This window comes from Chryseobacterium sp. (assembly GCF_019236175.1).
GTDB lineage: Bacteria > Bacteroidota > Bacteroidia > Flavobacteriales > Weeksellaceae > Chryseobacterium.
In genome coordinates, this window is record NZ_JAFAJM010000023.1 from 1 (window position 1) to 109,434 (window position 109,434).

Annotated in this window: 107 protein-coding genes, 1 tRNA gene and 2 pseudogenes; 36 read left to right on the forward strand and 74 right to left on the reverse strand. The window is 36.3% G+C overall.

Translation table 11 applies throughout. From position 1 onward, the window contains the following. Window positions 1-464: 464 nt before the first annotated feature. From JO178_RS19315 to JO178_RS19325, 3 genes are all read right to left on the reverse strand, one after another. Window positions 465-536: transfer RNA gene (locus JO178_RS19315), tRNA-Arg, on the reverse strand. Between the two features lie 75 nt (window positions 537-611). Further along, entirely contained in the window at window positions 612-2,381 is a 1,770-nt protein-coding gene (locus JO178_RS19320; RefSeq protein WP_291939410.1) for a TonB-dependent receptor, read from the reverse strand. Window positions 2,382-2,448: 67 nt separating this feature from the next. Then, window positions 2,449-5,412 (reverse strand): tetratricopeptide repeat protein, encoded by a 2,964-nt coding sequence (locus tag JO178_RS19325; RefSeq protein ID WP_291939412.1) that lies wholly within the window; start codon window positions 5,410-5,412, stop codon window positions 2,449-2,451. A gap of 245 nt (window positions 5,413-5,657) precedes the next feature. On the opposite strand from JO178_RS19325, the gene JO178_RS19330 reads away from it, so the two are divergent. The 3 genes from JO178_RS19330 to JO178_RS19340 all read left to right on the forward strand — a co-directional run bounded on the left by JO178_RS19330 (window position 5,658) and on the right by JO178_RS19340 (window position 10,170). Continuing rightward, window positions 5,658-7,901, forward strand: a complete 2,244-nt coding sequence (locus JO178_RS19330; RefSeq protein ID WP_291939415.1) for a CocE/NonD family hydrolase — start codon at window positions 5,658-5,660, stop codon at window positions 7,899-7,901. A gap of 104 nt (window positions 7,902-8,005) precedes the next feature. Further along, window positions 8,006-9,688, forward strand: a complete 1,683-nt coding sequence (locus JO178_RS19335) for an amino acid permease (RefSeq protein WP_291939419.1) — start codon at window positions 8,006-8,008, stop codon at window positions 9,686-9,688. Between the two features lie 131 nt (window positions 9,689-9,819). Further along, window positions 9,820-10,170, forward strand: a complete 351-nt coding sequence (locus JO178_RS19340) for a DUF962 domain-containing protein (protein ID WP_291939420.1) — start codon at window positions 9,820-9,822, stop codon at window positions 10,168-10,170. Between the two features lie 114 nt (window positions 10,171-10,284). On the opposite strand, the gene JO178_RS19345 is transcribed toward JO178_RS19340, so the two are convergent. Continuing rightward, window positions 10,285-12,306 carry a hypothetical protein gene (locus JO178_RS19345; protein WP_291939423.1) on the reverse strand — a complete coding sequence of 674 codons (2,022 nt, stop codon included), beginning with the start codon at window positions 12,304-12,306 and terminating at the stop codon, window positions 10,285-10,287. A 147-nt stretch (window positions 12,307-12,453) separates the two neighbouring features. Here JO178_RS19345 and JO178_RS19350 point away from each other — a divergent pair, with 147 nt between their 5' ends. Further along, entirely contained in the window at window positions 12,454-13,065 is a 612-nt protein-coding gene (locus JO178_RS19350; protein WP_291939426.1) for a DUF4377 domain-containing protein, read from the forward strand. Window positions 13,066-13,140: 75 nt separating this feature from the next. On the opposite strand, the gene JO178_RS19355 is transcribed toward JO178_RS19350, so the two are convergent. Further along, window positions 13,141-14,079 carry an SPFH domain-containing protein gene (locus JO178_RS19355; RefSeq protein ID WP_291939430.1) on the reverse strand — a complete coding sequence of 313 codons (939 nt, stop codon included), beginning with the start codon at window positions 14,077-14,079 and terminating at the stop codon, window positions 13,141-13,143. A gap of 100 nt (window positions 14,080-14,179) precedes the next feature. Continuing rightward, window positions 14,180-15,535 carry a deoxyguanosinetriphosphate triphosphohydrolase gene (locus tag JO178_RS19360; protein WP_291939713.1) on the reverse strand — a complete coding sequence of 452 codons (1,356 nt, stop codon included), beginning with the start codon at window positions 15,533-15,535 and terminating at the stop codon, window positions 14,180-14,182. Window positions 15,536-15,648: 113 nt separating this feature from the next. Here JO178_RS19360 and JO178_RS19365 point away from each other — a divergent pair, with 113 nt between their 5' ends. The 3 genes from JO178_RS19365 (at window position 15,649) to JO178_RS19375 (ending at window position 17,854) form a co-directional block, all read left to right on the forward strand. Next, window positions 15,649-16,251 carry an LpxA family transferase gene (locus JO178_RS19365; RefSeq protein ID WP_291939432.1) on the forward strand — a complete coding sequence of 201 codons (603 nt, stop codon included), beginning with the start codon at window positions 15,649-15,651 and terminating at the stop codon, window positions 16,249-16,251. A gap of 144 nt (window positions 16,252-16,395) precedes the next feature. Then, the gene (locus tag JO178_RS19370) at window positions 16,396-17,022 is read left to right on the forward strand and encodes a class I SAM-dependent methyltransferase (RefSeq protein WP_291939434.1); all 627 of its coding nucleotides are present in this window, start codon (window positions 16,396-16,398) and stop codon (window positions 17,020-17,022) included. Window positions 17,023-17,119: 97 nt separating this feature from the next. Beyond that, window positions 17,120-17,854 carry a DNA-formamidopyrimidine glycosylase family protein gene (locus JO178_RS19375; RefSeq protein WP_365867263.1) on the forward strand — a complete coding sequence of 245 codons (735 nt, stop codon included), beginning with the start codon at window positions 17,120-17,122 and terminating at the stop codon, window positions 17,852-17,854. Window positions 17,855-17,865: 11 nt separating this feature from the next. On the opposite strand, the gene JO178_RS19380 is transcribed toward JO178_RS19375, so the two are convergent. Then, the gene (locus JO178_RS19380) at window positions 17,866-18,588 is read right to left on the reverse strand and encodes a LytTR family DNA-binding domain-containing protein (protein ID WP_291939439.1); all 723 of its coding nucleotides are present in this window, start codon (window positions 18,586-18,588) and stop codon (window positions 17,866-17,868) included. Beyond that, a complete protein-coding gene (locus JO178_RS19385; RefSeq protein ID WP_291939441.1) occupies window positions 18,585-19,667 on the reverse strand; it encodes a histidine kinase in 1,083 nt (360 codons plus the stop codon). Before JO178_RS19385 ends, JO178_RS19380 begins: the two co-directional genes overlap by 4 nt. Before the next feature lie 189 nt (window positions 19,668-19,856). Between JO178_RS19385 and JO178_RS19390 the strand changes: the two genes are divergently transcribed. Then, a complete protein-coding gene (locus tag JO178_RS19390; RefSeq protein WP_291939445.1) occupies window positions 19,857-20,285 on the forward strand; it encodes a hypothetical protein in 429 nt (142 codons plus the stop codon). A gap of 11 nt (window positions 20,286-20,296) precedes the next feature. Then, the gene (locus JO178_RS19395; RefSeq protein ID WP_291939449.1) at window positions 20,297-21,268 is read left to right on the forward strand and encodes a DUF6268 family outer membrane beta-barrel protein; all 972 of its coding nucleotides are present in this window, start codon (window positions 20,297-20,299) and stop codon (window positions 21,266-21,268) included. A gap of 5 nt (window positions 21,269-21,273) precedes the next feature. On the opposite strand, the gene JO178_RS19400 is transcribed toward JO178_RS19395, so the two are convergent. Beyond that, window positions 21,274-21,609 (reverse strand): SMR family transporter, encoded by a 336-nt coding sequence (locus tag JO178_RS19400; RefSeq protein WP_291939452.1) that lies wholly within the window; start codon window positions 21,607-21,609, stop codon window positions 21,274-21,276. 1,111 nt (window positions 21,610-22,720) lie between these two features. On the opposite strand from JO178_RS19400, the gene JO178_RS19405 reads away from it, so the two are divergent. The 4 genes and pseudogenes from JO178_RS19405 to JO178_RS19420 all read left to right on the forward strand — a co-directional run bounded on the left by JO178_RS19405 (window position 22,721) and on the right by JO178_RS19420 (window position 25,463). Next, window positions 22,721-23,440: an ATP-binding protein gene (locus JO178_RS19405; RefSeq protein ID WP_291939455.1), complete on the forward strand. Its 720-nt coding sequence runs from the start codon at window positions 22,721-22,723 to the stop codon at window positions 23,438-23,440. Next, window positions 23,437-24,180, forward strand: coding sequence for a YggS family pyridoxal phosphate-dependent enzyme (locus JO178_RS19410; RefSeq protein ID WP_291939458.1), 744 nt, complete (start codon window positions 23,437-23,439; stop codon window positions 24,178-24,180). Before JO178_RS19405 ends, JO178_RS19410 begins: the two co-directional genes overlap by 4 nt. Before the next feature lie 7 nt (window positions 24,181-24,187). Continuing rightward, window positions 24,188-24,628, forward strand: a complete 441-nt coding sequence (locus JO178_RS19415; RefSeq protein ID WP_291939461.1) for a hypothetical protein — start codon at window positions 24,188-24,190, stop codon at window positions 24,626-24,628. Between the two features lie 497 nt (window positions 24,629-25,125). Next, window positions 25,126-25,463 (forward strand): annotated as a pseudogene (locus JO178_RS19420) (XRE family transcriptional regulator). A 113-nt stretch (window positions 25,464-25,576) separates the two neighbouring features. On the opposite strand, the gene gcvP reads toward JO178_RS19420, so the two are convergent. Continuing rightward, the gene (gene gcvP / locus JO178_RS19425; RefSeq protein ID WP_291939466.1) at window positions 25,577-28,435 is read right to left on the reverse strand and encodes an aminomethyl-transferring glycine dehydrogenase; all 2,859 of its coding nucleotides are present in this window, start codon (window positions 28,433-28,435) and stop codon (window positions 25,577-25,579) included. Between the two features lie 452 nt (window positions 28,436-28,887). On the opposite strand from gcvP, the gene JO178_RS19430 reads away from it, so the two are divergent. After that, complete coding sequence (locus JO178_RS19430; RefSeq protein WP_291939470.1) at window positions 28,888-30,072, forward strand: DcaP family trimeric outer membrane transporter; 1,185 nt, start codon at window positions 28,888-28,890, stop codon at window positions 30,070-30,072. A gap of 259 nt (window positions 30,073-30,331) precedes the next feature. On the opposite strand, the gene JO178_RS19435 is transcribed toward JO178_RS19430, so the two are convergent. The 24 genes and pseudogenes from JO178_RS19435 to tpx (JO178_RS19555) form a co-directional block, all read right to left on the reverse strand. Beyond that, window positions 30,332-30,979 (reverse strand): DnaJ domain-containing protein, encoded by a 648-nt coding sequence (locus JO178_RS19435; RefSeq protein ID WP_291939474.1) that lies wholly within the window; start codon window positions 30,977-30,979, stop codon window positions 30,332-30,334. A gap of 264 nt (window positions 30,980-31,243) precedes the next feature. After that, window positions 31,244-31,888 (reverse strand): alpha/beta hydrolase, encoded by a 645-nt coding sequence (locus JO178_RS19440; protein WP_291939477.1) that lies wholly within the window; start codon window positions 31,886-31,888, stop codon window positions 31,244-31,246. 145 nt (window positions 31,889-32,033) lie between these two features. Next, the gene (locus JO178_RS19445; protein WP_291939481.1) at window positions 32,034-32,291 is read right to left on the reverse strand and encodes a hypothetical protein; all 258 of its coding nucleotides are present in this window, start codon (window positions 32,289-32,291) and stop codon (window positions 32,034-32,036) included. An 89-nt stretch (window positions 32,292-32,380) separates the two neighbouring features. Beyond that, entirely contained in the window at window positions 32,381-32,713 is a 333-nt protein-coding gene (locus JO178_RS19450) for a hypothetical protein (protein ID WP_291939484.1), read from the reverse strand. A 12-nt stretch (window positions 32,714-32,725) separates the two neighbouring features. Beyond that, window positions 32,726-33,280 (reverse strand): sigma-70 family RNA polymerase sigma factor, encoded by a 555-nt coding sequence (locus JO178_RS19455; protein ID WP_291939487.1) that lies wholly within the window; start codon window positions 33,278-33,280, stop codon window positions 32,726-32,728. Window positions 33,281-33,715: 435 nt separating this feature from the next. After that, window positions 33,716-35,722 carry a S9 family peptidase gene (locus tag JO178_RS19460; RefSeq protein ID WP_291939491.1) on the reverse strand — a complete coding sequence of 669 codons (2,007 nt, stop codon included), beginning with the start codon at window positions 35,720-35,722 and terminating at the stop codon, window positions 33,716-33,718. A gap of 177 nt (window positions 35,723-35,899) precedes the next feature. Further along, a complete protein-coding gene (locus tag JO178_RS19465; protein ID WP_291939493.1) occupies window positions 35,900-36,355 on the reverse strand; it encodes a hypothetical protein in 456 nt (151 codons plus the stop codon). Window positions 36,356-36,464: 109 nt separating this feature from the next. Next, on the reverse strand, window positions 36,465-36,920 hold the full coding sequence (locus JO178_RS19470) for an SRPBCC domain-containing protein (protein WP_291939495.1): 456 nt from the start codon (window positions 36,918-36,920) through the stop codon (window positions 36,465-36,467). 46 nt (window positions 36,921-36,966) lie between these two features. Further along, window positions 36,967-37,395, reverse strand: coding sequence for an SRPBCC domain-containing protein (locus tag JO178_RS19475; protein WP_291939497.1), 429 nt, complete (start codon window positions 37,393-37,395; stop codon window positions 36,967-36,969). Between the two features lie 277 nt (window positions 37,396-37,672). Next, a complete protein-coding gene (locus JO178_RS19480) occupies window positions 37,673-38,539 on the reverse strand; it encodes a VOC family protein (protein ID WP_291939501.1) in 867 nt (288 codons plus the stop codon). A 199-nt stretch (window positions 38,540-38,738) separates the two neighbouring features. After that, a complete protein-coding gene (locus JO178_RS19485) occupies window positions 38,739-38,978 on the reverse strand; it encodes a hypothetical protein (RefSeq protein WP_291939504.1) in 240 nt (79 codons plus the stop codon). Between the two features lie 36 nt (window positions 38,979-39,014). Continuing rightward, window positions 39,015-39,428, reverse strand: coding sequence for an SRPBCC family protein (locus tag JO178_RS19490; RefSeq protein WP_291939506.1), 414 nt, complete (start codon window positions 39,426-39,428; stop codon window positions 39,015-39,017). 74 nt (window positions 39,429-39,502) lie between these two features. Then, a complete protein-coding gene (locus tag JO178_RS19495) occupies window positions 39,503-39,934 on the reverse strand; it encodes a VOC family protein (protein WP_291939510.1) in 432 nt (143 codons plus the stop codon). Window positions 39,935-39,986: 52 nt separating this feature from the next. Further along, window positions 39,987-40,766 carry an alpha/beta hydrolase gene (locus JO178_RS19500; protein WP_291939512.1) on the reverse strand — a complete coding sequence of 260 codons (780 nt, stop codon included), beginning with the start codon at window positions 40,764-40,766 and terminating at the stop codon, window positions 39,987-39,989. A 3-nt stretch (window positions 40,767-40,769) separates the two neighbouring features. Next, entirely contained in the window at window positions 40,770-41,294 is a 525-nt protein-coding gene (locus tag JO178_RS19505) for a DinB family protein (RefSeq protein WP_291939516.1), read from the reverse strand. 91 nt (window positions 41,295-41,385) lie between these two features. Next, a complete protein-coding gene (locus JO178_RS19510) occupies window positions 41,386-41,838 on the reverse strand; it encodes a hypothetical protein (RefSeq protein ID WP_291939519.1) in 453 nt (150 codons plus the stop codon). A gap of 31 nt (window positions 41,839-41,869) precedes the next feature. Continuing rightward, on the reverse strand, window positions 41,870-42,283 hold the full coding sequence (locus JO178_RS19515; RefSeq protein WP_291939522.1) for a VOC family protein: 414 nt from the start codon (window positions 42,281-42,283) through the stop codon (window positions 41,870-41,872). Window positions 42,284-42,359: 76 nt separating this feature from the next. Continuing rightward, on the reverse strand, window positions 42,360-42,950 hold the full coding sequence (locus JO178_RS19520; RefSeq protein WP_291939526.1) for a Crp/Fnr family transcriptional regulator: 591 nt from the start codon (window positions 42,948-42,950) through the stop codon (window positions 42,360-42,362). A gap of 291 nt (window positions 42,951-43,241) precedes the next feature. Further along, window positions 43,242-44,453: a DUF763 domain-containing protein gene (locus JO178_RS19525; RefSeq protein ID WP_291939529.1), complete on the reverse strand. Its 1,212-nt coding sequence runs from the start codon at window positions 44,451-44,453 to the stop codon at window positions 43,242-43,244. Between the two features lie 61 nt (window positions 44,454-44,514). Continuing rightward, window positions 44,515-44,919, reverse strand: coding sequence for a glyoxalase superfamily protein (locus tag JO178_RS19530; RefSeq protein ID WP_291939532.1), 405 nt, complete (start codon window positions 44,917-44,919; stop codon window positions 44,515-44,517). 12 nt (window positions 44,920-44,931) lie between these two features. Next, the gene (locus tag JO178_RS19535) at window positions 44,932-45,279 is read right to left on the reverse strand and encodes a VOC family protein (protein WP_291939535.1); all 348 of its coding nucleotides are present in this window, start codon (window positions 45,277-45,279) and stop codon (window positions 44,932-44,934) included. A gap of 87 nt (window positions 45,280-45,366) precedes the next feature. Beyond that, a pseudogene (locus JO178_RS21545) lies at window positions 45,367-46,065 on the reverse strand (alpha/beta hydrolase). Between the two features lie 58 nt (window positions 46,066-46,123). Continuing rightward, complete coding sequence (locus JO178_RS19550) at window positions 46,124-46,696, reverse strand: Crp/Fnr family transcriptional regulator (protein WP_291939546.1); 573 nt, start codon at window positions 46,694-46,696, stop codon at window positions 46,124-46,126. A 94-nt stretch (window positions 46,697-46,790) separates the two neighbouring features. Further along, window positions 46,791-47,291: a thiol peroxidase gene (tpx, locus tag JO178_RS19555; protein WP_291939550.1), complete on the reverse strand. Its 501-nt coding sequence runs from the start codon at window positions 47,289-47,291 to the stop codon at window positions 46,791-46,793. A gap of 159 nt (window positions 47,292-47,450) precedes the next feature. Between tpx (JO178_RS19555) and JO178_RS19560 the strand changes: the two genes are divergently transcribed. The 3 genes from JO178_RS19560 (at window position 47,451) to JO178_RS19570 (ending at window position 51,355) form a co-directional block, all read left to right on the forward strand. Next, window positions 47,451-47,903: a T9SS type A sorting domain-containing protein gene (locus tag JO178_RS19560; RefSeq protein ID WP_291939553.1), complete on the forward strand. Its 453-nt coding sequence runs from the start codon at window positions 47,451-47,453 to the stop codon at window positions 47,901-47,903. Between the two features lie 13 nt (window positions 47,904-47,916). Next, window positions 47,917-49,029, forward strand: coding sequence for a hypothetical protein (locus JO178_RS19565; RefSeq protein WP_291939556.1), 1,113 nt, complete (start codon window positions 47,917-47,919; stop codon window positions 49,027-49,029). Window positions 49,030-49,135: 106 nt separating this feature from the next. Next, a complete protein-coding gene (locus JO178_RS19570; protein WP_291939560.1) occupies window positions 49,136-51,355 on the forward strand; it encodes an NADP-dependent isocitrate dehydrogenase in 2,220 nt (739 codons plus the stop codon). A gap of 84 nt (window positions 51,356-51,439) precedes the next feature. Here JO178_RS19570 and JO178_RS19575 read toward each other — a convergent pair whose 3' ends face one another. After that, the gene (locus tag JO178_RS19575) at window positions 51,440-51,775 is read right to left on the reverse strand and encodes a helix-turn-helix domain-containing protein (RefSeq protein WP_291939562.1); all 336 of its coding nucleotides are present in this window, start codon (window positions 51,773-51,775) and stop codon (window positions 51,440-51,442) included. A gap of 101 nt (window positions 51,776-51,876) precedes the next feature. On the opposite strand from JO178_RS19575, the gene JO178_RS19580 reads away from it, so the two are divergent. The 7 genes from JO178_RS19580 (at window position 51,877) to JO178_RS19610 (ending at window position 57,470) form a co-directional block, all read left to right on the forward strand. Continuing rightward, window positions 51,877-52,623 (forward strand): SDR family oxidoreductase, encoded by a 747-nt coding sequence (locus JO178_RS19580; RefSeq protein WP_291939565.1) that lies wholly within the window; start codon window positions 51,877-51,879, stop codon window positions 52,621-52,623. Between the two features lie 178 nt (window positions 52,624-52,801). Beyond that, window positions 52,802-53,773, forward strand: coding sequence for a heme-binding domain-containing protein (locus JO178_RS19585; protein WP_291939568.1), 972 nt, complete (start codon window positions 52,802-52,804; stop codon window positions 53,771-53,773). Next, window positions 53,763-54,203: a hypothetical protein gene (locus JO178_RS19590; RefSeq protein ID WP_291939571.1), complete on the forward strand. Its 441-nt coding sequence runs from the start codon at window positions 53,763-53,765 to the stop codon at window positions 54,201-54,203. Before JO178_RS19585 ends, JO178_RS19590 begins: the two co-directional genes overlap by 11 nt. 176 nt (window positions 54,204-54,379) lie before the next feature. After that, window positions 54,380-55,396 carry a sensor histidine kinase gene (locus JO178_RS19595; RefSeq protein ID WP_291939574.1) on the forward strand — a complete coding sequence of 339 codons (1,017 nt, stop codon included), beginning with the start codon at window positions 54,380-54,382 and terminating at the stop codon, window positions 55,394-55,396. Further along, window positions 55,377-56,138, forward strand: a complete 762-nt coding sequence (locus tag JO178_RS19600) for a LytTR family DNA-binding domain-containing protein (RefSeq protein ID WP_291939577.1) — start codon at window positions 55,377-55,379, stop codon at window positions 56,136-56,138. The genes JO178_RS19595 and JO178_RS19600 overlap by 20 nt, the downstream gene beginning before the upstream one ends. Window positions 56,139-56,269: 131 nt before the next feature. After that, on the forward strand, window positions 56,270-57,046 hold the full coding sequence (locus tag JO178_RS19605; protein WP_291939579.1) for a DUF1223 domain-containing protein: 777 nt from the start codon (window positions 56,270-56,272) through the stop codon (window positions 57,044-57,046). Window positions 57,047-57,077: 31 nt separating this feature from the next. After that, entirely contained in the window at window positions 57,078-57,470 is a 393-nt protein-coding gene (locus JO178_RS19610; RefSeq protein WP_291939583.1) for a DoxX family protein, read from the forward strand. Between the two features lie 156 nt (window positions 57,471-57,626). Here the strand turns inward: JO178_RS19610 and JO178_RS19615 are convergent, their stop codons facing one another. The 4 genes from JO178_RS19615 to JO178_RS19630 all read right to left on the reverse strand — a co-directional run bounded on the left by JO178_RS19615 (window position 57,627) and on the right by JO178_RS19630 (window position 61,305). After that, the gene (locus JO178_RS19615) at window positions 57,627-58,619 is read right to left on the reverse strand and encodes an MBL fold metallo-hydrolase (protein WP_291939586.1); all 993 of its coding nucleotides are present in this window, start codon (window positions 58,617-58,619) and stop codon (window positions 57,627-57,629) included. Window positions 58,620-58,734: 115 nt separating this feature from the next. Further along, window positions 58,735-59,736 (reverse strand): aldo/keto reductase, encoded by a 1,002-nt coding sequence (locus JO178_RS19620; RefSeq protein WP_291939589.1) that lies wholly within the window; start codon window positions 59,734-59,736, stop codon window positions 58,735-58,737. Between the two features lie 87 nt (window positions 59,737-59,823). Beyond that, a complete protein-coding gene (locus tag JO178_RS19625; protein ID WP_291939592.1) occupies window positions 59,824-60,729 on the reverse strand; it encodes a helix-turn-helix transcriptional regulator in 906 nt (301 codons plus the stop codon). A 114-nt stretch (window positions 60,730-60,843) separates the two neighbouring features. Beyond that, window positions 60,844-61,305: a hypothetical protein gene (locus JO178_RS19630; RefSeq protein WP_291939597.1), complete on the reverse strand. Its 462-nt coding sequence runs from the start codon at window positions 61,303-61,305 to the stop codon at window positions 60,844-60,846. A gap of 374 nt (window positions 61,306-61,679) precedes the next feature. On the opposite strand from JO178_RS19630, the gene JO178_RS19635 reads away from it, so the two are divergent. Further along, window positions 61,680-61,967: a GNAT family N-acetyltransferase gene (locus tag JO178_RS19635; protein WP_291939600.1), complete on the forward strand. Its 288-nt coding sequence runs from the start codon at window positions 61,680-61,682 to the stop codon at window positions 61,965-61,967. Here the strand turns inward: JO178_RS19635 and JO178_RS19640 are convergent, their stop codons facing one another. Continuing rightward, on the reverse strand, window positions 61,968-63,065 hold the full coding sequence (locus JO178_RS19640) for an MBL fold metallo-hydrolase (protein ID WP_291939603.1): 1,098 nt from the start codon (window positions 63,063-63,065) through the stop codon (window positions 61,968-61,970). Window positions 63,066-63,237: 172 nt separating this feature from the next. Here JO178_RS19640 and JO178_RS19645 point away from each other — a divergent pair, with 172 nt between their 5' ends. Further along, window positions 63,238-64,776 carry a S41 family peptidase gene (locus tag JO178_RS19645; RefSeq protein ID WP_291939606.1) on the forward strand — a complete coding sequence of 513 codons (1,539 nt, stop codon included), beginning with the start codon at window positions 63,238-63,240 and terminating at the stop codon, window positions 64,774-64,776. 269 nt (window positions 64,777-65,045) lie between these two features. Here JO178_RS19645 and JO178_RS19650 read toward each other — a convergent pair whose 3' ends face one another. From JO178_RS19650 to JO178_RS19660, 3 genes are all read right to left on the reverse strand, one after another. Next, on the reverse strand, window positions 65,046-65,864 hold the full coding sequence (locus JO178_RS19650; protein ID WP_291939608.1) for a hypothetical protein: 819 nt from the start codon (window positions 65,862-65,864) through the stop codon (window positions 65,046-65,048). A gap of 10 nt (window positions 65,865-65,874) precedes the next feature. After that, window positions 65,875-66,387, reverse strand: a complete 513-nt coding sequence (locus JO178_RS19655) for a sigma-70 family RNA polymerase sigma factor (RefSeq protein WP_291939611.1) — start codon at window positions 66,385-66,387, stop codon at window positions 65,875-65,877. A 158-nt stretch (window positions 66,388-66,545) separates the two neighbouring features. Further along, window positions 66,546-68,174, reverse strand: coding sequence for an NADP-dependent glyceraldehyde-3-phosphate dehydrogenase (locus JO178_RS19660; protein ID WP_291939613.1), 1,629 nt, complete (start codon window positions 68,172-68,174; stop codon window positions 66,546-66,548). A gap of 231 nt (window positions 68,175-68,405) precedes the next feature. On the opposite strand from JO178_RS19660, the gene tpx (JO178_RS19665) reads away from it, so the two are divergent. After that, window positions 68,406-68,978, forward strand: coding sequence for a thiol peroxidase (gene tpx / locus JO178_RS19665; protein ID WP_291939616.1), 573 nt, complete (start codon window positions 68,406-68,408; stop codon window positions 68,976-68,978). 50 nt (window positions 68,979-69,028) lie between these two features. On the opposite strand, the gene JO178_RS19670 is transcribed toward tpx (JO178_RS19665), so the two are convergent. Next, window positions 69,029-69,802: a T9SS type A sorting domain-containing protein gene (locus JO178_RS19670; protein ID WP_291939618.1), complete on the reverse strand. Its 774-nt coding sequence runs from the start codon at window positions 69,800-69,802 to the stop codon at window positions 69,029-69,031. Between the two features lie 233 nt (window positions 69,803-70,035). On the opposite strand from JO178_RS19670, the gene JO178_RS19675 reads away from it, so the two are divergent. Continuing rightward, complete coding sequence (locus JO178_RS19675) at window positions 70,036-70,260, forward strand: helix-turn-helix domain-containing protein (protein WP_291939621.1); 225 nt, start codon at window positions 70,036-70,038, stop codon at window positions 70,258-70,260. Between the two features lie 6 nt (window positions 70,261-70,266). Here JO178_RS19675 and JO178_RS19680 read toward each other — a convergent pair whose 3' ends face one another. The 8 genes from JO178_RS19680 to JO178_RS19715 form a co-directional block, all read right to left on the reverse strand. Next, window positions 70,267-71,028, reverse strand: coding sequence for an MBL fold metallo-hydrolase (locus tag JO178_RS19680; RefSeq protein ID WP_291939624.1), 762 nt, complete (start codon window positions 71,026-71,028; stop codon window positions 70,267-70,269). 413 nt (window positions 71,029-71,441) lie between these two features. Beyond that, window positions 71,442-71,978, reverse strand: a complete 537-nt coding sequence (locus tag JO178_RS19685; RefSeq protein WP_291939627.1) for a hypothetical protein — start codon at window positions 71,976-71,978, stop codon at window positions 71,442-71,444. A 16-nt stretch (window positions 71,979-71,994) separates the two neighbouring features. Then, entirely contained in the window at window positions 71,995-73,980 is a 1,986-nt protein-coding gene (locus JO178_RS19690; protein ID WP_291939628.1) for a urocanate hydratase, read from the reverse strand. 276 nt (window positions 73,981-74,256) lie between these two features. Continuing rightward, complete coding sequence (locus tag JO178_RS19695; RefSeq protein ID WP_291939631.1) at window positions 74,257-74,550, reverse strand: hypothetical protein; 294 nt, start codon at window positions 74,548-74,550, stop codon at window positions 74,257-74,259. Window positions 74,551-74,603: 53 nt separating this feature from the next. Then, entirely contained in the window at window positions 74,604-75,584 is a 981-nt protein-coding gene (locus tag JO178_RS19700) for a D-glycerate dehydrogenase (RefSeq protein WP_291939634.1), read from the reverse strand. Between the two features lie 71 nt (window positions 75,585-75,655). Then, window positions 75,656-75,919, reverse strand: a complete 264-nt coding sequence (locus tag JO178_RS19705) for a prevent-host-death protein (RefSeq protein ID WP_291939636.1) — start codon at window positions 75,917-75,919, stop codon at window positions 75,656-75,658. Between the two features lie 191 nt (window positions 75,920-76,110). Then, complete coding sequence (locus JO178_RS19710; RefSeq protein ID WP_291939639.1) at window positions 76,111-76,761, reverse strand: protein-L-isoaspartate(D-aspartate) O-methyltransferase; 651 nt, start codon at window positions 76,759-76,761, stop codon at window positions 76,111-76,113. 124 nt (window positions 76,762-76,885) lie between these two features. Next, window positions 76,886-77,881, reverse strand: a complete 996-nt coding sequence (locus JO178_RS19715) for a fibronectin type III domain-containing protein (RefSeq protein WP_291939642.1) — start codon at window positions 77,879-77,881, stop codon at window positions 76,886-76,888. Window positions 77,882-78,019: 138 nt separating this feature from the next. Here JO178_RS19715 and JO178_RS19720 point away from each other — a divergent pair, with 138 nt between their 5' ends. From JO178_RS19720 to JO178_RS19745, 6 genes are all read left to right on the forward strand, one after another. After that, window positions 78,020-78,982 carry a Gfo/Idh/MocA family oxidoreductase gene (locus JO178_RS19720; protein WP_291939645.1) on the forward strand — a complete coding sequence of 321 codons (963 nt, stop codon included), beginning with the start codon at window positions 78,020-78,022 and terminating at the stop codon, window positions 78,980-78,982. A gap of 375 nt (window positions 78,983-79,357) precedes the next feature. Next, window positions 79,358-81,088 carry a cellulase family glycosylhydrolase gene (locus JO178_RS19725; protein WP_291939648.1) on the forward strand — a complete coding sequence of 577 codons (1,731 nt, stop codon included), beginning with the start codon at window positions 79,358-79,360 and terminating at the stop codon, window positions 81,086-81,088. Window positions 81,089-81,155: 67 nt separating this feature from the next. Beyond that, complete coding sequence (gene bla-A, locus JO178_RS19730) at window positions 81,156-82,034, forward strand: CGA/CIA family class A beta-lactamase (protein ID WP_291939651.1); 879 nt, start codon at window positions 81,156-81,158, stop codon at window positions 82,032-82,034. Between the two features lie 57 nt (window positions 82,035-82,091). Next, window positions 82,092-82,499, forward strand: a complete 408-nt coding sequence (locus JO178_RS19735) for a hypothetical protein (RefSeq protein WP_291939654.1) — start codon at window positions 82,092-82,094, stop codon at window positions 82,497-82,499. Window positions 82,500-82,508: 9 nt separating this feature from the next. After that, the gene (locus JO178_RS19740) at window positions 82,509-83,399 is read left to right on the forward strand and encodes a 3-hydroxybutyryl-CoA dehydrogenase (RefSeq protein WP_291939716.1); all 891 of its coding nucleotides are present in this window, start codon (window positions 82,509-82,511) and stop codon (window positions 83,397-83,399) included. Between the two features lie 51 nt (window positions 83,400-83,450). Further along, window positions 83,451-83,690: a hypothetical protein gene (locus tag JO178_RS19745; RefSeq protein WP_002977986.1), complete on the forward strand. Its 240-nt coding sequence runs from the start codon at window positions 83,451-83,453 to the stop codon at window positions 83,688-83,690. Between the two features lie 49 nt (window positions 83,691-83,739). On the opposite strand, the gene JO178_RS19750 is transcribed toward JO178_RS19745, so the two are convergent. Further along, a complete protein-coding gene (locus tag JO178_RS19750) occupies window positions 83,740-84,150 on the reverse strand; it encodes an META domain-containing protein (RefSeq protein ID WP_291939656.1) in 411 nt (136 codons plus the stop codon). 290 nt (window positions 84,151-84,440) lie between these two features. On the opposite strand from JO178_RS19750, the gene JO178_RS19755 reads away from it, so the two are divergent. Beyond that, on the forward strand, window positions 84,441-84,860 hold the full coding sequence (locus JO178_RS19755) for a DoxX family protein (RefSeq protein WP_291939657.1): 420 nt from the start codon (window positions 84,441-84,443) through the stop codon (window positions 84,858-84,860). A gap of 263 nt (window positions 84,861-85,123) precedes the next feature. Here JO178_RS19755 and pheT read toward each other — a convergent pair whose 3' ends face one another. From pheT to JO178_RS19780, 5 genes are all read right to left on the reverse strand, one after another. Further along, the gene (gene pheT / locus JO178_RS19760) at window positions 85,124-87,526 is read right to left on the reverse strand and encodes a phenylalanine--tRNA ligase subunit beta (RefSeq protein ID WP_291939658.1); all 2,403 of its coding nucleotides are present in this window, start codon (window positions 87,524-87,526) and stop codon (window positions 85,124-85,126) included. Window positions 87,527-87,793: 267 nt separating this feature from the next. Next, window positions 87,794-88,423: a DUF417 family protein gene (locus JO178_RS19765; RefSeq protein ID WP_291939660.1), complete on the reverse strand. Its 630-nt coding sequence runs from the start codon at window positions 88,421-88,423 to the stop codon at window positions 87,794-87,796. Window positions 88,424-88,487: 64 nt separating this feature from the next. After that, window positions 88,488-89,315 carry a helix-turn-helix domain-containing protein gene (locus tag JO178_RS19770; RefSeq protein WP_291939662.1) on the reverse strand — a complete coding sequence of 276 codons (828 nt, stop codon included), beginning with the start codon at window positions 89,313-89,315 and terminating at the stop codon, window positions 88,488-88,490. 110 nt (window positions 89,316-89,425) lie between these two features. Continuing rightward, window positions 89,426-90,556 (reverse strand): DNA polymerase III subunit beta, encoded by a 1,131-nt coding sequence (gene dnaN, locus JO178_RS19775; RefSeq protein WP_291939665.1) that lies wholly within the window; start codon window positions 90,554-90,556, stop codon window positions 89,426-89,428. Between the two features lie 84 nt (window positions 90,557-90,640). Beyond that, window positions 90,641-91,240, reverse strand: coding sequence for a hypothetical protein (locus tag JO178_RS19780; RefSeq protein ID WP_291939667.1), 600 nt, complete (start codon window positions 91,238-91,240; stop codon window positions 90,641-90,643). Between the two features lie 80 nt (window positions 91,241-91,320). Here JO178_RS19780 and JO178_RS19785 point away from each other — a divergent pair, with 80 nt between their 5' ends. Next, window positions 91,321-91,677 carry a diacylglycerol kinase family protein gene (locus JO178_RS19785; protein ID WP_291939670.1) on the forward strand — a complete coding sequence of 119 codons (357 nt, stop codon included), beginning with the start codon at window positions 91,321-91,323 and terminating at the stop codon, window positions 91,675-91,677. A 51-nt stretch (window positions 91,678-91,728) separates the two neighbouring features. On the opposite strand, the gene JO178_RS19790 is transcribed toward JO178_RS19785, so the two are convergent. From JO178_RS19790 to JO178_RS19865, 16 genes are all read right to left on the reverse strand, one after another. Next, window positions 91,729-92,190: a GyrI-like domain-containing protein gene (locus JO178_RS19790; protein ID WP_291939672.1), complete on the reverse strand. Its 462-nt coding sequence runs from the start codon at window positions 92,188-92,190 to the stop codon at window positions 91,729-91,731. Window positions 92,191-92,358: 168 nt separating this feature from the next. Beyond that, complete coding sequence (locus JO178_RS19795) at window positions 92,359-92,691, reverse strand: gamma-glutamylcyclotransferase family protein (protein ID WP_291939675.1); 333 nt, start codon at window positions 92,689-92,691, stop codon at window positions 92,359-92,361. Further along, on the reverse strand, window positions 92,691-93,320 hold the full coding sequence (locus JO178_RS19800) for a GDSL-type esterase/lipase family protein (RefSeq protein WP_291939678.1): 630 nt from the start codon (window positions 93,318-93,320) through the stop codon (window positions 92,691-92,693). Before JO178_RS19800 ends, JO178_RS19795 begins: the two co-directional genes overlap by 1 nt. A gap of 88 nt (window positions 93,321-93,408) precedes the next feature. Beyond that, window positions 93,409-93,822 (reverse strand): ribonuclease inhibitor, encoded by a 414-nt coding sequence (locus JO178_RS19805; RefSeq protein ID WP_291939680.1) that lies wholly within the window; start codon window positions 93,820-93,822, stop codon window positions 93,409-93,411. Beyond that, complete coding sequence (locus JO178_RS19810; protein WP_291939683.1) at window positions 93,803-97,498, reverse strand: phosphoribosylformylglycinamidine synthase; 3,696 nt, start codon at window positions 97,496-97,498, stop codon at window positions 93,803-93,805. Before JO178_RS19810 ends, JO178_RS19805 begins: the two co-directional genes overlap by 20 nt. Before the next feature lie 172 nt (window positions 97,499-97,670). Next, a complete protein-coding gene (locus JO178_RS19815; RefSeq protein WP_291939685.1) occupies window positions 97,671-99,095 on the reverse strand; it encodes a serine hydrolase in 1,425 nt (474 codons plus the stop codon). Between the two features lie 14 nt (window positions 99,096-99,109). Next, entirely contained in the window at window positions 99,110-100,081 is a 972-nt protein-coding gene (locus JO178_RS19820; protein WP_291939687.1) for a WG repeat-containing protein, read from the reverse strand. A 47-nt stretch (window positions 100,082-100,128) separates the two neighbouring features. Next, complete coding sequence (gene purB / locus JO178_RS19825) at window positions 100,129-101,556, reverse strand: adenylosuccinate lyase (RefSeq protein ID WP_291939690.1); 1,428 nt, start codon at window positions 101,554-101,556, stop codon at window positions 100,129-100,131. Window positions 101,557-101,877: 321 nt separating this feature from the next. Next, the gene (locus JO178_RS19830; RefSeq protein WP_291939694.1) at window positions 101,878-102,018 is read right to left on the reverse strand and encodes a bacteriocin; all 141 of its coding nucleotides are present in this window, start codon (window positions 102,016-102,018) and stop codon (window positions 101,878-101,880) included. A 167-nt stretch (window positions 102,019-102,185) separates the two neighbouring features. Then, on the reverse strand, window positions 102,186-103,931 hold the full coding sequence (locus JO178_RS19835; protein ID WP_291939697.1) for a CocE/NonD family hydrolase: 1,746 nt from the start codon (window positions 103,929-103,931) through the stop codon (window positions 102,186-102,188). Window positions 103,932-104,181: 250 nt separating this feature from the next. Beyond that, window positions 104,182-104,646, reverse strand: coding sequence for a hypothetical protein (locus JO178_RS19840; RefSeq protein WP_291939699.1), 465 nt, complete (start codon window positions 104,644-104,646; stop codon window positions 104,182-104,184). Next, entirely contained in the window at window positions 104,636-105,517 is an 882-nt protein-coding gene (locus JO178_RS19845) for an RHS repeat-associated core domain-containing protein (RefSeq protein ID WP_365867312.1), read from the reverse strand. The genes JO178_RS19840 and JO178_RS19845 overlap by 11 nt, the downstream gene beginning before the upstream one ends. 147 nt (window positions 105,518-105,664) lie before the next feature. Then, window positions 105,665-106,096, reverse strand: coding sequence for a hypothetical protein (locus JO178_RS19850; protein ID WP_291939702.1), 432 nt, complete (start codon window positions 106,094-106,096; stop codon window positions 105,665-105,667). Further along, a complete protein-coding gene (locus JO178_RS19855; protein WP_291939705.1) occupies window positions 106,093-106,905 on the reverse strand; it encodes a hypothetical protein in 813 nt (270 codons plus the stop codon). The genes JO178_RS19850 and JO178_RS19855 overlap by 4 nt, the downstream gene beginning before the upstream one ends. Before the next feature lie 401 nt (window positions 106,906-107,306). After that, a complete protein-coding gene (locus JO178_RS19860; protein WP_291939708.1) occupies window positions 107,307-107,828 on the reverse strand; it encodes a hypothetical protein in 522 nt (173 codons plus the stop codon). Between the two features lie 3 nt (window positions 107,829-107,831). Next, a partial coding sequence (locus tag JO178_RS19865) for an RHS repeat-associated core domain-containing protein (RefSeq protein ID WP_291939711.1) occupies window positions 107,832-109,434 on the reverse strand: 1,603 nt, incomplete at its 5' end.

Sequence of the window (109,434 nt, forward strand, 5' to 3'; positions counted from 1 at the left end):
ACCCGGCAGGAATGTAAAAGGATGCAAAAACCTATCAAAATAGGCCATAATAAATTTTTATTCATATAGTGTTATAATTTAAATAATTCTTTTACCGGTGATAAATATAAGAATATATTATAAATCTCTATTACGGGAATCCTTACAGATTAAGATATTTCAGTTGATTTACTTGTTGATAATCAAAACATTCATAATAAAAAAAGGGACTATTTAAAGTCCCTTGCTTTTTCTTTGACTGCTCGAAAATTTGTCAATTCAAGTATCTGTGCATAGATTTCTGTAGTGATTGGCGTGGAATGCCCAAACTGTTTAAACCCGCCTCTTTTTTAAATGCCTCGAATTCGAGGGAATTGCTTTTATAAGAATCAGGATATCGGAAATATTAATTAGTAAAAATAATCCGACTGTGTATAAATCTGTGTATGATATATAAAAAAAGCCCCTAAAATAGGGGCGATTAGTGACCGCAGAAGGATTCGAACCCTCACTGTCGGAGCCGAAATCCGAAGTTCTATCCATTAAACTATGCAGCCGTATTCATCAGTCATGAATGATAAGTAATATGTAAATTCAGGATTACTTATCATCCACGGGTGATTCCTGATGGTTTAGAAAGTAATTTTCACTCCTCCCAGAATCTGGGCACCCAGAACTTTATATCCTTGGTACGTCTGATACTTTGAGCTCAGAAGATTATTTCCGAGTGCAAAAATACTGAAATTTTTGTGAATTTTATACTCTGCGGAAAGATTTAAATCAGCATAACCACCAACTTTATCATTTGTATTCTCCGTAGACTGGAAAATCATGGCCGGATTGGCTACTCCTTCAATCGCATAAGAATTTGTTGTTCTGTCACTTGCGAAGATTCCCTTGAACCCTAAAAGCAACTTTTTATCAAGCATCGTATATTTTGCTCCTATGCTCGCATTGAACAACGGAACGTTATAAATATGGTCATAATTCTTCAGATTATACTTGGTGAACTTTAATTCTCCGTCTAAAACAAGGTTTTCCAACGGGAAATACTGTACACTCCCTTTGATATCGCTTACATTTCCGTCATCATATACAGCGGAGAATGTATTGGCAAAATTATAAGCAGAACGGTTAAGCGTATATGTATTATCAAAAAGGTCATTGGCCTTAAAGAACATAATATCATTTATTTTTCCATAGCCTGCTGAGAAGTCATATTTCAGTGTTTCATCAATATCTCCCCTAAGACCTACATAGAAATGATATTTGGTCTCTGTTGGCTTTAAATACTGGTCAGAAACGATAAACGGATTGGCCTGAAGAAGGTCACTATAGGTATTCAGTTTAAGACCTCCGTCTACTCCACCGTAAAATTTAAATTCTTTTGCAGCAGCAAACTGGAATTCAGCCTGCGGGAACCAGTAGGTTTTATTACTTTTCATTCTTTCAGCCATTAAATCATTTGAGTTTTTAGCATTCAGGAATGAGAATGAAGAACCTAACATCAGATAAGAATCTCCTTTTCTGAAAGTTACTTTGGGTGCTAAATTCGTATTGAAGAAATTGGATGAATTTTTATCTCTGATAGCAAAATCAGTTTTTACCGCTTCCAGTCCTACTCCAAGATCAGCATTGAGTGTAATGTCTGATTTTCCAAGCTCTACAGCATGCTTGGAGAAATTAGCCAAAATGGAAACCTGATTTTCCTGTGCATCGAAATGATCTTTCAGGAAAGATGATTTTACCCTTACATCATTGAGGATTTCATTAGAATAAAAGTCATAATATCCGTTTACTTTAAACTGGTTGACTTTTTGTTTCAGATCCACATCTGAAGCTGGCTGCAGGGCATAAATACCATAATAATTATAATTATTTAGCCCGTACTCTGCATTAATATTGAATTTCCCTTTATCTCCGTAAGAATTAAGGAAAGCAGCAAAATTAGCTGAGGTCTGTTTGGAATTCCAGTCATAGTCTTTTTTAAGACCATTCGTAGATAATACATGAACATCCCCTCCTACTTCAATCTTATTTTCCAGTGTTTTGGAAATATTTCCATCTGCTAAGATTTTACCATAATTACCCATTCCAAACTGGAAATAATTATTCTGAGCTGTACCGTCAAATTTAGGGGCTACATCCGCCCCCTGAATGGTAGAAGTTTTGAAATCAGAAACCGCAGGAACATCTGTAATCGTATATCGTACAGGGTTCTGGGATTTCTCTTCCGGCGGATAATTTTTTATCGTCTCCACAGAAGTTTTCTTCTTCTCGATCTTCTTCACTTCCGGCTCTCTTTTTTTATTAAGAACCAGCTTTTCCTCCTTGATCTGGGAGAACGCCAACTGCGAAATCCCTAAAAATAATATGGATAATAATTGAATTTTTCTGTTCATTACTACTTTTTGTATTTATGTCTTCAGTTAAAATGTATGAACAATTTATCTGAACACGACAGTACCTTTACTTTTTAATCTGCTTTTTAACGTCTTTTGCTTCGGCAACAATTTCAGGGAAATCCTTATAGTTGGCAATAATCTGATCACAGGTATAACTTGCCTGATAATTATCTTTAAGCCCGATATAGTTTTTAGCCATCAATACCAATGCTTTTGCTCCCCAGAATTCTTCCGAAGAATAGTTATTGGCCAGCTTAAAAATCGTCTCGTTAGAAGATTTGAATGCTTTTCCTTTATTCTGATAATAAGCTTTGGCGTATAATGCTTCCGCAGCAACCGAAGTATTTGATGATTTTTCAAGAGAAACATAGGCAGACTGTGCATCTTTATCTTTTCCTGAATTCATCAGGCTTCTTGCTTTGATCACTTTTGCCGTTTCAATTACTGCTGCTGAGTTCTTAGAATTGGCAATCACAGCATTGGCTAATTTTTCAGCTTCTGAGAAGTTCTTCTCTTCTGCATACACCTTCATCAATTCTACATTCGCGTAGTTTTTGATACTGATATCGGATGAATTTTTAATGCCTTCAAGATATTTCTTAGCTTCAGTAGTATTCCCCTGTGCAAGGAAAATCTGTGCTAAACGGGTCTGTGCATCATCCTGATAATCATTCTGAACTCCGGCTACCTCCTGTAATACCAGAAGAGCTTTTGTAGCATTATTAGTCTGATAATAGCTTTCTCCCAGTTCATATTTAGCCTGATAAAGCCCTTCTCCTGTAGGGTTTTGTGTCAGATATTTCTCGTAATAAGAAATTGCATTTTTGTAGTCTTTCTTCGCGAAATACTGTTTTCCTGTGGACAGGTTGATTTCGTCAATTTCAGAAGCATCAATGTTTACCCCGATGTTTTTTGCAAAATTTTCATATCCGGAAACATCACCGTTTTTAGTGAAAACTGGTTTGGCAGCCTGAGCAATTTTTTGGGCATAGGCTGTATTTTTATACTGCTCCCCTAAAGATTTCAATTCAGAAAGCGCTTTGTCATTCTGATTCTGATCAATATAATTCTGAGCTCTGTAAATTGAAGCATTGGCGATCAGATCTTTATCTGCTGAGGTTTTAATAACCTTTCCGAAGTAATCATTGGAATTGGCAAAATCATCCTGAGCCGCATAAGCTGTCCCAATTTCGTATTGTGCATCATCGTAATATTCAGAGTTTGGATATTTCGATAGAAGGTTTTTTAAATTATTGATTTTCGCCTGAGTATCTCCTTTAAATCCTAAAGCCATCGCTTTCTGATATAAAGTATAATCTGTGGCATCTTCATTCTTGTCGTAAATAGCAATAGCCTCGTTCAGATCATTATTGGCGTAGTGAATATCTGCAAGACGAAGTTCCGCATCATTTTTAAATTCAGGTTTCGGATTCGTCAGATATTGTTTGAAATAGGTAGCCGCCTGATCAAATTTCTTAGATTTAAAATAGGCATATCCTAAATCGTAAGGTAACTGCTGTTTTTCAGGGAAATTTTCATTTAGAAGTTTTTCATAACGAACAATCGCAGACGGATAATTTCCTTTTTGATAATATACCTGAGCGAGCCAGTATAAAGCTCTGCTGTTAAACTCTTTATTGATATTAAATCCTAGACTTCTCAGGAAATACTTTTCAGCTTCATCATAATTTCCTTTATTAAATTCTTCAGTTCCCAAAAGGTATGAAACCTCCTGATCTACTTTATTAATTTCAGGAGAAGAACTCTGGAGTCTGTCAATAGCATTCAAAGTTTCTTTATAGTTACCGGAATACAGATAAGACTTTACCAGTAAAGATCTCATTTCTGAGGCATTGGCTCCATTTTGATTTTCATTGATATAGCTTTGAATAACCCCTGAAGGGCTTTCAAACGGGTTTCCTATATCATAGCTTAATTTGGCATATTGCTCATGTGCCAGTTTTTTCACTTTGGCATCATAATCCATCTGATAAGAAGAACGGAAGGCCGAAAGAGCTTCCTGTTTTTTATCTACTGCCAGATAAGCATTTCCTAATTGATAATAAGCATTCTGGGCCAGTGCCGAATTGCTGTTTAGAAGTTGGTTGTAATAAGAAACCGCTTCATCATATTTTTTCAGCTGAGCAGCCACAAACCCCATCTCATACAAATCGTTTTCAGATGGATTCTGCTGTACACTCAGATAATCTTTTAAATGCGGATAAGCCGAAGTATAGTCATTCTTCATGAAATAACTCTCTCCGATAATCTTATGAACTTCTGCTTTGTATGAATCTGAAATATTTTCATTTAACAGAGCGTTTCCTTCCGAAATAGCCTGATCATAATTCTTATCATTATAATACATCTGCACATAATAAGGGCGTACAAGCTTTGAGAATTTATCCTGATTCTTTACAGAATCAAAATACTGGAACGCTTTATCATTTTGTCTGTTGCTGTAATATAAATGCCCGAGCATATAAGCGATATCTCCCTTCTGAGATTGGTCTGCAGATTTATAAGCCTCTTCCAAAGCATCAATGGCTCCTTTAGAGTCTCCTGTCATAAATTTCGCATATCCAAGTTTCAGAATATACTGGGTATTTTCTTCTTTTGAAAGCTGATATTGATTCACTTTTTTCAAAGTTTCCAATGCTTTGTCAAAATCTTTCTTCGCCAGATAATAATCTGCCAAAGGCAGGTTAGCCTGAGCAAAATAAGCAGAATTAGGATACTCTTTCATGAAAGCTGTTAATCCGTCTTCAGCATGATTTTTCTGAAGAATTACTCCAATCACATTATCAAAAAACTGAGCCGCTTCTTTCTTTGAACGGGACAAATTCTGATTATAGAAATATTGTCTTGCATATTCATATTGGGAAGCGTTGTATATTTTTGTCTGATAGAGATTTTCAGCTAGATTGAATCTGTAATTTTCTTTCTGTGTAAAATATTGGGACTGTTGAGCATCGGAGATTCCGAAATAAATAACCGCAGCCGCTAAAAGTATTTTTTTTGATTTCATTCTTCTTGATATAAGAAAATTAGTCTAAATAAGTTAACGAAAATATTAAAAACTTATTGTTTAAGCAAGTTTTAACAGATTTAATACTGTAAAATATTAATTCAATAACACTGAAATTATTTCACTATTTAATGATAAAATTTATTACTTTAGTCTGCTAAAAAAATAAACAATTCAATAATCAATGATCAGAAGTACATTTTGATCTGACACTTTTTGAACAGCAGCTAAAAACATACCATAAAATGAAAATTAAGATACTTTTAGCATTAATTTTTGTAAATCTGATGCAGGCCCAGAAGTTCTACTTTCCAAAAACAGCCACCTCTGACTCTCTTATACTGGACAAAGAAATCCCCCGGTTAGCATCACAGGTTATTACCCAATATCGTTTGCCTAAAAATAAACCACCATATCCTATTACCTTTTTAGATAATCTTTACCATCTGCAAATCGCGGCAAAAGATTACAAAAACGCTATTCTTACCTTATCCGACTACCGAAAAGAATATGCCGATCATAATATGGCAGGGAACAAATCGCTGGCTTATGAAATTTATAGTATGGCCAGACTAATGGAAAAAGACAAAAGGATGTCTTTTTCCAAAGCTCTTCAGGTAGCCTTCACTACAAAATATGAAAGCTTACCGGAATCTTTAATCGCAAAAATAGGTCCTGCTATTGACGGTGATATCACTGAGTTTAGAAATTCCCTGAAAAAAGCTTTGGCCGGACAAAAAGATAAAGACAGTATAGATTATGTTTCTGCCCTTGCTTTATGTAAAACTTATGCGAATTACAAAACTTACGCCGACGCTCAACCTCAAATGATGAGACTGCTGGAGTTCAAAGAACAGGAAAAATTTATTATAGAAGAAAAGAATCTTAGTCTAAAAAGCGGAAGTACGCTTACCATTACCATTGTCAGAAAAAAGAGCAATACATCCCGGCTTCCGGTTATTCTTACCAATAATATATACGCCGGATCATTTGATAATTTTGTGGGAAAAAGAGCCGCCATCTACAATTATGTGGGGGCAGTTGTCAACACCCGCGGAAAAAGAAACAGCACCGATGAAAACAATCCTTTTGAACATGAATCACAGGACCTTTATGAAGTTATCGACTGGGTTAGTCAACAACCATGGAGCAATGGTAAAGTAGGAATGATCGGTGGAAGTTATCTGGGATTCAGCCAGTGGGCTGCTGTGAAAAAATTGCATCCGGCATTAAAAACAATCGTACCTCAGGTATCTGTAGGAATCGGAATAGATTACCCTGCCCAGAATAATATATTCATGAGTTATATGATGCGGTGGATCCGTTACGTAACGAATAATAACTATACCGATGAAACAGATTTCAATAATTTCACGAAATGGGATTCTGTAAATACCGCCTGGTATAAAAGCGGAAAATCGTTCAGGACTTTAGACAGCATAAGCGGAAATCCGAGCAGGATTTTTCAAAGATGGCTGGATCATCCCGGATATGATCAATACTGGCAGAAAATGGTTCCTTACAAAGAGGATTTTGCAAACATAAATATTCCTATACTGACCACTACAGGTTATTATGATGCCGATCAGATAGGTGCGCTGTATTACTTCAAAGAACATCTTCGTTATAATAAAAACGCTGACCATTATTTAGTCATCGGACCCTATGATCATGCAAGTGCACAAAGTTACGGATATACATATACAAACGGAAGTATTCCTATAGATCCTGTTGCGAGAATAAGCATTGATGATCTTGCTTTTTCATGGTTTGATTATATTCTTAAAAATGGGAAAAAACCGGAACTTTTAAAAGACCGGATTAATTTTCAGGTAATGAACACCAATACATGGAAACATGTTTCTGACCTTGACAAAATGCATTCTTCTGCCTTAAAATTTTATTTGCAGGATAAAAAAAACAAGTCTTCAGTTTTTGATAAGCCCCGACAACTGCAGTTCACAAGACAAACACTTGACTTCAAAGACAGGAGCCTGAAAGAAACGTATTACACCATCAGCAGGAAAGACAGTGTAAACATCACTAATTCCGTTTATTTTGAAAGTGAAGTTTTAGACAAGGATCTTATCATCAGTGGCAATTTATCCGGAGTATTTAATATTTCCATTAATAAAAAAGATTTTGATACCAGTACGGCTCTTTATCAGATACAACCGGATGGGAAGTCATTTCTATTATCCACTCATATGGTAAGAGCCAGCTATGCAAAAAACAATGCCGTCCGCCAGCTTCTTGTACCTGGCCAAAAAGAGCAGATTCCAATACAAAACTCAATATTGATGAGCAAAAAATTAGAAAAAGGAAGTAAATTATTGCTTGTAGTAGGCGTCAATAATAATCAGAATTGGCAGGTGAATTACGGAACGGGGAAAGATGTAAGTACTGAAACTGTACAGGATGCAGGTGAACCTCTGGAAATAAAATGGTATAATGACAGCTATGTGGAAATACCTGTCTATAAAGCGTAAAGATTTGCCATAAAGAAATTTTAGCCAAATGTCGTTAACAACTGTTAACATCAAAATAAAAAATCATTACATTTGCTTTTTTTCAAATCAAATATAATTATTGGATGAGTCAACTTTTTAGAAGAAAAATCTATTCAGATACAGATACTTCAACAGGGCTTTTAAGAGTCTTAGGAGTTTGGGATATTGTATTTTTTGGTATTGCGGCGATTATTGGAGCAGGAAGTTTCAGCAGTTTGGGAGAAGCCGTTTTCAGAGGAGGCCCCGGTGTGATACTTTTATATTTGATTTGTGGTTTTGCCTGTGGATTTACGGCTTTATGCTATGCTGAATTTGCCAGCAGAATCCCTACAGCAGGCTCTGCATACACCTATGCTTATGCAAGTTTCGGAGAACTGATTGCCTGGATCATCGGGTGGGCTCTTATCATGGAATATTCGTTTGGAAATATTTATGTTGCCTTCTCCTGGTCAGATTATTTCACCAGCTTTTTAGGACGTCTGGGAATGCACATCCCGGATTATCTTACCTGCAGCTATACTGAAGCTCAGAAAGCCTTTATAAAAGGGTCTGAAAATAAAGAATTGCTAAATGCCTGGAAAACAGCTCCGCTTATAGGAGGTCTTAAATTTATTGTAGATATTCCGGCATTGGTAATCAACGGGCTAATTACATGGCTTTGTTATGTAGGAATAAAGGAAAGTAAAAACTTTAATAATTCACTGGTAATCCTAAAACTAGGTGTTATTTTATTAGTAATACTGGTTGGATTTGCCTATATCAATACAGACAACTGGACCCCGATAAGCCCGGCAACAGGAAGTCCTTCTTTCATGCCGAACGGCTTCACAGGGGTAATGAGTGCTGTTTCGGGAGTATTCTTTGCTTATATAGGATTTGATGCACTTAGTGTTCTTTCCGAAGAAACAAAAGATCCTCAAAAAACATTGCCAAAAGGAATGATCATCTCTCTTGTCCTTTGTACTGTAATCTATATTGCACTTACACTGGTACTGACAGGAATGGTAGATTACAGAAAATTTGACGGTGTAGGCGACCCTCTTTCATTTATATTTGAAAAAAACAATGCAAATGTGGCCTGGATGGAATTGGTAGTTTCATTTGTTGCCATTGTAGCGATTACAACTGTATTATTGGTATTCCAGATGGGACAACCAAGAATCTGGTATGCTATGAGCCGTGACGGACTGATGCCGCAGAAGTTTCTGACCATCCACCCAAAATATAAAACACCATCTTTTGCAACAGTTGTTACAGGTATTGTAGTTGGAATTCCGATTTTATTTACAGATAAAACGTTTATCCTTGACTTTACGAGTATCGGAACTATCTTCGCTTTTGTACTGGTTTGTGCAGGTGTTCTTTTATTACCGGCCAAAGAGAAAATAAAAGGCAGATTTCACCTTCCGTATGTGAATGGTAAAATTATTTTCCCGATTGTTTTTATCGGCGGCTTGATAGCTTTTTATTACTGGCAGCCGGAATTTTTCCACAGTCTGACGGATTGGAAAGATCCGAAGGAAGGAGAATTCAGAGCTTCTATTTTCTTCTTCATTCTGATCAATCTGGTTTTATGTGTACTGGCTTTCATAAAGAATCTTTCATTGATCCCATTAGTGGGTTTAAGCTCATGTTTGTATCTTCTTACCGGAATGAGCCATGAAAACTGGTTCTGGTTTGGGATGTGGTTCCTGATAGGTATGGTGATCTACTTCTGCTATGGCTACAAAAACAGTAAGCTTGGAAAAGAATTAAAGAATAATTAAAAACGAAAAACGTTATATAGAGAAAGGGCAAAGCAATAAAAAATTGTTTTGCCCTTTCTCTTTTTATCCTCTTCCAAAAACCGGCAGCATTATTGCTGTAACTCCAACAGAAACAACAAACTAATACAGCCATGTCTGAAAGAATAAAAACATACAAAGAATTTTACCGGTTTTACCTTACTGAACACAGCAAAACCGGAACCCGGATTTTTCATTTCATCGGGACACTACTCGTATTTGTAGTGATAGGCTATGTCATTAATTCAGGGAAAGAAAGGTTCCTGTGGTATATTCCCATTTTTGGATATGGCTTTGCCTGGTTCAGCCATGCTGTTATTGAAAAAAATAAACCGGCAACATTCAGATACCCGCTCTGGTCTTTAATTTCAGATTTCAGATTATTTTTTGAGCTCCTGATAGGAAAACAAAAATTTATAGAACCCGTACAGACCAAACAACCTCAGAATACAGAAAACCTGTAGTTCTCTCATAAAAATGAGAGATTCTTATATGCAATTATTCAGATACAAAAAATTTCAGCTGGGGCGGCTTTACTACCACAGCTGAAACTTTAAACTTTACATTTTAGCCGGGTTTTATTTAAATCTTTTTTTAAAACCGAACTTTAGCCTGTTCATTAATCCCGGTTCTATAATATCAATTCCCAGTCCGAAATTACTGTCTGCTACCGTATGATGATCTTCCCTGAACTTTTCAAATTCAGCCTGCGGAATTTCAAGATTAATCAGCGGATTGGATTCTATATAAGCACTTGCTCCGCTCTTAGTCACTTTCTTACGACTTTTATAGTCAAGATAAGTACTTTTTATTGTGCTTTCCTGCACGGTATATTTCTCTTCGGAATCAATTCTCTGATCCGTATACAAATTGATTTCATATTTTTCGCTGTCGAAATTATGCCAGAAAGGTAAATCTCTATGCATAAAATCTCTTGCAGCAGCCTTTACCACGTTCCTGTCGAAATACATCAGAAAGCGGTTATTCTGTGGATCTACAAAATAAGGATTCTCAACAACAGCAGTATACCGGATCTTAATTTCATTCAGTTTTTTATCATCACTGAGTATATCTATCGCCGCATCTGTGAATATATTTCTGACATCAGTCCCGTTTCTGTCGCCGGAGTAATTAAGACTGTAAAAAAGAAAATTATTCCAGCTGTCTATAATTTCGCGTTTATTTGTACTTTTAAAATACCTTCTCATCGCATTGGCACGATTCCCCTTATAAATACTCTCCAGGTTTAATTTCCCCGTATTTCCTATGACGTCAAAATCCACTTTCTCATCAATACAGTAATAAGGAAGACGATAAGGCTTTCTTAATTGCAGTTCCTGATTTTCTTTTACCTCCAGATAATGCATAAAATACATAAACCCTCTGTTTTCAATCAAACCGAATTCATCACGGATCGTAGCATCTACAAAATAGTCTTCTCCTTTGTAATTAATTTTTACCACAACATGATTAAAACTTAACAGTGACGGTAAATAGTACTTGATATAATAATCCGTATTAAAATTCACCAATACCACCGATGCATCTACTCCGATATAATCGAGAATCATTTTGAGTAAAACGGATTTTGCTTTGCAGTCTCCCTGCTTGTTTTCATAAGTTAAAGCAGGCTCCTGAGGTCGGTGCCCATTCATTTCATCAGCATTGAAGGTATAATAGATATGGTTTTGAACATATTCTATAGCAAACTGGAGCTGCTCATCCAGATCATCAATAGCATCTAATTTTTCTATAAGACTGGGCGCAAAATCTTTTAAAGCCGATTTATTGAAAACCTCTTCATAGAGAGGAAAAATATAATTGGAAAGGTTCTTCCAGTTATTTTCCGTTGCAAAATCAATATATGGGAAAATTTCACGCCCTGAATCTACAGGATTGATGTAGTTCTTCTCTTCAATCACAAACCTTTCTCCTTTTTTAAGATAGCCGATTTCAGGCTCCAGAACTTCACCCCTTTCGTTTCTGAAAAAAGTTTTTTTATAGGCTATTGTCTGCTCACGTTCATTGATAAAAGTAAATTTAAAACTGCCGTACGCCCAGTAGTTATCAGGGCTTACCCAGACATATTTTGAAAATTCCTTTCGAAGGAAATCACGATCGGTAAATTCCTTAATTCTGGAGTCTTCCAGTATTAAAACATCATATAACCTAAGATCTTTGATCGTTATATTGATCTTTTTATTGCTACTCAGTACACCTCCGCTGCTATGGTTTTCATTATCCAGCACTTTAATTTTTGTGTCCGGAATTTTATCGATCAGCACTCCGTCTCTTACTACACTGATTCTATGAATCTGGTAAACTTCATTTTCTTCTACAATAATATCAGAAACGGAAGCCCGTTCCAGATTTCCCGGTTCATTAAGCGTATAAGCCATGCATACATACTCATTGTTTTCTTTGTTACTCGTATAGTATTTCTTATCTACAAAGTAACAATAATCTTTACCTGCGTCAATTTGTTTTCCGGCAAATTCAGAGTCCTTGATTCTGTCTATAATTTCCTGGTCTCCAATATTTCCCGCCCATAATTCCGGCTTTTGAATCTTGTAATTTTCAACTTGAATTTGATTTTCCATATGTATATTTTACAATGTTTTTTTGGCTATAAATAATTAAAAGCACCAAAATAAATCATTAAAAAAAGAAAAACAATAGAAGAACTGCGACAATTAACGGAAAAATTTCGGCATGGTAATTGCCAGGTAAGCCCTAAAATCAAGTTTATGAAAATTATAGCAACAATTCTAAAGGGGACAGTTCCCGCGCTAGCGTTATTTACGATGACACAATGTACAACCACTGCAGGAGCCACTGCTTCCGATGAAAAAACATTCATCGTAGGCCCTCAGACAGCAGATTGTACAGGAGTAGCTCCTATGAAATGTCTGCAGGTAAAAGAAAAATCTTCTGAAAGCTGGACTAATTTCTACACAAATATCGATGGGTTTACTTATGAGCCGGGGTATGAATATGTTTTAAAAGTAAAAACTGAAAAAATTGCCAATCCGCCAGCTGATGGATCTTCTATAAAATACACATTGGTAAAACAGGTTTCTAAAACAAAAAAGGAAGCAGCAGCAGATGAAAAAACACTTATTGTAGGTGCTGAAACAGTAGACTGTTCAGCAGGAGCAGGACGTATGAAATGCCTGCAGGTGAAAGAAAATGCTTCTGAAAACTGGACTAATTTCTACACAAATATCGAAGGATTTGTTTACGAACCGGGATATGAGTACGTTTTAAAAGTGAAAACTGAAAAAATTGCTAATCCTCCGGCTGATGCCTCTTCTATTAAATATACGTTAATCAAGCAGGTTTCCAAAACAAAGAAATAATAATAAAAAAGCTCTCAGAATAGAATCTGAGAGCTTTTTTATTGTATTCCGTAAAAATATTTTTCATCCGGGTTCTTAAAATCCGGTTTCTTTTTGAGGTGGTTCCGGATATTTCCCTTTATTGGCTTCTCCGACAGTATTAGCTGTTGTCATTGCTACTACCAGATCATTCAGCATATTGCTTGCTGCGGTAGGTGAATTGGGAAGAAGAACGAGATTACTTCTATTACTTGCCCCTACAGAATGCAGAGTATCATAATGCTGAGTCACCACAATCAGTGCTGATGCTTCATGTGAGTTGATATCCACATTATTCAGCATTCTTACCGATTCTTCAAGACCTTTTGCAATTTCTCTTCTCTGATCAGCAATCCCCTGTCCCTGCAGCTTTTTGGATTCTGCCTCAGCTTTTGCTACTGCTACAATTCTGATTCGCTGAGCTTCTGATTCGTATTCTGCTGCTGTTTTTTCTCTTTCTGCAGCATTGATCCGGTTCATCGCATGCTTTACCTGTTCATCCGGATCGATATCCGTAACCAATGCCTTAATAATATCATACCCATAGCTGTTCATCGCTTCCTGAAGCTCACCTTTTACGGCAATCGCTACATCATCTTTTCTTACAAAAACATCATCCAGCTTCAGTTTTGGTACTTCAGCACGTACTACGTCAAAAACAAAAGAGGTAATCTGATTCTCCGGATTTTCAAGTCGATAATAAGCATCTTCCACCTGGCTTCTGATTACCTGATACTGAACGGATATTTTCATTTTGATGAAAACATTATCCAATGTTTTGGTATCAATCATTACGTCTAACTGCTGAATCCTAAGATTCAGTCTCTTAGCTACCTGATCTACAACCGGCAGTTTCAGATGAAGTCCTGAATGTTTTACCGCTTTGAATTTTCCAAAACGTTCAATAATTGCAGCGGTCTCCTGCTTAACAACAAAAAACGAAGCAAATAAAATAATAAGCCCGAAGAAAATAACGGGTGCCAGAAAAATTCCCATAGTTTAATTTTTTAATAATAAGTCGTACTATTTCATGTTTTGTTAAAAGCCATGACAATTTATTTTTCAGTTTTCATAAATATACCACTTATTTTTCAAATTAAACAGTCATTCCGATATCAATACCTTTAATCTTTCTGTAAAGATCGGTCGCATAATTGTCTGTCATTCCTGAAACAAAATCAATAATTCCGAGAACTTTCTGATATTCTGTTCCCTGATCATATACAAATTGTTTGGGTAATAATTTCAATGCTTTTTTATCGTAAGACTTTCTTTCATCTTCTGACTTTAGGATAGAAGGTATAAAATGATCCAGTAATTCATACATAACGTTATATCCTGCATTTTCAATTTCCACTACGGCCTTATGGTTGTAGATTTTTTCTATGGAGAATGCTTCAATATCGTGTAATGCTCTGTTTTCAGATTTATAAATATCAAGAAGCGCCTTATCCAGATTTCCCTGAAGTACCGTTTCAAAATTCTTTTTATAGCTTTCAAGTGACTTATTGATAAGGGCATTAATGGCTTTTGCCCGCAGATAAGAGATCTTTTCGTTTTCATTAGAAATGGAAGCCAGCTTATCGGTAACTCTGCGTACATCATCACTTTCAGATTTTACCAGTTCTAAAAACAGATTTTCACAATCTGCCGTAGAAACAATTCCCAGCCTGTGAGCATCTTCCATATCAATAATATTATAACAGATATCATCGGCTGCTTCTACCAGCCATACAAACGGGTGTCTTTTGAAAATATGAGGTTCTTCTGATTCGGAAATAAGCTGTGTTCCTTTGGCAATTTCAAGGAATATATTTTTCTCATTCTGAAAAAATCCGAATTTCTTTCTGTGAATAATTCCTTTTTTCTTAGCAATAGCTTCACATGGATATTTGGCAATACTTGCCAGTGTGGAAAAAGTCAGTTGAATCCCTCCTGCATCTTTTCCCTGCTGCTGTTGGGCCAATACTCTGATTGCGTTGGCATTTCCTTCAAAGTTCACCAGATCTGCCCATTCTTTTTCATTGAATTTGGATTTCAGATCTTTTTCATTTCTTTCAAAATAACTCGCAATAGCATCTTCTCCGGAATGTCCGAATGCGGGGTTTCCCACATCATGGCACAAACAGGCTGCAGCAATTACATTTCCTAAATTATGCAGATAAAAGTTCTTAGAATCTTCAGACAGTTCATTTTTAAAATCTTCAGCAATAAATTCGCCGATTATACTTCCTAAACTTCTACCTACTGATGACACTTCCAATGAATGTGTCAGTCTGTTGTGTACAAAAACACTTCCGGGGAGAGGAAAAACCTGAGTTTTATTTTGAAGTCTTCTGAATGCGGAAGAGAAGATAATCCTGTCAAAATCTCTCTGGAAATCAGTTCTTGAAGCCTTAGTCTGTGGATTGTTTCCTGTACGTTGATTGGTAAAAATCTGGTTTAAATTCATCATTTTTCAAAATTACTCCAAATTTTAATTGTACGGAATAGCATTTAGATTTTTATTGGAAATGCTTTTTATATAAATTTGGGATATACAGAATCTTTATCTATTTTTTTACAATGATCAACATTAGCCATTTTATTACGTCTTTTCCATTGCCTACTTTTGCTTCAAATACATATCCCTGGGAAGTAATCAATAACCTGGAGAATATATTGGAGAATCTGTTGAAAAGTCTGTCTGATGATTATATTATAACAGGTTCCTGTGCTGTTCATAAAACCGCAATTATAGAGAAAAATGTAACATTAAAAGGGAGTCTAATCATTGGTCCTGATACTTTCATCGGAGCTAATGCTTACCTGAGAGGTCCTTCTTATATTGGAGAACGGGTAAAGATCGGCCCCGGAAGTGAGATCAAACAAAGTATCATCGGCAGTGAAACAGCCATTGCTCATTTTAATTATATCGGAAACAGTATTATAGGCAACAGGGTAAATTTTGAGGCTGGCTCTATCTGTGCCAATCATTATAATGAAAGAAAAAATAAAGAAATAGCCGTTCTTTTTCATACTAAAATCATTAAAACAGGAACTCAGAAATTCGGAGCCTTAGTTGGTGATGATTCCAAAATCGGAGCCAATGCAGTTCTATCACCCGGAACATTATTGATGCGCGAGACTATTGTTAAAAGACTGGAGCTCGTGGAACAGGTAAAATAACACATTTTTATTTCCGGGGATATTATACAAAAAATCTATGAGCATCACTATTTTTTCCAACACTAAAACTGCGGAAAAGACTTTACATTTGGGATAACTTAAAATAAATATGTTTTTTTATTATTGACTTAAAAAAAATTACTGATGGAAGACAAAACATGGCTTGAAAAATGGGATGAAAGATACCGTAATGAAGACTTTGCATATGGAATACAACCCAATAATTATTTACAGCAACAACTGCTGCCGTTACCTCCCGGTTCTATCCTCTTCCCGGCTGACGGTGAAGGCCGGAACTCTGTGTATGCCGCTATTCAGGGCTGGAAAGCCTCTGCATTTGACATCAGTACGGAAGGACAGAAGAAAGCATTACAGCTTGCTGCTCAAAATCAGGTCTGTATTGATTATCAGGTAGGAGAATTATCCGTGTTAACATATCAAAAAGAGGAATTTGATGTTATTGCTCTTATTTATGCTCATTTTCCGGCAGAAATAAAGTCTTCTATCCATACCATGCTGAGTCAGTATCTTCGTAAAGGCGGCTTAATTATTTTTGAAGCTTTCAGTAAAAATCACCTTCAATATATAGCAAGAAATGAAAATGTGGGAGGCCCGAGAGATATTGGATCCCTCTTTTCTGTTGACGAAATAAGGTCCGATTTCCCAGATTATGAAATTCTGGAACTTTCAGAAACTGAAGTAGAACTTGAGGAGGGATTATTTCATAATGGGACCGGCTCTGTCATCCGGTTTACAGGGAGAAAACGATAGATTTACATTCGATATACAGGCTGGAACATTCCGGTCTTTTTACTGTGCATCAATATTTTACGGAATAATATTTGGACTTTCACTCAAAAACAGTCCTATGCCTGAAGGTCCGTCTATAATTTTAATGAAGGAAAACCTTCAGCAGTTCACCGGTCATTTCGTAACGGAAGTTTCGGGAAATGCGGGGTTTGACAAAGAGCCTTTTGTAGGTCAGAAACTCCTCGAGGTTCGTACATTTGGAAAACAAACCTATCTGATATTTGAAAAAGCAGCGATCCGTATTCACCTTCTTATGTTTGGTTCATATAGTATTGATGAACAAACAAAACCTGACAGGAGCCTGCGTCTTGCCCTCATGTTTCAGACGGGAAGCTTATACTTTTATACCTGCTCTGTAAAACCTGTCGATATTGATTTTCTCTCGTCAATTGACTGGGAAGCGGATGTGATGAGTGATCTCTGGAACCCGGAAAAAGCGAAAAAGAAACTGAAATCACATCCTGAGATGATGGTTTGTGATGCCCTGATGGACCAGAATATTTTCTCAGGAGTCGGTAATATCATTAAAAATGAAGTTCTTTTCAGAATCGGGGTACAACCTGAAAGTATCATAGGACATCTTCCTGATAAAAAATTAACCGCACTCATTACAGAAGCCCGAAATTACAGTTTCGATTTCCTTGAATGGAAAAGAGAATTTACACTGAAAAAGCACTGGCTCGTTCATACCAGAAAAACATGTCCGGTATGTGGTCAGAAACTCATACAAAAACAAACCGGTGTCGGTAAAAGACGAAGCTTCTTTTGTGAAACAGATCAAAAGCGTTACTAATCGCTATCTGATCAGTCTGAGTTTAAAAAGCCACCCGCATATTTATCAAAAAACTCAGCTCTGTAGACTTCCCCGATCGGAATCTCTGCTGTTTCTATGTAAATGTTATGATTATCAAATGAATCAATATAATCCACATTCACAACATAGGATTTACTGACACGGATAAAGGCATTTCCTGTAATTTTCTGATGAATGGTTTTCAGATTCATCGCTGTAATCAGTTTTTGCTGACGGGTATGAATTACGACATAATCTTTCAGCCCTTCTATAAATTTAATATCCGAAAAACTGATTTTATAAAACCGGCGGTCTGCTTTAATGAATAAAAAATCTGCAGTATTTGACTCTACAGTATTTTTAATAGTTTCTTTGGATAAAAGTTCTGTATAGAGAATAGCCTTTTCAACGGCTTTTTTAAGCCTTTCGGGATCAATGGGTTTTAATAAATAATCAACGGCTTCCAGTTCATAACTTTTCAATGCATACTGGGAATAAGCAGTTGTAAAAATAATGAGCGTTTTTTCAGGAAGCATTTCGGCAAACTCCAGCCCTGTAACCATCGGCATTTCAATATCAAGAAAGATAAGCTCCACTTCATTGTCTTTAAGAAAATCCAACGCAGAAGGAGCATTGGAAAATTCACCGAGAATCTCCATTGCTGAAGTTTCGCTGATGAGCGATCTCATTTCAGCTCTTGCCAAAGGCTCATCATCTACTATAATACAATTCATGATACGGGAATTTTTAAATTTACAGTATATTTTTCAACTCCGGAATCGATCTGCAAATCAAATGTATCGCTATAGAGCAGCTCCAGTCTTCTTGTAATATTTGCCAGTCCGAGCCCGCTGCTTTTTTTATCCGGATTGGAATAATTATGGCTTTTAGAATTGACACATTTAAAATGAAGTTCCTTATTTTCAATACCTATATATAGAGTGATACCGGATGCTTCTCCGTTCATATCCACACTATGTTTAACAGCATTCTCTACAAAAGTTGTAAATAAATTCGGAGGAATAAAGCAGGTGTTTATGGCACGCTTCTCTCCTTCCGTATGAATATCAAATGAAAAATTTTCCCGTCTTATTTTTTCAAGGTTTAAAAAATTGGAAAGAAAATCAATTTCTGAAGTCAATAAGGTTTTCTCTTCACTGCTTTCATAAAGCTGATATCTTAGGAATTCTGAAAATTTTACAATCACGACAGAAGCTTTCTCAGGATCTGTTCTGATAAGTGCCTTAACATTGTTCAGCATATTGAACAAAAAATGTGGATTGATCTGGTTTCTAAGCTCATTCAGTTCCATTGTAAGAGTAAGATTACTCAATTCATTGATCCTTTTATTATCGCTGATCCATTTCTGGAGGAGCTTTACGGTGGTTGTGGTCAGAATAATGGGAATACACATTAATACACCTTCATAAATTCCACCTTTTTCATTATCTCTTGGCATGCTGCTTATTCTGAAATCTCCAAAAAAAGATCTTAAACCATATCCTATAAAATTAAGCCCCATCACTCCCATTAGCACAAGCAGAATCAGATAACTGATGTATTTTGTTTCAAAGAAAAACCGGGGAACCAAAACATAGATATTGATATATACCATGGCAATCAGCATGACGTATACAAATATCAAAACATAGTACTGATAAACTCCAGGATACCAATGCCAGAATCTCGCACTGTATAAAAGAAAGAAAAAGAAAATGAGAAATAACAGATGCCTGTATAATCTATACCGACTCTCTGTCAGAAAATCGATTACAAGGCTTTCTTTAAATTTCCAGGGGCTGTATTTCGTCATAATCCGGATAATTATACCAATTACAAAAATAGGCAATACCATTATGTATACCTATAATATTATACAAAACCTTCATTTTGTTCTACCAATCCGGCTCTCCGGATTTCGTATAAAATAATGGCCGTTTTGTATAAAAACAAATTTTTGCCATTCTATTCTGACTTCCTTTGTCCTGTTTAATCAATGCGTATGGAATTAGCCACTTTTAATGAATTGACTCAGGAAATAATCTCAGAATGTTTTTTTATGACAGAATCCCAACAGGAAGAAAAAGTAATACAACTTATCGATCTTCATCATTTTATCGAGTGTTTTAATCAGAGGCTTGAAATTCTCAGCTACATTCATCATTCTATTAATATTGTAAAACAGAACAATACTCGTGTCGGTATTTTATTTTACGACCTGAAACATTCTGCTTTACCGGATTGTAATGCTTCTGAAGAATTTAAAAAGAAACATAGTCTTGCAGCGCTCTGGTTTGTTTTCGTAGAAGAAGGATTCACCAAAGAAACAACCTGCCACACAGACTGTATTATAGAGAATAGTCTGGATATTTTCTTTGACAGAATATTTTTATTCAATTTTTTTCAGTCTGTAATTCATTCCTTAAAATAAAAATAATAACCATGAAAACACTGAGAAAAGTGCTGGTTCCGTTGGCCATACTTCCTTTTAAAAATACGGTATATGCCCAGAAAAAGGACAGTATTCCTTTTAAAGTACGTGCATTTTTTGCTGATAAATCCCCACAGGCCAGAAACTTTAATATAGATTATACCTTTTTTAGTCCGTATCAATCTACATCCTACCTGCAGAGTCATCAGTTACCAGATAATAAAGTTAAAAGTCTTCAGCAGATGAGAGCTACGGCCAATATTTATTTTATCAAAAATAAAAGCTGGCTTCTGAGCACGGCACTTAACTACCGTTACATTTCATTACAGATGGAGCATCCCGAAGTTATTGAGGGAAGCCGTCACGGAGATTATCATTATCATTCTGAAGCTGTTAATCTGACATATTTTTCAAAATTATTCCGCAAAACAGCCATTTATTCCGCCAGTTTTTCTGCAGACGGCAGCGATCAGCATTTTGAACGGGTGAGAGGAATGATAACAGCTTCTCTGATTATAAAAGCAAGTCCGAAAACAAAAATGACTTTGGGACTGGCAGGAATTATTGATCCGAGTACACAGATTCCGATTCTCCCTATTTTTACCTATGAAAATAAATTCAATAACGGATGGGTGCTTGATGTTCTTCTTCCGAAAAAATTACTGATCAGAAAAGATGTTTTTGCCAACGGCAGGGTATCATTAGGAACAGAAATGGATAATACCTCATTTTATATTTATACCTATAACCACACGTATGAATTCCGGCAGGCAGATCTCAATTCCGGAGCGATCTATGAGCATCATCTTGGCGGAAATTTTATAGGAACGGTGAAAGCCGGAATCCGGACCCCGTTTAATACCAGAGTCTTTAATAAAGAAGAAACTTTCAAAAATTATATCTGGGAAGCAAAGTATCAGCCCTCATTTTATTTCAATATCGGGCTTTCCTATAATCCTTTTGAAAAACCAAGGAGAAAATAATCTGATTAATGAGTGCCCATTTTTGAGAATACATTGATAATAATGACCCCGATCACAATCAGAGCAATTCCTATAATAGCCGGTAAATCCGGTATCTGTTTAAAAGCAATCACACCGATTATTGTAATAAAAACAATACCTACTCCCGACCATATGGCATAAGTAATTCCCACCGGAATCTGACGAAGACTCAGACTCAGACAGTAAAAGGCACAGGCATATCCTATTACCGTTATCACTGAAGGCCATAGTTTTGAAAATTCTTCTGATTTTTTCAGAAAAGTGGTGGCTATGATTTCAAATATAATAGCCAAAGCAAGAAAAATATAACTGCGCCCCATTGTTTATTCTTTATACAAAAGTAGTAAAAACAGTTCTGGTATTTTACATTTCCCGAATCAATGATTTATTTAACAACAGATCAAATATCTCTCATTTCACTACAAAAACATCTCTTAAAAGGGAATTAATATCCATTCATTTTATTTCTTTTTAAAAAACAAAACATGTTATTAAAATTTACAACAAAGAAAATCAATCACAAATAACATGCTAAAAATAAGCAATTTAAACACCCTATTATTTCTCTTTAAAATGAATATTACAAACAGAAAATCAACATATACGTGTGATTTTTCTTCAGATTTGGCATAACAAACTGTCATACTTTATGACAACTGACAAAAATTCAGCAGGTAAAAACATCATCAAAAAATAAATTTTCTTAACATAAAAATATCTTTTACGCCGAACTTTCCTTGTCAAAAATAAGAGTGGGCAACAATATTATGCAACGCATTATTTATTATTTGTTTTATCAAGTCCAATATAGAAGTCTTTAAACGATTAACACTTTCACATAATTTTACATTAAAAATAAAAAATACATTAATAAATTTATAATAATATATTAATTTAATGTAAACTTAAATTCACCAATAAATGAACTCACACACACCTAATACACTGATATACATCATAATGCTTTACTTTGGCACGTGATTTGAAAGTTGTAATATTGCAATTGAAAGATTGATAAAAAAAAGTCAAATAATTAAAAATAATACAAAATGGTAACTTATATCGGTATCGCAACTTGTGTAGTAGTGTTCGCATCATATTTCATGACAGTAAGAAGAGAAAGAAACTAATTCTAAATACAATAAGCCTATAGAGAATCTATACTAATTATATTGTTTTATGTTTTTAATCTGATCCTGAAAATCAGATCCGCTCTTTTACTCATTGGGGTAAAAGGGTCCTAAAAACATAGCAAAAAGATCTTAGTTTCATAACAAATTTTAATATCCAAAAGAAAATCCGGTCATTTGTCCGGATTTTCTTTGTTATTCCCATATTCTTATTTACTGGCCTATCTGTTTATTCTCATTCAGGCAGGTCTTCTTCACCTTGTAAAGCCTTATCTTTGTACCTTTAAGAAATTGTATTCTCATGAATCTATACAACCTTATTATTCAGGACAAAGAACAAATACACATCAATGATGTATTCCTTAACGCGACCAATAGAAACCTGCTTATCCAGCTGATCAAAGAACACGCTTATGTAAAAGAACTTCAGGAATATGGTCTTCCGGTAAATAATAAGATTCTTCTTCAGGGAAGCTCAGGGTGCGGAAAAACAATGACCGCAAAAGCTATTGCTCATGCACTGGGTAAAAATATTATCATTTTAAACCTGAGTAATATTGTATCATCACGTATTGGAGAAACCTCACAAAATATTAAGATGATCTTCGACAAAGCGGCAAGAGAAAGATCAGTTCTTTTTCTGGATGAGCTCGATCAGATTGGGAAAGCCAGAGGCAGTGACGACAAAGATGTGGGAGAAATGCGGAGACTTGTCAATACTCTGATTCAGCTGATCGATTACTATCCTGAAAATGCATTGCTTCTTTGTGCAACCAATCACCCAGAGATCATTGATACGGCTTTGCTGAGACGTTTCCAGCTAAAGGTCAATTATGAAATGCCCTCTTCAGAATTTCTGGACACATTCTATGATCAGTTGCTGAGCCGATTTCCTGACGATCTGAACACTATTGAAAGGAGATACGCCATTTCCTTTGCAGAAGCAAAAGACCATGCGCTTACTTCTGTAAAAGCAGCATTGATAAGAAAATTGGAAGCTAAAGAAATCTCCCGGTCATGAAAGAAGATATTCTCCACAACCTAGCCCTCATTAATGACAGAATAAAAAAGTCCTGTATTAAAGCAGGCAGAAACACTGATGAAGTCAGATTACTACTGGCCACTAAAACCGTTTCCGCAGAGCGAATCAAAATGGCACTGGAAAATGGCCAGATCCTGATCGGAGAAAATAAAGTACAGGAACTAAAGGAGAAATATGAGGATTTACAACAAATCCCTCATGAAAATCATTTTATCGGGCATCTTCAGACCAACAAAATCAAAGATATCCTCAGATACGATGTCACCTGTATCCAGTCTCTGGACCGTTGGGATCTGGCAGAAAAACTTCATCAGAGGCTTTTAGCTGAAAATAAGACAATCGAAGTACTGATTCAGGTAAATACCTCCGATGAAGAAAGTAAATTCGGAACAGATCCGGCGCAAACCATAGAACTTATCAAAAAAATTTCAGCTCTTTCTACAATAAAGATAAAAGGACTGATGACTATCGGTCTGTTCAGTGCTGAAACAGAAAAAGTAAGAGCCTGTTTTAAAATCCTGAAGAATCTGCAACAGGAAATTATGCATGAAAACATTCAACATGTAGAAATGAAGGAACTTTCTATGGGAATGAGCGGAGATCTGGAAACAGCTATTGAAGAAGGAGCAACTATCGTACGGGTGGGAACAGCAGTTTTCGGGACGAGAATATATCCTGACAGCTATTACTGGAACGAAGGAAAAGAGAACAAAGAATAATGATCATATGTTTGTATTTACGTATACTTTTAAAAGGGAAATAAATAACGATAAAACTCTAAAAAACGTTACAGATGCTGTTTATGCCTCATTCATGGAGAGAGAAATGAAATACATCAATATCGAAGGGAACAGAATAACAGGGAAAGACAGTCTGATAAAACTTGATTTTTCAAACAGATCTCCACTGGTATTCTCACCAGGTAAAGAATATTTTATTTATGATGAAAATACAAAAGTTCTCACATATAAAATTGAAGCTATTTATCCGGTTTTATTTAATCTGATCTACTCATCTGTCCTTTTTTTAATCCTGTATAAACTTGTTCACCATCCCGTTATAGAACTGGCAGTACCTTTCCTCTTCTTTATTCTCATTACCATTACAGGTTATTTTCAATACCAGATGATCATGGGTAAAGTCTGCAGAAAACTGGTTGAAGAATAAATAACGACACTATTCATCTTTATCTTAGTCTACAAAACCGGTATACTTTTTGATCATAAATCATTAACAACCAAACAAATGCATTTATGAATAAAAAATTACTATCGGGCTGTCTGATAATGACAGTATTATTCTTTTTTTCATGTGAAAAAGAAAACACAGAGATGAAAAGTGGAATTTCAATTGAAACGATTTCAATGATAACCGTTCTTATAATGGGAGTAGCCATTTTGGTGGCTTACAGCTATAAGAGAAGATAACAAAATAAATATAACGCAAAGAGCCTCTCAAAATTTTGGGAGGTTTTTTAGTTAGGCTTGCTCATACACAGGAATATATTTAGCTAACATTTTATAACAAAATTCCAGTATGAATACAGAAAGTAAATCTACGCTTCTATATATTTTTATCTTTACTATTCGAACCATCAATTAAACTTAAAAACCACAAATGAAACAGAAAATACATCAGGAAGAAACGTAAAAAGATTCAGATAAATGTTAGGAATCAAGCAGGAAGCTTTGACTTTCGATTTGGGTGAAGGTGGGAATCAAAAGAAAATCTCATTACTTGAACAAAAAGAAACTATTGAAGATCCTTTGCGTCAAAAAATCTCTGAAGTATTAAAAATTCCTGTGGGAAGCACTCCGGAATTTCGATGAAGAGCAAGCTATCAATATTATTACAAGTAATTTTTCATGATAATGCGACAGGCGTAATTGTTAATAATTACAATCCTACTGATAAAATCATTCAACTTTATGAAGATAAAATTGCCCTTTATGAAAGAATGTTGAAGGAAAAGGATAATATGATATGCAGACTTGAAGACTGATTAAAAAGAAATAAAAGATCATTCAGGTTTTAAGATTACTTCACCGAACTGACGATAAAAAATAAAAATCCCTCTCATTGCTGAAAGGGATTTTTTATCTCTAAAAACTAAGATTACATATAAGCTTCAATCGGCTCACAAGTACAAACTAAGTTTCTGTCTCCGTAAGCTTCATCTACTCTTGATACAGAAGCGAAGAATTTATGGTCCCTTACCCACTCTAGCGGATAAGCTGCCTTTTCTCTGCTGTATGGTTTATCCCAAGAATCGGAGATCACCAGTTGTTCTGTGTGAGGAGCGTTTTTCAATACGTTGTTTGCCGGATCTGCCTGTCCGTTAACAATCTCATCAATTTCATGCTTGATAGAGATTAAAGCCTCTGCAAAACGATCAATTTCAGACTTGCTTTCAGATTCTGTAGGCTCAATCATTAATGTTCCTGCCACAGGGAAAGAAACTGTAGGCGCATGGAAACCATAATCCATCAATCTCTTCGCAACATCAGCCACTTCAATTCCTAAAGATTTGAACTGACGGAAATCTACGATACATTCGTGAGCTACTCTTCCGTTTTCGTTTGAATATAAGATTGGGAAATGCTCTGCCAAAATCACTTTAAGATAGTTAGCATTCATAATTGCATGTCCTGTAGCCTTTTTAAGACCATCTGTCCCTAACATCTTGATGTAAGCATAAGAAATGTTGAGGATCAATCCGGAACCGTAAGGTGCTGCAGAAATACCGTCAATAGCTTCTTTAGCTCCAATTTTGATATTCGCGTTAGAAGGAAGGAATGGTACTAAGTGCTTAGCAACACAGATTGGACCAACTCCAGGACCTCCACCTCCGTGAGGAATTGCAAAAGTTTTATGAAGATTTAAGTGACAAACGTCTGCTCCGATGTTTCCTGGACTTGTAAATCCCACCTGCGCGTTCATATTGGCACCATCCATATACACCTGTCCTCCGTGCTCGTGGATAAGGTTAGTAATTTCCTTGATATTAGCATCAAAGAATCCGTAAGTAGACGGATATGTAATCATTACAGCAGATAAGTTTGCTGAATGTAATTCTGTTTTAGCTTTAAGGTCTTCAAAGTCGATTTCTCCGTTTTCAAGGTTTTTCACGACTACGATTTTCATTCCTGCCATAGCAGCAGATGCAGGGTTTGTTCCGTGTGCAGACTGAGGAATTAATACCACATTTCTGTGGTGATCTCCTCTTGAAATGTGATATTCTCTGATCACCATTAATCCTGCATATTCACCCTGAGCTCCTGAATTTGGCTGTAAAGAAGTTCCTGCAAAACCTGTAATCTCAGCAAGATCTTTTTCAAGTTCTGCAATCATTTGCTGATAACCTCCTGCCTGATCTACCGGTACAAATGGGTGTACACTTCCCCAGTCTGCCCATGACAGTGGCAACATTTCAGTAGCTGCGTTTAATTTCATGGTACAAGATCCTAAAGAAATCATTGAGTGGGTCAATGATAAATCTTTTCTCTCAAGACGCTTGATATAACGCATCAGCTCTGTTTCAGTATGATATTTATTGAATACTTCTTCCGTAAGAATTTCATCTTTTCTAAGATTTTCTACAGGAATGCTGTATCCTTCTTTTATTTCTAGTTTGAAGCTCTGCTTGTCTTTGAACTGAGCAAAAGAAGCCATCAGATAGTTTAATTTCTCTAATGTTGTGCTTTCGTTAATCGCAATACTTACTACTCCTTCTGTAAAATAGTTAAGATTTAGCTTATGATCCAGCATCATTCTCATCAGTCTTCCTTTTTCATCTTCAGCCATTTCGATTTTTACTGTATCGAAAATAGGCTCCTCAACAGTCTGATATCCTAAAGCTTTAAGACCACCTTTCAAAGCGTTGGCTTTAAAGTGAATCTGATCAGCGATATATTGTAATCCTTTCGGACCGTGATAAACCGCATACATTCCCGCCATTACCGCTAAAAGAACCTGAGCTGTACAGATATTGGAAGTTGCTTTTTCTCTTTTAATATGCTGTTCTCTTGTCTGCAATGCCATTCTTAATGCACGTTTTCCGTACATATCCTGAGAAACCCCGATGATTCTTCCCGGGATATCTCTTTTATAATCTTCTTTACAGGCAAAGAATGCAGCGTGAGGACCTCCGTATCCTAACGGAATACCAAATCTTTGTGAAGTACCTACAGCACAGTCTGCACCCATTTCCGCCGGAGACTTTAGTTTAACCAAAGCCATCGGGTCACAAGCTACTGCTACCTGAAGATCAATCTTTTTATATTCTACAATATTTTCCGTGTAATCTAAAACGATTCCGTTTTTACCGGGATACTGTAATAAAACACCGTAATAAGAGCCATCAAACTGATGAGTTTTGTGATCTCCTATTACAATTTCAATTTCTAATCCTTCAGCTTTTGTTTTTAAAACAGAAACTGTCTGAGGAAAAACAAGGTCAGAAACAAAGAACTTATTAGCTCCTGCTTTTTTCTGATCTTTTGTTCTGTTGTTGAAGAACATATGCATTGCTTCAGCTGCTGCAGTAGACTCATCCAATAAAGATGCGTTCGCCAATGCAAAACCTGTAAGATCACATACGACAGTCTGGAAATTAAGAAGGGCCTCAAGTCTTCCTTGTGCAATTTCCGCCTGGTAAGGGGTATACGCTGTATACCAGCTCGGATTTTCAAAGATATTTCTCTGAATCGCCGATGGTAAAAGTGTATTGTGATATCCGAATCCGATATAACTCGTATAATCAGTATTTTTTGATGCCAATTCTTTCGAATGGTTCAGCATTTCGTATTCCGAAAGCGGTTCCGAGATCTCAAGATCTTTCTCTAAACGGATAGAAGAAGGAATCGTCTGAGAAATTAACTCTTCAATACTAGAAACGCCAAGTTTTTCCAACATCGCCTGTTTATCGGCTTCATTAAGGGAAATGTGACGGCTCACAAACTGTTCTGTATTCATTTTTATTTATTAGATTTTGTTTGTAAAAAAGATGGGTAAAATTACAATTTTTTACACGATTGTACAACAGCTTACGACTACTGATCAACGAAAGAAAAATTCATATTCATCTTTTTATACCAAGTGTTAAAATTCAATTCATTTTATTCAACAATCACATTAATTTTATAAACAATAACAAATAATATTAAATATTTATTACTAATGAATCATTAAATACCTAGTTGAAAATATTGGTATATAATCAATTGAATTAAAATTATTACAAAAAACACTTTTAAAATAATTTTGTAGTTTCACTTCACCGTTAAGAGAATAAATAACTAAAAGATACAAATCGTCCGATAGCAGTCCTCTTAAAAACATTTCTTAACTGTATTAATCATCATCACACTAATAGCCTAAAACAAACATATGAGAACCTAAAACAAGCGCTACAAAACACGCCATACATGAAGAAAAAAACACAAACCGGATTAATTGTCTTATTTATATCTGTTCTGATTCCTCACGCGGAAATTTCCGCACAAATTACCCTTGCGACCATAAAACCGGAAGATGAAAACGAATGGGATCTCTATGTACAAGGATTTATACAGGCTGATATGATGCTTAACTTTCAGGAAACGGGAGTAAAAGACGGTTTTGTTTCTCATTCTATAGAAATTCCCCAACACAATGTTATCACCGGTAATTTCAGTATCAAACAATCCCAGATCGGACTGGGAATACAACAAAAGAAAGCAAAAAACGGAAAACCTCTTTCTGCTTATATAGAAATAGATTTCTACGGACCCAATGGTACAACAGCTCCAAGATTCAGACAAGGATACCTGCAATGGAATCAGTGGCTTCTGGGACAGACCTGGAGTAATTTTTCGGATCTGGATATCTTTCCGAATATCTTTGACTTCGTTCCTCCCAACGCTATGGTTTTCACCCGTAGAATGCAGGTTCGTTATACAACTCCGGTGTCGAAAAAAGGAATCTTATCCTTGTCTATGGAAGATCCTGATACCCCCAGTATTACCCTTCCCGCAGATTCTTTACAATGGAAAAAGAAAGCCATCATTCCCAATTTTACGGCTTTATACCGATATGGGGATGAAAAAAATTACATTAAACTCGGAGCCATACTATCGCCAATAAGCTATGAAATGAAGTTTTCACCTCAGGAAAATTACCAAACCCAAACGATTCTGGGTTGGGGAGCTGTAATTTCAGGAAAAATGTATCTTAATAAATCCAATATCATCAGTCTTCAGACTTCTTTCGGAAAGGGGTTTTCAACCAACAACAGCAATTTAAATGAAGAAAAATATGATGCTATTCCTGATCCCGTCAACAAAAATTTATTAAAAACATTAGAGATGTTCAACATCGTAGGTATTTATGAACACTGGTGGACTTCCAAATGGAGTTCCGTAACTTTTATAAGCCATTCCCGTATCGGTGAAGAAAGCTTTATTCCTGGAAATATGACAAAAAGCTTCCAGAACATCGGAATGAATATCGTTTTCCAGCCGTATAAAAAAGTAAGAATGGGAATAGAAGCCAATTATGGAAGAAGACAAAATTTTGGAAATCAAAGTGCTCATGCCTGGAGAATTCAGGCGTCAACATCGGTGAAATTTTAATCTCATTGCCCTTCTGCAAGGGAGAGACAAGTGCTATTGATCAGGTTGTAAGAAAATTATGAAATTTTATTAATTATATTTATTCTAAATTAATATATTTGTACCATGAATATGATTACTCCATTTAAAGTACCGCCTTTGGCACCTGTATACGCTTTCAACAACGAAGAGATGTTTTGCGAAAAGAAATCCTGCTGCAAAAAATTTAAGAAAGGAAAAAGATGTAAAAAATGTCCGGGAAGGAAAAAAATGGCTTAAATCAGCTTAGATTTTTTACTAAAAAATAAATCGCTATAATCAGGATTATAATTCCAAAAATCAACATAACGATTTTAGGATGACCGGATTGGTTTATTCTTGTTCTCGGTTGCGGCTTAAACATTTCCTCCACATTATTCTTGAATTTGTCTGCAGGATGATCAAAAACTTCTGTAATCGTAATTCCCTGTACAACGGTTTTATGCAAAAGAGAATTGGTAGCATGAAGCAAAAGCTGGAATTTACCGTCTTTAAATTCCGTAATCTTAAATATTCTTTCCCCGTAAGGTTTTTCCAGCCCAAAAGGTAATACTTTTACCACATCGGCATTGCTTGTCTGCCAGTTGATGATAATTTCCTCTCCTTTTTTAGCATGAATTTTATTTGAAGTGAATGTTTTAATTGCCGGTGGTATATTATACCTGAAACTTCGCTGATGACTTTCTAAATTCTGGTCATAAGTATGACGTCTGCCGGAATCGCTCAATATTTCATAAGCCTCCTGAATTTCACGGAAACGATCGGCAAAAAAATCATCATTTTCATTTTTATCAGGATGATACTTTAAAGATAACTTCCGATAGGCTTTTTTAATGTCCTCTTCAGAAGCATCCTGAGATATACCGAGAAAATAATAGTAGTCTTTCATTGAGCAATACAAAAATAAGGATTTATTTTTCTTTTTTCCTGGTTATTGTCTGTAAATAATAAAGCAGGATAACTCAGGATATTGATCCGGTTCAATTCTGATCACAGATGTTATAACAGAATAGTTTCAACTTTACAATATGGAATAATTGTGGGAAAAATAATTTTACCTCTATACCGTTAAAAAATCATACCGCCACATAAAAACCCAAAATTCTATTCGTGCATTCATGGCAAAAAACAGTTTTCAATTAGTATTTTGGGGTTATTTACCATCAATCCATTCTTTTGTAGGAACAATCCAGACATCAAGGGCTTTAAATAAGAACCCATGGTTCAATCCGGTATTCAGTTCAATCTCTCTGAAAGTTTTAATATCAGATCTGGTAAATCTTGATTCCTTCGATAGCGGAACATGTCCTTCATCAGATTTCTCAGTAATAGAAAGAATTCTGCCATAAAGCCTGAAGTTTTTATCCTTTTCCAAAGAATCATCCTTAAACGTCGCCCCTATAAAAACAAACTTCAGCAATGGATTTTTCTCATAATAAGATACATACTGTGCAATATAACCTCCCTGAGAAGTTCCTACCACAGTAATATCTCCTGCAGAAATACCCTTTCTTACCAGACTGTCAATTTGTTTTTTCACCTTCAATGCATAGATTTCCGGTTCCACATTAGGTTTTCTCTTTTCAGAAATCACAACCTTGTTTTTCCCTCTTAACTGAAGAAGGACAGACTCATACTCTGCTACTCCATATTTGGGGTGCTCCTCCTTTAAAGAATGCTCTTCCAAAAATTTATTATGTAAAAAGAAAATATATTGTTTTCGCGGGGATTGCTGTGCGGAGAGCAGCCATGAAGAAAACAACAAAACTATAATACAGATACTTCTAAACTTCACCATAATCCTGAAGATAATTTTTACACAAATGTAATACTTAAATGAATACATACTACTTTAGACTCCCCTGTTTACAAGAAAAATTCCGGTGCAGGAAGCTTTGCTTCCCGCACCGGAATTCAACAATTTCAATTTAGTATTTTACGGATTATGCCTCGCAGGTATTATCCTTACTGCAACATCTTGAACTGAATTCTTTTTTGAATTTCCCTTTCAGTTCCTGATAATCCTCTTCATTCATTTCTCTGATTTTATCTGCTAATCCGAAAGGGGATTTTTCTTTGATTCCGTATTCATTAAAAATACCTTTGATAAATCTTTTTCTTTGTGCGGCTTTCTTAGCAATTAATGCTACTCCCACAACCGCTAGTGCTCCAAGAGCTCCTTTTAATGCTGAATTTTTCATTTTTTCAAAATTTTAAATTTTACTACTTCTTTTTTTATAGAGACGAATCAATTGTAAATTTACTTTACTACTTCTTTACAATTTTCAAATTATTCGTTATTTCTGTTGAAGAATCCTCCGGAACATTTATTTCTCCATACTTCTTTGAATTTCTCTCTTTCTTCGGGCGACCAGCCTTCCATTTTCTGCCTCATTTTTCTTTCCTTAAAATCTCTCATTCCTTTTCCGAAATGGAAACCTCCAAAAAGAATTTTGCTTAAAATCAATATTCCCATAGCCTGCCAGAAACTAATTGCTTTTACCCCTAATATTTCAGGAAGAAGACAGTTCCATAGCGACATGACAATCCATGTAACAGCCAAGAGAATTAATGGCGGACATAACAATAAAAAAATCCAGCCTTTTTTGTGTTTATGATTCATAATTTCTTTTTACTAACTTTTTAAATCTTCGTATAATCTTCTCAATCTGTTTCTCAGATGCTTCACAGCATAGTTTTTTCTACTGATGATGGTCTTAATGTTTTCTCCCTGTTCATCGGCGATCTCCTGGAGGGTTTTGTCGTTCAGTTCATTCTCTACATAGACCAGCCTTTGTTTTTCGGGAAGTTCATCAAGTGCCTCAAACAGTTTTTTCCAGATCTCATCCTGAAACATCTTCACATCCGGACCTGCGCTTTCATCCATCAATAGAATATCCTTGATGGAAAAACTTCCGTCTTCATCTTCATAGACGAAATCTTCAAGATTTTCCGTTTTCTTTTTGCGGTAACGATCCGTAATTTTATTGGCCGTTACCCTGTACAGCCAGCCTCCTACATTCACAATCTCGGAAAGATTGGTAATGCTGCTGAACTGATACCACACTTCCTGCAGAATATCTTCCGCATCTTCAGTGTTTTTCACTTTAGGGCGAATATAAGACATCAGCTTCCCTCCGTAGTTGGAAACGGTTTGTGAGATGATGCTTTCTTTCTCCTTCTGTGGCATTGTTACTTTTTCGACAACCTCCATACTGATATGACGGCTATCCTTTTGGTTTTACTTTAATAAATTTAAAATATTTTTCCGGATTTTCAATTTTTCTTTTATTCACAGGATTTTTATCTTCCTCATAGTCATCCTGTACTCATTTTCTATTTTCTAAGGAGCTGTTCCCGCTATCCGCTCCTACTCCTCGCGCCGGAGCTCTTCCCTTTCCGCTGTGGGGTAACCGCTGCTATCGGGGCTAAAGTCTGTATGGCCTGTACAAATCTACAGAGAACAGATAAAATACAATTGTACTGGAAATAAAAACGCTCGGGTCTTAAGCTAAAGCCAATGGAGGTTATCTTTTTATTTGAACGGGCTAAAGCCCGTCCCTATTGGCAACAAAAAAAACGGAAGACCTTTCGTCCTCCGTTTTTGCTTATAAAAATAATAAGTTTATTTTTTATTAAAATTCTCGGCAAAGAATCCTAACATTGCTGTATACAATTCAATTCTGTTCGGTTCTTTTCCAAATCCGTGTCCTTCGTCATATTTTACCATATACGGCACTTCAAATCCTTTCGCACGCATTGCTTTTACAATCTGATCAGACTCGTTGATATTCACTCTTGGATCATTAGCTCCCTGAACTACAAACAATGGCTTCTTAATCTTATCTATCTGAAAAACAGGAGACACCTCTTTAGCGATTTTAGCTTCCTCCGGATTATCCAGATCATACCAGATTTGTTTCACCATTTCCTTATAAGGCTTCCAGTATTCCGGGAAAGAATCAAAGAAAGTAAAAATATTGGATACTCCTACATAATCTACTCCACAGGCATACAGATCCGGTGTTTTGATCAATCCCATCAGAGTGGCATATCCGCCATGACTTCCTCCATAGATAGCAATCTTATCCTTATCCACCCATCCCTGGCTGATAGCATATTTTACGCCGTCTTCCACATCATCCATCGCTTTTCTTCCTATCTGCTTATAGCCGGCTTTTTGAAATTCTTTTCCGTATCCGCCTGATATTCTGAAATTCACCTGAAGCGTAGCATAACCTCTGCTGGCAAACAACTGCGCCTCCGGATTGAAACCCCAGTCATCTCTGATTCCCTGCGGACCACCGTGCGGATTAACTATCAAAGGAACTTTTTTACCCTCCAAAGCTGCTTTGGGTAATGTAATATATCCGTGAATAGTCATTCCGTCTCTGCTTTTGAATTCAATAGGCCGCATTTCTGCCATATCCTCTTCTTTCAGCTGCGGCATCAGGTTGTAAAGAAGTTTTAACGCTCTGGTTTTTGTATCGTATTCATAATAGGTACCATATAACTTATCACTTCCAACAATCACCAGAAGTCTGTCATTATTATCATCCGAAGAAACAATAGAAAATTCTTTGTCTTTAAACTGCGATTTTAATTTATCATCAATTTCCTTATAAAACTTACTGACAGGAACAGTTTCTCCTTTCGTTCCGTTATAACTGATGTAATCCAGTTCGTAATTTCTGTTTTTTCCGGCAACACTTATTGAACTCACATCATATACAGGGTTGGAGTATACCTCTTTAATAACGGTGTTTTTCTTAAGATCATATAAAACAATTCTGGCCTTATCACTATCTAAATTGGTAACAACATACGCTTCATCTTTATTTTTAGAATGATCATTAAATCTGATAATACTAAATGTATCAGACCAGTCTGCCGATTTAATCAGATTAAATTTCCCTGTCTGAAGATCTTTATAATAGGTTTTTGTAGTCAGTCCATTTTCCAGAATACTATACCCTCTAAGATTTCCGTCTTTATCAAAAAGATAGTCATCAATAGGACTATTGACATCCTTATTTTCATACAGCTGTGTCATTTCCCCTGTAATGAAATTGATTTTATAAGGTTCAAAGATTTGTTTGTTGTTCTTATTCATGGTCACAACTACAAAATCCGTGTCTTTTACAGGAATAATACTTCCCAGTGTAATTCCGTCAAACGGTGTTAAATCTTTCAGATTACCACCGTCTACATCAGCGGCATACAGATGAATATTCTCATTTCCTCCTTTATCCTGTGTATAGAAAAGGCGTTTTTTATTTAACCAGCCGTAGTTTTTGATCAGATCATCCTTTTCTACAATCGCTTTGGTAATTTTTCCTGTATTCAGGTCTTTAACATATACATGGTTTTTCTTATCACTGTCTTTCTCTTTATAGGAAAGATATTTCCCATCCGGAGATATTTTAAAAGCCGAAGCTTTTGGTCTTGCAAAGTAATCTTCAACCTTATATTTGAAGTTTCCTTTATCATACGAAACCAGTTTTTCCAGGTTAGCTTTTGAAGAAGGCAATGCAGGATCACCGGGTAATTTGGCTGCAGCGCTTTGTGCGTTTATCATAATGGCTGTGACTACAATATGAGCAGTGGTTAAAATTTTGGAATTTAAATTCATAACTTATGCTTTAAAAGTTAAAACTATTGTTTTCTATTTATACTTTTGAATAACAAAAGAATAAATATTTCTCTACCTATTAGACATGCTTCCTGCTTAAAACGTTACATTATTTAACATTTTTTCTGAATACTTTAAAAAAATAAAAAAGGCAACCCGTAGGCTGCCTCTTAATTTTTATAAATAAACCCCAAAATACCACGTCCAGATTATCAGAATAATTTGCATCGGAATCCTTTGTGTATACAGGTATTTCATACCCGGGCCCGTGTAGTCTGCCTTAAAAATATTGATATTCTTTTTTGATGAATGAATATTGGCGATAAAAACCAGTATATAAAAAATAATCAGTAAAACGGCAGTCAGCTCCCGGATAGACGGGATCATCAATCCTACTCCGGCAGCAATTTCCAGAATGCCGGTAAAATAAACCCAGAACATTCGGGCAGGGATAAAATCCGGAATCATCATGGCCATTCCTTTTTGAAATTTGAAATGCGAAAAACCTGTAAAGATGATAAAAACAGCCATTCCAAGATTCCCTGAAAATAAATAATCGGGCTTACCCCAGAATACCATGGTACCCAGCAAAGCCAGAATAAAGGTTGCGAAAATAATTGTTAATAATTTCATATTTAATTCGAAAAAAATTACGGAATGAAAAAGGGAATAAAGGATGGTTTTCAATCGGCATGAAATAGTTAACAACTATAAACCGACAAACTTAACCCTCTACTATTCATCAGACTGAATCAAGACTTATCCCCTCCGCAAGGCTCTTTACGACAATTAATCCTTTTGTAAAACCGGTATTCATATGATCACGCCACTGGCTATCCACCTGAACTTCGGTATGAAGTTTTGTTTTTCCGCCAAAATCAATTAAAAAATATTTTTCAAAAGAGCCGTTCCACTCCATCACTTCTTTACTCTGAGTATCTTCCACACCATCCTTCACCACACCTAAATGTTTAAAAACAACCTGACCAGGTTCTTCCAGACTGTCTATAGTGGAAACCATACCGTCCCCATTAGAATTAAGAAAATAGGTTTTTCCGCCTACTTTCCAGTCTGATTTCATCACAGATCCTGTACCGAAATACCGGGTCCATTCACTATACGTTTCAGGATTCCAAAGAATATCCCAAACTTTTTGCAGAGGAGCATCAATGATAGTCTCATAAGATAGGGTTTCCATATTTTTATTTTTTGAGTTATCGGTATGAGTATAATACAATATCACTCTAAAGTTGATTTTCCGAAAGGTGTTTGATAATTCCCAATGCTTTAGGAAATTTTTCTTCAAAAAAATCTTTGTATTCTGCAGGGGTCTGGATAACCGCTTTCAACAATGTTCCGTCTTCATTTTCTTCCAGAAAATAAGATTCAGTAGATTCACCCCAATCCTGAGGAACTTCAATACCTTCGTAAATTTCACCCAGATGCAGAAATCTTATTTCCTGATTAGGAATTACTTTTTCTACCCTGCTGTACATCCCATTCTGCTTAGGATCAAAAAATTTTATAATATTATTTTCTTCCAGTGTTCCTTCATAAAAAGAGCCCTCTGTGAAAGCTGTAGTCCATTGCCTGTAAGTAATATCACTCCACAGGACACTCCATACTTTTTCAGGTTCTGCATTGATTTCAATTTCATAGGATAAGGTTTCCATATTTTTTTATTTAAGATATTAAACCGAAGCAGGCTAAAACCCACATTTACTGATACTCTTTCCGGAGCTATTCTCTGAAAAAATCTCCGTCTTTGATGTGAATCACTATTGTCTCCACATGAAATCACATCTTTTTTCCGGTAATTTCCGCCTTACCGGATAATCGTTCCGGATAAAGCCCTTCTTTAGGAACTTTCGACTTAGATTATGATTTGTTCTGTGTTTTCAGATAGCAAATCTTTACTGTATTCACATCAAACAACACGCCTAAAATTTTCTAAGAACGATAAGCGTCTTCCAAATCCTGTATGATAATTTTCTGCATTTTCATCATAGCCTGAACTACTTTATATGCTTTTTCCTGATCAGAATCATTCATAAGCTGGATCAGCCTTTTAGGAACAATCTGCCAGCTCAGTCCATATCTGTCTTTTAGCCAGCCGCACATACTTTCTCTGCCTCCGTCTGAAGTTAGGGTATTCCAGTAGTGATCTGTCTGTTGCTGATCATCTGTCATAACCACCATAGAAATTCCCTCATTGAAATCAAACTGATGATCATAAGAGTTATCCATACAATACAGGCTGTAATTGTCAATCACAAATTGTGCATGCTGAACATTTTCTGCCGGTTCCTGTATAGGATGCCCTTCACTACCATCACCATATTTCAGAATATTTCCGATATGAGAATTGGGAAAAGTCTGTGTATACAATTCCATGGCCTCTTTTGCTTTTCCATTATTTTCATGAATAAACATCAGTGTAGGAACAATTTTCTGGTCGCTGGCTTTTTCTCCTAAGAATAATTGCCATGTAACACCATATTTATCCTGTAACCAGCCATATTTTTTACTCCATGAATAAGAGCCCAGCTCCATTAACGCCATTCCACCCTCCAATAAGTGATCCCAGTATTTCTGAACCTCATCTTCCGTGTCGCAAATTACCATGAAAGAAATGGCAGGATTCTTTTTAAACTGGGGTCCTCCGTTCAATAACATCAGCCGTTGTCCGAATAAATCAACATTCATGACAACCGGGGTATCTGCTGTAATTTCACCACCAAACACACTGCAGTAAAATTCAGCAGATTCTTTAGCATCTCCATCATACCAGAGACATGGAAAAATATCTTTATTCATAATTTCAAATTTTAATTGCTTAATATAATCGTTGAGTTTTTTCTTATTCACCGGAATGATCATCCATAAAAATCGGTATGGTCCGCAGAAAAATGATGATTTTTATACCGGACACGGAATACCTTATGTCTTTGCGCATAAAGCTATTTATTCTACTTCTTTATTCGCAATGACACTGTAAAAATTTCAGTTTATTTTTTTATGCTTCTTTGAAAAAAAACTGGTTTTCTTTCATATAGTTCTTTAGCCTTTCCATCGTATTTTTCCCGAAACCATGCATCTGTAGAATTTCTTTTTCAGAATAATCCGATAATTTTTCCAAAGAATCAATTTTCTCTTTTTCTAAAGCTCTTCTTGCCGGTATTGCAATGACCCCGTAAAGAAATTCTTCTTTAGAATCGTAATTGACTGCATATATAGAATTTAAACTTTTTGACATGATAACTAAATTGATCATGGCTACAAAAAATATTTTTTAATGATTCTCAACATATTTATGGAAATTATTAAGGATTGCGTACCAGCCTTCCCTTTGCATTTCCACAGAGTTTTGTTTTTCAGGATCGAAAATTTCAATCACTTTCGTTGTATTACCATCGATCTTATCAAAGATCACTTCTACTTTTCTTCCGTCTGCAATATGATATGATAGTCTTTCATAAGGAATAACCTCATCATATATTCCTTCAAAGTCAAATGCAAAGCTTTTATCTTTAGCTTCCATTCTGTTTTTGAATTTACCACCCACTTTGAGGTCATTTTCAGAACTTGGACAATGCCAGCTTTCATGGGCAAAATTCCATTTGACAATATGTTTAGGGTCGTTGAAATAATTCCAGACTTTTTCTGCCGGTGCTAAAATTGTAATATCTATTGTAATTGGGTCCATCGTTCTTATTTTTAGTGATTAGGAAAGGGACACCCAAAAGAAGGTGCCCTTTTTATAATGAGTTAAATATAGTACTATTTTGTGTATTGATCATTATAGTTCACCATCCAATGAACACCATATTTATCCTGAAAGCTTCCGAAATAGTCTCCCCAAAACTGATCTTCAAGCGGCATTTCTACATTTCCGCCTTCTGAAAGTCCCTTAAAAAGTCTTTCTGCTTCTGATCTGGAATCCGGAAAAATAGAAACATAATTATTGTTTCCTACAGTCAGGCTCTGCCCGAAACCAGGAACAATATCCGAAGCCATTAAAAGGTCATTTCCAATAGGCAAAGCAACATGCATTACTCTGTTTTTCTCTTCTTCAGAAAGGTTTTCAGTTCCCGGAGCATTTCCCATTTTATGAACTTCTCCTACAAATTCACCACCGAAAATAGATTTATAAAAATTGAACGCCTCTTCGGCTGTACCATCAAAATTTAAGTACGGATTTAATTTTGCCATGATTTTAATTTTAAATGTTAATATTTTATTTTTTAAACACAATCTGTATGTGTTATTGATGATTTAAAAATTTTGCGACTTCCTGTGCGGTGAAGTCTATTAGCTTACTGTCTACACTTCCGTCAAAACCTGCCATCATATAAGCTCCGTGTACTCCCGGGAGAATCATTACTCTTGAACCTTCAGTCATGCGCCACATCTCCAGGGTATGTTCCGGTTTCATAACATCCTGATCTCCGCTGATAAATAATACCGGTGAATCTATTGAAGTCAGAACCTCATCATCCCAGTCCTCAAAAGTCTGCATTCTTTTACTGTCTTTATCGAACATATTTTCAAGCTTTGAAAAATCAGGATTCAGATTTAGGAAATTGATTTTCAGCGGCTCCGGTACTGAATCCAGGGTGGCTTCATTCATAGATTCGAAAAAGCCGTCCATCATTCCTTCCTTTTTATAAAATGCAGAAGCAACGACCAGTTTATCTACCATATCCGGATGCCGGTGGGCGATCTGCATTACCGTACTGCCTCCATTGCTAAAACCCCAGAATGAAGCCTTATGGATATTGATTTCTGCTAAAAATGCAGCTACATCATCTGCATCCTGTTCAAACGTTTCAGGGATATAGCGATGCTCACTTCTGCCATGATTTTGCAGATCAATCCCGATCAACTGAAACTGATTCTCTAATCTGGCGATGATCTCACTGAAATCAAACAGAATGGAAGAACCTCCTCCGTGAATCAGAACTACAGGTTTTCCGGAACCATAGATTTCGTAATACATCTGAATTCCATTGATATGTTTATATCCTTTATCTGCCGGATTCATGAGTTAGTATTTAATATTTTCATCCACATCATACTTCATTCCGGGATAATTCAGGATTTTTCTCATCAACCCTATCTGACCACACAGGTAGTCTTCACGGCCAATGCACATTCCTGCAAAATTGAGTTTTGTTTCTTTAATAAAAGGAATGTTCATTCCCATTTGAAAGATTTCCTCCAGTTTTTCGTCGGTTACTTCTAAGAGTTTCTGGTATACTTTTGGAGAAATCTCGTGAAAATTCTTTTTCAGATCCGCTAATGTTGGATACTTTTTATTTTCATCCAGTGCTTTTCCCTGGAAAAACAGATCATTATTAGGGTCCTGTTCCTGTAATCCCAATACCCATCCGAGGGCATATCTCATATTGACAAAGTTTCCTGCCATCCACACGATATGGTTGGTTTTATTTTCAATTCTCTTCAGAGCATCTTCTTCCGAAATGCCGTCCAAAACATTAAGAAAGCTTTGGCTGTGCATTCTGTAAGCCGGAACAATGACTTCCATTTTTTTTGATTTTGGTGTGTCCATTTTTTATGTTTTATGGATTTTATTTTTTCTTGAAACGTATCAGACCTTAGGTTTTATTTCCGTTGGTTTTCTATACTGCAACAGGGTACAATTATTTTATTCCACCCGGTTTTCCTAAAAGTCTTCTGATATACCCGAGCTGGCCGCTATGGTAATTTTCGTGAAAGCAAAGGGTTGCGATATCACTGATCTGTTCTACAGGAAAGTGTTCAAGGCCGATTAGTTTTTCTTCCAGTTTTCCCTGGGATTGTTTTAAATAAGATTTCAGGTCTTCAAAATCTACAAATTCATCTTTTCTTTCTAAAGCAATCGCTCCTCTGTCATATCCTGAAAATATTCCGCCATCCCAAACCGGCACTTCACCCAGAATACTCAGTAATCCGTTTCTGATATAGATCAGATGCCCTAAGACCCAATTCATGCAATTGGCATCTCCGTTAGGGAAAATCATTGATTCTTCATGAGTGATTCCCTCTATATTAATCAGAACTACTTTATAGGTAATATTGATCTGATTTTTTACTAATTCTATTTCGTTTGACATTGTTTCTATGTTTATTTGAAAATAAAACTTGTTACATATTCCCTGTAAACTGAGACGGATCTGCATACATCACTTCCCACTGGTGCCCGTCAATATCCGCAAAGGCGCTTTGATACATCCATCCGTGGTCCATAGATTCACTGTATTTCGATCCGCCGTTTTCAATGGCTGTCTTTACAATCTGATCTACTTCTTCCCGGCTGTTTACGCTGATAGCAAGAAGAACCTGCGTTGTGTCTCCTTGGGCAAAAGGTCTGTTGGTAAATGTCTGGAAAAATTCTTCCTTTAGAAACATGGTATAGATCTGGTCTTCTTTCATCACAACAGATACCGCTTTATCATTGGAGAACTGCTCGTTGATGGAAAAACCGAGTTGGGTCCAGAATGCTCTGGTTTTCTGTACGTCTTTTATCGGTAGATTGACATAAATTTGATTCACTTTCATAATTGTAATTTTGGTATTAAACTTTTATCCAAAATTACCAAGGTGCTATGAAAATCTACTTGCCATAAGGCAAGATTTAATTTTTCTTGGGATGAGAAACCAATTCTTTGCGGATGCGGCTCAGTGAAGTGTCTGTTACTCCCAGATAAGAAGCGATTTGTTTTAACGGGGCAAACTGTACTACTTTTGATTTCTGTTCCAGCAGGTTCAGGTATCTTTTGGTAGCAGAAAGGGTAAACATTTCTACAGAACGTTGTTTATAATCAAAGAGTTCTTTAGACATCCACGATCTTCCCCATTCCCTGAGATTGGGAATTTTATGAAAAAGCTCCTGAAAAGTATCATAATCTAACTTCCAGCAATCACAATCGGTAATACAAACGATATTTTCCTGAGACGGAATTCTCTGAAACATGGATAAAACCTCAATAATTACTTCATTCTCTACAAAAAAATGAGTGGTCACTTCATTGCCGTTAAAGTCGTTAACAAAAGAGCGCGCCAACCCATTTTCTAAAATATAATATTCATTGGCTGTTTTTCCTTCTTCGAGAATAAAATCACCTTTTTGAAATGATGTTTTCTCATGAGCCTTAAATATTTCATCAAGCTCTTCCTGAAGGAAAAATGGGAAATCATAGCATATTTCTAAAGATTTATTGGTCATCAGGTTTATTTTTTTAAGATTCTAAAATTAAAATTTTTAATTGAAATCAGGGTAATAATTATTAAACAAAATAATTTATTTATGATTTAAAACCACATACCACACTGAATTTAAGATAAATTAACAACCTAAAATAATTAAACAATAGTTTAATCGCTAAAAAAACATCACGTCAAATCTATGAGAGAGTATCTTCCACCGAAAAGAACTCGGTATACGTGTATTGGTATCGTTTTAGTAAAGAAAAATTCAGATTTTAAAGGAAGCTGTATTGTTTACGGTATTATATATTTAAAATAAAGAAAGCTGAATTGGTTGAGGAGGACTCGGTTTCCGGGCATCTCCCATCACTGTTTTTCCTCCGAAACGCCATGAATCCCGGCGTTCTTCTTCAATGATTTTCTGAATATCAAAATCCGGCGTGAAATCTTTTTCAGCACTGGTTACTATCTGATGTAGCTTATGTAAGCTATTTAGTTTATCTGAGTTTCCAAGTTTTGATTTTTCTATTCCTTTTCTTAGAATCCCAATACTTTCATCATAAGTCTGAATAGGCACAGGAAAAGGATGTCCGTCTTTCCCTCCGTGAGCAAAAGAAAACCTCGCCGGATCAGCAAATCTTGACGGTGCCCCATGAATCACTTCACTGACTAAAGCTAATGACTGCATCGTTCTTGGCCCTACTCCTTCCAGCATTAGCAAATCTTCAAAATTTTGAGGCTGTTGTTCACGGGTAACATACAAAAGCGCTCCCAATCTCCTTAAATCCACATCAGAAGCCCTTACCTCATGATGCGCAGGAAGAATCAGTCTCGAAAAGTCTTTCATTACTTCAACAGAATCCGTATGCGAAATATCCAGAATCCCTTTTCTGTTTCCTGAGGCTTCAGAAGAAGTAAGATTGAGAATTTTCCCTCTCGAAATACCATTGATCCCCGTATGTGGCTCTTCTATAAATGATCTGAGATTTTCGGAATGCCAGTGGTAGCGTCTTGCTGTCCCGTCCGATTCATGCATTCCCTGTTGAATAACACTCCAGTTTCCGTTATCAGACAAAACAAAATTATGCAGATACAACTGATATCCATCCTGAATCGCTGTATTATCAACTTTGGCAGATAGCCTACTGGCTCTTACCAGCTCCGTTCCGTTTAAACCTGTTTTATCAGCAATCCGAATCAGCTCTGATGGTGTTTCCCTGGAAAGTTTTCCTTTCCCGCCGCAAATGTAAAGGCCTAACGACTGAGAATTGGGATTAACCGAACGTTTTAAAGCTCCCATCACAGAAGTGGTAATTCCTGATGAATGCCAGTCCATACCCATTACAGCTCCAAAACTCTGAAACCAGAACGGATCAGCCAGCCGGCGAAGAACCTCATCTTTACCATAATCCATCAGAATAACTTCAATGACAGACAGTCCCAGAACAGACATGCGCTCATACAGCCATGGTGGTACTTTACCATAGTGAAGAGGGAGATCTGCTGTACCTGAACGTTTCATTAATTTATTTTGAGAATGTAAAGGTAGCTTTATTAATCTAAAATTTTAATGATCCGGATCATCAATCACCGGAATACAGCTCCAGAGCTCCATGTTTTTCTTCATTAAATTCTTCGTTAAAAATAATCCTGTTTCCAAATGGGTCATTTACAGTAAATGAAACAGCATTATAAAATGTTTTTTCAAGACCGGGACGATTGTATTTATAATTTTTCGCAATTACCTCTCTATGATACTCGGCAACTCCTTCACCCCAGATAAAAACACTGCTTCCGGGAGTTGCATCACCGTGATGTTCACTCAGATGAAGAATGATATTGTTTTTTTTCACTTCCATATACACCGGAGTATTTTCTTCAAAATAATGTTCCCAGACCACTTCAAAGCCTAGCCAGTCAATATAGAACTCAAGGGTTTTCTGCACATCAAAAATTCTCAGAATCGGAATAATTTGTTTTGCCTGCATGATCAATAAGTTTTATGGGTGAGAAAGGATATTAATTATTTTTCCAAACGGATCTTTTACAAAAAATCGGCGGACTCCCCAATCTTCATTGGTAATTCCGTATGTTATTTTAAACCCCGCCTGACTCATTTTAGTATAGATCTCGTCTATATTATCCACTTCAATGGAAAGATCAGGAACCTCAGTCTCATTTCCGCCCTGTTCGGCAAAACTGATCTGAACTGCGGATTCCTCATTATTTCCGAGAGTTTTAATCCAGCCGTGATCCATCAGTACATCAAGTTCTAAAATTTCCTGATAAAATTCTCCGGCTTTTGAAAGATCATCTGTTTTTATATTAGCTACGATTCTTTTTACCATTTTAATTAAGTTATAACATTAAAAAGCCTTGTGAAATTACATAAAATTCCACAAGGCCCTGTATCATTTTTACAAGTATTTTTAAACTTAAATAGACGAAGCTGCTTCCAGAATCAGCTGGGTAACTTCCTCAGGGTGTGAAGCCAGTGAAGCATGTCCTGCATCTAAAGTAATGATTTTTTTAGGCTGAAGGCGTTCTGCCATTTCTTTTTCTGTTTCCGCAGGAATCATACGGTCATTGGATGAAATCTGGTACCAGCTTGGCTTTGTTTTCCATGCCGGTTCTCCGGCCTGATCACCAAAACACTGTCCGTGAATAGGTTTTTGAGACAGGGCCATTACCAATGCCTTTTCATTTTCCAGATCCTAGCAAAATGCAGACTGAAATTCATCGTATTTAATCCATAAAAAACCTTTATTATCCGGATAAATACTTGCTCCACCCGGAGATTCTCTTTTTGCTAAAAGAGAGCCCAGACTATCTCCTGCATCAGGAGCAAAAGCTGCAATATAAACCAATCCGGCAACCTGATCATGATTTCCGGCTCCTGATATCACTGCTCCACCATAAGAATGCCCTACCAAAAGAACTTTCCCTTCCTGAGCATCAATAAGGTCTCTGGTTTTATTAATATCATCCTGTAATGAGGTCAGCGGATTCTGAACACTTCTTACTTTGTATCCTGCTTTAGTAAGAGAAGGAATAACATATTGCCAATGCGAGCCGTCTCCCCAGGCTCCGTGTACCAAAATAATGGTTAAGTCTTTTTGTTCCATGATGATCATATTAAAGTTTGATGATCATAAAGCTACGTCCAAAAAACTGAGCAGGCGTTAACTTAAGTTAATTAATAATTCTGCTTCTTATTCTGCTCAAAGACTGCTCTGTGACCCCCAAATAACTTGCGATGTGTTTCTGGGCTATTTTCTGGAAAAGAAGCGGTTCTTTTTTCAGGAGGTTCAGGTATCTGTCTTCAGGAGAAAGACACAACAGATCATCAATTCTTTTTTTGGCATCCAGATAGATCTTTTCACTCATCATTCTTCCAAATTTCTGCCAGTACGCTTCTTTTTCGTATAAAGCCTGAAGGTGGTCTTTACCTAACAGCAGAATTTCACAATGTTCCAATGCCTGAATATTCATATTGGAGACGGAGTCGCAAAGTATGCTTTCATAATCGGTAAAAAATTCATTTTCAAAGTAAAAGCCGAAATTGATTTCCCTGCCCTGATCGTTGATGTAAAAACTTCTTAGAATCCCCTTTTTGATAAAGCCCAGGTATTTGCATTTTTCTCCCTGTTTCAGGAAAAAATCAGACTTTAAAAGCCGGGTATCGTTGAGGAGGGCATAAAATTCTTCAAAATGTTCCTGATCCACCTGAAACAGCTCACCATATTTATTGTAATGATCCTGCATTCTTTTTTCAGTTTATTTGTGTGTTTTTAAGTTCAAAAAAGCCTTGCAAAAATACTTTCACAAGGCTCTACAAAATTTTATTTCTAAGGTTTGCTTATTGATTCAATGCAGATAATGCAGCCTCATAGTTGGGCTCATCTGCAATTTCAGAAACCTGTTCTGTATACACCACTTTATTGTTTTCATCTGTAACGATAACTGCACGGCTTAACAATCCTTTCAAAGGAGAATCTGTAATAGTCACTTCATAATCATCTCCGAAGCTGCTTCTGAAATCGGAAAGCGTTTCTACGTTATTCAGTCCTTCTGCTGCACAGAATCTTCCCAATGCAAAAGGAAGGTCTTTTGAAATATTAATGATTACGGTGTTATCCAGCTTTGATGCTTCTTCGTTGAATTTTCTGCTGGAAGCTGCGCAGGTTGGCGTATCAATACTTGGGAAGATATTGAATACTTTTTTCTTACCGTCAAAAGTTTCAAGTGTTTTTACATTTAATCCTGAATCTACCAAAGCAAAATCTTTTACTGTAGTTCCGACTGACGGTAATGTTCCTATTGTGTGTACTTCGTTTCCTTTTAAAGTAATCGTTGACATAATTTTATTTTTTTAGTTTTTCAAATTTAATCAAAATAGAAAATTTTCCCATCTAATAAAGGTTAAATAATTCTTAAAGTGAAAATATATCTGTTTTTCAGTACCATCACTCAGTTATATGCAAATTTCAGTTATATTCGCTATTCTTAAACTAATACCATGCGACAAAAATTAATTCTTATTTTTCTCGTAGTACCTTTATTCGGTTTTTCCCAGTCTGTGATTGGGAATATTAATTCCGGAGCGGTTTCTACAAACAACTTCGCCTATTCAGTCGGTGAAATTTATGTAATTCCTGCTGACCCGGATCAGACCGGATCAGGAACTATGGGAATGCTGTATCAATCTGTTTTAAAAATTCTTGGAGTTTCTGAAATTGAAAAAGATAAAATTAAGATTTATCCCAATCCTACATCAGATTTTATCTATATACAACTCAGCTCGAGGTCAAAAATTGAAGATGTCGAAATCTATGATTTTTCAGGAAAGCTGGTTGTAAAAACAAAATTAGAATCGGGAAAACTGGACTTAAGGCATCTTGTTCAGGGAATGTATCTGGTTGTATTCCAAAATTCCGGCATCCAGCCCATTAAAATTATGAAAAAACCTTAAAAACTATCTCCACATGAAAAAAATTTATACTTCTATTCTTTTATTTATAGCCTCTTTATTCAGTACACAGGTTCCTCAGGCTTATACGTATCAAACCATTGCCTTTGATTCGTCCGGTACTCCTATAGCTAATGGAAATGTCTCCTTAAAAGTAAGTATTTTGGATAATACAGCAACAGGAGCAATCTTATATGCGGAAAATCATATTAAAACCACAAATTCAAAGGGATTGGTAAACCTTAATATCGGCCAGGGAACATCTTTAACAGGGAGTTTCACCAATATCAACTGGGGAACAAATCCGAAATTTGTAAAAGTAGAACTAGATCCTCAGGGAGGTACCAATTATGTAAATGTAGGGGTCAATCAATTAATGAGTGTACCCTATTCCCAAGTGAGTAAAACAGTAGTAACAGGCCCAGGTCAGGGAATAACATTAGTCTCTCCCAACGGAACCCATTATACTTTAAATGTAAATGACTTCGGGACACTGAACATGCCTTATTCCGCCTTCAGTACTCCTTTGCCTCCTGAATTGTATGTATATGGTTCGTATAACTCTTTTAATCCTGCCACCGCAAAATTATTAAGACAATCAAACATTTACAGAAGAAGCGGCTATATGTATCTTCCTGCACAAACAGAAATTAAATTTATTAATCAGCAAAATGCATCTGCCCAGGTATATGGTGCTGACGGAATGGGCACATTGGTTCCTAACGGAAGCAGTTATATGGCCAATTCTAATGGTTTTTATTCAATATATGTCCTTCCCTATTCTCTGGCTAATCCATTTGATTCATTTGCCGCTCAGATAACCAACTTTGCTCCTGAGCTGGTTTTCTCCTCTGTATATGGGTATTTCCCACAATTGACCCCAGCCACTTATAATGTCGCCACCAACACTTTTACAATTGAAGCTCACGGGGTTACCAACTACTCGCCTTCATTTAGGATAAACTTATACCAGTCTGAAGTTTTAGGTGACAATTTAGCGGACGGAAGTTTAGATTTAGATGGAGTTCCTATTGTAATTCCCAATACTTCTGCGACTCCGAAGAATTATAAAATTACCTTTACAATTAATTTTGATGCAACAGGAACTTATACGATAACCGAAATATAAATTTAAAGAGGCAACAGCCTCTTTTTTTATTCAAAATATCCAAATAAAACAATCATATTTAGTAAATTTGTGGGACTTAAAATTTCAAATAAAAAATAACAGTATAATGTCAGACAAATCAAAAATCTATTACACACTTACTGATGAAGCTCCAATGTTGGCTACTCACTCGTTTTTACCTATTGTAAAAGCTTTTACTAAATCAGCAAATATTGAGATTGCAGTACCGGACATTTCTTTGGCAGGAAGAATTTTAGCAAACTTTCCTGAGTTTTTAAAAGATGATCAAAAAATCGGTGACGCTTTATCAGAATTAGGCCAACTGGCTACTCAACCTGACGCTAACATTATCAAATTACCCAATATCTCAGCTTCTGTACCACAATTGGACGCAGCTATCGCTGAGCTTCAGGCTAAAGGTTTTGCCGTTCCTAATTACCCTGCAGAACCTAAAAATGATGCGGAAAAAGCAATCAAAGCTAAATATGCAAAAGTATTAGGTAGTGCTGTAAACCCTGTATTAAGAGAGGGAAACTCTGACAGACGTGCTCCAAAAGCTGTTAAAAACTATGCAAAAGCAAACCCGCACAGAATGGGTGACTGGGCTTCTGACAGCAAAACTGACGTTGCACACATGAATCATGGTGATTTCTACGGAACAGAAACTTCCACAACATTAGAAAATGCTACCAAATACAGAATCGTATTCAAAGGAAATGATGGTTCTGAAACTGTATTAAAGGATTTTGCAGGTCTTCAGGCAGGTGAAGTCATTGATTCTTCTGTAATGAACTTAAATGCACTGAAAGCATTTGTTCAGGAAGCTATCGAGGAAGCAAAACAAAGAAATATCCTTCTTTCTGCTCACCTTAAAGCTACGATGATGAAAATCTCCGACCCCATTATTTTCGGAGCTATCGTAGAAACGTTTTTCAGAGATGTATTTACAAAATATGCCGAGACTTTCAAGTCTTTAGATATTAATCCTAATAACGGTCTTGCTGATCTTTTCGAAAAAATTAAAGGAAATACTCAGGAAGCTGATATTAAAGCTGATATTGAAAAAGCGCTTGCTGATGGGCCAAGAGTGGCAATGGTAAATTCTGATAAAGGAATTACTAATTTCCACGTACCTTCTGATATTATCGTTGATGCATCTATGGCTGCTCTTGTAAGAGGCGGAGGTAAAATGTGGAACAAAGACGGAAATGAAGAAGATACAGTAGCTATAATTCCGGATCGTTCTTATGCAGGTTTCTATCAGGCTGTCATTGATGATATGAAAGCTCACGGAAAATTAGACCCTACTACTATGGGATCTGTTCCGAACGTAGGATTAATGGCACAAAAAGCTGAAGAATACGGATCTCACGACAAAACATTCCAGTTATCTGCTGACGGAACTGTAGAAGTTCAGGATGAAGCCGGCAATGTTCTTCTTTCTCAGAAAGTAGAAAAAAGTGATATCTTCAGAATGTGTCAGACTAAAGATGCTCCAATACAGGACTGGGTAAAATTAGCGGTAAACAGATCAAGATTATCTGATACTCCTGCTATTTTCTGGTTAGACAAAGGAAGAGCTCACGACAGAGAAATCATCAAAAAAGTAGAAAAATATCTTGCTGATCACGATACTACAGGATTAGACATCAGAATTCTTGATGTAAAAGACGCTATGACTGAGACGCTTAGAAGAGCAAGAGAAGGTAAAGATACAATCTCCGTTTCAGGAAACGTATTAAGAGATTATTTAACAGACCTTTTCCCAATCCTTGAGCTTGGAACTTCTGCGAAAATGCTTTCTATTGTTCCGTTGATGAACGGAGGAGGATTATTTGAAACAGGTGCCGGAGGTTCTGCACCTAAACACGTTGAACAATTCTTAGAAGAAGGATACCTAAGATGGGATTCTCTTGGTGAATTCCTTGCGCTACAAGCTTCTTTAGAGCATTTAGCACAAACCCAGGGAAATACTAAATCTCAGGTATTAGCTGATGCACTGGATGAAGCTAACGCCAAATTCCTTGCTACAGACAAGTCTCCTGCAAGAAAAGTAGGACAAATCGACAACAGAGGATCTCACTTCTACTTAGCAATGTACTGGGCTGAAGCTTTAGCTAGCCAGACTGCTGATGCTGAACTGGCGGCTCAATTTGCTCCGATTGCACAGGCTATGCAAGAAAATGAAGCGGTAATCAATGCAGAATTAATTGGTGCTCAAGGTAAACCACAAAATATTGACGGTTACTACAAAACTGACACTTACAAAACATACGCTGCCATGAGACCAAGCACCGTTTTAAATGAAATCATTGACGGAATCTAATTTCTGATTTTTGATATATAGAAAAGCCCCTTTTTAAAAGGGGCTTTTTGTTTACTGACTCATTAGCAATCGGACATTAAATATTTACCTGTCTTCTATGATTATCCTTCTGTGTTCCCGTCCCCAATTAATCATTTCCTGAATAATAGCACCAAAAGTTCTGCAATATTCAGTGGGTTCATATTCTATTAAAACGGGAGTCTCAGGATAAACGCTGCGTTTTACCAGTTTATTCAGTTCCATATCTTTCAGTTCTTTTGAAAGCATTCTTGTAGTAATTCCGGGAATACTTCTTTCAATCTCACGGAAACGGCGGTTTCCGTTACAAAGTGAATTGATCACGGGAATTCTCCATTTTCCCCCGATAAAATAAAGGGTGTCCTGGAGCGCTCTTAATTCTTCTGTCTGATCTCTTTCCATATGGCAAAGTTAATTGATATCATTAATGATACTGGTATACTCTATGATACTGATTACAAAAGTATATCAATATGAAATAACTTTGTCAAAAAATTTAAACAATGAAAAAATTCAGTAACCGACTCGCGATCATAACAGGTGGCAACAGCGGGATCGGATATGCCACAGCGCAAGAGCTTATTTCAGAGGGTGCAACGGTGATCATTACCGGAAGAAGGAAAGAAGCTGTAGAAAAAGCAGCCCGGGAATTGGGTGCCATTCCCTTTACAGCGGATCAGGCCGACCTTAATGATATTGAAATATTAAAAAATGAAGTAGAAAAACAGTTTGGAAAAATTGATATTTTATTTATTAATGCCGGCATTACGGGAAATCTTACTTTAATTGAGAATATGGATGCCGATAATTTCGATCAGGTAATGAACATCAATTTCCGAGGAGCCTATTTCACATTGAGTCAACTGATTCCTTTATTGAATGACGGAGCTTCGGTGATATTCCTGTCTTCTATTGTTTCTTCTACTTATCAACCTAACAGTTCCGTGTATCAGGCCAGTAAAGCTGCTTTAAACTCGGTGGCAAAAACAGCTGCAGCAGAGCTCGCTCCGAGAAAAATCAGGGTAAATATCATAAGTCCCGGTCCTATTAAAACAGAAATTATGAGCAAAGCAGGACTGGATGAAGAGAGTTTGAAAAACCTTAACAAGCATCTCATCGAGCAGATTCCCCTTAAGAAAATGGGAACTGCCGAAGAGGTTGCCAAATTGGTTACTTATTTCTCCGATGACAGTGTATCAGGTTTTTTAACCGGTACAGAAATAATCATTGATGGCGGAATCACTTTATAAGCCATCATCCTATGCTATACCGGTAATTTCCTGATTACCGGTATTTTTATTGTGTTGCTGAGTTTTCAGCCTTCTAATTTCCTGATTCACCACCTGATTTGTCCGGCTTAGCCTTTATTCTGTTCCAGAACATCCGGAGCTGATTTACTTTTGAATCAGAAAATAAAACAATACTCATATGAATACCACAAAAAAAAGAAATCCTATTGCAATAGTTTTCCTTGCTATATTGGGAATCTTTGGAGGGCTTCAAATATTCAGCCAGCCTTTAGAAGGGAAACCGGCAACCCAAAAAATCGAAGCCCCGCGTGAAGTGATTAACATTCTTGAAAATTCATGTTTCAACTGCCACTCCAATCAACCCAACTTAAGCTGGTATGATAAAATTGCTCCCCTCTCATGGGTCGTGAATAAGGATGTAAAAAGGGCCCGGGAAGTCCTTAATTTTTCAGAATGGGACAAGCTTTCTCCAGCTGAGCATAAAGGAAAAATGTATGCTATTTTAAATATGATGCAAAGCGGTAAGATGCCTCTTCACGAATACACTATTCTTCATCCTTCTGCTAAAATCACCCCAAAGGAAGTTGAAACCATCAGAAAATATACCCTTTCTTTATCTGATACCGGTAATAACTCAAAAAACAAAAATACTGACCATGAAATTAACGCTGCTCTTCCCAAGGTACCGGTATCTCCTAATGGAATTCAATACACAGATGATTTTAAAAACTGGAAAGTGATCAGTATGAGTACTCTTTTCGACCAGTCAATCCGGGTTATTTATGGAAATGACATTGCTGTAAAAGCTGTTGAAACAGAAAATTTTCATCCATGGCCTGACGGAAGTATTGTCGTAAAATCCGTATGGAAACAACAGACTTTACCTGACGGAGAAATCAGGGCCGGAGAATTTATCAATGCTCAGTTTATGGTAAAGGATTCCGGAAAATATAAAGATACCGAAGGCTGGGGATTTGCAAAATTCTCGGGAAATGATCTGCATCCTACCGGAAAATCTGCATCTTTTGCTAAAGAATCATGCATTGCCTGCCACAGACAACTTGCAGAGAAAACAGGATACCTGTTTGATGTTCCTATGAAAGTCAATACCCAACAATTAATTCAAAACCTACAAAAAAATGAAAAATAGCCTATTAATCCTGCTTACAAGTTTGATTTCGCTGGTATCCTGTAACAAAGAAAATACGACTGATAAAGGATTAGCACGACTTATTTTTAATTCCGGGAATCTGAAATTCATTTCCACATCCCTCAATCCGAAAAAAGAAACCATGAGTGCTTTATACGGAAATGAAAAAGCTATGGAATCCCTGTCTGAAGAAGGTCATACCCCAAAAGCCGGAGCAATAATGAAACTGGTTACCTGGCGTTATCATGACAACCCTCAGTATATAGGAGGAACAATCACCGGTGAACTGGTAAGTATTGAAACCGTACAGACTGATGGCAAAGGAAAAGTTTCTTATCAAATACAAAATACCACCTCTCAAAAATCAGCATTCAACAAGGAAGAAAGAATATCGTATTTCATGAGTTATCATCCTGTTATGAGACCATAACTCAGAATGTTCTTACGATTATTGTTTATCAATAGTGAATCCCGCGGAAACAAGTCAGTGGTGAAAATAGCCGAAAATTTGACAAAGCCTGCAGATTCACTATTTGCCATGATATTATTCTCTATTTTTATCAATTAAAAGGATTAATTTAACATCTTCAAATTCGCAGTTCGATTATGCAACAGCAAAAAATAAAAATTTCGCAGGCTGTCATCTGGATAAGTTCCGTTTTTCTGGGCATTTTATCTTCTGTACCCCAGCTTGCCTCTCACGAATTCAACTGGAAAGAAGCTATTGTAAATTCAGCAATTACCGCTGCATTTTCTATTATCATGTGGTATGTTAATATTTATATGCTGAACAAAACAGCAGGAAAACGCAGCCAACATATTTCTTATTCAAAGCTGATGGCTATTCTTGCTTTCGGGATGGTAATCATGTTCGGACTGGCGTGGATCCAGCAGCTGATTCTTTCTCATATCAATTTCGGCCCGGTGATGCTGATGGTGGAAGTAAGGGGAATCCTGATCAACCTTGTCTGCTATATGTTTTTAACTCTGCTTCAGAATAATTACACAGGTCAACAGATTCAGCTGGAACTGGAAAAAGTTAAAAGTGATAATCTCGGAGCTCAGTATGAACTGCTCAAACAGCAGATCAATCCCCATTTTCTGTTCAACAGTCTGAACACCTTAAAATTAATGGCGGAAACGAATGATGAGGAAACGGTAGATTTCATTGTTAAACTTTCAGATTTTTATCGTTTCACACTTGAAAGCAGAAAACTTGATCTGATCGGTGTTCAGGAAGAAATGAAAATCGTGGATGCTTATCTCTTTCTCCAGAAAGCACGTTTCGGAGAGGGAATTACATTCACCAACCTGTTGGAAAAAGAGGCCCTGGAGAGTCTTATACCTCCCTTTACCCTTCAGCTTCTGGTTGAAAACTGTATTAAACACAATGTGGTTTCACAGAGCAAACCTTTACATATAAAAATCTACAATACTCAGGACCAACTCATTATTGAAAATCCTGTGCAGCGTAAAATGGTTCCGGAAGACTCTCTGGGTGTAGGGCTAGACAATATTAAAATGCGCTATAAGCATCTTTTGGAAAAAGACATTCTTATTTATTCAGACGAAAAAATATTTCAGATAAAACTACCATTGATCCATGAATATCATCATCATTGAAGACGAATTCAGGGCGGCAAAAGCCCTTCAGACCCTTATTTCAGATTTAAAACCGGATTCCCGTATTCTGGGAGTCTACGACAGCATTGAAACCAGTATCGAAGCTTTATCAAAAGATATAAAACCGGATCTTATCTTTATGGATATTCAACTTTCAGACGGATTATCTTTTGAAATTTTCAAAGCTATAGAGATCACCTGCCCTGTTGTCTTCTGTACAGCTTTTGACCAATATATGCTTGATGCCTTTAAAAGCAAAGGAGTTGACTATGTTTTAAAACCTTTTTCGAGGGAAGATATCGCAGAAGCTCTCAGAAAAGTAGATGAATTAAAAAAATTCTTTCAGAAAAATGAATTACCCGATCTGGAACTTCTTTTACAGAAAATAAATCAGCCGGAAGGAAAAAGCAGCTTTCTTGTTTTTAAAAACCAGAAATACACAACTATTCCTACGGAAAATGTCGCTTATTTTTATATCCATAATGAAATTACCCATCTGGTAACTTTTGGCAAGGAGCAGTTTCAGCTTACTCAGCCTCTCGGACAGGTTGCTGAGCAGGTTTCCGGTAAACAGTTCTTCCGGGTCAACAGACAATACCTGGTCAACTTCAAGGCTATCAAGGAAATGGAACATTATTTTCAGCGCAAAATACTTGTCAAACTCATTGTTGATACTCCCGAAAAACTTCTCATCAATAAAGAAAAAACACATAATTTCTTTACCTGGCTGGAAGACAGATAGACCATAACTGTTTTTCACTAAAAATTTTACCATTTATATTTTCAGGGTTCACCTTTGCATTTGTCCGGTTGAACCCTTTTTGTATTCTTTCAGGATCACAAAGTATCTACTTTTGAATCAAATTAAAAGATATGATACTTAAAAACTTAATCACAGTCGGGGCTTTCACCTCATTATTATTTGCAGCATTTGCATTCGCACATACAGAGAAGTCATCGGAAAAACCACTATCTTCAGCTTTGGACAGCAATGGGTTTGCCATATTGGAGCTCTTCACTTCAGAAGGCTGTTCAAGCTGTCCTCCTGCAGATGACCTGATGGGACAGATAGAAAAAAAATACAGGAATGAACCCGTATACATTCTTTCCTATCATGTTGATTACTGGAACCGTCTCGGATGGAAAGACAGATTCAGCAGCCCTGAAAATTCACAAAGACAGCAACAATACAGCCGTATACTTGGTTCACAGTTGTATACCCCACAATTGGTTGTCAATGGAAAAACCGAATTTGTAGGTTCCGATACCCATGCTGTGGAAAATGCTATTCAAAAAGCTTTATTTAATGCTAGAAGCATGAAGGTAGATCTTTCAGCCAAAATCTCTCAAAATGAAATCAGCGTACAATACGATGTTCCTTCCGCTGATGCTAAAAATATTCTTTTTGTTAATCTGGTTGAGAAACAATCTTCCACTCATGTCGCTAGAGGCGAAAATGAAGGCCGCCATCTGCAGCACTGGCAAATCGTTCACCAACAACAGCAGATTGTACTAAACAAGCAGCAGACTGGTCATTCATCATTTAAAATCCCTGAAAATTTTTCAACTGATAACTGGGAGGTCATTGCCTTTGTTCAGAATTCTAAAACCGGAGAAATCCTGGGTTCATCAAAAACTTCATTTCATTAATTTTTTTATTAACCATTAAAACAATACAACAATGAAAACAAAAACAACAAAAATCATCTACTGGTCCGGAGTGATCTTTATGTCATTATGGTTCGGAGCAAGCGGCTTCTTTGAACTTACCCAAAATCCTGTTGTATGGGATATTACCCGACAGCTGGGTTATCCGCCTCATTTCATTTACATATTGGGTGTTTTTAAGCTTTCGGGTGTTTTGGTTTTACTTCTTTCCAACCGATTACTGAGATTAAAGGAATGGGTGTTTGCAGGAATGTTTTTCGATATTATTTTTGCTTTTTTTTCAAAAATTGTGGTACTTGGGTTTCCGGCCACTATCGATGCACTCATAGCACTCTCTGCTCTTTCGCTGACATATCTGATGTTCAGAAAATTATATTCACCGGAGTTGATTTTCGGGGAAGCATAGCAGAGCCAACCGAGTTTCTTTAGAATCTGAAGGATTATTCTTAACACTATAAATGCACGAATTATACCTGATTAATTCGTGCATTCATGGTTAAAAGCTCATCGTATTAAGATCAGCTTTAGTCAAAGCCTGTACTTCTATTGATCTCTTGCGGATCTAATTCATAAAACTCTCTGGGAACCATTCAAATGCATTTCCTTTTTTCTTTGTAAATCCTGATCCGGGCCACGGTAAATGGCAGGCCAGTGCTCTGGTTTTTGTTTCAGCCAGCTGCTGAAGAAGTTTTTTTCTGGAAGATGTGGCAATATCCAGATCCGTATCGCCGAAAAAGCCCCAGTCCGGATGAGGAAAAAGAATAACATCAGAATGAATCAGATCTGCTATATAAACAAGCTTTTCTTTTCCTGAAGTAATGGTAGTAACTGTTAATCCGGGAGTATGCCCCGGAGCCAGCTGAAAGCTGAAATAATCATATAACGGAGCATCCAGATCATAGAACTTCAATTTCGGCTGAATGGTTTTCAATACGTTTTGAAGTGCGGAAATAATCTGATCTAATACTTCCGGCTTAGCTTGTAAAGCGCTATTATAAAAATCTTTAAGGGAAGCTTTCATCCAGAAATCATATTCAGTTTTTGAAAGAAAGACCGCCGCATTAGGAAAGACAAGGTTATTCTGTTTATCCACGACTCCGCCTATATGATCCGGATGGGCATGAGAAATAAAAACATCGGTGATATCTTTGGGTGAGAAGCCTGCTTTTTCAAGACTTTTTAATAAAAAGCCTGTTCTTTCATCAGCAAAAATTCCCATTCCGGCATCAAATAAAATCAGTTTATCGTTGGTTTTAACGAGTAGAATATTCATAGCAAGATCGATATAATCTTCAGGTCTGAAATGATCTTTAAGAATAGCTTTCAAAGCTGAAGCATTTCCTCTTGGCGCAAATGAATTCAAATCTGTTTCGCGGATGTATCCGTCAGTCAGAATAAACAAGTCCAGTTCTCCCAGCTTAATTTTTTTATACCCTGATAAGTCATCTTCAATTTTACCGGGAATTGTTTTGGTTTCCGCCATCAGACCGGAAAACGGGAGCAAACTCAATATTCCTGCCAACAGCCCGTTTTTTAATAGTTCTCTTCTGTTCATATTTTTAGTTTGTGATTCTATAGTTTTTATTACATTTCAATACCTTCTTCATTGTCTTATATATAAAAACTGAGCTCCAGCGATCATTCAGGAACTCAGTTAGTATGTATTTTTTTTAATTGTTAACCAGCTTCATTGAGCCTTCCGTATATCTTTCTCCTACATTCGGGTACTTTTTAAGAATAGTATCAATGGTATCCAGATCTGATTGAGAAAGTTCAATATTGGCGGCTGCCACATTTTCTTCCAGATACTTGATTCTTTTGGTTCCTGGAATAGGAATGATGTCTTCTCCCTGGTTCAGCACCCAAGCTAAAGCCAATTGGGTTCCTTTAACCCCTTTTGATGCAGCAAAATCGTTAATTTCTTTTGCCAGTTTGGTATTATTATCAATATTTTCCTGTTGATAGCGTGGCAGTGTCTTTCTGAAATCATCATCTCCAAAATTCTGCACGTCATTGATATTGGCAAAGAGTCCTCTCGCCAACGGAGAATAAGGTACTAAGCTGATTCCGAGCTCTCTGATGGTTGGCAGGATTTCATTTTCTATATCTTTGGTAAGAATTGAATATTCAGACTGCAAAGCGGTGATGGGGTGAATTTTATTAGCTTTCCTGATTGATTCAGCAGAAGCTTCTGAAAGTCCGATGTATTTTACTTTTCCAGCTTTTACCAGCTCCGCCATCGCTCCTACTGTTTCTTCTACGGGTATATTCGGGTCGATTCTGTGAGCATAGTATAAATCAATCGTATCTATTTTTAATCGCTGAAGGCTTAAATCCACAGCCTGCCTGATCCAGTCCGGAGATCCGTCAAAATAGGTTCCCGGAGCACCACTGTGTCCTGCATTACCGTCTTTAAATCTAAATCCGAATTTTGTGGCAATAAAAATCTTATCTCTGTTGGGAACTAAAACTTTAGAGATCAGTTTTTCATTTTCTCCATTAGCATACATATCTGCCGTATCCCAAAAATTAACACCTAAATCTAATGCTCTGTGCAATGTATTGATACTTTCCTGTTCATCCGTAGGGCCATAAGCAAAGCTCATTCCCATACATCCTAATCCGACAGCGGATAGCTGTTCATCTGTGTTTCCTAATTTTTTAAATTTCATGATGGTTTTGATTTTAATTTTACATGACAAAATTAGGACAAGAAAAAAGCATCTATGCTATAGAATTCAAACTAAGAATTATAAAATTCAAACAAGATTCGTTCTTAAAGCATTGGGGGTAATTCCCGTTTGTTTTTTAAAATAATTGGTAAAATAGGCAGGCTCTTCAAATCCCAGTCCATAAGCAATCTCAGCAATATTCCAGTCGGTATGTTTCAGTAATGCATTAGCTTCCTGAATCAGTCTTGAAGTAATCTGCTGACTGGTTGTTTTTCCGGTAATCTCTTTCACGGAACGGTTTAAAGAATTGACATGAATGGAAAGGCTTCTGGCATAATCATTAGGAGTCTTCAGTTTTAAAAAAGCTTCCGGGCTGTCAATAGGAAACTGTCTTTCCAGAAGCTCCATGAATAAGGAAGCTACTCTTTGTGAAGCATTCTGATACGGTTCAAAGCTTTCTGCCGGATGCATTTTCATGGTTTCGTGAATCATCAGGTATAAATACGCTCTGAGCATATCATATTTGTGAACGTAATCTGACTGAATCTCAGTCATCATTTTTTGATAAAGATCCGAAAGTATCTTCTGATGTTCTTCTTCAACAAAAAAAATCGGAGTTCCGCCTATTTTGAAAAGCGGCGAATCCTGAAGGTTGCCAAGCCTGCTTCCGTTCTGTAGAAACTGTTCTGTAAAGAAGCAGAACCAGCCTTTCTGGTCTTCATCCTCAGATTCCCATGAATACGGAACTACAGGATTTGAAAATAACAGGGCGGGGCGATCTACTTCAATCCATTTATCGGCATAATGAAGTCTTCCTTTCCCTATAATTAATGAAATTTTATAATAATCTCTCCTGCTGTAAGGAGCCAGCGGCGCACAATATTCCCGGGAAAACACATTGAAATGCCCCAGGCCGTGAGTATTGAGGCATTGTGGTCCCAGACTGGAAGCATTTCTTTCATAAAAGCCTTTTAGTGATTCATTGGTTTCCATCTTTCAAAATTATAAAATTCAAACAAATATACTGATAATCGTTTTTATGTGATGAATAAAAGCGGCTGACATTAGTGTCAGCCGTTTAAAGTGAATATATATAGTTGATAATGGTTAATCCCAGTCATCGTCGTGTCCATGTCCACGACCATGCTTATATTGTTTTTTATAATATTTTTCCTGATTTTTATAGTACTTTTCCTGTTGTTTACGATATTTCTTAAAATCATTTTTATTTCTACCATAAATAATCACAGGATTTTCTCCTCTGTAGTATCTCTTTTTAAATACAATATATTTTTCTCTACCAAGAATCCTTTCCAATTCAGAATATCGGTCATTTCTCCATCTTCCGGGTTCTACTACATATACCCTGTTAAAAGAATTATAATCACGATATCTGTTATTTAAAGCATAAACCTGGTTAGCCTGCGTTGTAGAAAGTAACAGATCAGCGATTACCGTTTGCCAGTTTACATCTGATATACTTCTTCTATAATCGTTATAATAATCTGATTGCGCATAGCTGAGGCCGAAAGTACCTACTAAAAATGCTGTTAACAAAAACTTTTTCATTTCATTTTCCCCTTTAAAATTAAACATATTGACAGAGTCAATTAAAGTGCCAATTCTGAATTGTAATTGCCAATATTTGTTAAAGAAAATCATAAATCATTGATTATCTTTTAAATATTTTCTACAGTTTTATCAGAAATATTACATTTAATTATAGAAAAGTGATAAATTCTGTTCTGTTTATTTCTTAAACATTATGCTGTTTTTTTATTAAATAAACCAAGCGCTCTTCTAATGGTAATAAACATATATTATAAAATTCGTTAAGATTACCAAAACATATCGCTTCATATCAATTAAATTTGTAATTTTAAAGGAGAGATTGCTTTTCAGCACCTCTGTTATAAGTCATTAATCAACCAAATCTTAATATTATGGAAAATATAAAATTTCAGGTATCTCCATATCAGGATGAATTGCAACTGCTTATTAATGGTGAGAAAGTAGGCTATATGTCCATAGAGGTTGACGGGAGATTACTTATTGTATATTACACCAAGCTTAATGAAGAGCGCGAAGGAAAAGGATATGCCAAATTACTATTGGATGAGCTGGTACGCTATGCGGAAGAAAAAGATTTGCTTGTAGATCCTGAATGTGATTTTGTTCGTCAACAATTTGAAAATCATCCCAGAAGATATAAAGATATCTGGCATGCATAATCAGTCTTCCCACCAGGTACTGAACTGCTGATCTGTTTGATTCAGATTAACCACTTCTCCAATTATCGGGGTAAGAATCTGTAGTTTTTTTTCTTTTGCAAGGCTTGTTATTTTTTGCAAAGGCTCATTCCATGGATGAAGGGCAAGAGCAAATTTTGCAGCATGAACCGGGATAATTTTTTGTGCATTAATGTCAATACTTGCCTGAATAACATCTTCCGGCAGAGTATGGATGTACCTCCACGCTTCGCCATACTGCCCGTTCTCCATAATGGCATAATCAAAAGGGCCATATTGATCTCCGATCATTTTAAAATGGGAGTCATAACCGCTGTCTCCACCTAAAAAGATTTTTTTTGCAGGAGTTTCCAAAACATAAGAAGTCCAAAGTGTATCATTTTGTCTGATTCTTCTTCCCGAAAAGTGTCTTGCCGGTGTAAAAGTGATTTTTATATTATTTTTAAGTTCAGCTTCTGCTCCCCATTCTTCTTCTATCAGTTTACTTTCCGGATATCCCCATCTTTCCAGATGTGCTCCTACTCCCAATGGTACAATTGCCATCCCTGTCCGTTCCTGAATAGATTTCACTGTAGGATAATCCAGATGATCAAAATGATCATGGGTAATAACCAGATAATCCAGCTGCGGAATATCTTCAGGTTTAAAAATATCTGCCCCTTTAAAGGCTTTGTTAAAATATTTAAATGGTGAACCATACTGACTGAGTACAGGATCTACCAGAAAAGAAACTCCATCCAACTGTAAATAATAGGATGAGTGTCCCAACCAAATGAATACATCCTTGTTTTTATCTATATTTTTTAAATCCGTATGGAGGGATGGAATCTCTTTCAATGGTTTAAGCAATGGATCTTTTTTACCCAGAAAGAAATCATAGGTCACTTTTGACATTTTATAGCCTTCTGCTATCGAGGGAGTATGGCTGATATTCTGAAACTTTTTATTTTTATACAGCTTTGATTTTTTTATACGTTCCAGCCTTTTGCCCTTTGGTATGGCTCCAAATGCTTTCCCGTTGATTATTATAAAATAAAGGGCAACCCATACCAGCACAGTGGTAATAATCCAATATATCATTTGCAAAAATAAATATCAAATGTATAGACTTTTGGCTTTAAATGAAAATATAAATTATCCGGATCTTCTTTTTAACTAAATTTATAATGTATTTCGGAAAATTTATTATTCATTTAAGTGATCATTAATTTTAATCTTTTTATTTTAGCACCTTAAAAAAACTCAAATCAAATTGAAAAATTATTCGGTAATATTTCTTTTAGCTGTGCTTTCGTCATGTGCCTCTATTAAAAGACATAACGAGCAGCGGGCCTCCTATATTCCGCCGGAACAGCTTAAAGAAGATGTTGACTATGCCTATTCAAAACTGCAACAGATGCACCCTCAGCTTTACTGGTATATTCCCAAAGAGGAATTGGACCATAAGTTTGACAGCCTTAAACAAACCATCACCGAACCCCTCACTCCGCTTCAGTTTTATTTTAAGTTCCAGCCTGTTATTGCCAGCATTCGGGAAGGACATCTTTCTCTCAGAATTCCAAGAAAAAAATTCACAAAGAAAGAGATTAAAAAATTTGAACATACAAAAGGTTTATTCAGCCGTTTTGAATATTACATCAGCGGAGACCATATGTATATTGTTCAGAATAAAGATTCTATAGAAAATATACAACCCGGAACTGAAATTTTAAAGATCAACAACACTCCTGTTTCAGAATATATTAAAAAATATAAAAGCCTGATCAGCAGTGACGGATATAATACGACTTTCCATTCTTATTTTTTAAAGGATTTATTTTTTAATTTCTATACTGCGGAACACGGCCTTTCAAATACAGCTACCATTGAAACCTTTTACAATGGTGAAAAACGTCTGTATACATTAAGCAGAGAATCCAAATCAGAAACGGATCTTGAAAAAGATAAGGAATCCCAGAAAAGAACTCAGGAAAAGAAAATCAATGATTATGTGGCTTCCAGCAACTCCTATAACAGAACTTTCAAGTTTCTGGATAAAGACAGTTCTGTTGCATATATAAAAGTAAAAAGCTTTTCCAGAGATTATTCGGATCAGTTCTACAAGGAAACTTTTGCTACAATTAAAAATGCAAAATCCCAATACCTTATTATTGATGTCCGTAACAATTACGGAGGCTCACTGCATGAGATCAACAATCTGTATTCTTATCTTGCGGATGAACCCTTCACATTGATAAAGCCTTCTCAGGTGACTTCAAAGACGGCTCCTTTAAGAACTAATTATTTCAGAAAGAGTGCCCCTTTGGAATATGCATTCAAAAGCATCGCTTATCCGAGTTACTTTTTTGCCCAGGCTTTCAGTACTTATAAAAAAGACGGCAAGATATTCTATAAAATGAAGGTAGACAAGCCTACAAAACCTAATAAAGCAGCATTTCACGGAAAAGTTTTTGTGCTGATAAACGGGGGAAGTTTTTCTGCCTCTTCAATCATTACCGCAAAACTTAAAAATGATAAGAGAGCCACATTGGTAGGTGAAGAAACAGGAGGTGCCAATGATGGAACCGTAGCAGGATTTTATTCCTATCAGCAGCTTCCCAATACTAAAATCAGATTTCCTATCGGATTACTTTTAGTACAGCCTAACATTAGCTTTCAGGATAATAAAAAGGGCGTAACTCCTGATATCACAATCAGTGAAAACATGCAGGATATCATTGATAATAAAGATCCGCAGCTAGACTGGGTTACAAGTGAAATTGCAAAAGAGAAGAAAAAAACACCTCAATAAAGAGTAAAAATAATACCGTAAAAATCATTCAGTCTTAAAAAAACTAAAAAACCCGACAGAAATTCTGCCGGGTCCTCATTGTGCGTTTTTTTAAAATCTTACTCAATAGCTATTTTCATAAAAAATAGGTCAAGCTCGAAATAATAATTTTCACAGTTAGTAGAAAAAAAACAAAAATGTTACATTTTTTTTACAAAAAATTTCCCGAAAGTTTTCGGGAAGTGTATTGAAGCGGTAAAAACAATTAATTTTTCAAGGTGCTGAATCTGCTAATTGAGCCTTTCTAAAGCATTCAGCAGTGTATCAATATGAATGATATCTAATTTTGCTCCGATAAAAATGATGGTAAAAAGAACAACCGTCAGAAATAAAATAATAAATATATAAACGGAAACAAACCATATCACGGTATTCAGGATATTTCCTTTTATTCCGAATTTATTCATGAAAAACTTTTGAGAGCGTTCAAACCATGACCTTTTCTGTCTCTTTTTTTCAGGGGTTCCTTCAATGCCGTTCAGCTCATCCACCAGTTGTACAATATCCTCAATATACCTGCCATACATATAATAGATCCAGTATTTAATGATAAAGTAAACTAATAAAAGGGTGATGAAAAAACTGATTCCGAAAATAGCAAGGTTATAGGCCATATCAAAATGGAAATTAATCTTGATCAGGGATAGCAGAAACGCAAGCGGGATATAGGCAATATAGTAGGAAATATAAATTTCTTTTGAGATCAGAAGTTGTGTTTTCAGGATAAAAAGATCATAATTGGTATTGATACTGTTTTTCCGAAGCAGTTTATAAAGACTAAGGAAACGGGAATAAAAATAGACCATAAAACCAATAGTCAGAATGGTCACCAAGGTTGAAATCATTCTGATATTTGAATCCGAAGAAGCAAACGGAAAACTGGACAACAGCAACGGTAATGTCACAATCATCAGCCAAAATTCAGTTTCCATATTGATCTTCAGCATTTGTAGCGGAGAATGAATTTCACGTTGTTTTTCCAGAGAAACCTCCGGAGGATCCTGTCCGTTGTCTGTATGCCAAAGTTGTTTAAAGTTTTCTAACTCCATGTTTGTGTTTTTAATTTGAATTTGCTCTCAGTTTCTCAATAACCTCTTTCAGCTTCTCCTTTGCTCTTTTCAGTTTTACCCTTGCATTGACTTCCGTAATTCCCAATTGTCTGGCAATTTCTTTTCCCGAAAAATCTTCCAGAAAGAAAAAGATCAGCGCTTTGTCAATAGGGCTCAGCTGATGGATCGCCTCATACATCAGCTTCATATTCTTATCATCCGTATCATTATAAGGCTCCTGCTGAGCTCTTAGCCCATCGATATTCTGATTCTTCTGTATAAAACTACGTTTTTTTTCACTTCTCAGAAACACAATGGCCGTGTTAAGAGCTGTTCTGTAGAGCCATGTTGAAAAATCACTCTTCTTCTGAAAATCCCCATACGACTTCCAGGCCTGATAAATGATCTCCTGATAGAGATCATTTTGATCATCCTTATTATCCATATACATTTTAGAAATCTTGAAAATAACACCTTTATGTTTTTCAATTTTCTCTAAAAATTCTTTTTCAGGTGAATACATGATGGCACACTAATCCTTAAAGTAACATTTTAATAAAAACATCACTTTTTTAATAACACAAAAACTAAAATTCCAGCCATTAATTTAAAAAATCCTTAAAAAACAGAGAAGTTTATTAAGGATTTTTATTTTATGTTAAATAAGGATCATAATCTACGCTAGAAAATATAGTCGGTACTTAAAAAATTGGAATCATGATCTCTTACAATTGTATTCAGTAATTCTTTATTGGAATCCGTGAGTTTTGCGGCTACTAAAGACCTAATAGAAAATGAACGGAGCGCATCAAAAACAGAAAGCGTTCCTTCTGCGCTGTCTTTTCTTCCGGTAAAAGGAAAAACATCCGGCCCACGTTGTGCCTGACAATTGATATTGACGCGGCTGACTAAATTAACAAACGGATCAATCAGTCGGGCAACTTCTTCCGGATCTTCACTAAAAATACTTACCTGCATTCCGTGAGAAGCATTCACCTGATACTCTATCGGCTCATCAATATCTTCAAACGGCACTACAGGAATCACAGGCCCAAACTGCTCTTCATGATACAGCTTCATATCGCTGTTGACAGGGTACACCACCGCCGGAAATACAAAAGACGCTTCCGTATATCCGCCGTCTTTATTAAGAACTGCGGCTCCTTTTGACAATGCATCATCAATACATTCTTTTAAATAAGGTGGTTTATTCACTTCGGGAAGCGGTGTCACTTTCACATCTTTTTCCCAAGGTAATCCGGGTTTCAGGGCTGAAACAGCTGTACTCAGTTTTTCTGTAAATTCCAACGCAACTTCTTTCTGAACAAAAATCAGCTTCAAAGCCGTACATCGTTGCCCGTTGAAAGAAAGTGCTCCCAGAATACATTCGCTTACTGCCACATCCAGATTGGCGTTTTTGGTAACAATGGCGGCATTTTTAGCATCCAGACTTAAGATAGCTCTTAAACGGTTTACTTTCGGATGAAGTTTTTTCAGTCCGTTTGCTACTTTACTGGAGCCTATGAAAGCGAGCACATTCACTTTTCCACTTTCCATAATCGGGGTAATGATTTCCGAACCTTTTCCATAAAGGGTATTCACAGTGCCTTTCGGGAAAGCTTCCCTGAAAGCATTTAACAGAGGGTAATGAGCTAAAACGCCATGTTTGGGAAGTTTAAACAAAATGGTATTCCCCATGATCAATGCCGGAATTAGCGTGGTAAAGATCTCATTTAAGGGATAGTTAAAAGGCCCCATGCTTAAAACAACTCCCAACGGAGCTCTTCTGATTTGTGCAATAGTTCCTTCTGCCTGTTGAAAACGGGAAGATTCTCTGTCCAGATCCTTTAATGCATCAATGGTCTGATTAATATAATCTACCGTGCGGTCAAATTCTTTCGTAGAGTCAGCCCGTGTTTTTCCGATTTCCCACATCAGCAGCCTGATAATCAGATCACGCTGCTGAATCATAAGATACACAAACTTCTGCATACATCTGATTCGGCCTTCCACAGACATTGTAGGCCATTCTCCCAATCCATTATCATATGCTTTGACACAGGCTTCAAGAACTTCCATAGCTTCGTCGGGACCGATATTCGGGATACTTCCCAGAAGTTTTCTCTCCAGTCCGTTTTCTGTAGGAATGCAGACCGGAGAATAAATATCCTGCGTATCTCCTTTCCATTCTACCAGTTCTCCATACAGTAAATATTCTCTCTGATGAATTTCCGGTACTTTAAATTCTTCAGGAATTTCACTTTCACTTTTAAAAATATCTTGAAATGACGGTGTGTTGTTCGAATTCATGTTTTTTAATTTAATAATTTGAATGTAATTTTTGTAGAATAAAGGTAGATGTAAAAAATGGTTTTCAGAATAGTGATTTAATAGATTTGCTCTATTTGGAAGCTGTTTGAATGAAAATTAATATGACCAGTTTTTGTAAAAATCCGGCTTTACTTCCAGAATAGATTTAATCTATCTAAAATTAATCTCCGCAAACGAAAAAAGAATAATTTTGTCAAAAAATAAATTTCAATGTTTTCAAAAGTAATATTCAGTACTTTATTTTTCTTTTCGGCATTAGGTTTTGCCCAGAATACCAAGACTGCCAACACCATTATGATGAAAGGGAAACCTGTACGTACGTATTCCAAGTTACCGGCAGTTAATAAACCGGCACCCAAATTCACCCTTACGGATGTTAATATGAATGATCAGACTTTAGAAGCTTATAAAGGGAGATATGTGATTTTAAACATCTTCCCAAGTGTAGATACGGGAGTATGTTCGGCATCCGTACACCATTTTAATGAAGAAGCCGGAAGCCTTCCGAATACCGTGGTTCTTTGCATTTCTAAAGATTTGCCTTTTGCCCAGAAAAGATTTTGCGGTGCAGAAGGAATCGACAATGTGGTGATGCTTTCAGATTTCCGTTCCGACTTCGGATGGAATTATGGAGTGGAAATGATTGACTCTCCCATGAAAGGACTTCTTAGCAGAGCGGTTGTAGTGATTGATCCTTCAGGAAATATTGTTTATGAAGAGCAGGTAGATGACATCTCACATGAACCCAATTATGAAGCAGCCATTGCAGCTGTTAAAAAATAAGTTTTATACTCATCAAATAAAAAAAACCGGTATTATAACCGGTTTTTTTATTAGTTTTTGATAAATTTCGAGCTCATATTCCCGATTTTATAAATATACGTGCCTTTGGGGAGATCTTCCACATCAATACGAATAGTATAGTCTGCATTATTAAAAGATTTGTTTACAACCAACTTACCGCTGCTATCATATACATTTACCAGAGTACTGCCATTCACAGGATTCGTAATATTCAGGGTTTTATTGGCTGGTATCGGAAACGCCGAAAGCTTTCCTTTAGACTGAACTTCTTTTGCTGATAACGTTGTTGTGGGTAAATTATAAATCTCAGTCGAATTAGTTCCCTGGTTGAATATCCTCAGCTTATTGGTATTCGTGATATTATCATGATAAATATTGATGTCATATTCATCACTAAAAGAATAATTCGGGCCAAATTCCTGTAAAACGACGCCATTTTCACTATAAATTCTTATTATATATTCTCTTTGGTTTGTTGTTGTATTATATTTTTCAAAAGTGACTATAATTTCCAGATTATTATCCGTATTAAACACATTTTTAGACAAGATAAAATTGTTCTTATACTGATCTACAAACATATTGTATCCTGCAGGCACAGACGGAGTAAACTGTTTATAGATCGTATAATCTGCCTTATAGATCTTTATCTGGCTGATATCATATCCTGTAGTGTAATAAAAAGTATCATCCGCGTTGGTATAAACCTGTAAATTTTCTGAACTAAAATTTTTTTCAAGAGTGATTTGCCCCATCATAAAGCCGGTAGTCATCAGTGCTGCCGATAAGATTATTTTTTTCATAAATACTAGACTTTGTTTTTATTTCACAAAAGTATTTCACCTGCCAATGATCTCCTTACGGCTAACCATAATCCGGCTGAGTATAGTTTGTTTTTAATTTCTTTATGTCTCCGGAAAGAAAATTATTACCTGTTTATAAAACAAAAGTGTAGGGCTATCATTTAAAGGCAATAAAAACAGGACAGCTCCTCTTTTGATAAGTAAAATTTTGCATATTTATATAAAATACAGTCATGCAAAGAAAAAAACTACGCAGTGTAAGAAAAAGAAAAGGCTTCACACAACAACAAGTTGCTGATTTCATTGCAACAGATGTGTCCAACTACAGCAGAAAAGAAAGCGGATATCAAAACCAGGATATCTGCCATTTGGTTATCGATAGCATCGGGCTAAAGCCCATTGCAATACTGGTTCAAGGAAACGGGATAAAGTCCGTTCCTATTGATGTTCTGAACTAAAATGGTTTAAGATTCTACCAGTATTTCTCCATCTTTCAGAATCACATACTCCTGCCCTATTTCCTTTGAAACATTTTTCAAATCCTGATCATCAAATAACTGAGGAATATAACATTTCTCATGAGCAAACAATCCATAATGTATAGGAATCATTTTTTTAGCATGAAGCAAATGAGCTGCTGCCATGGCTTCCTTCAAATCAAGAGAAGCAGGAACCGGGCTGTATTCCAAACCTATGATCTCAAAATTCACTACAACTCCGTTTACGGGTAAAAAAGCATAGTCTATATTCTCATTTTCCTTACCCAGTTTCCAGAATTGATTGTGCCAGATGGTATCGCCACCGTGAAAAATTTTTGTTGTTTCGTCTTCCACGATCCATGAAGACTGAATCTCTCCTATTCCATCCATCGCAAATACAGGTTTGAAGGTGATTCCGTTTTCAGAGAAGGTTTCATCCCGATTCAGAAAAATTATTTCAACATCATCTACTAACTTTCTTACCAATGCCTCCAACTCTGAATAAACAATCAGCTTTCCGTCTCTTTTCAGACATTTTTTAATAACTCCTTTGTCAAAATGATCTAAATGTAAATGGGTAAACAGGATATAATCCGCCAGCACATAATCTGAAAATTTCATTACCTGTTCCACAGCATCCCCTAGAACGGGTTTGTAATAAGAAAAATCTTCTGCCGCATCTATTAAGATGGTTTTGTTGTTGGAGGTTAGCTGTATGCCTGCCCAATTTAACTTTTGTATTTCCATAATTTCTTTTTTTTGACAAAGGAAAAAACTTATGGAAGGTCAGTCAATAAACAAAAGTTAATTAATGAGGTTGGGGAGATGAGGAATGAAGATGGAAGTTAATCATCATCCTGTAATTTCTGATTGTTGTGTTTTGATGAATAGGTAAAAATTATAGGATTTCTTTACCGCAACGTTTTTATTTACTAACCTGCAAAATCTAAGGATACAAAGAAACGCGGCAGAACCACTGACTAAGTTAGTGGTAAGAGTATGCGCCTTCAATCGATTGAAAGCAAATTTATAGGTAACTAATGATTAAATTTTTGTCACAGCGTTCGCAATACCCTTGAATTGAATATTTTAAAGGCCTTTCACTCGGCAAGATATATAGTCGTAATGATTTCTACTTCTCATTTTCAAGCTTTCAGTCTTTACATAATCCTTTTTCTGATTCTGCTTAGAGAGATAGGAGTAACCCCGATATAAGAAGCAAGATATTTTAAAGGGATATTCTGAATATAGTGAGGTTTGCTTTTTAACAGATACTCATAAAGATCCTGAGGGGTATTTTTCAGTAAAAGCATTTCTCTTTTCATGGCAGCATTCAGTTTTCGGCTTAGGTAATAATTCTGAACGAAACGACATCCCGGATTTACGGCAAACATTTCCTTTACCTCATCAAGGGTAATTTTCCAAACCAGACCATTACTGATAGATTCATAAACGGCTTCATTTCCTTCCACAGTAAAAATATCGCCCGGAAAATAAAATTCAGCACAGATTTCAGTATCGATATCCGATGTTGTACTGATATAAAATTTCCGGACCAGCCCTTCTTCTACAAGATAAGCATTATGATCCGGAAATCTTTTTTTCTTTGAAAATCGGATTTCGGCAAATTTTTCCCATACGGGATCACTATCCTCTACATTAAGGTGTGAAAACAGCTTTTTATTTATTCCTGCCAAAACCGGGTTTTATAATTTATAATAAATTCTCGTCTACAAGATTCGGAAGGGTCACCTTAAGATTAGGTTCTATTTCCATTGCTCTTTTGATCGCAAAGATAGCACCTTCATTTCTTGCCCAGCTTCTTCTTGAGATTCCGTTGTTGACATCCCAGAATAGCATAGATTTCAGCCTTCTGTCTGCATCATCGCTTCCATCCAGCAGCATTCCGAAACCTCCGTTGATTACTTCACCCCAGCCTACGCCGCCGCCGTTGTGAATAGATACCCATGTTGCTCCACGGAAGCTGTCTCCAATCACATTATGGATAGCCATATCTGCTGTAAACCTTGAACCGTCATAGATGTTGGAGGTTTCTCTGTAAGGAGAATCTGTTCCCGATACATCATGGTGATCTCTTCCCAGTACTACAGGGCCTATTTCATCATTTTTAATGGCTTTATTAAATGCTTCTGCAATTTTCATTCTTCCTTCCGCATCTGCATAAAGAATTCTCGCCTGAGAACCAACCACCAGTTTATTTTCCTGAGCTCCTTTGATCCATTGGATATTATCTTTCATTTGCTGCTGGATTTCTTCCGGAGCGTTTTTAATCATTTCTTCCAGTACTGCACATGCAATATCATCTGTTTTCTGCAGATCTTCAGGCTTTCCGCTTGTACATACCCAACGGAAAGGTCCGAAGCCATAATCAAAACACATAGGTCCCATGATATCCTGCACATAGCTAGGATATTTAAATTCTCTTCCCAGTGTAGGGTTTTCGGCCATTACATCAGCTCCTGCTCTGGAAGCTTCCAAAAGGAAGGCATTTCCATAATCGAAGAAATAAGTTCCTTTCTTTGTATGTTTATTGATGGCTGCGGCATGTCTCTTTAAAGTTTCCTGTACCTTTTCTTTGAATAGTTCAGGATCTTCGGCCATCATCCGATTAGACTCCTCGAAAGTCTGATCTACCGGATAATATCCGCCTGCCCAAGGATTGTGAAGCGAAGTCTGATCCGAACCGATATCAATTCTCAGATCTTCCTGATCAAATTTTTCCCAGACATCCACAATATTTCCAAGATAAGCCAGAGAAACGGTTTCTTTATTCTCCCGGGCTTTTCTCACTCTTTTTACCAGCTGATCAAGATCTTCATAAATCTCATTGACCCATTTCTGATCATGACGGATTTTTGTGATTTTCGGATTCACCTCAGCACAAACAGTAACACATCCTGCGATGTTTCCTGCTTTGGGCTGAGCTCCGCTCATTCCGCCTAACCCTGAAGTTACGAAAAGGCCGCCTTTAGGATCTTTATTTATTTTTCTGAAAGCATTTAATGCCGTGATCGTCGTTCCGTGAACAATTCCCTGTGGACCTATATACATATAACTTCCGGCTGTCATCTGCCCGTATTGAGTCACTCCGAGTGCATTGAATTTCTCCCAGTCATCCGGTTTGGAATAATTCGGGATCATCATTCCGTTGGTCACTACCACTCTTGGAGCATCTTTATGCGACGGAAACAATCCCATCGGATGTCCCGAATACATCACCAGTGTTTGCTCATCAGTCATTTCCGATAAATACTTCATGGTAAGAAGATATTGTGCCCAGTTGGAGAATACGGCACCATTTCCACCGTAGGTAATCAGTTCGTGAGGATGTTGTGCCACTGCATAGTCCAGATTATTCTGAATCATCAGCATAATGGCTTTAGCCTGCTCAGACTTTCCCGGGTAATCGGTAATCGGTCTCGCTTTCATCTCATAATCGGGACGGAAACGATACATATAGATTCTTCCGTAGTCTTCCAGTTCCTGCTTAAATTCAGGAATCAGTTCTGCATGAAACTGAGGTTCAAAATAACGCAAAGCATTCTTTAACGCCAGTTTTTTTTCTTCTTCTCCTAAAATCTCTTTACGTTTCGGAGCATGGTTGATATTGGTTTCGTATGGTTTTGCCAGTGGTAACTGACCTGGAATACCCTGTTGTATTTGTTCTTGAAAAGTCATATTGCTATTTAAAGTTCTATGTTTAAACAATGTTTGAAGTTTTAAAGATATTCAAATTATAAAAAATAGGCAACTAAAGAAAGGAAAAGCAGCAAGCACAAATACTGAAAAGGCAAAAAACTGATTATCAAACCGATAAAATAGTATCGACAGACAAAGAATTATCGCTAATTATATTGTTGATTTTTATGTAAAAGCCCTGGAATGCCAATCCATTTCAACAATAAAAAAACCTCACTGAGAATCAGTAAGGTTGGTATATAAAAGGGGTATCTTTTATGTTAAGACATCGTCATTTTCTTCTTCATGATCATCCTCATTATCACTGAGGCTCCAATAATTATTCTCCTCATCTTCTTCCCCTATTTCTTCCATTTCATCATCATATTCTGTTCCGGGAATATCGAGTCCTTTATCTATATTATCTTCTTCCGGATCTTCATCGAAAATAGGATTTCCGTCTCCATCCAGCGGAATATGTTTTTCTCTTTTAAATATATCTTCGCTGGAATCATAATCCATACGTTCCAATCTTCTGTTTTGTTCATTAATATTGTTATCAGGTGACATAATGTTTAGATTTTGATTATGGATAAGAGAACAAAAATAATTCCAACCTGGCATTAATGAGGAGAATAAACTTCAGGATTCGCACAATTGGGCATTCTCTGTCCTTTTGCGACGGCTACAATATTTTCTGCTGCAAGTCTTGCCATTCCGCTTCTGGCTTCAATGGTGGCAGAACCGATATGTGGCAACACACATACATTGGAAAGCTCCAGGATAGGATTATCTTTCAACATCGGCTCAGGATTGGTAACATCCAGACCGGCACCCCAGATCTTTCTTTCCGTTAAGGCTTTATACAGGGCCTTTTCATCATGAAAACCTCCTCTTGCCGTATTGATAAAAATAGCATCAGGTTTCATTTTTTCAAAGATTTTTTCATTAAAAAGATCCTTTTGTTCAGCCGTAAAATTGGCATGCACACTTAACACATCTGAATCTTTGACTAATTCTTCGAATGAAACATATGCAGCATTCAGTTCTTTTTCAGCTTCTTCATTTCTACGGCGGTTATGATAGATAATATTCATACTAAAAGCGCTTTGCGATTTTTTAGCCATTTCAAATCCGATTCTTCCCAGTCCGAAGATTCCGATGGTTTTTCCGTAAAGCTCCTGTCCTAAAGCGTGTAAAGGATCAAAAGCGCCCCAGTTTCCATCTTTTACTTTCTGAAAATTATAACTTGTTCTTCTGGCTACCGACTGCATTAATAAAAAGGCAACATCCGAAGTCGCCCTGCTTAAAACATCCGGTGTATTTCCTACGGGAATATTCCTCTCAGTAGCTTCTTTTATATCTACATGATCAAAACCTACGGAATACAGAGCAATTGCTTTGATATTCGGGCATGCATCAAAGAATTCCTTATTATATTTAAAGTCATTACCAATACTCAGAATGGCATCTGCGGTCTGACAATACTTTAGCCACTCATCATGAGAAAGAGGTTCATTTTCAGGAAAGATAACTTCCAGTCCTTCTTTTTTAAGAATCTCGATTCCAATTTCCGGAATCTTTTTGTTTACGAAAACTTTCATTATATCATTAATAAGGTTGAATAAAAAACCCTACTCTTTCAAAAGTAAGGTTCTAACTTTAATATTAAAAATTATTTCTTTTCATCTGAGTGTTTTTTGTTTTTCTCCCAGGCTTCGGAAGCCATTTCCTGCATTTCGTCCCAAACTTCCTTTGCCGACTTCTGGGCATGACTCATAAATCCCTGTTTGGTAGCTTCCTGGTTCTTGCCTTTCATCTCATTGATATAATCCTTTACCTGCTGAGAATAGCTTTCTACAGTATATCCCGGATTATTATGCAAATTCTTCTGAACATTACTAAAGTCATGGGATGACTTGAATCTATTCGTATCCATAATCATAATATTTTAAGTGGGTTTGCTGATAGGAAAGTCCAATTTTCATTCCGAAAGGGAGTTAAAATATTTTAAATTTTAACTAAAGTTTTATGGATTTAATCCATAAAAAAAACGGACTAAAGTCCGTTTTTTTTTATGATTAATTTATATTCCTGAAGAACTGGTATCTGAGACCAGTTCCGTTAGTTTTACTGATTAGTGCTTCCCAGCATTGGCACAAATTTATAGGCTCCGAATTCTTCTTTTTCGAATTCCGTAGGACCTACCTTCGTAAACCTGTATAAAACCTGCTCATCCGTGGGCCCTAATGGGATCACCATTTTTCCTCCTACATTCAGTTGTTTTAACAGCTCGGTGGGTAAAGTAGATGCACCGCAGGTTACAATGATTTTATCAAAAGGAGCAAAAGTCGGGAGGCCGGCAAAACCATCTCCAAAACTCTGAAATTTTGGAAATAGGTGGAGTTCTCTTAATTTATTCTTCGAGAAATCAAAAAGGTCTTTTTGTCTTTCCACTGTAAAAACCAAGGCTTTCATAGCCAGTAATACTGCAGTCTGATACCCGCATCCCGTTCCGATTTCCAGTACTTTTTCCCCCGGTTTTACCTGCAGCAGTTCAGATTGCTCTGCAACTGTTGAAGGATGGGAAATGGTCTGATGTGCCAGAATCGGGAAAGCCCGGTCTTCGTAGGCAAAATCTTCAAAAATACTTTCAATGAAAAGGTGTCTCGGAACTTCACTCATTGCCCGAAGTACATTTTCATCCGAAATTCCAATTCTCTGTCGAAGATAATCAACTAAAATCTTTCTTTTTCCTTTATGTACAAACGAATCCTGCATTTGACAAAAGTAATAAATTAGAATTTAGATTTCAGGGAATAAAAGAAAGAATTATCCACAAAACACTTTATCCATAAAAAAAGCTGCCTTTTTGGGCAGCTTCATTTCTTCAGATTAAAAAATATTAATTATACCTTACTAAAAAAGGTCCGAAAAAACCAGTTGTCGTATTTCCCGAACATCTTTTTCTTACATAAAAATAATAATTGGTACTCTTACTTAAATTGGTAAAAGTAATTCCTCCGAGCCCCTGTGCAGAAACTGTTGTTGTCTGTGTCGGAATCCCAGAATTGTAAGACAGGGAATAATCATAGGAAGAAATCCCGTCATTATCCCAGGTAACATTAGGCGTAAAAGAAGTAGAATTGCTTGAAACTACGGAAAAATTAGCATATGTAGGAGCAACACAGGCTGTGGTATTAGACGCTGTAAAAGATACAGGTCCTACCCAGCTCCCCCATCCTAAACTTCCTGAGCAATATGCTCTTACATAAATATCATATGCTTTTCCGGCAACAAACGGCGCATTATATGATGTGTTGGTAGTTTCTACCGTTACCCCGCTTCCCGGACTATAGCCCTGAAGTCCGTACTGAACTTCATACTTAACAGGAGCAGATCCCAGCTGGTAATTTGAAACTTTCCATTCAATTTTGTTATAAAGATAATCTTCAACTTTAAGTTCGTAAGGAGTTTTGCAATAATTTCCCGAGGTTGTCAGGTTTCTTTCAAACCCCCAGTCACTTTGGGACATTGATGAGCAATATCTTCTTACGGCAAAAGTATAAGATTTACCGGCTTCAAGATGAAGGCCTCCACTCTGGTCATCTATGTTTTTAGTAAACGTTTTCTCATTGACAACGAAAGAATTTCCATATCCGGGGGTAAAACCTCCGGTCTGCCCATAACTGATTTCATAAGGTCCGGCTAAATCTGAGTTGATGGTAAACTGCATGGATCCGGCATTTTGGGAAACCTGGAAGCCGTTTACATTTGGGCAGCTGTTTGCTTTTGAATTGTTAGGATTTGAACTATCCCTCTCGTCACTTCCTCCTGACCCTGAACAATTCATTAAAAAGAACAGTCCTGAGCAGAACAATAGTGTGCTTAATTTTTTCATGGTTTTATTTTTGAACCGCGAATTTAATATAATTCAGCGGATTGATAAATATTTTTTTTTGAAACTCTGGAAAGTCATATAAAGTCATACATTATTATAAGTCTACAATGATTATCTTTACAAAAATTTAATACAGCTATGTTAAAAGCAGGTTTGGTAGGTGCCGGACATTTAGGAAAAATACATTTAAGACTTCTTAATCAGTCAGATAAATATGAGTTGGTAGGTTTCCACGATAAAGATGTTGAAAACGGAAAAAAATTAGAAGCCGAATTCGGATATAAATATTTTGAGAATTTTGATGAATTGCTGGATCAGGTTGATATGCTGGATATCGTTACTCCTACGGTTTATCATTATGACTACGCTTTAAAGGCGATTGAGAAAGGGCTGCATTTTTTCATTGAAAAACCTGTTACCCAGACCCTTGAGCAGGCGGAAGAGATTTTACGTTTATGCCAGGAAAACGGAATTAAGGCACAGGTAGGGCACGTTGAAAGATATAATCCGGCTTTTATTGCTACTAAAGAATACATCAAAAACCCTATGTTTATTGAAATCCACCGACTGGCAGAGTTCAATCCCCGTGGTACAGATGTTTCAGTGGTACTGGATCTTATGATACATGATCTGGATATCCTGCTAAGTATGGCTAAATCCAAAGTAAAAAATATTCATGCAAGTGGTGTTTGTGTAGTAAGTAAAACTCCCGATATTGCCAATGCCAGAATAGAATTTGAAAACGGATGTGTAGCCAATCTTACCACTTCAAGAATTTCTATGAAGGCAATGAGAAAAAGCAGATTTTTCCAGAAAGATGCCTATATCTCTGTAGATTTCCTGGAGAAAAAAGCGGAAGTAATCAGAATGAAGGATGCTCCTGAAAACCCTACTCCATTTGATATGATTATTGAAAATGCTGACGGAGAGAAAAATCAGATCCTCTTTGAATACCCGAATATCGAACCCAACAATGCGATTCTGGATGAATTAAATTCTTTCGCAGATGCAATTACAGACGGTAAAAATGTAGAAGTTTCTCTTGAAGACGGAACAGAAGCATTAAAAGTCGCTTTAGAAATTATGAGACTTATCAGCTAAGGAAAACCTTTAGTGTTTAGATAGCAGAAGTTAGATAGTAGAAGTTAGAAAAACATGACCTCTGATATCTAACTTCTTTTTTATGACATATATTTAATAATCCTGAATCAGAACCCAGTATTATTTTTTCTTTTTTCCTTTTTATCCTTTTGAAATATTAAAATCAGAGATTTATCATTTGAAAGTCAGTTCTAAAACAAAAAAAACAATATATTTGAAAAACAATTCAATAAACAATTGAAAAATTTTGTTTTACATACCCAATGGATTCCCGGCAAAATAAACGGTCTGAACATAGACTCGTCTTATGATGTCACCATTCATTATGATTAAATCCTAACACAACTTCCATTATTTAAAAACCATAAAACAACTATGAAAAGAGCCATCCTATTATCCGCAGTATTATTGTCTCAATTTGGGACATCACAATTATTAAAAACTTCCGGACAAAAAATTGTTAATGATAAAGGCGAAAATATTCAGCTGAGAGGTCTTGGGCTTGGAGGCTGGATGCTTCAGGAAGGATATATGCTGAAAACAGCAGATTTTGCAGGTCCTCAGTATAAGATCAAGGAAAAAATAGCCGAGCTCATTGGTCAGGATGGTATGAACGAATTCTATAGAGCTTACCTCAAAAACGGAATCACCAGACAGGATATCGATTTTCTGGCCAAGGCAGGATTCAATTCCATAAGACTTCCGATGCACTATAATTTATACACCCTTCCGATTGAAAAAGAGCCGGTAAAAGGGCAAAATACATGGCTGGAAGAAGGTTTTAAAATGACGGATGATTTGCTGCAATGGTGTGCTGACAATAAAATATACCTGATCCTGGATTTACATGCCGCTCCGGGAGGACAGGGAAATGATGTCAATATCTCTGATAACGATAAAAGCAAGCCCTCATTGTGGGAAAATGAGGACAACCAGAAAAAAACAGTTGCACTCTGGAAAAAACTGGCTCAAAGATATAAAGACAGTCCCTGGATCGGAGGCTATGATCTGATCAACGAACCCAATATTAATTTTACAGGGAAAAACCCGAACGGAACTGATGAAATGTCTAATTCCCCGTTATGGAAATTGCAGAAAGAGATCACGACGGCAATCCGTGAGGTAGACAACAAGCATATCCTATTTATCGAAGGAAACGGATGGGGAAATAATTATAACGGACTGATTCCGATCTGGGACAACAATATGGCATTCAGCTTCCATAAATACTGGAATTATAATGATGATGCAACCATAAAACATGCCCTGGATCTGAGAGAAAAATATAATATGCCCATCTGGCTGGGAGAAACAGGCGAAAATTCCAATGTCTGGTTTACGGAACTCATTCAGCTTTTGGACAAGCACAATATCGGCTATGCATTCTGGCCCATGAAAAAAATCGATAATACAGCAGGAATTGCTAATGTGAAAACTACTCCTGAATATGAAAAATTACTGAATTACTGGAAAAACGGTAGCGAAAAGCCGGCCAGAGAATATGCTTACAAAGCATTAATGCAGATTGCGGATCATTATAAATTCAGCAATACGGAGATTAAAAACGATGTTATTGACGCGATGTTCAGACAGGTAACCGATGCTTCTACAAAACCTTTTAAAAATCATTCAGCTCCGGGAAGGGTATTTGCGTCGGAATATGATCTGGGAAGAATGGGCTCTGCTTATCTGGATCAAGATTTTATTAATCTCTGGGTAAGTGATCCGGCAAAAAGGTCGGAATGGAATTCCGGCCATCAGATGAGAAATGATGGGGTTGATATTTATTTGTGTAATGATAAAATAACCAACCGCTATTTTGTAGGAAAAACTGAAACCGGTGAGTGGCTCCAATATACCATCAATTCCACAGCAGATAAAAAATATACTTTTGATATCCGATATTCAGCACCCAGTACTTCCAAAATAAGACTGGAAACCTCTTCAGGAGAATTGCTGGCTGGTGTTCCTTTAGATGCTACCGGAAAAAATGAAAGCTGGAAAACACTTTCAGTTAAAAATATCCCTTTGAAAAAAGGAGAAAATAAAATCAGAATCTTTTTTGAAAATGACGGTGTGAATCTGAATTATTTTGAAATAAAATAGTAATAATTATCTTAAATTGCAGATCCCTTTTAGTCTTTAAAAGGGGTCTTTTTTTAACCTTATCACTATGAAAAAAATAACTTTTCTATTTGTTTTAATTTCTGTATTTGCTTTTTCACAAAAATCAGCATTAGAACAAAAAATCAACGCTATCGTACAAGATAAAAAAGCGACAGTGGGAGTCTCTGTTTTAGGATTTGAGGATCATTTCAGATACTATAAAAACGGGGATAAAAAACTTCCTTTGCTCAGTGTTTTTAAGTTTCATTTAGCCTGTGCCGTACTGGATATCGCAGACAAGGGAAAACTCTCAACTGATCAGAGGTTTTTAATAAAAAAATCAGATTTACCGGATAATACGTGGTCTCCGCTTCGCGAAAAATACCCTGAAGGAAATATTGAACTTTCTCTGGGAGAAATTATCCGCTATACTGTTGCCCAAAGCGATAATAACACCTGCGATTTTCTTCTGAGACTGATCGGAGGCCCAAAGACCGTTCAAAACTTCATGAATTCCAAAGGCGTCAAAGATCTTCAGATCAAATATAATGAAGATGATATGCACAGGGACTGGAAAACCCAATATGGAAATTATAGTACGACCAACTCCAGTGTTGAACTTCTGAAAAAATTCTACGATGGCCAGCTCCTTTCAAAAAAATCTACGGATTTCCTGATGCAGACTATGATCAAAACCACAACAGGAACCAATAAAATTGTCGAACAATTACCTCCGGGTACTCCTGTTGCTCATAAAACAGGGTCTTCCGGAAAACCGGACAATGTTCTTACTGTCGCGGAAAATGACATGGGAATCATTACCCTTCCTAATGGAAAGCATTACGCAATTGCCGTATTTATAAGCAATTCCACAGAAACTGAAAAGGTAAATACCAGAATGGTTTCCGATATTTCGAAAGCGGTCTGGGATTATTTTAATAAGTAAAATATTAAGCTTAATTTTAAAGCAGAGAATTGAGCTTATTTTTCAATCTTTTTAGCAATGAAAAAAATAGTATTAACACTGAGTATATTTTGTTTCACATTCTTTTATTCACAAAAGAATCAGAACTATTTACAAATCGGCTACGCAAGTATTTGCTGTGGTCCTCCGTCAGACAAGCCGGTCATGAGCTATCTGAAAGAGTTTAAGAAAAAGAACCAGATCAGATCAATGGAAATTCTGGTACAAAACGGTTTAGGCAGAGAGGGCGAATTTAATGTATATGTAGCGACCGATGCGCTTACCAAAAATCAGAAAAGTCGTCTTATACGCGGGCTGTATGCTACTGTTTCCAACCAGAACAATAAGAGAGCACAAAACAGCAGCGGTATGGTGAACTTTGATTCGGCAGTTGTCGTACACCATACAGATCTTGACACTAAAAATCTAACTATCTATAAAAAATAAAGGAAAATGATCAAAAACATTGTAGTTATCGGAGCGGGAACCATGGGGAATGGTATTGCACATACATTTGCACAAAGCGGTTTTAAAGTAAATCTGGTAGATGTATCTCAGGAAGCTTTAGACAGAGGACTAAAAACCATTACTACGAATCTTGACAGAATAATTGCAAAGGGAAACCTGACTGAAGCGCAAAAGGCAGAAACTTTAGGAAACATTACAACTTTTACAAGTCTTAACGATGCAGCAGGAACGGCTGATCTTATTGTAGAAGCAGCTACTGAAAATCTGGATCTTAAATTAAAAATCTTTGGTCAGATGGATGAGCTTGCTCCTGCAGGCTGTATTCTGGCAACCAATACATCTTCTATTTCTATCACTAAAATTGCGGCAGCAACTAAAAGAGCCGATAAAGTGATCGGAATGCACTTTATGAATCCGGTTCCTATTATGAAGCTGGTTGAAATTATCAAAGGATATTCTACTTCTAAAGAAACTTTTGATGCGGTTTATGAAATGAGCAAAACATTAGGAAAAGTACCTGTAGAGGTGAATGACTATCCTGGTTTTGTAGCGAACAGAATCTTAATGCCGATGATTAACGAATCTATTGAAACACTTTACAATGGTGTAGCGGGTGTAGAGGAAATTGACACGGTAATGAAACTGGGAATGGCACACCCGATGGGTCCACTACAATTGGCAGACTTTATTGGTCTTGATGTATGTCTTGCTATCCTGAACGTGATGTATGATGGTTTCAAAAATCCGAAATACGCACCGAACCCTTTGCTTGTAAACATGGTAACAGCCGGAAAACTGGGTGTAAAATCAGGAGAAGGATTCTATGATTATTCTGAAAGCAAAAAAGCTGAAAAAGTTTCAAAAATGTTTTTGAAATAATTTAAAGTCAATAATTTTATTTATCTTTGAACAAGTTAAAACATTAAAAAAATGAAATTACCAAAGTTTTTATTAGCAGATAATTCGGAATTTCCAGAAGATTTATTCGTAGTTCATACAGAATATCCAAGATTTATCTTAAACGTTGAGGAAGAAGAAGTTGAGTGGTTAGATGATCTTGAAGGGGACGATGAAGAAACTATGGCAGACGAGGCTACTAAAGTAGTAGAAGCAGCGTTCAAATGGTGCGACGAAGAGTTGGCTAAGTACGACGAAGAAGAGGAAGATTAATAACAATCTAAACATAAAAAAGGAACTCCAAGGAGTTCCTTTTGTTTTTTTATTCCGCTTTATTAAATTTCAATAATAAAAGATTGTCTTTATACAATTCTAAGATGTTTCCGGAAATGACATATTTGTTTGCTTTTCCCATCATATCTATAAAGTTTTGTTCCACACCAATGTTATTGCACATCATTTTTGTAGAACCCATCTGTCCTGCAGAGAAACCACCTGTAGAAGGATCTACGTTAGCTGTTCCGAAATAATTGTTGCATCCGGCATTTCCTGTGATCTTTTCTCCTTCAATATTCAACGTTGGAATTTTACCTTTTACATTTTCCGCCAACACCCATTTCGTATTAGCAAGAGCAGGCTGTGCTTTTCCTACCTTAGAAGCAGAGGGACTTGTCATTGTTCCACAAGAAGCCAAAACTGCTGCAGTACATATACTTAAAAAAAGATTTTTCATTTTTTTCTTTTTGAATTAACCCAAATTTACGGATTTTATATTATTTAAACGGGCCAGCCTCTATTTTATTATTCTTTAACGTTTGATATTTCGGGCAATTACCGGAATATTTTAAATGTAAATCTGATATTTTTTTACAAATAATAATGTGTAATCGGTATTATACTCCGTCTGGGTAGAATCCCTTTCATTATAGAATTAAATTGACAATAAGCACAGATTTGATTCTACAGTAAAAGCAATATTTTCCAATAATGAACCTTTAATTTTGTATAGAATAAATTACAAATATGAAATTGACTTCAACGAATATATTGCTGCTAGTTATAAGGTTGATACTAGCTTATGCTTTTTTTTCAGCAGGGCTTATGAAATTACAAGATATCTCTGCAAATGCCGACTGGTTTCAGAGCGTAGGCATTCCAGTTCCTACACTCAATACATACCTTTCTGCAGGTATAGAAATCGCTGGTGCCGTTTTCTTATTCATAGGATTATGGGTAAGATGGACTTCTGTCTTTTTAATTTTCATTATGCTTGTTGCAATTTTCACTGTACATATCGGTAATGGATTCAGTGCAAAAAATGACGGATTTGAAATTAATTTATATTATATTATCCTATTGTTGGTGTTACTATTGTATGGCTATGGAAAGTACAGTTTAGATACCTTGTTTGTACAGAATAAAAATATTACCAATAATTTCTGATGTCAGACTTTTATCATTGGCATGGCCAATAACAAAGACAATTAAAAATTCCGGTTATATTCACATCTAAGTCTTGAGAACATCGGGAAGAGTCAACAGTCCACTACTTTATTTTCCGCCAACCTTTGAAAAATGACTTAAAAAAAAATAGAACCTATGATGAAGTACTGCAATTTTCTTATTAAGAATTCACAGATCTATTCAAAAAATAAAAAAACGGACTTAAAAAAGTCCGTTTCTGTATATAAAATAGGTTCTTATGATTAAGATCTTAATTCAGCATTGAATTCTTTCTGGAAAGATTTGATCAGAGAATCCATTACTTCTGTAATTTCTTTTTCTTCCAGTGTTTTCTCTTCGTTTAAAAGCTCAAAACTCATTGCATAAGACTTTTTACCTTCAGGAAGGTTTTTCCCCTCATACACGTCGAATAAGTTGATTCCTTTGATAAACGGAGATTTATTCTTTTTCGCAGTCTGGTATAATTCCTGATAGCCTACATTTTTATCAATCAACAGAGCAAGATCTCTTCTGATTTTATTGAATTTAGGAATATCCTTAAACTTCAGTTCGTTTGCAGAACGTAATTCCTGAGCTAATTCCAGTTCAATTTCGGCATAGAAACATTCCTGATCAATATCTGCATCTTTCAATAAAGCCGGAGCTACTTTTCCGATTCTTACCAGAGCTTTTCCGTCTGCTTCGTATGCTAAAGCATCAGAGAATCTTCCATCCGTTAAAGCAACTTCTTTATAATCAACAGCAAGTTTCTCCAGTAAAACTTTTACATAGGCTTTCAGATTATAGAAGCTTACGGAAGATTTAGGCTGTAACCAGTTTTCTGCGGCATCTCTTCCTGATACTAAAATCGCCAGTTGTTTTCTTTCTTCGTATTTATCTTTTTTATGATAGATTTTTCCGAATTCAAAAAATTTAATATCCTGATTCTTTCTGTTGATATTATAGACTGCATTTTCAAGAAGACCTTCCAATAATGATTTTCTCATGAATGCAAGATCACCACTTAACGGATTCAATAATTTCACGGCATCAGTTTCATCTTTCACAGAAGTCAGGGAATTATTCATTACTTCATTGAAACCAAGACTTTGCAAAGTTCTTGCCCAGCTGTTTTCCAATTCATCCTGATCGTTTGCGCTTAGCTTAACTGGGGTAAATGAAATCTTCTGCGGAGCATCAATTTTGTTGTAACCGTAAATTCTTAAAATTTCTTCAATCACATCAATCTCTCTTGTTACATCTGCTCTGTATGCAGGAACTGAGATTTCAAAACCGTTAGGAATTTCATTCAATACCTGAATTTCCAGTGCTTTTAAAATTTCTTTTACTTTCTCTCTGTGAATTTTTGTTCCTAAAATCTGTTCAATTTTAGAGAATCTAAGGATCACATAGCTATCTTCAATTTTCTTAGGATATTCTTCCAGCAGTTCTCCGGTTAATTTCCCGCCGGCCAATTCCTGAATCAGTCTGATTGCATGGGTAATAGCTGTTCGGGTGATATTAGGGTCTACTCCTCTTTCAAATCTGAAAGAAGCATCGGTATTCAGGCTGTGTAGTTTTGCTCCTTTTCTCACCGCTATCGGGTTGAAATAAGCACTTTCAAGGAAGATAGTCTTTGTAGTATCAGAAACTCCTGATGTAGCTCCACCGAAAACACCGGCGATACACATCGGGGTATCCTTACCGTCTTTGATCATGATTTCAGTACCGTTCAATGTTCTTTCCACTCCATCTAATGTGGTGAATTTTGTTCCCGGTTTTACCACTCCTACTTTCACTTTCTTGTCTGCAATTTTATCAGCATCAAAAGCGTGAAGGGGTTGTCCGTATCCATGAAGAATATAGTTTGTAATATCTACCACATTATTGATCGGGCTTAATCCGATTGCTTTCAGTCTGTCTTTTAGCCAGGCCGGAGAATCTTCAACTTTTACATCTTCAATAACAGCTCCTATATATCTTGGGCATAATTCAGCATCTTCAATTACCAGAGAAAAATCGTTGGTTCCTTCGCTGTTTAAAGCTTCGGAAGCCACTTTTTTAAACTGTGATTTCAATTGGTTGGTAGAAAGATAAGCATGAAGATCTCTCGCTACACCGTAGTGAGACATTGCATCTGTTCTGTTCGGTGTTAAACCAATTTCAAAAACCTCATCATTCGTCAGCTCAAAATAATCGGCAAAGTTTTTCCCTACTTCATATTTTGTTTCATCCAACACCATGATTCCACCGTGATCTTCGCTAAGTCCAAGCTCATCTTCTGCACAAATCATCCCCTGAGAAACCTCTCCTCTGATCTTGGCTTCTTTGATTTCAAAAAAGTTTCCGGTTTTGTCATAGATTTTAGTTCCCACTACTGCTACCGGAACCGTTTGTCCTGCTTCCACATTCGGAGCGCCGCAAACGATGTTCAGTACTTTTCCGTTTCCTACATCTACAGTGGTTTTCTTTAGTTTATCAGCATTCGGATGTTTTTCGCAGGTCAATACTTTTCCTACAACAATACCTTCCAGACTGCCTTTTACACTTTCAAATTTATCTATCCCTTCAACTTCAAGACCTATATCTGTAAGAAACTCACCGATTCTTTCAGTCTTCAATTCCGTTTTTACAAAGTCTTTCAGCCAATTGTTTGATATTTTCATCTGATAATTTTATTTTTTCTAAAGGCGGATGAAATGCTTAGCTTCATCCGAAATATTTTCAAAAAATTTATTTGAATTTTGTTCGGCTATAACCGAACAGTTTTAAGCGTACAAATGTCGTGTTTTTTTAAGAAATACAGAAATTTAGAACCAACTTTAAGATAATAAATTTTCGTTAATTCCACTTTTATAAACTCAGGAAACAGCACTGGCAAAAGATCTAAATTTAGTTGAAAGATTTTCAGAACAATAGCCGGTTATCCGGTCTTAGTTCATAATGGGCGGTCCGGAAGGTGTGACAACTTTTTTTAAACTGTCTGAAAACAATACTAATCCCGCCGCCATCATAATGATATCTTTTATCACCAGACGTCCTGCTCCTGAAAGATAGGGAAATCCGTACTGAGGGCTGGGACTATCTCCGCCGAGATTAGGAACATAGGCTTCCGGAGTGGTAATTAAAAATGATAAGGTAACCATCGACATCAGAAAAGTTAACCCTCCTCCGACTGCTCCGATTTTCGGAAACCAGATTCCCAATACCACCAGCGTTCCGATAATAATGATCATTGTTCCCAATCCGTATGAAAACACATAAGTTCCGTTTTGCTGATTCCATTTTATGTTTTTCTGTACTACCTTTCCTTCCGGATTTTTGTACAAAGTATATTCTGAAACCCGTTTTTTATCTTCGTTAAGAACTTTATTTCCTGCATTTTTATAGAAAAAACTCATAAAAGGACTGTTGGCCACAAAAGGAACGATGCCGTCTGCCTCGTACTGAAAAGCTTTAAGCCCTCCGATCCAGGCCATTACAATAAATATCGACAGTCTCAGAAAATTGAGAGACCAGATATCAAATTTCAATAGAGTGCTGAATAATCTGTTGTTTTGCATATGATTTACTTTTCTTACAAAAGTAGACCGATATACTGCGCTTAAGAATAGATATTCCGGGACATTACATGGATATTTTTGCCACTACAGAAATCCCCACCTTCTCACGGTAGCTTTTTGGGGAACATCCTACAGATTTTTTAAAATATCTGCTGAAATAAAACTCATCAGCAAATCCTAATTCGGCAGCGATTTCTTTCACGGACCGGTAAGTAAGATGCAGGAGTTTCTTAGCCTCCAGAATTGTTCTTTCGTTGATAAGCTGCAAAGGAGTTTTGGCAAAGTCTTTCTTAACAGCCTTGCTTAAGGTACTGTTGGTAATATTCAGCTGATCGCTGTAGAATGAAAGTTCCTTTTCTTTTTTATAATATACTTCCAGTAATTTCTGAAATTCTGCGGCATTTTTATTCGGTACCTTTTCGTTTGTTGCAGCATCAGGATCAGCAAAGCTTTTTTCTTTACTTCCTAAGGCAAGAATCAACTGAATATATGTTTTGATGACTGATTGGGAGAACGGATGATTTTCAGACTCTTCTTTTTTGATTCTTTCAAAAATCTCCAGAATATATCTGTATTTTTCTTCGCCTAATTCTATTCCGGGATTTGTGTAAATATTATTGAACAACAGCCCATTGCAGGCTACTTCTTCTTTATGATATTCTATACAGTAATAATCACCATGAAAAAAAAGAACTGAAATATTTTCATTGGTTTCTGAAGTCAGTTTCAGTTTTTGATAAGGAGAAAGAAACAGGATATGATGGCCGTCATAAGGGTAATTGATATCATCTACAGAAAAAACACCTTTACCTTTCCATACAACGATACTGTAATTTTCGGTGGTCAGTTCTGAGAAAGCAGAGGTTTGACAGGATTGAATTTTTATTTCCATGATGAAGGCTATAGCACAATACAAATAACGTTAATATTTTTTTGAAAATGCGGAGTTTCAGAAATAAAAAAAGCCGGAAAAACCGGCTTTTCTATAGTTGTTCTTTAGACTTATAACCCGATAACCGGCATTGAAAGCATTAAGATATTTTCGTTTTCTTCAAGACCATCCAGAGGTTCAATGATACCAGGTCTGTTAGGTTGAGACATTTTCATTGTCACATCGTCAGAACCAAGAATCGTCAGCATTTCTGTTAAGAATTTAGAGCTGAAACCGATATTGATATCTTCCCCGTTGTAGTCGCAAGGAATCTGCATATCTGCTTTGTTTGCATACTCTGTATCTTCTGCATGAAGATGAAGAATATTACCTGAAAGCTTAAATCTCACCTGATTGGTAGATTTGTTAGACATAATAGATGCTCTTTTAATAGCTCCTAGCAACAGGTTTCTGTTGATGGTTAAAATATTGGGATTTTCTTTAGGAATTACCGCAGTATAGTTCGGATACTTCCCGTCAATCAGTCTACAGATCCAGATATGTTTATCAAAAGTAAACTTAGCCATATTCTCATTAAAGTCGATTTTAACGTCTTCATTAGAGCTGGCTAAAATATTTTTGAAAATATTCAACGGTTTTTTAGGCATAATGAATTCCATAGGTTCGGCATTCATCAGATCTGTTCTTTTGTAAACTACCAGTCTGTGGGAATCTGTAGAAACAAAATTTGTTTCATTTTCACCAAACTGGAACAGTACTCCTGTCATCACTGGACGCAGAGAGTCATTGCTTGTTGCAAAAAGTGTATTGGTAAGTGCTTCAGATAGTACTCCCGCGGGCATTATTACACTTTGAGAAGCATCAAATTCCGGCAATTCAGGATAATCATCCGCGTTGTCCAGTGCTACTGCAAAGTTGTCTTTTTCATCTAAAATCTCAAGCTGGCTTCCGGTTCCTTCAGCATTGTCCTTTACGGCAAATGTCAAAGGCTGTTCGCCATAGGTCTTGATAAAATCTTGAAAAATTTTCGCAGGAACAGCAAATTTACCTGTGTCATCAGACTTCACTTCCAGAGAAGTAACAAGAGTAGTCTCGCCATCAGATGCTGTAATGGTAACATTATTTCCGTCTAGTTCAAAAAGATAGTTTTCTAAAATAGGTCTCGATTGAGAGCTTGATATTACGCCACTTACAGTTTGCAAAGCCTTCTGCAGTTCACCACTTGAAATAATAAATTTCATAGATTTAAAAATAAGTTTCTACAAATATAATAAATACATATAACAAAGAAAAAAATAATATCGAGGAGTTTTTAACAAACATCATCAATCTGTTTTCAGACTTGTGATTACGCTTAGGTTCCTATAGTCATCTATTTTTGCATCAAAAATCTCGGCAGCATAATAGCTGAGTTTTATTTTTTTGTTTAATAAAGAGCTATATTCCTTGGGTAAATCGAGGTTTGATTCTACTGATGTAATCCAATATAATTTTTTAAGATTTTTGTTGGAATCTGTAATATGAAACACCACAAAATCATTTTTTTCAATTTTTGTAACCGTTCCTTCCAGAGATAAATTCTCGGCAGCCTGATCATTTTTTACCATTTTAAAAAATATATCTGAACATTCGGTCATCATCAACATTGAAATATTTTCAAAGAATTTATCCGTTACCTGATCTTCATAACTTCCGATATTCACGATATCAAAATTATATTCTTTTTTTACTTCCTTAGCATAAGGCATTGCTGCTTTTATTACACAAAGACCAAACTGCGTACTGAGTTCATTTGAGGAAAGGGTTTCCGTCTTTATTTTTCCTGAGCATTCACAGGATGCTTTTGCTATTTTCTGTTTATAATCCTGAGAAAATGCATTTACAGACAGTAAAGCCAGCCCTAAAAGGGATAATCTTTTTTTCATAGTTATTATTCTATTCAAATATAACAGATAAGTTGCAACAATCAAAATACAAAACTTATCTTTGTTCAAAAAAGTAGATCATGCGAAAACCACCTGTCCATAAAAGTTTTCTGAATGCTTTCAGGGGTCTGTTTTTCATGGTAAAAACCGAAAGAAATTTTCAGATTGAACTTGCGGCTTTCGCCATCAATCTGTTTTTAATATTTTATTTTGGCCTTTCCGGTACTGACACGGTTCTTATTCTTATGGTCTCATTTGCGGTTTTAAGCACCGAAATTCTCAATACCGCTATTGAAAAGACCTGTGATATCATCCAGCCTGATTTTGATAAAAGGATAGGCTTTATCAAAGACATTGCTGCCGGTGCTGTAGTCCTGATGGCTATTGCTTCTGTAATTGTAGGCGTTTCAGTGTATTGGAAATACATATTTCATTAAAAAGATGGAAGTGTATTTTTTTTATCATACTCTTCCATCCCATCATTTTTGTTATTTTACAGCGATAAAGATATCAATTTCAGCATCTGAAGGGTTTTTAGCTTTTTCTTCTCCATATATTTCAAAATCTGCGGTAAATACTCTGTCTAAATCCATATTCCATATTTTCAGCCATTCATTGATCACCAGGTCTTTTGTAAGATCTCCCTTAGGGGTAAATTTCACATAATTTCCTCCTTCAAAAGACTGGCCTACCATACCATCCGGAATATTATCCAGATTATCTACCCTGCATCCAAGAATTGTAGTATATGGTTTTGTATGGTCCTTTTCATAATCCGTATAGATTGAATAGACAGAATGATCTGTTTTATTGGGAATTGTATTCAGAATATCATCTTTCATAAATTTCCCCCATAATGCCTCAATATCTTTTGCTGCCTGATTATTTTCATTGGTAGTTCTTACTTCAATACCGATCACCTTAAAAGGTTCCACTTTTACATTGTTCATTTTTTTATATTTTTTATTCTCCTTCAAAGATAACTTCAGGTTGTGACAACTGTATGTCAGGAACGCTCTGATTGCTGTAAGATTATTTTTTATGTTTATAAGTTTCGGCTAAAGCCGGTGGAAATTCATTTACATTAAAAAACGGGCTAAAGCCCGTTTCTATTCATCTTATTTTCCGACATAGATAAATCCTTGTTTACCGGATTTAAAAGTTGTATCTATTCTTTTATAATCATCTACTTCGTATGCATCGGCCTGGAGAATTTCTTGTTCAGTGACTTCAAAAAGCATCCCTTCGACTGCATCATTCTCATTTCCTGAAAATATCAGCACGGGATGATATTGCTGTCCGCTCTTTCGCAATACTTCAGGGTCTGTAATTTCCAGCATATGGATTTGGTAGCCTGACAAAACATCTTTTTTACCCTGTAAAAGTCTTCCGAAAGTTTCAAGCTGTACTTTCGGATTCTGAAGGGTTCCGTAAGAAAATAAATGTGGCATTATAAGTATTTTTCAATAACGGGTATTACAACTTCTGCCATTAGTCCGTAGCCTTTTTCGTTAGGATGAACTCCGTCTTCGGAAAGAAAGATTTCTTTGTCATCCACGAATGCAGAATAAAAATCGATATACATTAACGAATGTTCCGCTGCAATATTCTGTAAAATCTGATTGTAAATTTTTACTTCTTCATTTGTTCTCAATTTTCCGGAACTCACCAGAACTCCGTCTATTTTTTGAGCAACAGGAAGAATGCTTACGAGATAAATATCTTTAGAAAATTGTTTTGCATGCTGAACCGCAATATTGATATTTATTCTAAACTGTTCAGGAGCTACGATATATTTTCCGTCTTTTATTGCAAGATCATTAGCACCATATCCCATAAAAACAAGATTTCCGTCTGCTGAATTCCTTGCACTCAATTCATGGGGCATTCTTTTCAATAAGCCTTCTGTTGTTTCGCCACCGATTCCTAAATTAAACAGGATCAGTTCGTCACCATTCCCACTATGATACTGTTGCAGAGCATAGCGTTTCAGAATATCAACCCATCCGCCAGATACTCCGTCATATTCTCCATAAGTGATGCTGTCTCCGAAAAACAGTCCGTACATTATTTTCTTCATATTAAATTCTGTTCTCTTCTATTTTGTATGGGTAAAAGTATCAAGAATAAAGTGATTAAAAAAATGTTCTGACCAATAAAATTTCACGCTATATAAGCTTTAATGTTACATCAGGATGTGATTGTATAATCTCTGTCAAAATATCAAACAGGGTCTGTCCGTTTCCTTTCAACAAAGCATCAAGTTTTTCCTGAATAAGTTCTGCATTGAAGGGTTTTCCCTGCTTTATTTTATTTTCATACCATTCTGCTGTCGTCTGAAATCCCAGATTTTCTTTTGATTTTTCTGATTCGGTCCAGATGATTTCAATTTCTTCTCCGTTTTCAAAGACCCCGAAACCTCCGTACAGAATATCATCAAATCCATCCAGTGTTCCTACTTTCCAGCCGGCATCATTCATAAGTACACGGGAAACTTCGTCATAGAAACCTTCCAAAGACGAAAAATGACCGCCATTAATGACGATCATTTTCTTTTTATTATTATTTGAAGTATTCAACACCGTTTTTGAATATATTATGGTAATTCGCAGTAGGTATATTTTTCATGAGGCCTTCTGTAAAACGTTCCGGATGTCCCATTCTTCCGTAGATCTTTCCGCAGGAACTGGTAACTCCTTCAATTCCGAATAATGAATTATTAGGGTTGAATGGCATTCCGTGGGCGATGTTTCCATCGAAGTCTATGTATTGGGTTGCAATCTGTCCGTTTTCATATAGTTTTTTAATTTCTTCTTCCGAAGCCATGAAACGTCCTTCACCGTGGGAAATCGGAATAGTGAAAATCTGTCCTTTCATTCCTTTTAACCATGGGCTTTCATCATTTACTACTTTCACGGTTACCATCTGAGAAATATGTCTTCTGATGGCATTATGTGCTAAAGTCGGAGAATTTTCATCCAGATCTTTAATCCTTCCGTATGGTAACAATCCTGACTTCACAAGAGCCTGGAATCCGTTACAGATACCGATAATCATCCCGTCTCTGTCTAATAGCTCATGAACTGCATTTTTCATTTTCTCGTTTTTCAGAACGTTAACGATGAATTTGGCAGAACCATCCGGCTCATCACCTGCTGAAAAACCTCCTGAAAATGCTAAGATCTGAGAGGTTTTAATTTCTTCCACCCATGCATCAATACTTTCATCCAGTAACTGGTGACTGATATTGATCAGAGGTAAGCTGCTTACCACAGCACCTTCTTTTCTGAATGCATTCAGGGTATCATACTCACAGTTGGTTCCCGGGAATACCGGAGCAAAAACTTTCGGCTGAGCGATTCCGTGTTTTTTAATGATGATATTTCTTGGATTGACAGAGTTTGATTTCTCATCAATTTCAACTGTAATCTTTTCTTTTTCTACGGTCGGGAAAAGGTTCTCGAATGTATTCGTGTATGCCGATTCAAGATTCGTAATCTGAATTTCCAGACCGTTGATTTTTAAGGAAGCTGAATCTTTTACTTCTCCGATTAACTGAAGAGCAGCCGAACTTAATTCTTCTTTAGATTCGATGATTAAGCTCCCTATATTTTTAGCCAGCAATGTCTTTTCATCTGCATTGATTTCAGCTCCCAATCTGTTTCCAAAGCTCATCTTTGCCAATGCTACCGCAACACCACCTTCTTTAACCGTTTTAACGGAAACAATTTTACCCGTTTTGATGTTTTCAAAAACCAGTTCAAAAACTTCTTTCAGACGATGATAATCCGGAAGACCATTTTCCTGAGGAGTATGATTGAAGAAATACACCTTATTGCCTGCGTTCTTAAATTCAGGAGAAATGATATTCTGTTTTTCCCCATTGGCACATGCAAAAGAGATCAGTGTTGGGGGAACATTCAGATCCTGATACGTTCCACTCATGGAATCTTTACCTCCGATTGCAGCCAGGCCAAGGTTAATCTGAGCATCATAAGCTCCCAGAAGAGAAGCTAAAGGCTTCCCCCATTTTTCAGGAGTCTGTCCCAGTTTTTCAAAATATTCCTGGAAGCTCAGTCTTATATTTTTATAATCACCACCCATGGCAACAATCTTCGCAACACTTTCTACAACGGCATAAGAAGCTCCCAGTAATGAATTTTGTTTTGAGATTACGGCATCAAATCCCCAGCTTGCCAGAGAAACTGTTTTGATATCTTTGGCACCTAAAACCGGCAATGTCTGTACACTTCCTTCCATCAGTGTCTGCTGATATTTTCCTCCTAAAGGCATGGCAACAGTTGTTGCCCCAATTGAAGAGTCAAACATTTCCAACAGCCCTTTCTGAGAAGCTACATTTTTATCTTTTAATGTATTCAGGAAGTTCTCTTCAGTGAATACTTTAGTTTCTTCTTTTACTTCTTCCAGATGGTTGATCTTCACGACCTGAGATTTGGAACATCCGTTGGTATCAAGGAATGCTCTTGAAAGGTCAACAATCTTGTCTCCTTTCCAGAACATCTGCATTCTTCCTGAATCTGTTACTTTTGCCACTTCTACGGCAACAATATTTTCAGCTTCACAGAATCTGATGAACTGTTCTTTATCTTTCGGATCTACAACAACAGCCATTCTTTCCTGAGATTCTGATATCGCCAGTTCCGTACCGTTTAATCCTTCATATTTTAATGGTAATACATCCAGGTTCACTTCCAAAGAGTCTGCAATCTCTCCGATTGCTACAGAAACACCTCCTGCTCCGAAGTCATTCGACTTTTTGATCAGTCTTGTCAGTTCCGGATTTCTGAATAATCTCTGGATTTTGCGTTCTTCAACGGCATTTCCTTTCTGAACTTCAGAACTCATGGTGTGGATGGAGGTTTCATCCTGTTCTTTTGAACTTCCGCTTGCTCCTCCTACTCCATCACGACCTGTTGCTCCACCCAAAATAATAATAGAATCGCCACTGGCTGGTTTCTCACGTCTTACCCAGTCTACAGGTACTGCTCCGGTAACGAAACCGACTTCCATTCTTTTAGCTTTATAGCCTTCGTCATAAATTTCAGAAACCATAGTAGTCGCCAGACCAATCTGATTTCCGTACGATGAATATCCGTTGGCAGCCTGTTTTGTAATTGTTTTCTGAGGCAATTTCCCTGGCAATGTTTTATCTACGGATTCTAAAACATCTGCAGCTCCCGTTAATCTCATCGCCTGGAATACAAAAGATCTTCCGGACAAAGGATCTCTGATAGCTCCTCCCAAACATGTGGAAGCCCCTCCGAAAGGTTCAATTTCTGTCGGGTGGTTGTGCGTTTCGTTTTTGAATAATAAATACCACGGTTCTTTTTTACCATCGTATTCGGCTTCAATCTGGATGGTACATGCGTTGATCTCATCTGAGATCACAAGATTGTCCAGATTTCCTGTTTTATGGAAGTATTTACCACATACTGTTGCCAAATCCATTAAAGAGATCGGCTTCAGTTCACGGCCTAAGAATTTTCTTTTCTCGATATAATCATTGAAAATTGTTTCCAATGTGTGTTTGAACTGTCCTTCAAAGGTAATGTCTGACAATTCTGTTTCGAACGTAGTGTGACGACAGTGATCACTCCAATACGTGTCTAATACTTTTAATTCAGTTTCTGTAGGATTTCTCTGTTCGGTTTTAAAATATTCCTGAATAAATTTCAGATCGTCAAGCCCTAATGCAAAACCATGATTATTATAAAAATGCTCAAGTTCAGCATCATTGAAACTGATAAAGTTTTCGTGAATGATCACTTTTGACGGAGTTTCATCGGCAGGAATATCCAATACGGACAGGTCTTTCTGCTGAGACTCTACTTTATTGATCAGAAGGTCTTTGATTTTAGCCAGATCAGCTTCGGAAACTCCTTCAAATTCGATCAGTTTACCACTTCTTACTTTTGATTTTTCATTTCCAGTCAGCAATGCTATACACTGTTGTGCAGAATCTGCTCTCTGATCATACTGACCCGGCAAAAACTCCATTCCGAAATGAGTGGTTTTAGCTGGGTTTTCTGTATGTAAAATATCAGTAACAGGATCTACAAAAGTATTGTTCACTACTTTTTCAAATTCTCCGTCATTCAAATTGAAAATATCATACACATTGTAGACTTTCACACTTTGAACAGCAGATACTACCGCTCTTACTTCATCAAAAATTTTTGGACTTTCAACATCGAAAATTCCTCTCTTTTCTACGAAAATTCTTTTGTTATTAGACATTAGATGTCAGATTTTAATATTAGATTTATTTTTTCTTCTACTTTTACTTATTCAGAGTGCCATACCAGATTATTGTTTTCTGCTCCGTCTGTCCTGGTCACTCATTAGGGATTCCCTAACATTATAGACTGCAAATTTACTCTTTTTACTTTCTTTAACCTCAATCTTTTTGTTATAAAACCAATGCAAGATTATTATGTTTGGTACCGTCATTATTGGATGCGTTTTTAGGAGCTTCCATCCATCCATCTTTATTCAGTACAAATCTAAAAGAATAAGTCTTTCCTTTTTCAAACCGAGATACGGGAACTTCCAATTCATAATGATTTTTATCCTTTTTTATCATCTGATATTCTTGATTTTCGGCGTTCCAGTCGTTAAAACTTCCTGCTACGGCTACCGTATGAAGAAGATCAGCATTTAAATTCGCAGGATGGGTATAGGTAAAAACAATTTTATCTCCTTTCACAGCATATCCGTATACCTGCTTTTTATCTGAGGTTGAGATAAGGTCTTCTACTAATCTTGTGGTTCCGTCATAAAGTGTATTATAAGTCTCGGGTCCGTTGATATTCACAATGATGCAAACTCCGATGTTTAGCTCAGGAAATATGGTAAACAGGGTATTTGTTCCGTAAGACCCTCCATGTTTAAATCCTCTTTTTCCGTTATCTGTAATAAAATATTGATCCCAAAAATAGCCATACCAACCTCTTTTGCTGTTATCAATATTTCTTTGTGATTCCTGTACTATTTTATTTTTTGAATCCAGTTCTTCTTTTAAAAACTTCATCATATCTCCCATGGTAGATTCAGTTTTTGAGCCTCCCGATCCCCACAACAGACTTTTTGAAACCGGCATCAGCCTGTAATTTTCATGATATCCATTGGCCTGAGCTTCATCTTTTCCAAGTTCCAGTTTGGTATGATTCATCCCGTTTTTTGAGAATATATTTTCTTTCAAAAGGGTTTCATAGCTTTTTCCATAAATATTTTCCAACATAAGACCGGCCAGTTCCAGACTTAGGTTGCTGTATTTATATTTTGTTCCCGGCTTCATATCCAGTTTGACATTTGCCAGATCTTTTTTAAAATCTTCTTTGGTATATCCCTCACCAAGCTTATCATATAGAAAAGGCGTTTCATCGGTCATATTTTTCCTTAATTCATCATCATTAGGAAGGGTTCTCGGCAAAGCTGTCTTAAAAGAAATCAGATCTCTTATTTTTATGGGCACTCCTTCATATTCCAGGTTTGGATAAGAGCCTTTCAGGTATTTACGGACATCATCATCCAGTTTTATTTTTCCCTCTAATACCGCCTGAGCGAACAATTGTCCTGTCAAAAGTTTAGTCACTGAAGCTATTGGGAAATAGGTATTATCGTTTGCTTTATTTCCTTTTCCTTTATCTATTTCTCCAAAATGTCTGGTATAGACTTTACCGTCTTTCAGAATCCCGACAGAAACTGAGTAAGCGCCAGATTTCTGAACAAGCTTCTGAGCATTGGCATCAATAATAGAATACACTGCCTGATCATTTTGCGCATAATGCTTTACATACATCAGGGCAAATACAAATAATAAGAGATTTTTCATGGTTGTGATATGTATTAGTTAGTGAATCTGTTTGGGTTATCGGTATGTGTTTTCTGAAATTCTCCGGCTTCTTTTATTTCATTTTCCAGCCAGGTTTTAAAAGGAATTTTCTGCTCATTAAAATCTTCTGCAGCATAAAATATATTCCCGTCTTCTGAGGCCATAAATGTAAAGCGGTACAGCATTCCCAAATCCTTTTTCCTGTAATCATAGGTATTTATCTGATAATAAGGGAAGTTTTCTTTGGGTCTTTCTACGATCTCAAAAAACAGCTTCTTCTCATTGTCAGACATTTTGTTATATACATTTACATAATACAGATCTGAGAGTTTTTTATTCTGTTTCTCAAAAAACTGAAGAATATTTTTCTCTTTCTCATTGTACTGAAAAGGATAAGGATAGTATTTTCCATTGATCTCCACAGCATTTTCAGCAGGTCCGGCAATCGGCTGAACCGTTTGTCCCTGAGTATTCATAACTCCCCATGTTCCGCCCACGATTGCTTTGTGCTCAGCTTCCGTTTTTTCCCAGTCGCAGCCGTCACAAAAAGCGGCATATCCATAGTTAAAAGGTGAAGCGAAGTCATGTTTGGGATCGACAACAATTACACCGTTTCTGTCTGCAAATCCTATTTTCCCGTTTTTAACGAGTCTTCTCATTCCTTCAGAAAAATAATCGGGGCCGTTGTCATACAGGAAAGGCCTGTATAAAAACGTTCCTTTTCTGTTGTACACATATCCCCAGGTATTTTTCTCATACTTTTCTCCTTTTTTATTACCATCAAAAAGAATAGTTTCTCCTTCTACCGGATCTCCGTCTTTGAGGTATGCGAAAATTCTAAACTTTGCCGGTACAATAATTTTTCCTGTTTTATTTTTTACTCCAACCAGAGAATCTTTATTTTTAAAATAATATAACTCTTCTTTTCCCTGTGAAAAAGAAATGATAGGTAGTACCAATACAATAGCGAGGAGTCTTTTTCTCATAATAAGGCTGAAAATAAAATATGCAGCCCAAAAGACTGCATATTGTTTTATACTTTAAGATCAGCTTCCAATCCTATCAGGCCTTTATTCTGGTCCAGAATCGGCTGCACTTCGTTCTTGACGAATTCTTCCGTCTGAATCGGTGCAAATCCTATAAAGTTCTTAGGATCTAAAACTTCTTTTAATTTTGATTTATCCAGTTTTAAAGAATCATCGTTTAAGATTCTTTCAATAAGATCATTCTCTTTTCCTTCTTCCTTCACTTTCTTGGAAGCTTCCATAGAATGTACTCTGATGACCTCGTGAATTTCCTGACGGTCACCACCGGCTTTCACTTCTTCCATGATGATATATTCTGTTGCCATGAAAGGAAGTTCTTCCATAATATGTTTGTTGATTCTGTTCGGATATACAACGATTCCGTTCATGATATTATTCCAGATCAATAGAATAGCATCAACGGCTAAAAATGCCTGAGGAATTGTCAATCTCTTATTGGCGGAGTCATCCAATGTTCTTTCAAACCATTGTGTAGAAGCTACCATTGCAGAACTTGTTGTCAGAGACATTACATATTTTGCCAAGGCTCCGATTCTTTCGCTTCTCATCGGATTACGCTTATAAGCCATTGCTGATGAACCGATCTGGTTTTTCTCGAATGGTTCTTCAATTTCCTTCAGGTTCTGAAGTAAACGTAAATCGTTGGTGAATTTGTGTGCAGATTGTGCGATATTTCCTAATAAAGCAACTACTTTAGCATCAATTTTTCTATCATAAGTCTGTCCGGAAACTCCGAAAACTTTATCAAAACCGAATCTTTTTGAAAGTTCTTTATCCAGGTGCTTTACTTTAGAATAATCACCGTTGAAAAGCTCCAGGAAACTTGCAGCAGTTCCTGTAGTTCCTTTTACACCTCTGAAACGAAGGGTTTCAAGGAAGAAGTCTAATTCTTCAATATCAAGAACCAAACTCTGTAGCCATAGAGTTGCTCTTTTCCCGACAGTTGTCAGCTGAGCCGGCTGAAAGTGTGTAAATCCTAACGTCGGAAGGTCTTTATATTGAATAGCAAAATCAGCTAAGTTTTTCATTACGTTAACCAACTTTTTCTTTAAAATTAAAAGTCCGTCACGGATCTGAATTAAGTCTGTATTATCTCCTACAAAAGCCGAAGTAGCTCCCAAATGGATAATTCCTTTTGCTGAAGGTGCCACATCCCCATAAGCGTGAACGTGAGCCATTACATCATGACGGAATTTCTTTTCGTATTCTGCTGCTTTCTCGTAATCGATATTTTCAGCATTCGCTTTTAACTCAGCAATTTGCTCGTCTGTAATTTCAAGTCCAAGGTCTTTTTCAATTTCAGCAAGAGCTATCCAAAGTTTTCTCCAATTCTGGAATTTGTTATTGTGTGAGAAATTAAATAACATTTCTTCACTGGAGTAGCGCTCTTCCAATGGATTTTTGTAGGAATTCATTCGTTCTTTTACTTTTTAGATGTACAAAAATACGGTTTTTCGGTGAGAGATGAAAATCCTGTTTTGATGATTTTTCAACTATATGATGGTGATTTGTATCGTTGTAATTATACTTTTACTTCAAAACAAAAGTTCAAAACAGGAATCATCCGTTAAAAATCTGAATATAGTTCCAAACTCACACGGATGATGTGATTCTGCTTCGGTTCTCACTACATTTCATGCTCATTTTAACGAATTACATTCACTCTTAAGTCGATACATAAAAACAGGCTATTCCCTTTCTGAGACAGCCCGTTTTACTTATTTTCATGAATCGGATTAATCAATAAGTCCGCAAGGTGATCCTACGGGAATACATTTTTTCGCAAAGGAACACCAGAAATATCCTGCCAGACACATTGGAATACCTCCCTGAACTGTTTTTAATTCTTTTTTGGATAATTTTCTCAGGTTTTTCATAATACTATTTTTTGATTTTTCTCCTACTCTCTATGCTTTTCGGATTACGCTTTAATTTGGCAATACCAATATACCTGTTTTTCAGACACAAAAAACATAACCTGCTCATATAATGGATTTTAAAAACAAAAATATGTTTATTCATCTCTAATAATCGCTACTTATTTTCATTCATTTAAAACAGGAATCTTTACATAGCTGTCATTATACCATTTGATCTGTAAAGGAATAGAGGCATCTTTTATACTTTCTGTGCTGACCTCCTTTCCTGTTCCATAATTCAACTGGGAAAACGGATTTTTATTAACATCAATTTTCACTACAATTCGACTTCCTTTCTGAAGTTTTTTGCTTATAAAGTGGCTGTTTGTAAATTCTATCCATGTTTTATCTCCAGGCTTCAGCAGATGTCTTTTGGTAATGTCTTTTGCATAGCTTGCTCTTCCAATATAATAGGACAAATGGAAATATTTTCCTTCGGGAGTCCATTCATATAAGGTTACCCCTAAGTCTACATCTTTTTTATTAATCTCAATATGGAGCCTTCCTAAAAAAGAGCCATTTACAATAACTGATTTTTCTACAGGATCGCTGGTAAAAATGAACCCTGTGCTTTTGTCCAGTTCATTTTTTTCTATTGGAGACGGATAATAATCGCTGTTTCCGCTTAATTTCCGATCTCTAAAATCAACTGTTTGGGAAAGAAATGTATTTTGACCGGAATTTTTTGAATCCAGAAAATACGTCCCATTCTTTTTTTGACGGGAAAGATAAAGTTTCAGAACATCATTGTTTATTTTTTCAAAGGAGGGAGCACTGCGCCATTGATTGGCTCCCATTACTTCATAATTGATTTTGTCTTTAAGAACTGATGGTTTGGGTCCGTTTTTTAAAATATAATCCAGCCATTCGTAAGTAATTTTCTGAATATCGAAGATGGCTACTTCATCTACTTTATACCCGTTGATTTCCTTTTCCCCGCCTTTTTGGGTTCCGAAATGTCCGTAGGGACCCATGATCAGATAAAACGGAGTATTGGGGCTGTACTTCTGCAATTCTTTAAGATAATAAATACCGGAATTTTGAGAGTCATTATAATAACCGTCAAATGCCAGAACCGGAATATTGATTTGTTTAAAATCTTCTTTATAAGGAGCCATCTTCTGCCAGTAAACATCAAAGTCCGGATGAGCAATCCATTGCTGAAACCACCGGTTTGGAGCTCCGTCAATACTGTCCATTCTATTGTATGAAGCCCCTTTCTCCCACCATTTAAACATCATTGATCTGAACCGTTGTCTGTCATTTCCTGTTTCATTATCCAGGTATTTATTATTTCCGACATAAAAAGCCCATTCATAATTGGGAGTAATGAAAATATTGTTTTCCATGGGAAGTCCCATTCCGGGACGATTGGCCACATAAGGGACTATTGTTTTCAATGCAGGGTGCATCGTTTTACAGGCTGCCCACTGGCTGAAACCATTATAGCTGCCGCCATACATTCCTATTGTACCGTTACACCATTTCTGTTTACTGATCCAGTCGATCACATCATAGGTATCATTAGCTTCATATTCATAAGGATTGACGGCCTCCGGACTCAGTCTTTTACCGCGGGTATAAGCCATAACTCCGACATACCCTCTATCAGCAGCCTCTTTTAAACTTTGAAGGTCTCGTCCCGCATCTCTTACATAAATGGTAAACTGAAAAACGACAGGAAGAGGATTCATGACACCTTTTTTTCTGACGACCATCGCAGAAATTACAGCTCCATCTCTGGTTTTAATCATCACACTATCCTGAATATCATAAGAATGATCATAAGTCTTATCCGGACTTTGCTTTGTGTACTGCCCCTTCGCAAAAGCGGCAATGTATAGAAAAAGAATAAACAGATATTTTATCATTCTCCTTTATTTTATTAACCCAAGATACTTATATTAAATGAATGGTGGGAATTTCAATTTTATCCCTGATTTATCTGACAATGGAAAAATCCGTGCTAAAACTGACCTTCTCCCCAAGATTTATTTTTCTTGTTCTGTTTCAGAATAATAAAACCACCGCAATTGCAGTGGTTTTATTATTACTTCACCACATGAAAGGATTCGTGCGGCAGCGTGGAGTGACAAGATGTTCGTGGCAGTATGAGGTTTACTATTCACTAATATTTAAATGAGGATAATTATAGTATTCAATGTACCATTCTTTAAATTTTTTATTATAGCAAACAGATATATAATCATATTTTTCTTTAGGCATAATATTAATTTTTTTGCCATCAGAAAATACTAATTCTATATTTTTATTTATTTTTTTCTCAACAATAATCATTGTTGTCTTTCCATCACTATTGCCATTTTTTATTTCTGGAAACTCTTTTTTAATATTTTTATTAATTAATACTGATTCATTCAAAAAACAATTATATCCTAGCATCAATAATATCTCATTATCTTTTTTAGGGTACATTTTTTTTACATCTCCTAAATATTCATTCACTTCTTTCTTTTTTTCAGAAGGTAAATCTTCATATTTTAAATAGTACAGTTTCTTGTTCTGGCATGAGACAAAACTCAACATCAGAAGAGCTGTTAAATATAGTAGTTTATTAATTTGCATTTTGATTTGATTTTTGTTGTTCTTTCTCTTTCCTTTCTCTATTTTCATTGGAAATTCTTATGTGATTCTTCATATCTGTTGTTTGAGAAGGTATTAAATTAGTTCCTGCGGTATCTCTCAGCTCTGGCTTCTGTTCGGTAGCTCCAGAATTCATAAGATTATTACTGTTCTCTTTTGTATTTTCAACTTTACTTGTTTCATCAAAAATATGTGGAAGACTTGCTTTGTGTCCTAATTCATGAGCTAGTGTTCTAGGACTATCTTTAGCTACTACCTTACCATCATATACATTCCCGTCGGGCATAGTCTCACCATTAACAAAAGTAAGACCGTCATCAGTATTTTTTGCACGAGGTCGTGATAATTCAATAGTAAATTTTGCCTTTGGGTCTTCAACAATATTTACAGTCAAACCATTTTGGCTTAAAATACCTGCTGCATCTTGCAAAAGAGTTTTGCTATAATCACGTCCCAATTTGTTATCTACCTTAACTTTCCATTCAATTGTTGTATCATTAATTAACTTAGCTTCAAGGCCTTCTAATTCTCTAGCATCAATAACTCTGTTTTCAGAAAAATTATAATGGGATTGGTAAGCATATTTTTCACTCAAAGGATCAATATTGAAAAACCTTCCTACATCGGGCATATAATTTCTCCATTTGAAGGAGTAGAAGCCTGTCTCTTGAAGTTCTTGTCCTTGGTACTTATAGCTGTAATACCCTCCCAAAAGAGAAGTCGTACCGCCTACCGTGATATGGTTTAATCCAAATGGATAGTAGTTGTTAATATCGGTGACTTCAAGAGCGCCTGCGCTGTTTTTAGCAAAGTTTATCCTTGATGAACTATTTTTGAAGTCTTCGTAAAAGATTCTCTTTTACTCGCCTGTCCAAGTGATTTTTATACTGGTAAATATAACAATTGTTACATTAAAAATAAAGACCATTGCAAGTACAATGATCTTTATTTTATTTATCAGACATGAGCTATAAATTCGCACCGGCAAAGGGTTTTATTGTTATTCCCAGTCTAACATATTATCAAAAACACTATGGTTATAAATCCGATCATATCCTATCTGATCATAAAATATAAAAGTAATGATTAATGGTTTTTGAAAAAAATCTGGATTGTTATTTTTAATACGATATTGAACATATTTTCTTTTAGCTCCATTAAAAATGGTATCTTTTATTTTTATATTTTCCTTTAAGTTTACATTAGAGTTGATTATTTTATAATTTTTATAAAAAAATTTTTCTTCCATTGATATAACACCAGGATAAGCTTCACTTTCGTAAATTAATGATTTATATTTACTTCCATCTTTTTTTTCAACAGCATCTAAAAAATTGATTACTGTTTTTTTTATTTTCCTTTCTGCCGAAGCTTTGGTATTGCAAGATGTTGATATAACACTAAACAATATTATTAATATCCATATTCTCATTGTCCTACCTTTTGTAATTTTTTCTGTTGTTGTCTTACTGCTTCATTTAGCTCTGTTCTTTTCTTAACTTCCGGGCTATTTTGAACTATAATGCCATTTTTTCTCATAATAGAGTTTCCGGTATTGACAATATTAGTTTTTGATCCTAAATTAACTACTGAATTGTTTCTTGTATTAATATCCCTAGGTAAAGAACCATCAAATACATAGTTGGTAATTTCTGTTTTAGTTTTAGTATCTAGTTTCAAATTTGCTTTATTGACTACATTTAATGCGGTTTTCATATCTTTAAACTCTCCTGTTAATTTGTCCATGTAATTAATTGCTTTTACATTTTTATCCGTTGCAATCATCCCTTTCACTCCTTCGATTCCCTTATTTACAACATTATATAATTCGATAACACCTATTACTCCTTTAAATGAAGAAGAATTTTCCGCTCCTTTTGCAGCCGAATTTGTAGGATACGTTTCGGCAGTCATTAAATCGGGGTAAGGAGTAGAAGGTTTATAATTTAAATAAGACATATAATCAGGTAATGGCTCTCTTGTATATACATCGTATTCTGTCATACCTGTTGATGTTATTAAACCTCTTTCCTGCAATAATTCAGCTCCTTCTAATTCTCTACCTAAGCCCATTTTATTTTCCTGGAATGCATAAGTTGAATTATACTGATATTTTTCAGCAAGTGGATCTATATTAAAGAAGCGTCCTAGATCTGGCATATAGTTTCTCCACTTAAAACTATAAAAACATGTCTCTTGTAATTCCTGTCCTTGGTACTTATAACTGTAATACCCTCCCAAAAGAGAGGTCGTACCACCTACCGTGATATGGTTTAATCCAAATGGATAGTAGTTGTATCAGTGACTTCAAGAGCGCCTGCGCTGTTTTTGGCAAAGTTTACCCTTGATGAACTATTTTTGAAGTCTTCGTAAAATATTCTCTTTTACTCGTCTGTCCAAGTGATCTTTGTACTGGTAAATATAACAATTGTTACATTAAAAATAAAGACCATTGTAAGTACAATGATCTTTATTTTATTTATCAGACACGAGCTAGAAGTTCTCGTTAGCAAGGAATCCATCTTCAATATTATTGATATGGCTCTCTACAATTTAAAGCTTAAGAAAACGCTTTCTAATGCTTTCCCCATATAAAACAAACCCCTCGCAAATTGCGAGGGGTTATTTTGTATCATAAAAGATTAATCTTCATAATCTTTTGAAAATTTCACTCCTTTATTGAGCAGTAAATCTTTTATCTCTTTTGATTTTCGTTGTGGAGATATACTGGTAATTTCATTTTTTGAATTAAATGTAATAAGCCAATATATAGAATCATATTCAATCGGCTGCGAAGCAAGATTTAGGTCTTCATATTTTGCTTCTTTAAATGAGCTTTTTAATATGTTTGATTTAGCTGCTGATTCATCTATAATTAATCTATATCCATCAATCATATAAACTTTACTATATTCAAATCCGCTTAATAGTTTTGGATTTACAAAAGACATTACAATCTTATATGAATCTTTTTCACTATCACTATCATTAGCACCTACTATCAATACATTTTCTTTAGGATTGATATTTGCTTGTGAGTTTCTGTTTTCTATAAATGTACTTACAATAACTTGATAAATATCTTTCTTTTGCTGAGAATGAAGATAACTACCGCAACTATTTGTCAAAATAAGTATGCAAACTAACAAAAAGTATTTTCTCATAATTTATTTTTTTATCTTTCCAATATATGTAGCTGTATCTTTATTATATTTAAAATAACCTACTTCAGGAGTGTATTGATATGTATTTTCTACATTACTATTGTAAGTTTTTCTGTCTCCAACGGGGTTTTTGTATGTTGGTTGAACTGTTAAGTTGCCCGTTTTATTATTACGAGACACATCAAACCCTGAAGGCCCCCAATCTGATCCCGATGGATGAGAATGTACTCTTTCTTGACGGGTTGCATCGTTTATAAAATAACGAGATGTTGATCCAGACGGACTTACATCAACATAACCTATTGTGGTAGCTGCACTGGAACTCGAATTAACCGTGTGATTTGTACTTACAATATTTGTAGAAAAACCATCGGAGAAATTAAATGTATCTTGTCCAAATTCTACTTTAGTATTACTTGCAGCAAATTCAAAAAATTGAGTAGCTACATCATAATTCTGTATTTGTAGGTATGTATATTTTGATGATCCAGCTTCACCATCATGGCCTTGTGTTTCAAAAGAAATCGGTTTAGCTTCCCCTATTTGTGAATCTCCCCTAGGGTTTGCATCTGTTATATTAGTGCGAGCAATTTTTATAGACTTAGATTCATCTTCATTGGTAATAGTATCGTAAGGGTTATTATCTGCTGTACGTTTTATATCTCCATTATTAAGTATCTTAATTTTATCTTCTGCCTGCATCCCATCTGGGTCAATAAAACGAACAGGATTATCAAAAGCATAGTTATATGGTGACCATCTTCTCATTTTTTCACTCAACGGATCTACAACTCCCCATCTCCCAATATCTGCCATATACATCCTCGCTCCATAATCATAAAAACCCGTCTCCTGAATTTCCTTACCGTTGTATTTATAGCTGTAATACCCTCCCAAAAGAGAATTCGTACCGCCTACCGTGATATGGTTTAATCCAAATGGATAGTAGTTGTTGATATCGGTGACTTCAAGAGCGCCTGCGCTGTTTTTGGCAAAGCTCACCCGGGTATTTCCCAAGTGATCTTTGTACTGGTAAATATAGCGGTTTTCTGTGAAACTGTAAAAACCTTCTGCGGTGGGTACAATATCAAGTCTTGTAGTGGCAATTCCACCGGGAGGTATAAGTCCTCTGTTTTTGTAGGCCTGTTCTTCATAGGCGGTTTCCGTTCTGCAGGTCAGGCATATTCCGCCGCCTTCTGTGGTCTCATACTGAAAGCCATCCAGATAATCTGTGGTAACGGTGGTTGGGGTCTGCCCTCTTCCTGAGGTGGTGGTATTGCTTTTGCGAAGTTTCACCCCATCTGCTCTGTACAGGTATTTCAATGCGACACTTGAAGTGACTCCTAAGACAGGATCTCCCTGAATAATCGAATACGTATTGGGTAAATTGAGATAGTTATAGAGAATGCTGTTGATCCCTTTATCTTTCATATTGATCATGTTGCCATTCAGGTCATAATCAATGATATTGTTGCCGCCTTCATAACCGGTGTCGTTCATCGCATTTTCTATCACCTGATTCAGGCGGTTGCCGGTGTATTGATATACCAGATCATCTACCCGGGTAGCTGTTGTTCCTGTTACCGGAAAAGCATTTCTTCTCAGG

Coding starts and splice junctions, on each gene's coding strand:
- JO178_RS19325 (WP_291939412.1), bottom strand. CDS start 5,412: ATGAAATCAAAAAAAATACTTTTAGCGGCTGCGGTTATTTATTTCGGA.
- JO178_RS19670 (WP_291939618.1), bottom strand. CDS start 69,802: ATGAAAAAAATAATCTTATCGGCAGCACTGATGACTACCGGCTTTATG.
- JO178_RS19690 (WP_291939628.1), bottom strand. CDS start 73,980: ATGACTTTTCAAGAACAAATACAACAGGGTATTCCAGGTCAGTTACCA.
- JO178_RS19635 (WP_291939600.1), top strand. CDS start 61,680: ATGGAAAATATAAAATTTCAGGTATCTCCATATCAGGATGAATTGCAA.
- pheT (WP_291939658.1), bottom strand. CDS start 87,526: ATGAAAATATCAAACAATTGGCTGAAAGACTTTGTAAAAACGGAATTG.
- JO178_RS19710 (WP_291939639.1), bottom strand. CDS start 76,761: ATGCAGGATTCGTTTGTACATAAAGGAAAAAGAAAGATTTTAGTTGAT.
- JO178_RS19745 (WP_002977986.1), top strand. CDS start 83,451: ATGAAATTACCAAAGTTTTTATTAGCAGATAATTCGGAATTTCCAGAA.
- JO178_RS19470 (WP_291939495.1), bottom strand. CDS start 36,920: ATGGAAACCCTATCTTATGAGACTATCATTGATGCTCCTCTGCAAAAA.
- JO178_RS19790 (WP_291939672.1), bottom strand. CDS start 92,190: ATGAACAATGTAAAAGTGGAACCTTTTAAGGTGATCGGTATTGAAGTA.
- JO178_RS19800 (WP_291939678.1), bottom strand. CDS start 93,320: ATGAAGAAAATAATGTACGGACTGTTTTTCGGAGACAGCATCACTTAT.
- JO178_RS19445 (WP_291939481.1), bottom strand. CDS start 32,291: ATGAAAAATTCAGCATTAAAAGGAGCTCTTGGAGCACTAGCGGTTGTG.
- gcvP (WP_291939466.1), bottom strand. CDS start 28,435: ATGAATACAGAACAGTTTGTGAGCCGTCACATTTCCCTTAATGAAGCC.
- JO178_RS19630 (WP_291939597.1), bottom strand. CDS start 61,305: ATGAAAAAGTTTTTGTTAACAGCATTTTTAGTAGGTACTTTCGGCCTC.
- JO178_RS19580 (WP_291939565.1), top strand. CDS start 51,877: ATGAAAAAATTCAGTAACCGACTCGCGATCATAACAGGTGGCAACAGC.
- JO178_RS19400 (WP_291939452.1), bottom strand. CDS start 21,609: ATGGGGCGCAGTTATATTTTTCTTGCTTTGGCTATTATATTTGAAATC.
- JO178_RS19380 (WP_291939439.1), bottom strand. CDS start 18,588: ATGAATTGTATTATAGTAGATGATGAGCCTTTGGCAAGAGCTGAAATG.
- JO178_RS19795 (WP_291939675.1), bottom strand. CDS start 92,691: ATGCCACATTTATTTTCTTACGGAACCCTTCAGAATCCGAAAGTACAG.
- JO178_RS19850 (WP_291939702.1), bottom strand. CDS start 106,096: ATGAGAATATGGATATTAATAATATTGTTTAGTGTTATATCAACATCT.
- JO178_RS19810 (WP_291939683.1), bottom strand. CDS start 97,498: ATGTCTAATAACAAAAGAATTTTCGTAGAAAAGAGAGGAATTTTCGAT.
- JO178_RS19765 (WP_291939660.1), bottom strand. CDS start 88,423: ATGCAAAACAACAGATTATTCAGCACTCTATTGAAATTTGATATCTGG.
- JO178_RS19585 (WP_291939568.1), top strand. CDS start 52,802: ATGAATACCACAAAAAAAAGAAATCCTATTGCAATAGTTTTCCTTGCT.
- JO178_RS19530 (WP_291939532.1), bottom strand. CDS start 44,919: ATGCAGGCAAAACAAATTATTCCGATTCTGAGAATTTTTGATGTGCAG.
- JO178_RS19720 (WP_291939645.1), top strand. CDS start 78,020: ATGTTAAAAGCAGGTTTGGTAGGTGCCGGACATTTAGGAAAAATACAT.
- JO178_RS19705 (WP_291939636.1), bottom strand. CDS start 75,919: ATGGATACGAATAGATTCAAGTCATCCCATGACTTTAGTAATGTTCAG.
- JO178_RS19820 (WP_291939687.1), bottom strand. CDS start 100,081: ATGAGAAAAAGACTCCTCGCTATTGTATTGGTACTACCTATCATTTCT.
- JO178_RS19590 (WP_291939571.1), top strand. CDS start 53,763: ATGAAAAATAGCCTATTAATCCTGCTTACAAGTTTGATTTCGCTGGTA.
- JO178_RS19320 (WP_291939410.1), bottom strand. CDS start 2,381: ATGAACAGAAAAATTCAATTATTATCCATATTATTTTTAGGGATTTCG.
- JO178_RS19360 (WP_291939713.1), bottom strand. CDS start 15,535: ATGAATTTAAACCAGATTTTTACCAATCAACGTACAGGAAACAATCCA.
- JO178_RS19570 (WP_291939560.1), top strand. CDS start 49,136: ATGTCAGACAAATCAAAAATCTATTACACACTTACTGATGAAGCTCCA.
- JO178_RS19750 (WP_291939656.1), bottom strand. CDS start 84,150: ATGAAAAATCTTTTTTTAAGTATATGTACTGCAGCAGTTTTGGCTTCT.
- JO178_RS19620 (WP_291939589.1), bottom strand. CDS start 59,736: ATGAAATTTAAAAAATTAGGAAACACAGATGAACAGCTATCCGCTGTC.
- JO178_RS19735 (WP_291939654.1), top strand. CDS start 82,092: ATGAAAAAAATAGTATTAACACTGAGTATATTTTGTTTCACATTCTTT.
- JO178_RS19700 (WP_291939634.1), bottom strand. CDS start 75,584: ATGAAAGTTTTCGTAAACAAAAAGATTCCGGAAATTGGAATCGAGATT.
- JO178_RS19505 (WP_291939516.1), bottom strand. CDS start 41,294: ATGGACACACCAAAATCAAAAAAAATGGAAGTCATTGTTCCGGCTTAC.
- JO178_RS19660 (WP_291939613.1), bottom strand. CDS start 68,174: ATGAATTCGAACAACACACCGTCATTTCAAGATATTTTTAAAAGTGAA.
- JO178_RS19515 (WP_291939522.1), bottom strand. CDS start 42,283: ATGAAAGTGAATCAAATTTATGTCAATCTACCGATAAAAGACGTACAG.
- JO178_RS19840 (WP_291939699.1), bottom strand. CDS start 104,646: ATGCAAATTAATAAACTACTATATTTAACAGCTCTTCTGATGTTGAGT.
- purB (WP_291939690.1), bottom strand. CDS start 101,556: ATGAATTCCTACAAAAATCCATTGGAAGAGCGCTACTCCAGTGAAGAA.
- JO178_RS19500 (WP_291939512.1), bottom strand. CDS start 40,766: ATGAATCCGGCAGATAAAGGATATAAACATATCAATGGAATTCAGATG.
- JO178_RS19625 (WP_291939592.1), bottom strand. CDS start 60,729: ATGGAAACCAATGAATCACTAAAAGGCTTTTATGAAAGAAATGCTTCC.
- JO178_RS19350 (WP_291939426.1), top strand. CDS start 12,454: ATGAAAATTATAGCAACAATTCTAAAGGGGACAGTTCCCGCGCTAGCG.
- JO178_RS19410 (WP_291939458.1), top strand. CDS start 23,437: ATGAAAGAAGATATTCTCCACAACCTAGCCCTCATTAATGACAGAATA.
- JO178_RS19695 (WP_291939631.1), bottom strand. CDS start 74,550: ATGTCACCTGATAACAATATTAATGAACAAAACAGAAGATTGGAACGT.
- JO178_RS19475 (WP_291939497.1), bottom strand. CDS start 37,395: ATGGAAACCTTATCCTATGAAATTGAAATCAATGCAGAACCTGAAAAA.
- JO178_RS19770 (WP_291939662.1), bottom strand. CDS start 89,315: ATGGAAATAAAAATTCAATCCTGTCAAACCTCTGCTTTCTCAGAACTG.
- JO178_RS19330 (WP_291939415.1), top strand. CDS start 5,658: ATGAAAATTAAGATACTTTTAGCATTAATTTTTGTAAATCTGATGCAG.
- JO178_RS19785 (WP_291939670.1), top strand. CDS start 91,321: ATGCGAAAACCACCTGTCCATAAAAGTTTTCTGAATGCTTTCAGGGGT.
- JO178_RS19485 (WP_291939504.1), bottom strand. CDS start 38,978: ATGTCAAAAAGTTTAAATTCTATATATGCAGTCAATTACGATTCTAAA.
- JO178_RS19830 (WP_291939694.1), bottom strand. CDS start 102,018: ATGAAAAACCTGAGAAAATTATCCAAAAAAGAATTAAAAACAGTTCAG.
- tpx (WP_291939616.1), top strand. CDS start 68,406: ATGTTTTCAAAAGTAATATTCAGTACTTTATTTTTCTTTTCGGCATTA.
- JO178_RS19390 (WP_291939445.1), top strand. CDS start 19,857: ATGGAATTAGCCACTTTTAATGAATTGACTCAGGAAATAATCTCAGAA.
- JO178_RS19575 (WP_291939562.1), bottom strand. CDS start 51,775: ATGGAAAGAGATCAGACAGAAGAATTAAGAGCGCTCCAGGACACCCTT.
- JO178_RS19370 (WP_291939434.1), top strand. CDS start 16,396: ATGGAAGACAAAACATGGCTTGAAAAATGGGATGAAAGATACCGTAAT.
- JO178_RS19365 (WP_291939432.1), top strand. CDS start 15,649: ATGATCAACATTAGCCATTTTATTACGTCTTTTCCATTGCCTACTTTT.
- JO178_RS19655 (WP_291939611.1), bottom strand. CDS start 66,387: ATGTATTCACCTGAAAAAGAATTTTTAGAGAAAATTGAAAAACATAAA.
- JO178_RS19405 (WP_291939455.1), top strand. CDS start 22,721: ATGAATCTATACAACCTTATTATTCAGGACAAAGAACAAATACACATC.
- JO178_RS19755 (WP_291939657.1), top strand. CDS start 84,441: ATGAAATTGACTTCAACGAATATATTGCTGCTAGTTATAAGGTTGATA.
- JO178_RS19415 (WP_291939461.1), top strand. CDS start 24,188: ATGTTTGTATTTACGTATACTTTTAAAAGGGAAATAAATAACGATAAA.
- JO178_RS19450 (WP_291939484.1), bottom strand. CDS start 32,713: ATGAATCATAAACACAAAAAAGGCTGGATTTTTTTATTGTTATGTCCG.
- JO178_RS19605 (WP_291939579.1), top strand. CDS start 56,270: ATGATACTTAAAAACTTAATCACAGTCGGGGCTTTCACCTCATTATTA.
- JO178_RS19725 (WP_291939648.1), top strand. CDS start 79,358: ATGAAAAGAGCCATCCTATTATCCGCAGTATTATTGTCTCAATTTGGG.
- JO178_RS19455 (WP_291939487.1), bottom strand. CDS start 33,280: ATGCCACAGAAGGAGAAAGAAAGCATCATCTCACAAACCGTTTCCAAC.
- JO178_RS19490 (WP_291939506.1), bottom strand. CDS start 39,428: ATGGACCCAATTACAATAGATATTACAATTTTAGCACCGGCAGAAAAA.
- JO178_RS19715 (WP_291939642.1), bottom strand. CDS start 77,881: ATGAAAAAATTAAGCACACTATTGTTCTGCTCAGGACTGTTCTTTTTA.
- JO178_RS19480 (WP_291939501.1), bottom strand. CDS start 38,539: ATGAATAAAGATATTTTTCCATGTCTCTGGTATGATGGAGATGCTAAA.
- JO178_RS19395 (WP_291939449.1), top strand. CDS start 20,297: ATGAAAACACTGAGAAAAGTGCTGGTTCCGTTGGCCATACTTCCTTTT.
- JO178_RS19780 (WP_291939667.1), bottom strand. CDS start 91,240: ATGAAAAAAAGATTATCCCTTTTAGGGCTGGCTTTACTGTCTGTAAAT.
- JO178_RS19435 (WP_291939474.1), bottom strand. CDS start 30,979: ATGAAAGACTACTATTATTTTCTCGGTATATCTCAGGATGCTTCTGAA.
- JO178_RS19565 (WP_291939556.1), top strand. CDS start 47,917: ATGAAAAAAATTTATACTTCTATTCTTTTATTTATAGCCTCTTTATTC.
- JO178_RS19600 (WP_291939577.1), top strand. CDS start 55,377: ATGAATATCATCATCATTGAAGACGAATTCAGGGCGGCAAAAGCCCTT.
- JO178_RS19835 (WP_291939697.1), bottom strand. CDS start 103,931: ATGATAAAATATCTGTTTATTCTTTTTCTATACATTGCCGCTTTTGCG.
- JO178_RS19335 (WP_291939419.1), top strand. CDS start 8,006: ATGAGTCAACTTTTTAGAAGAAAAATCTATTCAGATACAGATACTTCA.
- JO178_RS19675 (WP_291939621.1), top strand. CDS start 70,036: ATGCAAAGAAAAAAACTACGCAGTGTAAGAAAAAGAAAAGGCTTCACA.
- JO178_RS19465 (WP_291939493.1), bottom strand. CDS start 36,355: ATGAAATTATTAACAATTATTTTCGCAACCTTTATTCTGGCTTTGCTG.
- JO178_RS19610 (WP_291939583.1), top strand. CDS start 57,078: ATGAAAACAAAAACAACAAAAATCATCTACTGGTCCGGAGTGATCTTT.
- JO178_RS19815 (WP_291939685.1), bottom strand. CDS start 99,095: ATGAAAAATCTCTTATTATTTGTATTTGCCCTGATGTATGTAAAGCAT.
- JO178_RS19460 (WP_291939491.1), bottom strand. CDS start 35,722: ATGAATTTAAATTCCAAAATTTTAACCACTGCTCATATTGTAGTCACA.
- JO178_RS19640 (WP_291939603.1), bottom strand. CDS start 63,065: ATGATATATTGGATTATTACCACTGTGCTGGTATGGGTTGCCCTTTAT.
- JO178_RS19595 (WP_291939574.1), top strand. CDS start 54,380: ATGCAACAGCAAAAAATAAAAATTTCGCAGGCTGTCATCTGGATAAGT.
- JO178_RS19440 (WP_291939477.1), bottom strand. CDS start 31,888: ATGGTGAAGTTTAGAAGTATCTGTATTATAGTTTTGTTGTTTTCTTCA.
- JO178_RS19385 (WP_291939441.1), bottom strand. CDS start 19,667: ATGACGAAATACAGCCCCTGGAAATTTAAAGAAAGCCTTGTAATCGAT.
- JO178_RS19430 (WP_291939470.1), top strand. CDS start 28,888: ATGAAGAAAAAAACACAAACCGGATTAATTGTCTTATTTATATCTGTT.
- JO178_RS19520 (WP_291939526.1), bottom strand. CDS start 42,950: ATGACCAATAAATCTTTAGAAATATGCTATGATTTCCCATTTTTCCTT.
- JO178_RS19615 (WP_291939586.1), bottom strand. CDS start 58,619: ATGAACAGAAGAGAACTATTAAAAAACGGGCTGTTGGCAGGAATATTG.
- tpx (WP_291939550.1), bottom strand. CDS start 47,291: ATGTCAACGATTACTTTAAAAGGAAACGAAGTACACACAATAGGAACA.
- JO178_RS19860 (WP_291939708.1), bottom strand. CDS start 107,828: ATGAGAAAATACTTTTTGTTAGTTTGCATACTTATTTTGACAAATAGT.
- dnaN (WP_291939665.1), bottom strand. CDS start 90,556: ATGAAATTTATTATTTCAAGTGGTGAACTGCAGAAGGCTTTGCAAACT.
- JO178_RS19340 (WP_291939420.1), top strand. CDS start 9,820: ATGTCTGAAAGAATAAAAACATACAAAGAATTTTACCGGTTTTACCTT.
- JO178_RS19525 (WP_291939529.1), bottom strand. CDS start 44,453: ATGAAACGTTCAGGTACAGCAGATCTCCCTCTTCACTATGGTAAAGTA.
- bla-A (WP_291939651.1), top strand. CDS start 81,156: ATGAAAAAAATAACTTTTCTATTTGTTTTAATTTCTGTATTTGCTTTT.
- JO178_RS19550 (WP_291939546.1), bottom strand. CDS start 46,696: ATGCAGGATCATTACAATAAATATGGTGAGCTGTTTCAGGTGGATCAG.
- JO178_RS19680 (WP_291939624.1), bottom strand. CDS start 71,028: ATGGAAATACAAAAGTTAAATTGGGCAGGCATACAGCTAACCTCCAAC.
- JO178_RS19495 (WP_291939510.1), bottom strand. CDS start 39,934: ATGGCAAAATTAAATCCGTACTTAAATTTTGATGGTACAGCCGAAGAG.
- JO178_RS19510 (WP_291939519.1), bottom strand. CDS start 41,838: ATGTCAAACGAAATAGAATTAGTAAAAAATCAGATCAATATTACCTAT.
- JO178_RS19355 (WP_291939430.1), bottom strand. CDS start 14,079: ATGGGAATTTTTCTGGCACCCGTTATTTTCTTCGGGCTTATTATTTTA.
- JO178_RS19535 (WP_291939535.1), bottom strand. CDS start 45,279: ATGGTAAAAAGAATCGTAGCTAATATAAAAACAGATGATCTTTCAAAA.
- JO178_RS19650 (WP_291939608.1), bottom strand. CDS start 65,864: ATGGAGTTAGAAAACTTTAAACAACTTTGGCATACAGACAACGGACAG.
- JO178_RS19345 (WP_291939423.1), bottom strand. CDS start 12,306: ATGGAAAATCAAATTCAAGTTGAAAATTACAAGATTCAAAAGCCGGAA.
- JO178_RS19560 (WP_291939553.1), top strand. CDS start 47,451: ATGCGACAAAAATTAATTCTTATTTTTCTCGTAGTACCTTTATTCGGT.
- JO178_RS19375 (WP_365867263.1), top strand. CDS start 17,120: ATGCCTGAAGGTCCGTCTATAATTTTAATGAAGGAAAACCTTCAGCAG.